The 115,343-nt window shown below is 72.0% G+C and carries 103 protein-coding genes, 1 tRNA gene and 1 other RNA gene (2 of these 105 only partly in view); 51 read left to right on the plus strand and 54 right to left on the minus strand.

All coding sequences use genetic code 11. From position 1 onward, the window contains the following. The 5 genes from atpE to DEJ11_RS10530 form a co-directional block, all read right to left on the minus strand. Positions 1–147, minus strand: partial view of an ATP synthase F0 subunit C gene (gene atpE / locus DEJ11_RS10510; protein WP_017885749.1) — the 5' portion only. Its footprint begins 96 nt before the window's first position; the window shows 147 of its 243 coding nt (coding positions 1–147); its start codon is at positions 145–147; the stop codon falls past the left edge of the window. 61 nt (positions 148–208) lie between these two features. Continuing rightward, entirely contained in the window at positions 209–1,069 is an 861-nt protein-coding gene (gene atpB, locus DEJ11_RS10515) for a F0F1 ATP synthase subunit A (protein WP_241660362.1), read from the minus strand. Between the two features lie 107 nt (positions 1,070–1,176). Continuing rightward, positions 1,177–1,668 (minus strand): Cg1360 family ATP-synthase-associated protein, encoded by a 492-nt coding sequence (locus tag DEJ11_RS10520; RefSeq protein WP_258375320.1) that lies wholly within the window; start codon positions 1,666–1,668, stop codon positions 1,177–1,179. After that, the gene (locus tag DEJ11_RS10525) at positions 1,665–2,891 is read right to left on the minus strand and encodes an MraY family glycosyltransferase (protein ID WP_027465783.1); all 1,227 of its coding nucleotides are present in this window, start codon (positions 2,889–2,891) and stop codon (positions 1,665–1,667) included. Before DEJ11_RS10525 ends, DEJ11_RS10520 begins: the two co-directional genes overlap by 4 nt. Then, on the minus strand, positions 2,888–3,562 hold the full coding sequence (locus tag DEJ11_RS10530; RefSeq protein ID WP_027465784.1) for an L-threonylcarbamoyladenylate synthase: 675 nt from the start codon (positions 3,560–3,562) through the stop codon (positions 2,888–2,890). Before DEJ11_RS10530 ends, DEJ11_RS10525 begins: the two co-directional genes overlap by 4 nt. Before the next feature lie 37 nt (positions 3,563–3,599). Here DEJ11_RS10530 and DEJ11_RS10535 point away from each other — a divergent pair, with 37 nt between their 5' ends. Next, a complete protein-coding gene (locus tag DEJ11_RS10535) occupies positions 3,600–4,253 on the plus strand; it encodes an HAD family hydrolase (protein WP_139196861.1) in 654 nt (217 codons plus the stop codon). Positions 4,254–4,740: 487 nt separating this feature from the next. Here the strand turns inward: DEJ11_RS10535 and prmC are convergent, their stop codons facing one another. The 9 genes from prmC to argS all read right to left on the minus strand — a co-directional run bounded on the left by prmC (position 4,741) and on the right by argS (position 16,887). After that, entirely contained in the window at positions 4,741–5,538 is a 798-nt protein-coding gene (gene prmC / locus DEJ11_RS10540; RefSeq protein ID WP_502866899.1) for a peptide chain release factor N(5)-glutamine methyltransferase, read from the minus strand. Between the two features lie 103 nt (positions 5,539–5,641). After that, positions 5,642–6,724, minus strand: coding sequence for a peptide chain release factor 1 (gene prfA, locus DEJ11_RS10545; RefSeq protein WP_017885756.1), 1,083 nt, complete (start codon positions 6,722–6,724; stop codon positions 5,642–5,644). Between the two features lie 3 nt (positions 6,725–6,727). After that, positions 6,728–9,085, minus strand: coding sequence for a transcription termination factor Rho (gene rho, locus DEJ11_RS10550; protein WP_111103082.1), 2,358 nt, complete (start codon positions 9,083–9,085; stop codon positions 6,728–6,730). A gap of 180 nt (positions 9,086–9,265) precedes the next feature. Then, positions 9,266–10,249 (minus strand): homoserine kinase, encoded by a 984-nt coding sequence (gene thrB / locus DEJ11_RS10555; RefSeq protein ID WP_175330774.1) that lies wholly within the window; start codon positions 10,247–10,249, stop codon positions 9,266–9,268. 32 nt (positions 10,250–10,281) lie between these two features. After that, positions 10,282–11,361, minus strand: coding sequence for a threonine synthase (gene thrC / locus DEJ11_RS10560; protein WP_071404606.1), 1,080 nt, complete (start codon positions 11,359–11,361; stop codon positions 10,282–10,284). Between the two features lie 87 nt (positions 11,362–11,448). After that, on the minus strand, positions 11,449–12,756 hold the full coding sequence (locus DEJ11_RS10565) for a homoserine dehydrogenase (protein ID WP_111103084.1): 1,308 nt from the start codon (positions 12,754–12,756) through the stop codon (positions 11,449–11,451). Positions 12,757–12,821: 65 nt separating this feature from the next. Beyond that, positions 12,822–14,243: a diaminopimelate decarboxylase gene (gene lysA, locus DEJ11_RS10570; RefSeq protein WP_111053987.1), complete on the minus strand. Its 1,422-nt coding sequence runs from the start codon at positions 14,241–14,243 to the stop codon at positions 12,822–12,824. Between the two features lie 58 nt (positions 14,244–14,301). Then, positions 14,302–15,057 (minus strand): LmeA family phospholipid-binding protein, encoded by a 756-nt coding sequence (locus tag DEJ11_RS10575; protein ID WP_111103085.1) that lies wholly within the window; start codon positions 15,055–15,057, stop codon positions 14,302–14,304. Between the two features lie 159 nt (positions 15,058–15,216). Next, positions 15,217–16,887, minus strand: coding sequence for an arginine--tRNA ligase (gene argS, locus DEJ11_RS10580; protein WP_056068838.1), 1,671 nt, complete (start codon positions 16,885–16,887; stop codon positions 15,217–15,219). Positions 16,888–16,946: 59 nt separating this feature from the next. Between argS and DEJ11_RS10585 the strand changes: the two genes are divergently transcribed. Both DEJ11_RS10585 and DEJ11_RS10590 read left to right on the plus strand, forming a co-directional pair. Then, entirely contained in the window at positions 16,947–17,522 is a 576-nt protein-coding gene (locus DEJ11_RS10585; protein WP_111103086.1) for a hypothetical protein, read from the plus strand. Positions 17,523–18,291: 769 nt separating this feature from the next. Next, positions 18,292–18,363: transfer RNA gene (locus DEJ11_RS10590), tRNA-Arg, on the plus strand. 104 nt (positions 18,364–18,467) lie between these two features. On the opposite strand, the gene DEJ11_RS10595 is transcribed toward DEJ11_RS10590, so the two are convergent. Then, complete coding sequence (locus DEJ11_RS10595; protein ID WP_111033759.1) at positions 18,468–18,848, minus strand: VOC family protein; 381 nt, start codon at positions 18,846–18,848, stop codon at positions 18,468–18,470. Positions 18,849–18,874: 26 nt separating this feature from the next. Next, positions 18,875–19,699, minus strand: a complete 825-nt coding sequence (locus tag DEJ11_RS10600; RefSeq protein WP_181440793.1) for an alpha/beta hydrolase — start codon at positions 19,697–19,699, stop codon at positions 18,875–18,877. A 168-nt stretch (positions 19,700–19,867) separates the two neighbouring features. Between DEJ11_RS10600 and DEJ11_RS10605 the strand changes: the two genes are divergently transcribed. From DEJ11_RS10605 to DEJ11_RS10615, 3 genes are read left to right on the plus strand one after another with little or no spacing between them, the layout of a single operon-like run. Next, positions 19,868–20,950 carry a Gfo/Idh/MocA family protein gene (locus tag DEJ11_RS10605; RefSeq protein ID WP_258375321.1) on the plus strand — a complete coding sequence of 361 codons (1,083 nt, stop codon included), beginning with the start codon at positions 19,868–19,870 and terminating at the stop codon, positions 20,948–20,950. Between the two features lie 44 nt (positions 20,951–20,994). Further along, on the plus strand, positions 20,995–24,891 hold the full coding sequence (locus tag DEJ11_RS10610; RefSeq protein ID WP_111103089.1) for a Pls/PosA family non-ribosomal peptide synthetase: 3,897 nt from the start codon (positions 20,995–20,997) through the stop codon (positions 24,889–24,891). Between the two features lie 14 nt (positions 24,892–24,905). Beyond that, on the plus strand, positions 24,906–26,225 hold the full coding sequence (locus DEJ11_RS10615; protein WP_258375323.1) for a M1 family metallopeptidase: 1,320 nt from the start codon (positions 24,906–24,908) through the stop codon (positions 26,223–26,225). A 68-nt stretch (positions 26,226–26,293) separates the two neighbouring features. Here DEJ11_RS10615 and DEJ11_RS10620 read toward each other — a convergent pair whose 3' ends face one another. Then, the gene (locus DEJ11_RS10620; protein WP_027465796.1) at positions 26,294–26,563 is read right to left on the minus strand and encodes a helix-turn-helix domain-containing protein; all 270 of its coding nucleotides are present in this window, start codon (positions 26,561–26,563) and stop codon (positions 26,294–26,296) included. A 32-nt stretch (positions 26,564–26,595) separates the two neighbouring features. Here DEJ11_RS10620 and map point away from each other — a divergent pair, with 32 nt between their 5' ends. Next, positions 26,596–27,363 (plus strand): type I methionyl aminopeptidase, encoded by a 768-nt coding sequence (gene map / locus DEJ11_RS10625; RefSeq protein ID WP_111103106.1) that lies wholly within the window; start codon positions 26,596–26,598, stop codon positions 27,361–27,363. Here the strand turns inward: map and DEJ11_RS10630 are convergent. Both DEJ11_RS10630 and DEJ11_RS10635 read right to left on the minus strand, forming a co-directional pair. After that, the gene (locus tag DEJ11_RS10630) at positions 27,347–27,901 is read right to left on the minus strand and encodes a 4'-phosphopantetheinyl transferase superfamily protein (protein ID WP_146250034.1); all 555 of its coding nucleotides are present in this window, start codon (positions 27,899–27,901) and stop codon (positions 27,347–27,349) included. The two genes, map and DEJ11_RS10630, sit on opposite strands and share 17 nt — an antisense overlap. A gap of 72 nt (positions 27,902–27,973) precedes the next feature. Further along, positions 27,974–28,177: a hypothetical protein gene (locus DEJ11_RS10635; RefSeq protein ID WP_017885770.1), complete on the minus strand. Its 204-nt coding sequence runs from the start codon at positions 28,175–28,177 to the stop codon at positions 27,974–27,976. A gap of 287 nt (positions 28,178–28,464) precedes the next feature. On the opposite strand from DEJ11_RS10635, the gene DEJ11_RS10640 reads away from it, so the two are divergent. The 5 genes from DEJ11_RS10640 to DEJ11_RS10660 all read left to right on the plus strand — a co-directional run bounded on the left by DEJ11_RS10640 (position 28,465) and on the right by DEJ11_RS10660 (position 33,790). Continuing rightward, positions 28,465–30,300: a TPM domain-containing protein gene (locus DEJ11_RS10640; protein ID WP_181440794.1), complete on the plus strand. Its 1,836-nt coding sequence runs from the start codon at positions 28,465–28,467 to the stop codon at positions 30,298–30,300. 80 nt (positions 30,301–30,380) lie between these two features. Further along, positions 30,381–31,106: a PspA/IM30 family protein gene (locus DEJ11_RS10645; protein ID WP_017885772.1), complete on the plus strand. Its 726-nt coding sequence runs from the start codon at positions 30,381–30,383 to the stop codon at positions 31,104–31,106. Positions 31,107–31,150: 44 nt separating this feature from the next. Next, positions 31,151–31,972: an arginase family protein gene (locus DEJ11_RS10650; RefSeq protein ID WP_027465799.1), complete on the plus strand. Its 822-nt coding sequence runs from the start codon at positions 31,151–31,153 to the stop codon at positions 31,970–31,972. A gap of 55 nt (positions 31,973–32,027) precedes the next feature. Next, the gene (locus DEJ11_RS10655; protein WP_027465800.1) at positions 32,028–33,431 is read left to right on the plus strand and encodes a dihydrolipoyl dehydrogenase family protein; all 1,404 of its coding nucleotides are present in this window, start codon (positions 32,028–32,030) and stop codon (positions 33,429–33,431) included. 2 nt (positions 33,432–33,433) lie between these two features. Continuing rightward, a complete protein-coding gene (locus DEJ11_RS10660; RefSeq protein WP_175330772.1) occupies positions 33,434–33,790 on the plus strand; it encodes a Fe-S oxidoreductase in 357 nt (118 codons plus the stop codon). Between the two features lie 820 nt (positions 33,791–34,610). Here the strand turns inward: DEJ11_RS10660 and DEJ11_RS10665 are convergent. Together DEJ11_RS10665 and DEJ11_RS10670 are read right to left on the minus strand one after the other, a co-directional pair. Beyond that, on the minus strand, positions 34,611–35,429 hold the full coding sequence (locus DEJ11_RS10665) for an ABC transporter ATP-binding protein (protein ID WP_111103401.1): 819 nt from the start codon (positions 35,427–35,429) through the stop codon (positions 34,611–34,613). After that, positions 35,429–36,328 (minus strand): siderophore-interacting protein, encoded by a 900-nt coding sequence (locus DEJ11_RS10670; RefSeq protein WP_258375362.1) that lies wholly within the window; start codon positions 36,326–36,328, stop codon positions 35,429–35,431. The genes DEJ11_RS10665 and DEJ11_RS10670 overlap by 1 nt, the downstream gene beginning before the upstream one ends. 66 nt (positions 36,329–36,394) lie before the next feature. Here DEJ11_RS10670 and DEJ11_RS10675 point away from each other — a divergent pair, with 66 nt between their 5' ends. Genes DEJ11_RS10675 through DEJ11_RS10700 form a run of 6 tightly spaced genes read left to right on the plus strand, consistent with a single transcriptional unit; the run spans position 36,395 to position 42,433 of the window. Then, a complete protein-coding gene (locus DEJ11_RS10675) occupies positions 36,395–37,405 on the plus strand; it encodes an alpha/beta fold hydrolase (protein WP_181440818.1) in 1,011 nt (336 codons plus the stop codon). Then, the gene (locus tag DEJ11_RS10680) at positions 37,402–38,946 is read left to right on the plus strand and encodes an ABC transporter substrate-binding protein (protein ID WP_111103404.1); all 1,545 of its coding nucleotides are present in this window, start codon (positions 37,402–37,404) and stop codon (positions 38,944–38,946) included. The genes DEJ11_RS10675 and DEJ11_RS10680 overlap by 4 nt, the downstream gene beginning before the upstream one ends. Positions 38,947–38,992: 46 nt before the next feature. Beyond that, the gene (locus tag DEJ11_RS10685) at positions 38,993–39,946 is read left to right on the plus strand and encodes an ABC transporter permease (RefSeq protein WP_071404591.1); all 954 of its coding nucleotides are present in this window, start codon (positions 38,993–38,995) and stop codon (positions 39,944–39,946) included. After that, entirely contained in the window at positions 39,943–40,842 is a 900-nt protein-coding gene (locus tag DEJ11_RS10690; RefSeq protein ID WP_111103405.1) for an ABC transporter permease, read from the plus strand. Before DEJ11_RS10685 ends, DEJ11_RS10690 begins: the two co-directional genes overlap by 4 nt. Next, positions 40,839–41,651 carry an ABC transporter ATP-binding protein gene (locus tag DEJ11_RS10695; protein WP_111103407.1) on the plus strand — a complete coding sequence of 271 codons (813 nt, stop codon included), beginning with the start codon at positions 40,839–40,841 and terminating at the stop codon, positions 41,649–41,651. Before DEJ11_RS10690 ends, DEJ11_RS10695 begins: the two co-directional genes overlap by 4 nt. After that, positions 41,648–42,433 carry an ABC transporter ATP-binding protein gene (locus DEJ11_RS10700; RefSeq protein ID WP_111103408.1) on the plus strand — a complete coding sequence of 262 codons (786 nt, stop codon included), beginning with the start codon at positions 41,648–41,650 and terminating at the stop codon, positions 42,431–42,433. Before DEJ11_RS10695 ends, DEJ11_RS10700 begins: the two co-directional genes overlap by 4 nt. A gap of 707 nt (positions 42,434–43,140) precedes the next feature. Here DEJ11_RS10700 and DEJ11_RS10705 read toward each other — a convergent pair. Then, positions 43,141–44,586: an amidase gene (locus DEJ11_RS10705; protein WP_111103409.1), complete on the minus strand. Its 1,446-nt coding sequence runs from the start codon at positions 44,584–44,586 to the stop codon at positions 43,141–43,143. A gap of 40 nt (positions 44,587–44,626) precedes the next feature. Here DEJ11_RS10705 and DEJ11_RS10710 point away from each other — a divergent pair, with 40 nt between their 5' ends. After that, positions 44,627–44,929: a hypothetical protein gene (locus DEJ11_RS10710; protein ID WP_111103410.1), complete on the plus strand. Its 303-nt coding sequence runs from the start codon at positions 44,627–44,629 to the stop codon at positions 44,927–44,929. A gap of 36 nt (positions 44,930–44,965) precedes the next feature. Here the strand turns inward: DEJ11_RS10710 and DEJ11_RS10715 are convergent, their stop codons facing one another. Then, on the minus strand, positions 44,966–45,382 hold the full coding sequence (locus tag DEJ11_RS10715; RefSeq protein ID WP_181440819.1) for an HIT family protein: 417 nt from the start codon (positions 45,380–45,382) through the stop codon (positions 44,966–44,968). A gap of 52 nt (positions 45,383–45,434) precedes the next feature. Here DEJ11_RS10715 and DEJ11_RS10720 point away from each other — a divergent pair, with 52 nt between their 5' ends. Further along, complete coding sequence (locus DEJ11_RS10720; protein WP_111103412.1) at positions 45,435–47,108, plus strand: ABC-F family ATP-binding cassette domain-containing protein; 1,674 nt, start codon at positions 45,435–45,437, stop codon at positions 47,106–47,108. 24 nt (positions 47,109–47,132) lie between these two features. Next, entirely contained in the window at positions 47,133–48,050 is a 918-nt protein-coding gene (locus DEJ11_RS10725) for a L,D-transpeptidase (protein WP_111103414.1), read from the plus strand. Positions 48,051–48,089: 39 nt separating this feature from the next. On the opposite strand, the gene DEJ11_RS10730 is transcribed toward DEJ11_RS10725, so the two are convergent. From DEJ11_RS10730 to DEJ11_RS10740, 3 genes are read right to left on the minus strand one after another with little or no spacing between them, the layout of a single operon-like run. Beyond that, complete coding sequence (locus DEJ11_RS10730; RefSeq protein ID WP_111103415.1) at positions 48,090–49,370, minus strand: cytochrome P450; 1,281 nt, start codon at positions 49,368–49,370, stop codon at positions 48,090–48,092. 27 nt (positions 49,371–49,397) lie between these two features. After that, a complete protein-coding gene (locus tag DEJ11_RS10735) occupies positions 49,398–49,961 on the minus strand; it encodes a gluconokinase (RefSeq protein ID WP_027465812.1) in 564 nt (187 codons plus the stop codon). Then, positions 49,958–51,514 carry a GntP family permease gene (locus tag DEJ11_RS10740; RefSeq protein ID WP_111103416.1) on the minus strand — a complete coding sequence of 519 codons (1,557 nt, stop codon included), beginning with the start codon at positions 51,512–51,514 and terminating at the stop codon, positions 49,958–49,960. Before DEJ11_RS10740 ends, DEJ11_RS10735 begins: the two co-directional genes overlap by 4 nt. Positions 51,515–51,721: 207 nt before the next feature. Between DEJ11_RS10740 and DEJ11_RS10745 the strand changes: the two genes are divergently transcribed. Next, positions 51,722–52,420, plus strand: coding sequence for a FadR/GntR family transcriptional regulator (locus DEJ11_RS10745; protein ID WP_181433269.1), 699 nt, complete (start codon positions 51,722–51,724; stop codon positions 52,418–52,420). Positions 52,421–52,526: 106 nt separating this feature from the next. On the opposite strand, the gene DEJ11_RS10750 is transcribed toward DEJ11_RS10745, so the two are convergent. From DEJ11_RS10750 to DEJ11_RS10770, 5 genes are all read right to left on the minus strand, one after another. Then, a complete protein-coding gene (locus DEJ11_RS10750; RefSeq protein WP_027465815.1) occupies positions 52,527–53,132 on the minus strand; it encodes a GNAT family N-acetyltransferase in 606 nt (201 codons plus the stop codon). 9 nt (positions 53,133–53,141) lie between these two features. Beyond that, on the minus strand, positions 53,142–53,825 hold the full coding sequence (locus DEJ11_RS10755; RefSeq protein ID WP_111103417.1) for a uracil-DNA glycosylase: 684 nt from the start codon (positions 53,823–53,825) through the stop codon (positions 53,142–53,144). 5 nt (positions 53,826–53,830) lie between these two features. Then, positions 53,831–54,550 (minus strand): Type 1 glutamine amidotransferase-like domain-containing protein, encoded by a 720-nt coding sequence (locus DEJ11_RS10760; RefSeq protein ID WP_111103418.1) that lies wholly within the window; start codon positions 54,548–54,550, stop codon positions 53,831–53,833. Then, positions 54,547–55,074 (minus strand): phosphoribosyltransferase, encoded by a 528-nt coding sequence (locus DEJ11_RS10765; RefSeq protein WP_051596753.1) that lies wholly within the window; start codon positions 55,072–55,074, stop codon positions 54,547–54,549. The genes DEJ11_RS10760 and DEJ11_RS10765 overlap by 4 nt, the downstream gene beginning before the upstream one ends. 116 nt (positions 55,075–55,190) lie before the next feature. After that, positions 55,191–55,964 carry an SDR family oxidoreductase gene (locus tag DEJ11_RS10770; RefSeq protein WP_110864021.1) on the minus strand — a complete coding sequence of 258 codons (774 nt, stop codon included), beginning with the start codon at positions 55,962–55,964 and terminating at the stop codon, positions 55,191–55,193. Between the two features lie 122 nt (positions 55,965–56,086). On the opposite strand from DEJ11_RS10770, the gene DEJ11_RS10775 reads away from it, so the two are divergent. The 6 genes from DEJ11_RS10775 to DEJ11_RS10800 all read left to right on the plus strand — a co-directional run bounded on the left by DEJ11_RS10775 (position 56,087) and on the right by DEJ11_RS10800 (position 63,862). After that, positions 56,087–57,178 carry an acyltransferase family protein gene (locus tag DEJ11_RS10775; RefSeq protein ID WP_111103420.1) on the plus strand — a complete coding sequence of 364 codons (1,092 nt, stop codon included), beginning with the start codon at positions 56,087–56,089 and terminating at the stop codon, positions 57,176–57,178. 510 nt (positions 57,179–57,688) lie between these two features. Then, complete coding sequence (locus DEJ11_RS10780) at positions 57,689–59,020, plus strand: bifunctional o-acetylhomoserine/o-acetylserine sulfhydrylase (protein WP_111103422.1); 1,332 nt, start codon at positions 57,689–57,691, stop codon at positions 59,018–59,020. A 271-nt stretch (positions 59,021–59,291) separates the two neighbouring features. Next, positions 59,292–60,494: a homoserine O-acetyltransferase MetX gene (gene metX, locus DEJ11_RS10785; protein ID WP_111103424.1), complete on the plus strand. Its 1,203-nt coding sequence runs from the start codon at positions 59,292–59,294 to the stop codon at positions 60,492–60,494. 132 nt (positions 60,495–60,626) lie between these two features. Continuing rightward, entirely contained in the window at positions 60,627–61,784 is a 1,158-nt protein-coding gene (locus tag DEJ11_RS10790; RefSeq protein ID WP_111029197.1) for an ATP-binding protein, read from the plus strand. After that, positions 61,781–63,103, plus strand: a complete 1,323-nt coding sequence (locus DEJ11_RS10795) for a hypothetical protein (protein WP_111029196.1) — start codon at positions 61,781–61,783, stop codon at positions 63,101–63,103. The genes DEJ11_RS10790 and DEJ11_RS10795 overlap by 4 nt, the downstream gene beginning before the upstream one ends. Before the next feature lie 87 nt (positions 63,104–63,190). Next, positions 63,191–63,862 carry a response regulator transcription factor gene (locus DEJ11_RS10800; protein WP_017888182.1) on the plus strand — a complete coding sequence of 224 codons (672 nt, stop codon included), beginning with the start codon at positions 63,191–63,193 and terminating at the stop codon, positions 63,860–63,862. Between the two features lie 169 nt (positions 63,863–64,031). On the opposite strand, the gene DEJ11_RS10805 is transcribed toward DEJ11_RS10800, so the two are convergent. Then, positions 64,032–65,297: an MFS transporter gene (locus DEJ11_RS10805; protein ID WP_111103426.1), complete on the minus strand. Its 1,266-nt coding sequence runs from the start codon at positions 65,295–65,297 to the stop codon at positions 64,032–64,034. A 124-nt stretch (positions 65,298–65,421) separates the two neighbouring features. Then, positions 65,422–65,601, minus strand: coding sequence for a hypothetical protein (locus tag DEJ11_RS10810; protein WP_111024823.1), 180 nt, complete (start codon positions 65,599–65,601; stop codon positions 65,422–65,424). Between the two features lie 128 nt (positions 65,602–65,729). Here DEJ11_RS10810 and DEJ11_RS10815 point away from each other — a divergent pair, with 128 nt between their 5' ends. Next, positions 65,730–65,918 (plus strand): hypothetical protein, encoded by a 189-nt coding sequence (locus tag DEJ11_RS10815; protein ID WP_146250045.1) that lies wholly within the window; start codon positions 65,730–65,732, stop codon positions 65,916–65,918. Positions 65,919–65,921: 3 nt separating this feature from the next. Here the strand turns inward: DEJ11_RS10815 and DEJ11_RS10820 are convergent, their stop codons facing one another. Further along, positions 65,922–66,230: a thiamine-binding protein gene (locus tag DEJ11_RS10820; RefSeq protein ID WP_017888186.1), complete on the minus strand. Its 309-nt coding sequence runs from the start codon at positions 66,228–66,230 to the stop codon at positions 65,922–65,924. Next, positions 66,227–67,540, minus strand: a complete 1,314-nt coding sequence (locus tag DEJ11_RS10825) for a glycosyltransferase 87 family protein (RefSeq protein WP_111103430.1) — start codon at positions 67,538–67,540, stop codon at positions 66,227–66,229. The genes DEJ11_RS10820 and DEJ11_RS10825 overlap by 4 nt, the downstream gene beginning before the upstream one ends. An 83-nt stretch (positions 67,541–67,623) precedes the next feature. Here DEJ11_RS10825 and DEJ11_RS10830 point away from each other — a divergent pair, with 83 nt between their 5' ends. After that, the gene (locus DEJ11_RS10830; protein ID WP_111100690.1) at positions 67,624–68,334 is read left to right on the plus strand and encodes a YceI family protein; all 711 of its coding nucleotides are present in this window, start codon (positions 67,624–67,626) and stop codon (positions 68,332–68,334) included. A gap of 263 nt (positions 68,335–68,597) precedes the next feature. Here DEJ11_RS10830 and DEJ11_RS10835 read toward each other — a convergent pair whose 3' ends face one another. After that, entirely contained in the window at positions 68,598–69,458 is an 861-nt protein-coding gene (locus tag DEJ11_RS10835) for an ADP-dependent NAD(P)H-hydrate dehydratase (RefSeq protein ID WP_111103432.1), read from the minus strand. A 24-nt stretch (positions 69,459–69,482) separates the two neighbouring features. Between DEJ11_RS10835 and DEJ11_RS10840 the strand changes: the two genes are divergently transcribed. The 4 genes from DEJ11_RS10840 (at position 69,483) to DEJ11_RS10855 (ending at position 73,798) form a co-directional block, all read left to right on the plus strand. Further along, entirely contained in the window at positions 69,483–70,115 is a 633-nt protein-coding gene (locus DEJ11_RS10840; protein ID WP_111103433.1) for an HAD family hydrolase, read from the plus strand. A 9-nt stretch (positions 70,116–70,124) separates the two neighbouring features. Continuing rightward, the gene (locus DEJ11_RS10845; RefSeq protein WP_027465830.1) at positions 70,125–71,207 is read left to right on the plus strand and encodes an NADH:flavin oxidoreductase/NADH oxidase; all 1,083 of its coding nucleotides are present in this window, start codon (positions 70,125–70,127) and stop codon (positions 71,205–71,207) included. Positions 71,208–71,363: 156 nt separating this feature from the next. Beyond that, the gene (locus DEJ11_RS10850) at positions 71,364–72,764 is read left to right on the plus strand and encodes a hemolysin family protein (RefSeq protein ID WP_071404734.1); all 1,401 of its coding nucleotides are present in this window, start codon (positions 71,364–71,366) and stop codon (positions 72,762–72,764) included. After that, positions 72,761–73,798, plus strand: coding sequence for a hemolysin family protein (locus tag DEJ11_RS10855; protein ID WP_027465832.1), 1,038 nt, complete (start codon positions 72,761–72,763; stop codon positions 73,796–73,798). Before DEJ11_RS10850 ends, DEJ11_RS10855 begins: the two co-directional genes overlap by 4 nt. 96 nt (positions 73,799–73,894) lie before the next feature. Here the strand turns inward: DEJ11_RS10855 and guaB1 are convergent, their stop codons facing one another. Further along, positions 73,895–75,334, minus strand: a complete 1,440-nt coding sequence (gene guaB1 / locus DEJ11_RS10860; protein ID WP_111103435.1) for a GMP reductase — start codon at positions 75,332–75,334, stop codon at positions 73,895–73,897. 178 nt (positions 75,335–75,512) lie between these two features. Here guaB1 and DEJ11_RS10865 point away from each other — a divergent pair, with 178 nt between their 5' ends. Continuing rightward, positions 75,513–79,289, plus strand: a complete 3,777-nt coding sequence (locus DEJ11_RS10865; protein ID WP_181440820.1) for a multifunctional oxoglutarate decarboxylase/oxoglutarate dehydrogenase thiamine pyrophosphate-binding subunit/dihydrolipoyllysine-residue succinyltransferase subunit — start codon at positions 75,513–75,515, stop codon at positions 79,287–79,289. 76 nt (positions 79,290–79,365) lie between these two features. Here DEJ11_RS10865 and DEJ11_RS10870 read toward each other — a convergent pair whose 3' ends face one another. Beyond that, positions 79,366–79,806: a GNAT family N-acetyltransferase gene (locus DEJ11_RS10870; protein ID WP_027465835.1), complete on the minus strand. Its 441-nt coding sequence runs from the start codon at positions 79,804–79,806 to the stop codon at positions 79,366–79,368. Between the two features lie 114 nt (positions 79,807–79,920). Here DEJ11_RS10870 and DEJ11_RS10875 point away from each other — a divergent pair, with 114 nt between their 5' ends. Continuing rightward, positions 79,921–80,502, plus strand: coding sequence for a hypothetical protein (locus DEJ11_RS10875; RefSeq protein ID WP_111054023.1), 582 nt, complete (start codon positions 79,921–79,923; stop codon positions 80,500–80,502). 68 nt (positions 80,503–80,570) lie between these two features. Then, entirely contained in the window at positions 80,571–82,013 is a 1,443-nt protein-coding gene (locus DEJ11_RS10880) for a LamG-like jellyroll fold domain-containing protein (protein ID WP_111103437.1), read from the plus strand. Positions 82,014–82,088: 75 nt separating this feature from the next. On the opposite strand, the gene DEJ11_RS10885 is transcribed toward DEJ11_RS10880, so the two are convergent. Continuing rightward, positions 82,089–82,331, minus strand: coding sequence for a zf-HC2 domain-containing protein (locus DEJ11_RS10885; RefSeq protein ID WP_027465838.1), 243 nt, complete (start codon positions 82,329–82,331; stop codon positions 82,089–82,091). After that, positions 82,328–83,179: a sigma-70 family RNA polymerase sigma factor gene (locus DEJ11_RS10890; protein WP_111024012.1), complete on the minus strand. Its 852-nt coding sequence runs from the start codon at positions 83,177–83,179 to the stop codon at positions 82,328–82,330. Before DEJ11_RS10890 ends, DEJ11_RS10885 begins: the two co-directional genes overlap by 4 nt. A gap of 81 nt (positions 83,180–83,260) precedes the next feature. On the opposite strand from DEJ11_RS10890, the gene aroA reads away from it, so the two are divergent. The 4 genes from aroA to DEJ11_RS10910 all read left to right on the plus strand — a co-directional run bounded on the left by aroA (position 83,261) and on the right by DEJ11_RS10910 (position 88,030). Further along, positions 83,261–84,646 (plus strand): 3-phosphoshikimate 1-carboxyvinyltransferase, encoded by a 1,386-nt coding sequence (aroA, locus tag DEJ11_RS10895; protein ID WP_111103439.1) that lies wholly within the window; start codon positions 83,261–83,263, stop codon positions 84,644–84,646. A 3-nt stretch (positions 84,647–84,649) separates the two neighbouring features. Beyond that, positions 84,650–85,696, plus strand: a complete 1,047-nt coding sequence (gene rsgA, locus DEJ11_RS10900) for a ribosome small subunit-dependent GTPase A (protein ID WP_111033366.1) — start codon at positions 84,650–84,652, stop codon at positions 85,694–85,696. Positions 85,697–86,049: 353 nt separating this feature from the next. After that, positions 86,050–87,222 (plus strand): ABC-2 transporter permease, encoded by a 1,173-nt coding sequence (locus tag DEJ11_RS10905; protein ID WP_146250046.1) that lies wholly within the window; start codon positions 86,050–86,052, stop codon positions 87,220–87,222. Between the two features lie 19 nt (positions 87,223–87,241). Beyond that, a complete protein-coding gene (locus DEJ11_RS10910) occupies positions 87,242–88,030 on the plus strand; it encodes an inositol monophosphatase family protein (protein WP_084741405.1) in 789 nt (262 codons plus the stop codon). A gap of 18 nt (positions 88,031–88,048) precedes the next feature. Here DEJ11_RS10910 and DEJ11_RS10915 read toward each other — a convergent pair whose 3' ends face one another. Beyond that, on the minus strand, positions 88,049–89,635 hold the full coding sequence (locus DEJ11_RS10915) for an MFS transporter (protein WP_111054737.1): 1,587 nt from the start codon (positions 89,633–89,635) through the stop codon (positions 88,049–88,051). A 525-nt stretch (positions 89,636–90,160) separates the two neighbouring features. Here DEJ11_RS10915 and DEJ11_RS10920 point away from each other — a divergent pair. The 5 genes from DEJ11_RS10920 to DEJ11_RS10940 all read left to right on the plus strand — a co-directional run bounded on the left by DEJ11_RS10920 (position 90,161) and on the right by DEJ11_RS10940 (position 98,834). Then, the gene (locus DEJ11_RS10920; protein ID WP_111047053.1) at positions 90,161–92,860 is read left to right on the plus strand and encodes a helix-turn-helix transcriptional regulator; all 2,700 of its coding nucleotides are present in this window, start codon (positions 90,161–90,163) and stop codon (positions 92,858–92,860) included. Between the two features lie 491 nt (positions 92,861–93,351). Further along, positions 93,352–95,166, plus strand: a complete 1,815-nt coding sequence (glmS, locus tag DEJ11_RS10925; RefSeq protein WP_071406356.1) for a glutamine--fructose-6-phosphate transaminase (isomerizing) — start codon at positions 93,352–93,354, stop codon at positions 95,164–95,166. A gap of 163 nt (positions 95,167–95,329) precedes the next feature. Next, the gene (locus DEJ11_RS10930) at positions 95,330–96,043 is read left to right on the plus strand and encodes a M50 family metallopeptidase (RefSeq protein ID WP_181433267.1); all 714 of its coding nucleotides are present in this window, start codon (positions 95,330–95,332) and stop codon (positions 96,041–96,043) included. Between the two features lie 88 nt (positions 96,044–96,131). Then, positions 96,132–97,517 (plus strand): O-acetylhomoserine aminocarboxypropyltransferase/cysteine synthase family protein, encoded by a 1,386-nt coding sequence (locus DEJ11_RS10935; protein ID WP_111047055.1) that lies wholly within the window; start codon positions 96,132–96,134, stop codon positions 97,515–97,517. Continuing rightward, complete coding sequence (locus DEJ11_RS10940) at positions 97,518–98,834, plus strand: LLM class flavin-dependent oxidoreductase (RefSeq protein ID WP_111103443.1); 1,317 nt, start codon at positions 97,518–97,520, stop codon at positions 98,832–98,834. 16 nt (positions 98,835–98,850) lie between these two features. Here the strand turns inward: DEJ11_RS10940 and DEJ11_RS10945 are convergent, their stop codons facing one another. The 8 genes from DEJ11_RS10945 to DEJ11_RS10980 form a co-directional block, all read right to left on the minus strand. Beyond that, positions 98,851–99,735 carry a hypothetical protein gene (locus DEJ11_RS10945; protein WP_111103444.1) on the minus strand — a complete coding sequence of 295 codons (885 nt, stop codon included), beginning with the start codon at positions 99,733–99,735 and terminating at the stop codon, positions 98,851–98,853. A gap of 162 nt (positions 99,736–99,897) precedes the next feature. Beyond that, positions 99,898–100,274: a transfer-messenger RNA gene (ssrA, locus tag DEJ11_RS10950) on the minus strand. Between the two features lie 95 nt (positions 100,275–100,369). Further along, a complete protein-coding gene (gene smpB, locus DEJ11_RS10955) occupies positions 100,370–100,846 on the minus strand; it encodes an SsrA-binding protein SmpB (protein ID WP_027465851.1) in 477 nt (158 codons plus the stop codon). A gap of 130 nt (positions 100,847–100,976) precedes the next feature. After that, a complete protein-coding gene (gene ftsX, locus DEJ11_RS10960; protein WP_027465852.1) occupies positions 100,977–101,891 on the minus strand; it encodes a permease-like cell division protein FtsX in 915 nt (304 codons plus the stop codon). Further along, on the minus strand, positions 101,888–102,643 hold the full coding sequence (gene ftsE, locus DEJ11_RS10965; RefSeq protein ID WP_017888215.1) for a cell division ATP-binding protein FtsE: 756 nt from the start codon (positions 102,641–102,643) through the stop codon (positions 101,888–101,890). Before ftsE ends, ftsX begins: the two co-directional genes overlap by 4 nt. A 61-nt stretch (positions 102,644–102,704) precedes the next feature. Next, positions 102,705–103,814 (minus strand): peptide chain release factor 2, encoded by a 1,110-nt coding sequence (gene prfB, locus DEJ11_RS10970; protein WP_071244840.1) that lies wholly within the window; start codon positions 103,812–103,814, stop codon positions 102,705–102,707. A gap of 45 nt (positions 103,815–103,859) precedes the next feature. Continuing rightward, entirely contained in the window at positions 103,860–104,855 is a 996-nt protein-coding gene (locus DEJ11_RS10975) for a Gfo/Idh/MocA family oxidoreductase (RefSeq protein ID WP_111087810.1), read from the minus strand. A 2-nt stretch (positions 104,856–104,857) separates the two neighbouring features. Beyond that, positions 104,858–105,745, minus strand: coding sequence for a sugar phosphate isomerase/epimerase family protein (locus DEJ11_RS10980; protein ID WP_111054730.1), 888 nt, complete (start codon positions 105,743–105,745; stop codon positions 104,858–104,860). A 68-nt stretch (positions 105,746–105,813) separates the two neighbouring features. On the opposite strand from DEJ11_RS10980, the gene DEJ11_RS10985 reads away from it, so the two are divergent. Next, positions 105,814–106,836: a LacI family DNA-binding transcriptional regulator gene (locus tag DEJ11_RS10985; RefSeq protein WP_111087809.1), complete on the plus strand. Its 1,023-nt coding sequence runs from the start codon at positions 105,814–105,816 to the stop codon at positions 106,834–106,836. Between the two features lie 143 nt (positions 106,837–106,979). Here DEJ11_RS10985 and DEJ11_RS10990 read toward each other — a convergent pair whose 3' ends face one another. Further along, positions 106,980–107,474: a GNAT family N-acetyltransferase gene (locus DEJ11_RS10990; protein ID WP_209050578.1), complete on the minus strand. Its 495-nt coding sequence runs from the start codon at positions 107,472–107,474 to the stop codon at positions 106,980–106,982. 151 nt (positions 107,475–107,625) lie between these two features. Between DEJ11_RS10990 and DEJ11_RS10995 the strand changes: the two genes are divergently transcribed. Continuing rightward, entirely contained in the window at positions 107,626–108,261 is a 636-nt protein-coding gene (locus DEJ11_RS10995; protein ID WP_111103445.1) for a hypothetical protein, read from the plus strand. On the opposite strand, the gene DEJ11_RS11000 is transcribed toward DEJ11_RS10995, so the two are convergent. Genes DEJ11_RS11000 through DEJ11_RS11015 form a run of 4 tightly spaced genes read right to left on the minus strand, consistent with a single transcriptional unit; the run spans position 108,254 to position 110,769 of the window. Continuing rightward, positions 108,254–108,751: a hypothetical protein gene (locus DEJ11_RS11000; RefSeq protein WP_111103446.1), complete on the minus strand. Its 498-nt coding sequence runs from the start codon at positions 108,749–108,751 to the stop codon at positions 108,254–108,256. The genes DEJ11_RS10995 and DEJ11_RS11000 overlap by 8 nt on opposite strands. 57 nt (positions 108,752–108,808) lie before the next feature. Beyond that, entirely contained in the window at positions 108,809–109,381 is a 573-nt protein-coding gene (locus DEJ11_RS11005; protein WP_111103447.1) for a hypothetical protein, read from the minus strand. A gap of 8 nt (positions 109,382–109,389) precedes the next feature. Further along, on the minus strand, positions 109,390–109,572 hold the full coding sequence (locus DEJ11_RS11010; RefSeq protein WP_111038571.1) for a hypothetical protein: 183 nt from the start codon (positions 109,570–109,572) through the stop codon (positions 109,390–109,392). Between the two features lie 15 nt (positions 109,573–109,587). Beyond that, positions 109,588–110,769, minus strand: coding sequence for a cysteine desulfurase family protein (locus DEJ11_RS11015; protein ID WP_111029170.1), 1,182 nt, complete (start codon positions 110,767–110,769; stop codon positions 109,588–109,590). 59 nt (positions 110,770–110,828) lie between these two features. Here DEJ11_RS11015 and DEJ11_RS11020 point away from each other — a divergent pair, with 59 nt between their 5' ends. From DEJ11_RS11020 to glgB, 3 genes are all read left to right on the plus strand, one after another. After that, positions 110,829–112,928, plus strand: a complete 2,100-nt coding sequence (locus DEJ11_RS11020; protein ID WP_111103449.1) for a glycogen debranching protein — start codon at positions 110,829–110,831, stop codon at positions 112,926–112,928. A gap of 174 nt (positions 112,929–113,102) precedes the next feature. Further along, a complete protein-coding gene (locus DEJ11_RS11025; protein ID WP_171907870.1) occupies positions 113,103–115,103 on the plus strand; it encodes an alpha-1,4-glucan--maltose-1-phosphate maltosyltransferase in 2,001 nt (666 codons plus the stop codon). Beyond that, positions 115,100–115,343: the 5' end (the start) of a 1,4-alpha-glucan branching protein GlgB gene (gene glgB, locus DEJ11_RS11030; protein WP_111103451.1), read on the plus strand. The gene runs 2,318 nt beyond the window's last position; 244 of the gene's 2,562 nt are visible here — the first part of the coding sequence; it begins with the start codon at positions 115,100–115,102; the stop codon falls past the right edge of the window. Before DEJ11_RS11025 ends, glgB begins: the two co-directional genes overlap by 4 nt.

Consider the following 115,343-nt stretch of genomic DNA (forward strand, 5'->3'; position numbering starts at 1 on the left):
GCCCTGGAGCTCGGGCTGGCGAGCGACGGACTCGATCGTCTTACCGACGACGATGCCGACACCGATGGCCGGGCCGATCGCTGCGAGGCCGTAGCCAACCGTCGCGATGTTGCCGTTGATCTCCGCGAGAACGGTCGTTGCGTCCACGTGTTTTCCTTTCGAGGTGCGGGTCCGACGGTCGCCGGTCCCGTAGGGGGTCAGTGAGGAATCAGTGCTCGTCAGCCAGCGCCAGCTGGATGTAGACGGCGGTGAGGAGCATGAAGACGTAGGCCTGCAGCAGCGCGACGAGGACCTCGAAGAAGCTGAACGCGATGCCGAACGCGATGGTCCCGACGCCGAAGGCCTTGAAGCCGAGCGAAGCGTCGAAGAAGAAGAACTGCGTGGCCGAGAAGAACAGCACGAGGAGCAGGTGCCCCACGACCATGTTCATCAGGAGTCGCAGCGTCAGGGTGACGGGACGGAGCACGAAGGTGGAGACGAGCTCGATCGGCGTCACGATGATGTACAGCGGCCACGGCACCCCGGGCGGGAAGAGCGAGTTCTTGAGGAACGTGCCCGGGTGCTTGCGGAGGCCGGCGTAGATGAAGGCGAGGTACGCGACGATCGCCAGGATCATCGGCATCGCGATGCGGCTGGTGCCGGCGAGGTTCATGAACGGGACCAGACCGGTCAGGTTCATGAACAGCACGCCGAAGAAGATCGTCGCCAGGAGCGGCAGGAAGCGCTTGCCGTCCTTCTCTCCGAGATTGTCGAAGGTGTTGCGACGGACGACGTCGAACGCGTACTCGATGAACGCCTGACCGCGGTTCGGCACGAGCTTCAGTGCACGGGTGCCCACGAACGCGAACACTAGGAGCACGGCGACGGCGAAGAAACGGATGAGGACGAGCCGATCGATCTCGAACGGCGTCCCGGCGAAGAAGATCGCATCCGGGAAGAACTCGTTGATCGACGGACCATGGAACTCGGCGGCCTTGCTGCTCCCCGCCGCGACGGTGTCAACCGCAGCGGAGAGGGACAGGGGAAGAGCGTGGGATAGCAGCGCTGTCTCCTGTGTCGGCGCGCGCACATCATGGCACGCGATGGTGGACGTTGTGGAGGCTCGTCCGCCCCGAGCGAAAGGCTCCGGTAGCGGACTTCGAGAAGCCTATCAGGTGCGAGAGGCTTCCCGGCTTCTCAGACGCGGGGGGTCGGGTTCCCAGCGTCTGCGGAGTCGTCGAGGCCGTCGCCCGGCAGCCGGACGCCGATCGGGGTGCGGGCCTTCGCGACGGCGACGACGTCGATCACCAGGGAGCCGACGACCCCCGCGATGATCACGATCGCCAGCACCGGGAAGTCGACCCAGTCGCGGTCCTTGAGCAGGACCAGCAGCACGATGAAGACGATGAACTTGAGCAGCCAGGTGCCCATCACGATGCCGAAGAAGGCGCCGGAGATCATCTGGCCCTTCGAGACGCGCAGCGCGACGAGGACACTGACCGCGGTGAGCCCGAGGAACACGACGCTCAGCACGGCGCCGAGCAGGCCCCCGACCAGCCCGGGGCCGTCCGCGACGAGGAACCCGATGAGCCCGCCGACCACCGCCAGGGCGACGGCGAGGACCGCTCCCCACGTGATGATGCGGCGGAACACCGGCCGGACGTGGTCGAGCGCGTTCGGTACGGTCACGTGATGTCTCCAGGGATCGTGCGGTCGTTGGCGGCCCGGTCGAGCGGGTCGAGGCTGGCGTCCACCACGGCGGCGGAACGGTTGGCAGTCTGAGCGGCGATCTCGGTGCGTTTCCTGCCGAGCGGCGCGAAGGTCGCGACGGCGCAGACGGTGAAGCCGACGGACACGAAGACGACGACCCAGTACCAGTCCACGAAGAGGAACAGCAGGCACCCGAAGGCGACGGTCGCGGTCCACGCGTAGAAGATCAGCACCGCGTGGAAGTGCGAGTGCCCCATGTCGAGCAGGCGGTGGTGCAGGTGCTTCCGGTCGGCCGAGAACGGCGACTTGCCCGCGCTGAGCCGTCGGGTGACCGCGAGACCGAAGTCCAGGATCGGGACGATCAGGATCGCGAACGGCAGCAGGATCGGGATGAACGCCGGCAGCAGCGCCTGGCGTGTCTGCACCGCCGCCGGGTCGATGTTGCCCGTGACCGAGACCGCGCTCGTGGCCATCAGGAACCCGACGAGCAGCGCACCGGCGTCGCCCATGAAGAGCTTGGCGGGGTGCCAGTTCAGGATGAGGAAGCCGAAGCAGGCCCCGACGAGCACCGCGGTGAGCAGCGAGGGCAGGTTGAAGAAGAACTCGGTCTGGACGACCACGCGGTTGATGAAGAACGTGTAGAGGAAGAACACCCCACCGGCGATGATCGCGACGCCGGCCACAAGCCCGTCGAGCCCGTCGATGAAGTTCACCGCGTTCATCACGAGCACCACCGCCAGCACGGTGAAGATCAGACTCATGTACGACGAGCCGACGCCCAGCGTGTTGCCGATGGGCAGCGAGACGATCGCGACGCCCTGCCAGGCGAGGATGCCCGCCGCGATGATCTGCCCGGCGAGCTTCGTCATCCAGTCGAGGTCCCAGATGTCGTCCGCGACACCGAGGACCACGATGATGGTCGCTCCCCCGAGCACCGCGAGGACGCGGCCGGGTTCGGAGAACACGAGCCGGAAGTAGTCGGTCCCCGCGATCGACGGGAACAGGAACCAGGCCGCGAGCAGCGAGACGATGACGCCGATGTACATCGCGATGCCACCGAGCCGCGGCGTCGGGGTGCGGTGCACGTCCCGCTCGCGGACCTGCGGGTACCACTTGTACTTCAGCCCGAGCTTCCAGACGATCAGGCTCATCACGAAGCTCACGACCGCGGCGATGGCCCCCGCGAGCAGGTAGTACTTCATGTGACGAGGTCGGCTCCGACGACCCGGATGATCTCCTCGTCGGGGATCACCCCGTGCCGGACGATGCGGAGCTTCCCGCCGTCCGACAGCCCGGTGGCGTCGACGATCGTCGAGCCGGTGCTGGCCTCGAAGCCGTCGTGCACCTCGACGGGTCCGCCGTCCAGGTAGATCGCGACGCTGTCACCGAGCATGCGCTCGGCGGCGTCGACGTCCATCGCGGCCGGGTCGCCCGTGGAGTTCGCGGACGAGACGGCGAGCGGCCCGACCTCCTGCAGGAGCTCGAGGGCGATCCGCGAGTCCGGCATCCGCAGCGCGACCGTGCCGCGCGTCTCGCCGAGGTCCCAGTCGAGCGACGGCTGTGCGTGCAGGATGACGGTCAGCCCGCCCGGCCAGAACTCGGCCACCAGGTCGCGCACCGGCTGCGGGACCTCGCTGGCGAGGGCGTCGAGCGTGGGCGGACCGGGGATGAGCACGGGCGGCGGCGACTGCCGCGTGCGGCCCTTCGCGTCGAGCAGCCGCTGCACGGCCGTCGCGCTGAAGGCGTCCGCGGCGAGGCCGTAGACGGTGTCGGTGGGGACCACGACGAGCTCTCCGCGTCCGAGGGCGGCACGTGCGAGCCGCATCCCGGTCAGGAGCCCGTCGGAGTCGGTGCAGTCGTATCGGGATGCCATGACTCGACGATGATAGTGCGACACAATGGTGGACATCGTGAACGAGACGCCCGCACCCCCGCTCCTGTTCCTCTTCGACATGGACGACGTCCTGGTCCGGTACGACTGGCAGGTGCGCATGGCCGCACTCTCCGAGTTCACCGGACACGAGTTCCAGGAGCTCCGTCGCCGCTGGTGGGACTGCGGTCACGAGATGCGTGCCGAGGCCGGTGGGTTCGCCGACGGCGACGAGTACCTCGCCGCGTTCGAGCGCGCGATGGAGTGCGACGTCCCGGAGGCCGACTGGGCCCGGATCCGCGGATCCGCCATGACCGAGCTGCCGGAACGCATTGAGGCGGTCCGGATCGCGAGCGAGCACGGGCGTGTCGGGCTGCTCACCAACAACGGTCCGCTCGCCGGCCGCTGGATCCACGAGTGGGCGCCGTCCCTGCCCGAGGTCTTCGGCGAGCACCTGGACACGTCGAGCAACTTCGGCGCCCGGAAGCCCGAGCCCGAGGTCTTCCAGCGCGCGATCGCCCACCACGGGGTCCCCGCGGAGCGCACCTTCTTCGCCGACGACATGCCCGAGAACATCGCAGGTGCGCGGAGCGTCGGCATCCACGCGGTCCTGGTCGAGCACGACACCGACCTGCGCGAGCACGTCCGCGCCTTCGTCGCGGCGCAGCAGCGCGAGGCCTCCCCCGTCGCGTAGCCCGCCACGCCCGTTCCTTCCCATCGCGGTCGCGCTGGAAAGCAAGAACGGGCACACCTGGTCATTCCGAACGACCCGGTACGCCCGATCCCACCAGGTACGCCCGAATGCACCAGGCACACGCACGCACGGGTGAGCGACGGGAGGCCCGCCCCACGCCCGCCACGCCCGTTCCTTCCCATCGCGGTCGCGCTGGAAAGCAAGAACGGGCACACCTGGTCATTCCGAACGACCCGGTACGCCCGATCCCACCAGGGACGCCCGGATCCACGCGGCACACGCAGCACGGCCGAGCGACGGGAGGCCCGCCCCACGCCCGCCACGCCCGTTCCTTCCCATCGCGGTCGCGCTGGAAAGCAAGAACGGGCATACCTGGTCATCCCGAACGACCCGGTACGCCCGATCCCACCAGGTACGCCCGGATCCACCCGGCACGCCCGGATCCACGCAGCACGGCCGAGCGACGGGAGGCGCGGCTCGCCCCCGACTAGCGCGTCGCGGTGGTCGTGCGGTCGCGCCCCGTCAGGTCGACGTGCGTCTCCGGGGTGCGGAACCCCCGGCGCGCCAGGACCTCCCGGACGCCGGCGCCCTGCGGCTCGGCGTGCTCGATGACCAGGACTCCCCCGGGCACCAGTAACCGCCAGGCCGTCTCGGCGAGAGCCCGGACGGCGTCGAGGCCGTCGGGCCCGCCGTAGAGGGCCATCGCCGGGTCGTGGTCGCGGACCTCGGGGTCGATCGGGACCGCGTCGTCCGGCACGTACGGCGGGTTCGACACGACGACGGACACGGTGCCGTCGAGTTCCGGCAGCGCGTCGGCGAGGTCGCCCTCGACGAGCCGGACCGTCCCACCGTGGGCGTCGACGTTCCGCCGGGTCCAGGGCAGGGCCTCGGCCGACCGCTCGACGGCGTAGACCACGGCGTTCGGCACCTCGGTGTCCATCGCGATCGCGATCGCACCGCTGCCGGAGCCCAGGTCCACGGCGATCGGCTCGGGGACCGCGGTCGCCCGCAGCGCGTCGATGCCGAACTGCACGACGCCCTCGGTCTCCGGACGGGGCACGAACACGCCAGGTCCGACGGCCAGGGTGAGCGCACGGAAGTACGCCTGCCCGGTGATGTGCTGCAGCGGCTCACGGGTGGTACGGCGCGCGACGGCGTGCCGGAAGCGCTCGACGTGCTCCGGGGCGATGCCGCCGCCGATCAGCGCACGGGCTTGGACAGCTCCGCGCGAGGTGTCGGTCGCCCACGCGAGCAGCAGCTCCGCGTCGACCCGGGGCGTCGGCACGCCGACGGCGACGAGCGCCGCGGTCGCCTGCTCGAGCAGGCGATCCGCGGCGTACGTGAGGGGCGTGTCGGCGGTGATCCGGGCCTCCAGGCTGGGTGTGCGCTTACGCGTCCTGGTCGCCGATGGCGGCCAGACGCGCCTCTTCGTCCGCCTGGATGGCGGACTGGATGACGGGCTCGAGGGCACCGTTCATCACGCGGTCGAGGTCGTACGCCTTGTAGCCGGTGCGGTGGTCCGCGATCCGGTTCTCCGGGAAGTTGTACGTGCGGATGCGCTCCGAACGGTCCATCCCGCGGATCTGCGACTTGCGCGCGTCCGAGGCGATCGCGTCGAGCTCCTCCTGCTGGCGCGCGAGGATGCGTGCGCGGAGCACGCGCATGCCGGCCTCGCGGTTCTGCAGCTGCGACTTCTCGTTCTGCATCGCCACCGTGATGCCCGTGGGCAGGTGGGTGATGCGGACCGCGGAGTCCGTCGTGTTGACGGACTGCCCGCCCGGGCCGGAGGACCGGTAGACGTCGATCTTGAGGTCGTTCTGGTTGATCTGGACCTCTTCGGGCTCGTCCACCTCGGGGAACACCAGCACGCCGGTGGTCGAGGTGTGGATGCGCCCCTGCGACTCGGTCTGCGGCACACGCTGGACGCGGTGCACACCGCCCTCGTACTTCAGGTGCGCCCAGACGCCCTGGGACGGATCGGTCGTGTTCGACTTGATCGCGACCTGGACGTCCTTGTAGCCACCCAGGTCGGACTCGGTGCGCTCGAGGAGCTCGACCTTCCAGCCCTTGGTCTCGGCGTAGTGCGAGTACATGCGCAGGAGATCGGCCGCGAACAGCGCCGATTCCTCGCCGCCCTCGCCGCCCTTGATCTCCATGATGACGTCACGGCCGTCGTCGGGGTCGCGCGGGATGAGCAGCCGGCGGAGACGCTCCTGGCGCTCCGACAGCTGCTCCTCGAGCCCGGGGACCTCGTCCGCGAACGCCGCGTCTTCACGCGCGAGTTCCTGGGCGGCGGCGAGGTCGTCCCCCGCCGCCTGCCAGGCCTCGTACGCGGACTTGATCTGGTTGAGCTCGGCGTACCGCCGGTTCACCTTCTTCGCCCGGGCCGCATCGGCGTGGAGCGCGGGGTCCGACAGCTGCTGTGTCAGGTCCTCGTGTTCCGCCAGCAGCCCCGCTACCGACTCGAACACGCGTTACTCCTGGTGGCCGTTGTGGTGGGCGCCGGTCGAGGGGACCGACTTCTGCACCTGCACCAGGAACTCCACGTTCGACTGCGTCTCCTTGAGGTTCCGCAGCACGATCTCGAGGGCCTGCTGCGGGTCGAGCCCGGCGAGGGCCCGGCGCAGACGCCAGGTGATCTTGACCTCGTCAGCGGAGAGCAGCTGCTCCTCGCGACGGGTACCAGAGGCGTTCACGTCGACGGCGGGGAAGATCCGCTTGTCGGCGAGGTGACGGTTCAGGCGGAGCTCCATGTTGCCGGTGCCCTTGAACTCCTCGAAGATGACCTCGTCCATCTTGGAGCCGGTCTCGACGAGCGCGGTCGCGAGGATGGTCAGCGAGCCGCCGTCCTCGATGTTGCGCGCGGCACCGAAGAAGCGCTTCGGCGGGTAGAGCGCCGCCGAGTCGACGCCACCGGAGAGCACACGGCCCGACGGCGGGGTCGACAGGTTGTACGCACGGCCCAGGCGGGTGATCGAGTCGAGCAGCAGCACGACATCGTGGCCCAGCTCAACCAGGCGCTTCGCACGCTCGATGGCGAGCTCGGCGACGGTGGTGTGGTCCTCGGCGGGACGGTCGAAGGTCGAGGCGATGACCTCGCCCTTCACCGTGCGCTGCATGTCGGTGACCTCTTCGGGCCGCTCGTCGACGAGGACGACCATCAGGTGCGCCTCGGGGTTGTTCTTGGCGACGGCGTTCGCGATGGCCTGCAGCACGACGGTCTTGCCGGCCTTCGGCGGGGACACGATGAGACCGCGCTGGCCCTTGCCGATCGGCGACACGAGGTCGATGATGCGGGTCGACAGCTTGCCCGGCTCAGTCTCGAGGCGCAGGCGCTCGTTCGGGTACAGCGGGGTGAGGTCGTTGAAGTCGACGCGGGCCGCGGCCTCGTCGGCGGACTGGCCGTTGATCGACTCGACGGCCACGAGCGCGTTGTACTTCTGGCGGCTCTGCTGCTCGCCGTCACGCGGCTGCTTGATCGAACCGACGACGGCGTCGCCCTTGCGCAGGTGGTACTTCTTCACCTGGCCGAGGGAGACGTAGACGTCGCTCGGGCCCGGCAGGTACCCGGTGGTGCGGACGAACGCGTAGTTGTCGAGGACGTCGAGGATGCCCGCGATCGGGATCAGGACGTCGTCCTCGGTGACCTCGGGCTCGAAGTCGTCGTTCTGGCCGCCACGGCCGCGCTTGCGGTCGCGCTGGCGACGGCTGCGGCCGCTCTCGGCCTCGTCGGCGTGCTGTTGCTGCTGCTGCTTCTGCTGGCCGCTCGTCTGCTGCTTCTGCTGGCCGTTGTTCTGCTGCTGCTTCTGGTCGGCCTTGTCGTCCTGCTTGGCCTCGGCCTGCTTCGGCTGGTCGTTCTGCTTCTGGCCGCCGTTCTCCTGGCCGTTCTGCTGCTCGCCGCCGTTCTGCTTCTGCTGGCCGCCGTTCTGCTGGTCGGCACCGTTCTGCTTCTGCTGGCCGGCGTTCTGGCCGCCGTTCTGGCCGCCGTTCTGCTGCTCGGCGCCGTTCTGCTGCTCGCCGTTCTCGGCGTTCTGGCCACGGCCACGACCGCGACCACGGCTGCGACGACCGCGACGCGAGCCGCCCTCGCCCTGCTCGGAGTTCTGGTCGCCCTGGTCGTTCTGGTCGCCGGACTCGTTCTGGTCCTGGTCGGCCTGGACGGCGGACGTCGGGGCCTGCTGGCCCTGCTGGCCCGCCTGGCTCGGCTGCTCGGCCTCGGCGGGTGCCGACGCCTGCTGGCCCTGGTCGGCGGCGCGCTGGTCGGCGCCACGCTGCTCGGTGCCACGCTGGTCGGTGCCACGCTGCTCGGCGTTCCGCTGGCCACGGCCACGGCGCTGGGAGCCGGACTGCGCGGCTTCCTGGGCGTCCTTCTCGGCGCGGACCTGGTCGAGCCCGGCGAGGAGGTCCTCGGTGCCGGTCTGGCCGTGGTTGGTGTGCTCGGCGGCCGAGGTCGGCGCGGCGTTCACGGTGCCGCCGGACGATGCGCGGCGCGAACGACGGGCACGGCTCGGGGCTGCCGACTCGGCGGGGGCCTCGGGGTCGGCGACGGGGGCCTCGGCAGCGGGCTGCGCGGGGGTCTCGGCGGGCTCCGGCAGGGTCGGCTGCTCGGTGGCGGCCGGCTCGGCGGGGGTCTCGGCGACGGCGGCGGCGGCCGGGGCGGCCGGCGTCTCCTCGACGGGACGCTTGTCCTCGATGGAGGCGATCAGGTCGCCCTTGCGGAGCTTGGAGAGCCCGGTGATGCCGAGCGAGGAGGCGATGCGCTGGAGCTCCGGGAGACGGAGGGCACGCAGGTCGCTGGGGATCTCCACCTGGGCGGAGTTGTTGTCGGTCAAGGTCGGTGTTTCCTTTCGAACCGCAGAACGCGGAGAGTTTCCACCGTCCCGGATGCAGGGTGAGCATCGACCGCCGTTCAGACGACGGATCGGGATTCGGTGATCAGAAAGAGATGCACACTCGCGCACCGGACCCTGCGACGACGCAGGAGCTGTCCTGAGGACGAGCGATCCGTACGGTTACGCGGGTTCGGCTTCGAGCGCCGAGTGCGCTGCCACTGTAGCACCACCGAGATCGACGGCCAGCATGAGCGGCCGCCAGTCGGATTCGGCGTGTCGCTGCACCAGTTCGGCGGCGGTCAGGCGCTGTGCCGGGTCGCTGCCGAGGACGAGCAGGCTCGGCCCGGCACCGGAGACCACCGCGGCGAGGCCGTGCTGCCGGAGCAACCGGATCAGGGCGTCGGTCTCGGGCATGGCGCTGGCGCGGTAGGCCTGGTGCAGACGGTCCTCGGTCGCGGCGAGCAGCAGCTCGGGGCTCTGGATGAGCGCCGCGACGAGCAGCGCCGAGCGGGAGACGTTGAACGCGGCGTCGGCGTGCGGGACCTGCTCGGGCTGCAGGGAGCGCGCGAGCTTGGTCGAGAGCGTCGAGGTCGGCACGAACACCACCGGGGCGACACCGCGGTGCACCAGGAGCCGCTTGTAGGCCGGGCCCTCGGCGGTCATCCACGCGATCGTCAGGCCGCCGAAGAGCGCCGGCGCGACGTTGTCCGGGTGGCCCTCCATCTCGGTGGCCAGGGTCAGGAGCGTCGAGGCGTCCAGGTCGACGATGCCCTCGAGGAGCCCACGGGCCGCCATCAGCCCGGCGACGATCGCCGCAGCGGAGGAACCGAGACCGCGGCCGTGCGGGATCGCGTTCGTGGCGTGCAGCTCGAGACCGGGCTGGTCGACACCGGCGTGCTCCAGGCCACGGCGGACCGCACGGACGACGAGGTTCGTGTCGTCCGTGGCGACCTCACCGGCACCGACGCCCTCGACCGTGACGGTCGCGCCGGGTTCGGAGCGCACACGCACCACGACCTCGTCGTAGAGCGAGAGCGCGAGGCCGAGCGAGTCGAAGCCGGGGCCGAGGTTCGCCGACGTGGCCGGCACCCGGACGCGGACCGCCGATCCGGTCGGCAGCGCTCGGACCGCCCGTCCGGCCGGTACAGCACTGCGGGCGGTCATGCCCTCTCCCGGTCCGGACGAGCGGTCGGAGATCACTGCTCGCTGACCAGACCGAGCACGTCGGCGATCGACTTCGTGTCGACCGGCACGCTCGTCGGGGTGACCTCGCCGCCGTCCGGCGTGCGGAGGGCCCACTGCGGGTCCTTCAGGCCGTGGCCCGTGACCGTGATGACGACCTTCGCGCCCTTCGGCACGACACCGGCGTCGGCACGCTCGAGGAGCCCGGCGACGCCGATGGCCGATGCGGGCTCGACGAAGACGCCGACCTCGGCGGACAGGATGCGGTGTGCGGCGAGGATGGCCTCGTCGGTGATGGCACCGAAGTAGCCGTCGGTCTCCTCCCGCGCCTCGAGCGCGAACTGCCACGAGGCCGGGTTGCCGATGCGGATCGCCGACGCGATCGTGTCGGGGTGCCGGACGACCTCGCCGTGCACGATCGGGGCGGAACCCGCGGCCTGGAACCCGAACATGCGGGGCAGCTTGGTGCTGCGGCCGGCGGCGACGTCCTCGCGGTAGCCGCGCGAGTACGCGGTGTAGTTGCCCGCGTTGCCGACGGGCAGGAAGTGGAAGTCCGGTGCGTCACCGAGGACGTCGACGACCTCGAACGCGGCGGTCTTCTGCCCCTCGATGCGGTCGTTGTTGACGGAGTTGACGAGGTGCACCGGGTAGTTCGCCGCCAGGTCGCGGGCGATGTCGAGGCAGTCGTCGAAGTTGCCCTGCACCTGCAGCAGCTGGGCGTCGTGGGCAACGGCCTGGCTGAGCTTGCCCATGGCGATCTTGCCCTCGGGCACGAGGACCGCAGCGGTGATGCCGGCGTGCGTGGCGTACGCCGCGGCCGAGGCGCTGGTGTTGCCGGTCGAGGCGCAGATGACGGCCTTCGCGCCGTGCTCGACTGCCTTCGAGATCGCCATCGTCATGCCGCGGTCCTTGAACGAACCCGTCGGGTTCATGCCCTCGAACTTCACGTAGACCTCGGCGCCGGTGCGCTCGGAGAGCCGACGAGCCGGGATGAGCGGCGTGCCGCCCTCACCGAGCGTGACGATGGGCGTCGCCTCGGTCACGTCGAGTCGGTCGGCGTACTCGCGCAGGACTCCCTGCCACTGGTGGGCCATCAGGCTTCTCTCTCTGTCCGGTGGGGTGGATCTGGTGGTGGTGCGGCTGGGTGGGCCGGCTGGTCGGCCTGGAGGCCCGTGGTCGCGTCAGCGACCGACGACGCGCAGGACGCTGGTGACGTCCAGGACGACGTCCTCGCCGCGGAGGGCGACGACGGTGTCGGCCAGGTCGGCCTCGCGCGCCAGGTGGGTGCCGATGACGAGCGTCGCGGTCCCCTCGGCTGCGCCGGTGGTGGTCTGCTCGACCGTCTCGACGCTGACGCCGTGCTTCGCGAGCACGCCGGCGACCGTCGACAGCACGCCGGGGGCGTCCGTGACGTGCAGGGTGATCTGGTAGCTCGTGCGGACGGTGCCGATCGGGAACACCGGCAGCTCGGACTGCGTCGACTCGGCGACACCCGGGCCGCCGATGACGTGCCGACGGGCCGCGGAGACCAGGTCGCCGAGGACCGCCGAGGCCGTCTCGACGCCACCGGCACCCGCGCCGTAGAACATCAGGTCGCCGGCGGCCTCGGCCTCGACGAACACGGCGTTCTTCGCACCATGGACGCTCGCGAGCGGGTGCGACTCGGGCACGAGAGCCGGGTAGACACGGGCACTGACGCCCTCGCGGCCGTCCTCGTCGGTGAGCCGCTCGGCGGTCGCCAGGATCTTCACGACGTAGCCGGCCTTGCGGGCGGCGCGGACCTGGTCGATCGTGACGTCGGTGATGCCCTCGCGGTGCACGGCGGCGAGCGGCACCGAGGTGTGGAACGCCAGCGAGGCCAGGATCGCGGCCTTCTGCGCGGCGTCGTAGCCCTCGACGTCGGCGGTCGGGTCGGCCTCGGCGTAGCCCAGCTCCGTCGCGGTGGCCAGGGCGTCCTCGAACGTGGAACCCTTGCGGTCCATCAGGTCGAGGATGAAGTTCGTGGTGCCGTTGACGATGCCCATGATCCGGACGATGCGGTCACCGGCGAGCGAGTCGTGCAGCGGACGGATGATCGGGATCGCCCCGGCCACGGCGGCCTCGTAGTAGAGCTGCGCACCGACCTGCTCGGCCGCGGCGAAGAGCTCCGGGCCGTGGGTCGCGAGCAGCGCCTTGTTGCCGGTGACGACGTCCGCGCCCGACTGCAGGGCCTGGAGCACGAGGGTGCGCGCCGGCTCGATGCCGCCGATGAGCTCGACGACGATGTCCGCGCCGAGGATGAGCGATGCCGCGTCCGTGGTGAAGAGCTCCGCCGGCAGGTCGACGTCGCGCTGGGCGTCCACGTCGCGCACGGCGATCCCGACCAGCTCCAGCCCGGCACCGGCGCGCGAGGCCAGCTCGTCGCCGTGCTCGAGGAGCAGTCGCGCGACCTGGGAACCGACCGAGCCGGCCCCGAGCAGCGCGACACGGACGTTGCGGTATTCGATCATCTGGTAGCGGTTCCTGTCGGTGGGGGTGCGCCCTGCGGGGTGGGCGGACCCGGTCGGGTCGGGGGTCAGCGGCCGGTGCCGTCGGCGGGCACGGCGGCGACCCCGGTGTCACGGGCGAGGAGGTCGTCGATCGTCTCGCCCCGCACGAGGATACGGGCTGTGCCGTCCGCGACGGCGACGACCGGCGGGCGGCCCACGTGGTTGTAGTTGCTCGACAGCGCCCAGCAGTAGGCCCCGGTGGCCGCGACGGCGAGCAGGTCACCGCGCTGCACGTCGCCGGGCAGGTACTCGTCGTTCACCACGACGTCGCCGCTCTCGCAGTGCTTGCCGACGACGCGGCTCAGCACCGCTGGTGCGTCCGAGGTGCGGGCGAGCCGGGCCGTGTAGTCGGCGCCGTACAGGGCGGGACGGATGTTGTCGCTCATCCCGCCGTCGACCGAGACGTACGTGCGGGTTGCGCTGCCGCCGTCCTCGGTCTCGAGCGTGACGGGCTTGATCGTGCCGACGCGGTAGAGCGTCACCCCGGGCGGGCCGATGATGTAGCGGCCCGGCTCGACGGCGATGTCCGGCACCGGGATGCCGCGCTCGGCGCAGGCCTCGCCGATGATCGTGGCCAGTGCCTCGGCGACGTCCTCGGGGGCGAAGGCCGAGTCGGCCTCGGTGTAGTCGATGCCCCAGCCGCCGCCGAGGTTCAGCTCGGGCACCGGACCGGAGGCCACGAGCGTCGCGTGCACGTCCATGAGTCGACGTGCGGCCTCGCGGAAGCCGGCGTCGTCGAAGATCTGCGAGCCGATGTGCGAGTGCAGCCCGACGAAGGCGAGCGAGGGTTCAGCGCGGACGGCTGCCGCGGCCTCGACGGCCTCGGAGAGCGGGATGCCGAACTTCTGGTCCTCGCGGGCGGTCGCCAGGTACTCGTGGGTGGACGCGTGCACACCGGTGTTGATCCGGATGCGCACCCGCTGCACGACCCCGGCGTCGGCGGCGGCACGGGCGACGCGCTGCACCTCTTCGTGGCTGTCGAGCACGATCGTGCCGATGCCGACCTCGACCGCGCGGGCGATCTCGGCGTCGGACTTGTCGTTGCCGTGGAAGCCGAGCCGGCCGGGGTCGATGCCGCCGGCCAGGGCGACCGCGAGCTCACCGGCGGTGCAGACGTCCACGCGCAGGTCGGCCTCGGCCATCCACGCGACGACCTGCGTCGTCAGGAAGGCCTTGCCGGCGTAGTAGACGTGCGCGTGGCTGCCGATGCGCTCGAACGCCTCGGCGAACGCGTTCCGCACACGGACGGCACGGGACTGGACGTCACGCTCGTCGACGACGTACAGGGGCGTCCCGAACTGCGCGACCAGGTCCGTCGCGCTGATGCCGCCGATCGCCAGGGTGCCGTCGTCGGTCCGCGTCGCGGACGCGGGCCAGATGCGGTCCACCAGTTCGGAGGCGTCCGTCGGGAACCGCAGCCGCGGCGGTGCAAGGGGGTTCTCGCTCACGGGACCCGATCCTACCGACGCGAGCCGTTCCTCCAGGCCGCGTTACGCACCCGTCCGCTCAGCCGCAGCTGCCGACCGTCCGCAGGCCGTCCTCGTTGAGCGGCAGCGCGTCCGCGGTGATGCGGACCGTCGCGTCCGACTTCGACACGTCGAGCGAGCGCACCCGCAGCGCCTCGGGCAGGAACTGCGCGGTGCAGACCTGCACCGGGACGCCGGTGACGCCCGGGATCGAGTCGACCTTCAGGCCGAGGTCGGAGTTCGTGATCCGGACGCTCTCCGGGGTGATCGAGATGCCACGGCCGTCGTCTTGCGCGACGACGGCACCCTTGGCCGCGTAGGTGATGTCGTAGCCGAGCACCGACGACGACCCCGTCAGTTCCACGCCGCCGTCGACCAGGTTCAGCCGGTCGAACAGCGGGCTGTACTTCGCCAGGTCCTTGACGCTCGACGACGCCAGGGTGACCGTGCCGTCGACGTCGCGGACGTCACCCTTGCCGTCCACCGGCACGTCCTGCGCGGTGACGTCGGCGGCGAGCGGGATGCCGTCCACCGTGAGCTTCGCCGAGGAGATCTCGACGCGGTCGAGCGTGCCGCTGATGAGCTGCGGGATGACGATGCCCTCGGCGTGGGCGTCGACCTCGCCGGTCGTGCCGTCCGGCAGCGACTGCTCGACCTGCTGAGCGATGATCCGGTCGACGACGCCGCGCAGCACGAACTCGGCGACGACGACGAGGGCGGCGAGCACGACGACGACCACGAGCAGGACGACGGGCCAGCGGCGGCGCGTGGTGGGGCGTTCGGTGGCTGCGGGCATGCGTCCCACCCTGCCAGTCCGTCCCGGCAGCCTGCCTGGAGGCCCGGTGCGCGTCCGGCGCGGCGGCTGCAGGGATGCAAAACACCGGTGTTCGCGCTCGACACCGCGGAATGCTGGTGTTCGGTGCGCGAACACCGGTGTTTTGCGGAAGGAGTGCCGCTACATGCGGGACGGCGCCGACACGCCGAGCAGGCCGAGGCCGTTCCGGACGACCTGGCCGGTGGCGTCGTTCAGCCACAGGCGCGTGCGGTGCAGGTCGGTCACGGGTTCGTCGCCGAGGGGCGTGACACGGCAGGAGTCGTACCAGCGGTGGTAGAGGCCGGCGAGCTGCTCGATGTACCGCGCGATGCGGTGCGGCTCGCGCAGCTCGGCGGCGTGCCGGACCACCCGCGGGTACTCGGCGAGGGCTCCGAGGAGCGCGCTCTCCGACTCGTGGGTCAGCAGCGAGGCGTCGAACACCGACCGGTCGACCCCGGCCGCCGCGGCGTTCCGGGCCACCGACTGCGTGCGGGCGTGGGCGTACTGCACGTAGAAGACGGGGTTGTCGTTCGTGCGCTTCGTGAGCAGGTCGAGGTCGATGTCGATCGCGGTGTCGCTGGCGAACCGGACCAGGGCGTACCGGCCGGCGTCGACACCGACGGCGTCGACGAGGTCCTCCATCGTGACGATGGTGCCGTTGCGCTTCGACATGCGCATCGGTTCGCCGTCCTTGAGCAGGTTGACCATCTGCCCGATCAGGATCTCGAGGTTCTTGCCCGGCTCGTCCCCGAACGCGGCGCACATCGCCATCATCCGGCCGACGTAGCCGTGGTGGTCGGCGCCGAGCATGATCAGGTTCCGCTCGAACCCGCGCTCGCGCTTGTCGAGGTAGTACGCCAGGTCGCCGGCGATGTACGCGGGCTCGCCGTCCGACTTGATGACGACGCGGTCGCGGTCGTCGCCGAAGTCGGTCGTGCGGAGCCACTCGGCACCCTCGGCCTCGTACATCACGCCGGCCGACCGCAGCCGGGCGATCGCACGCTCGACGGCCTTCGACTCGTGCAGGGCGTTCTCGTGGAAGTAGACGTCGAAGTCGACGCCGAAGTCGTGCAGCGACGACTTGATGTCCGCGAACATGAAGTCGACGCCCTCGCGACGGAAGAGCTCCTGAGCCTCGTCGCGCGGCAGGTCGCGGACGTCGATGCCCGGCTCGAGGGTCGCGATGACCCGTGCGGCGATCTCGGCGATGTAGGCGCCGCCGTAGCCGTCCTCGGGCGTGGGCTCACCGAGTGCGCTGGCGACGAGGGAGCGGGCGAACCGGTCGATCTGCGCGCCGTGGTCGTTGAAGTAGTACTCGCGGGTGACGAGCCCACCCTGCGCCTGGAACACGCGGGCCAGGCTGTCGCCGACCGCGGCCCAGCGGACGCCGCCCATGTGGATCGGGCCGGTGGGGTTGGCGGAGACGAACTCCAGGTTGATCCGGACGCCGTCGTACAGGTCGCCGGTGCCGAAGGACTCGCCGCCGTCCACGATGGTGCGCGCGATCTCGCCAGCGGCGGCCGCCTCGAGCGTGATGTTGATGAAGCCGGGGCCGGCCACGTCGACGGAGTCCACACCATCGAGCTCGGTCAGCTCACCGGCGATCTCGGTCGCGAGCTCGCGCGGGTTCGTGCCGAGCCGCTTCGCGAGCTGCATGGCGGCGTTCGAGGCCCAGTCGCCGTGGGCGCGGTTCTTCGGACGCTCGAGCACCACGTGGGACTCCTCGATCGTCACGGTCTCGGACGCGCCTCGGCGCTCGACGATCCCGGTCAGGATCGACAGGTACGCGGCGGAGAGTTCGGCAGGAGTCACGAGGACCGATCCTACCGGGACGCCCAGGTCCGCACCGGTCGATGCAGCATCATGTCGGGATGACCCCCCGCAGCCGTGCCCGGGCGCTCACCGTCGCCACCCTCACCACCGCAGCAGCCGTCGTGCTCGCCGGGTGCTCGGGCGGCGGGGACAGCACCCCGTCGGCCACCGCGACCCCGGCGGGCAAGCCGGTGTCGCAGACCTGCGCGGAGCTCCTGCCGACCAGCGCACTGTCGGTCTACGGGCAGACCTTCGAGCTCGACGACTCCTTCACCCCGGCGAAGGGCTCCCCCGCCGCGACCATCGCGAAGCAGCAGGGCCGCGTCTGCCGGTTCGTCAGCACCGACGCGGACGCCACGGCGATCACGCTCGCCGTCGCCGACCTGCCTGAGAAGTCGCTCACGAACCTGAAGGACGCCCTGTACGAGCGGGGCGGGTCCGTCCCCACCTACCGCGTGGAGGGCTACTTCGCCCTGAGCGGCGACCTCGGCCGCGCGGACGCCTTCGCCGACCCGTACTGGATCACCGCGCAGTCGACGCTGTTCACCGAGCCGGGTGGGGCGCAGCCCGTCGTGGACGCGGTGCGGGCCGCGCTGCAGCCGTCCGCGTCGGCGACGGCGACGCCCGCGGGCTGACGCGCGCGGCCCCGCGCACCGTGCGAGGCCGCCGCCGTCTGGTGCGAGGTTGCGCACGTGGTGCGCTGCTCACAGCGCTGCACGGAACGCGGAACCTCGCACGGGATCGCGACGGACGCACGGTGCGGACGGGAGGCCCGTGCCGGGTCCGCACCGCGCCTCCAGGCCGGCGGCGACCACGCACCGTGCCGGCTCCGCCATCTGGTGCGAGGTTGAGTGCCTGGTGCGCGCTTGCAGCGCCGCACGGGACACGGAACCTCGCACCGGCTCGTGACGCTCGCACGGTGCCCGGTCCGCCATCTGGTGCGAACTTCCGTGCGTGGTGCGCGCCTGCAACGCGGCACGGAACGCGGAACCTCGCACGGGATCGCGACGGACGCACGGTGCGGACGGGAGGGCCGTTGCGGGCCCGCACCGCGCCTCCCGTCGATAGCAGCCACGCACCGTGTCGGGCCCGCCGCCTGGTGCGAGGTTGCGCGCGTGGTGTGCGCTTGTAACGCCGCACGGAACGCGGAACCTCGCACCAGCTCACGACGCTCGCACCGTGCCGGGTCCGCCGTCCGGTACGAGATTGCGCGCGTGGTGCGCGCTTGCAGCGCCGCACGGAACGCGGAACCTCGCACGGGATCTCGACGGACGCACGGAGCGGACGGGAGGCCCGTGGCGGGCCCGCACCGCGCCTCCCGGCCGTGCCGACGGCACGTCCACGGCGCGACACGCGCTGTCCAGGACCACCCGCCGGACCTGCTACGGTTGTTGACACCCCTTGGCCCCCATAGCTCAGGGGATAGAGCACTGCCCTCCGGAGGCAGGGGCGGAGGTTCGAATCCTCCTGGGGGCACAGTCACATCTCCGCGCAAGCGGTTGTCTTCGCTTCGCTCAGGCGGCTGCGCGCGATGTCACCTCCGGCGACCTTCCCCGTTGAGATTCCTCCGGGTTCGTCGGTCAGCGCTTCTCGGCGCGGACGCCGAAGAGGTTCCCGAAGGGATCGAGCAGCTGGCAGAGCCGCTCTCCCGTGAACACCGTCTTCGGGCCCCGGTGCGCAACGGCACCGTTGGCGACCCAGTCCTCGACGACGGCGTCCACGTCGGCCACCGTCCAGTACGGCACCGTGCCGGACGGCCCCGGCGTGTTGAGTTCGTCGGTGCGGTGCAGCGTGAGACGGACGCCGTCGATGTCGAACGCGACGAGCGCGCCACCGCGCACGACCGGTTCGCGGCGGAGCCTGGCCGCGTACCAGGCGACCGCGGCGTCGAGGTCGTCGACGAACAGGAAGACGTTGCCGACCGGGCCGATCGGGAGCGGAGCTGTGGAGTCGTCGTGCACGGGGGTCTTCCTTCGTCGCGCGCCGCTCAGCGGTGCTCGACCCCGAGCGTCTGCGCGAGGAACGTGAGCGATCCGGGCAGCGCGTGGTCGGTGTAGCCCTCGGCGTGCCGGAGACCGGGGATCAGCTGCAGCGTGTTCGGGACGCCGACCGCGGCGAGCGCGGCCTGCAGGGCGATCGGGTCCGACCGCGGGACCCACTCGTCCAGCGAGTTGGCGAGGTAGACGGGGCCCGTCGACGCCGTCACGTGCTCGATCGTGGACGCCGCGGCGAGCGCCGACCGGTCGCCGCCGACCTCCTGCAGGATCACCCAGCGGAGGAACGGGTCGTCCCGCCCGGTCTGGTCGATGTCGGCGCTCCGCATCGCGTCGAGGTCCTGCGTCGTCGGCGCCGCGGAGACCGTGCCGTCCGTCGCCCGGATGATCTCGGCGAGGCCGAAGATCCCGGACCAGCTCACGGAGGGACGGCCGGTCGCGATGGCGCCCTCGACGGCGAGGTTCCCGCCGGCCGACCCGCCGAAGAAGGCGACCTTGTTCCGGTCGAAGGGGACGTCGGACTGCAGCGCCCACTCGTAGGCGGTGAGCACGTCGTCCCTGCTCGCGGGGAACACGTCCGTCGGTGCCAGCCGGTAGTTCGGGACGAAGACCGTGTACCCGGCTTCGACGAGTCGGGCGGACAGGCCGTCCTCCTTGGACTTGTCCCCGCGGAACCAGCCGCCACCGTGCACGAGCACGACGGCGGCGGTGCTCGGGGGCGATCCGGTGCCCGGGCTGTGGACGTCGAGGACCAGGGCGTCGTGCTGGTCCGAGTACCGCACGTCCCGGTCGATGTGGGGAGGTGGCTGGGCGGGCATCGGTGACGACCTTCCTCGGGTTCCCGACGCCGCGACCTGCGGCGGTTCGTGGAATCCGATTCTCATCGACGGTCCCACGGGGCGATTGGGTCGGATGACTCGATGCGGGTCGGTTCCGGGGCGAGGAGCCGCACAACCGGGTCCGGAGCATCCCGGTAGCGTTCCGGCATGACGATGACGTTCCCGGTGCCCGGAGTCCACGCGCTGCGGGGCGGCCCCGTGCTCCGGTGGGGTGTGATCGGCCCCGGGGAGATCGCGAACGACTTCACGGCGACGCTGCACGCGAACTCCGACCAGCGCGTCGTCGCCGTCGGGTCCCGCTCCCCCGAGCGTGCCGCGGCCTTCGCCGCCCGCCACGGCGTGCCCGGTGTGCACTGGTCGTACGAGGCCCTCGTGGCGGACCCGTCCGTCGACGTGGTCTACGTCGCCTCGCCGCACCCGCAGCACCTCGGGCACGCGCTGCTCGCGATCGCCGCCGGCAAGCACGTGCTCGTCGAGAAGCCGATGACGACCTCGGCGGCGGACACCCGCACCCTCGCCGACGCCGCACGGGCCGCGGGCGTCCTCGCGATGGAGGCGATGTGGACCCGGTACCTGCCGGGCACGACCGTCGTCGCCCGTCTGCTCGCGGACGGGGTCCTCGGCGACGTCCGGCTCGCGACGGTCGACGTCGGGTGGCCGCACGACCCGGACCCGGCGGACCGGATGTTCGATCCCGCCGCAGGTGGGGGTGCCCTCCTCGACGCCGGTGTCTACGGGCACTGGTTCGCACGGTTCGCCACCGGCGCCCCGGTGACGAGCAGCACGACGGGGGCGGTCTCGGATCGCGGGGTGGACCTCCAGTCCGTCACGGTGTCGACGGCGGAGGGTGGCGCGCAGGCGGTGGTGACCACGTCGATGACGGCGTGGACGCCGGGGCTGGCGGTGATCGCCGGGAGCCGGGCCACGGTCCGGTACACCGACCACTTCGTGTTCCCGGCGTCGTTCGCGGTGCACCACCCGGGTGGGGAGGACCACTGGGCGGAGCCGACGGGGCTGCGGGGCCGTCAGGGACTCGTGTGGCAGGCGGCGGCGCTCGCGCAGTACGTGGCGGACGGTCGCACGGAGTCCCCGGTGCACTCGCTGGACGACTCGGTCGGGATCGCGACGGCGCTCGACGCGGCCCGTGCGGCACTCGAACCGTCCGCTGCGGCACTCGGACCGACCGGTACGGCACCGTCCGTTCCCGAGCAGGACACCTCGACCCTCTAGGATCACGGGCCGGTCGTCCCGCACGCGACCGGGAAGAGGCCTCGATGACCATCGGCACCGGGAACGCGCAGCTCGAACTCGCCCGCGGGGGCGACGCACCCGCCCCACGGACCCTGTTCGACGTCCTGGCGGCGACCGCGGCGACCCACCCGGACGCGACGGCGCTCGAGGACCCCGCCGGCAGCGTCGACTACGCCGCCCTGCTCGACCTCGTGCGCGCGCAGGCCGACGATCTGGCCCGCCGCGGTGTCCGACGGGGCGACCGGGTCGGGGTGCGGATCCCCTCCGGCGGGCGTGACCTGTACCTGTCGATCCTCGCCGTGCTCGCCGCCGGAGCCGCGTACGTGCCGGTCGACGCGGACGACCCCGAGGAGCGCGCCACCCTGGTGTTCGGCGAGGCCGGTGTCGTCGGGGTGATCGGCGCGGGCGGTGTCCTGCGCGACCGCGACGGCACGGAGCTGCCGGTGACGGACCCTACGGCGAGCGCCGAACTCCCCCGTGAGACCGACGACGCGTGGATCATCTTCACGTCCGGGTCGACCGGGGTCCCGAAGGGTGTGGCGGTCACCCACCGCAGTGCAGCGGCGTTCGTGGACGCCGAGGCGCGGATGTTCCTGCAGGCGGCGCCGATCGGTCCGGGTGACCGGGTGCTGGCGGGGCTGAGCGTGGCGTTCGACGCGTCGTGCGAGGAGATGTGGTTGGCGTGGGGGCACGGCGCCGCGCTGGTGCCGGCACCCCGGTCGTTGGTGCGGACGGGGGTGGACCTGGGGCCGTGGCTCATCGCGCACACGATCACGGTGGTGTCGACGGTGCCGACGCTGGCGGCGTTGTGGCCGGACGATGCGCTGGAGCAGGTGCGGCTGGTGATCTTCGGTGGTGAGGCGTGCCCGCCGGAGCTGGCGGCGCGCATCGCGAGTCGTGACCGTGAGGTGTGGAACACGTACGGGCCGACCGAGGCGACGGTGGTGGCGTGCGGGTCCCTGCTCGACGGGAGCCAGCCGATCCGGATCGGGCTGCCGCTGGACGGGTGGGACCTGGCCGTGGTGGACGGTGCCGGACAACGGGTGGAGCCGGGCGGCGTCGGTGAGCTCGTGATCGGTGGCGTCGGGCTGGGGCGGTACCTGGACCCGGCGAAGGACGCGGAGAAGTACGCGCCGTTCCCGGAGCTCGGGTGGGAGCGGGCGTACCGGAGCGGTGACCTGGTGCGGTACGAGCCCGAGGGGCTGGTCTTCCAGGGGCGTGCGGACGACCAGGTGAAGCTCGGTGGCCGGCGGATCGAACTCGGGGAGATCGACGCGGCGCTGCAGGCCCTGGACGACGTGGCGGGTGGGGCCGCGGTGGTGCAGCGGACCCCGGCGGGCAACCAGGTGCTGGTCGGGTACGTGGCTCCGGTGGCCGGGGCGACGGTGGACGTGGCTGCGGCGAACGCCCGGTTGCGGCAGGAGCTGCCGGCGGCGTTGGTGCCGTTGGTGGCCGTGGTGGAGTCGCTGCCGACGCGGACGTCGGGCAAGGTCGACCGCGCGGCGCTGCCGTGGCCGTTGCCCGGTGCCTCGGACGCGGCGATGCTGCCGGACACGGTGGCGTGGATCGCCGAGCGGTGGTCGGCGATCCTGGGGGTGCCGGTGGCGAGCGTCGACGACGACTTCTTCGCGCACGGCGGTGGGTCGTTGACGGCGGCGCAGCTGGTGTCGGCCATCCGGGAGCGGTTCCCGACGACGACGGTGGCGGACGTGTACGACCACCCGCGGATCGGGGCGTTGGCGGCGGCGCTGGACGAGTCCGGCCCGGTCGAGGCGTCGTCGCGCGACGTCACCCCGGTCCCTCCGGCGACGGGGCTGCTGATGACGCTGCTCGGGCTGCCGGTGCAGGTGCTCCGGGGGCTGCGGGTGCTGACGTGGACGGCCCTGGTGGCCGCGGTGCTGCACGCGACGACGCTGCCGTTCCTGCCGGTGCTGCCCTGGCCGGTGCTGGTGCTGGCGCTCCTGGTGTTCGTGACGCCGATCGGCAAGATGGCGCTGACGGTGGTGCTCGCGCGGCTGCTGCTCGCCGGGGTCCGGCCCGGGTCGTACCCCCGTGGCGGTTCCGTGCACCTGCGGGTGTGGCTGGCCGAGCGCATCGCCGAGGCGGTCGACGGCCCCTCGACGGCGGGCGCCCCGTGGATCAGCTACTACGCCCGGGCCCTCGGCGCGCGGATCGGCAGGGACGTCGACCTGCACACGCTGCCGCCGGTGACCGGGATGCTCACGATCGGCAAGCGCGCCTCGATCGAGCCCGAGGTCGACCTGGCCGGGCACTGGCTCGACGGCGACGTGTTCCATCTGGGGCACGTCCGCATCGACGAGGACGCCGTGGTGCGCAGCCGGACGACGCTGCTGCCGGGGGCGCACGTCGGTGCGGGTGCCGAGATCACGGCGGGTTCCGCCGTCGGCGGCCCGGTGCCCGCGGGCGAACGCTGGGCAGGGGCACCTGCGGAGCGCACCGGGTCGGCTCGTGACGACCGGGAGGCCCGCCCCGCGACCCGACGACGCTGGCTGCTCGCGTACGGGGCCGGGTCCCTGGCCGTGGCCGGGTTGCCGGTGGTCGGTGTCGTGGTCGGCCTGCTGGTCGCCCTCGCCCTGGTCGGGCGGGCGTCGACCCTGGGCGACGCGGTGCTCCGTGCGCTGGTGACGGTCCCCCTGGCGACGGTCGTCGCCGGTGCGGTGTACGCGCTGCTGGTGGTGGTCGCGGTGCGGCTGCTCGGCATCGGCCTGCACGAGGGACGGCACCCGGTGCGCTCCCGGATCGGCTGGCAGGTGTGGTCGACCGAGCGGGTGCTCGACGCGGCGCGCACCCTGCTGTTCCCGCTGTACGCCTCGCTCGTGACGCCGGTGTGGCTGCGGCTGCTCGGCGCCCGGGTCGGTCGGGACACCGAGATCTCGACGGTGCTGCTCATCCCGGCGTTGACGCAGATCGCGTCGGGGGCGTTCCTGGCCGACGACACGATGGTGGCGACGTACGAGCTCGGCGGCGGTCGGGTGCGGATCGGTCGTTCGAAGGTCGGCCGTCGGGCGTTCCTCGGCAACAGCGGCATGACGGGGGCCGGACGCTCGGTGCCGCGCGAGGCCCTGGTGGCGGTGCTGTCCGCGGTGCCGAAGAAGGCCAAGCGCGGGTCGTCGTGGCTCGGGTCGCCCCCGGTGCGGCTGCGGCGCGCGGCGACGGAGTTCGACGAGGCGCGCACGTTCCGCCCGTCCAGGCGGCTCAAGGTCGCCCGCGGCTGCTGGGAGCTGCTGCGCCTGGTGGCCCCGATGGTCTCCGCCGCCATCGCGCTCGGCGTGGCCGGAGCACTGCTGGCGCTCTGGTCGGCCGTCGGGATCGGGTGGACGGTGCTGCTCGCCGGACCGGTGCTCATCGCCGCTGGTGCCGTCGCCGCCGTGGTCTCGACGATCGCGAAGTGGGCGTTCGTCGGTCGGATCACCGCCCGGGAGCACCCGCTCTGGTCGTCGTTCGTGTGGCGCAACGAGGTGCAGGACACCTTCGTCGAGACCGTCGCGCGGCCCTGGTTCGCCGAGCAGGCCACCGGCACCCCCGCGCTGGCCGTCTGGCTGCGGAGCCTCGGTGCGACGATCGGCCGCGGCACCTGGCTCGAGACGTACTGGCTGCCCGAGGCCGACCTGGTCACCATCGGCTCCGGGGCGTCGGTGGCACGCGGGACGGTCGTGCAGACGCACCTGTTCCACGACCGCGTGATGCAGCTCGACACCGTCCGGATCGACGCGGGTGCGACGCTCGGGCCGCACAGCGTGGTCCTGCCGGCGGCCGGCATCGGTGCCGGGGCGACCGTCGGGCCGTCCTCGCTCGTGATGCGCGGTGAGCAGGTGCCGACGGGTTCCCGCTGGTCCGGCAACCCGATCGCTCCGTGGACATCGGCAGCCCCGTCGGTGACAGCCCCACCGGCGCCATGAGGTTGACTGTCCCCGTGCCCTCCGATCCCGCCGCAGACCCGTACACCCCGCACAGCGGCGACCGACGGTGGAGTGCCGAGCACTACGAGCTCCGTCTCGACTACCGCGTCGCCACGAACCGCCTGGACGGCACCGCCACGATCACCGCGCGTGCCCTCGAGCCGCTCGACAAGGTCGTGATCGACCTGCACGGGCTCACGGTCGACCGGGTCGACGTCGACGGACACCGGGCCAAGAAGGTCTCGACCGCGACGCACAAGGTGACGGTCACCCCGGCCGAACCCATCGCCGCGGACACCGTGTTCAGCGTGCACCTGCGGTACCGCGGCACCCCGCACCCCGTCCGGAGTGCGTGGGGGCAGCTCGGCTGGGAAGAACTGTCCGACGGCGTCATCGTCGCCGCGCAGCCCACGGGAGCGCCGTCGTGGTTCCCGTGCAACGACCGCCCCGACGACAAGGCCACGTACCGGATCGAGATCGCGGCCGAGGCGGCGTACGACGTCCTGGCGAACGGGGAGCTGCTCGCCAAGGAGCGCGACCGCGTCGGCACCCGCTGGACCTACTCCACCACCGAGCCGATGGCGACCTACCTGGCGACCGTGCAGATCGGCCGGTACCGCACCACGAAGCTGCGCACGAGCGGGGTCCCCGTCACGCTGCACCACCCCGCCGACCTCGCCGCCGCCGTGAAGACCGACTTCGGCCAGGTGCCGGAGATGCTCGCGCTGTTCGGTGACCGGTTCGGCCCGTACCCGTTCGCGGCGTACGGCGTCGTGGTGACCGACGACGACCTGGAGATCCCGCTCGAGGCCCACGGCCTGGCGGTGTTCGGCCGGAACCACGTCGACGGCGAGCACGGCACCGACCGCCTCATCGCCCACGAGCTCGCCCACCAGTGGTTCGGCAACTCCGTCACGGTCACCCGGTGGCAGGACATCTGGCTGCACGAGGGGTTCGCCTGCTACGCCGAGTGGCTGTGGTCCGAGGACCGCGGCGAAGACACCGCCGACCAGCTGGCCGAGCGGTACCGGCAGGGACTGCTCGAACAGCCGGAGGACCTGGTCGTCGGTGACCCCGGCGCGAAGGACATGTTCGACGACCGCGTCTACAAGCGCGGCGCCCTCGCCCTGCACGCCGTCCGCCGCACGTTCGGCGACGACGCCTTCTTCGCCGGGCTGCGGAGCATCACCGAGCGGCACCGACACGGATCCGTGGCCGTGCCCGACGTGCTCCGTGCGTTCGCGGACGCCGCCGACCGCTCCGTCGCGGACGTCGGTGCGGTGACCGGGCCCTGGATCGACGAGGCGTCGGTGCCGGCACTGCCCGCTGGCTAGCAGGCGCCGCCGCGTTGGCCAGCAGGCTCCGCCGCCGCGTCGGCCAGCAGGCTCCGCCGCCGCGCCGGCTAGCCCGCCAGCTCGCCGTCCGCCGGGTCGCAGCTGACCTCGGACCACACCGCGTCGAGCGACAATCCGACCACGCCCGCGACCGACGCGATCGTCGAGAACGCCGGCGTCGCGATGCGACCGGTCTCGATCTTCCGGAGCGTCTCCGGCGAGATCCCCGCGGCCAGGGCGGTGTCCACGATCGACCGCGGACCACGGGCACGACGGAGCAACGCACCGAGGCGACGACCGCGTGCGACCTCGTCGGGACGGAGTGGGAGACGGACCATGACCACATAGTAATACCGGTATGATCATCGGCGTGATCGAGATCCTGACCCCCGCCGAGGTCGACAAGGGCCGCGCCACCGGAGCCCTCGTCGGCACGATCCTGCAGACCCTGCGCGAACGCACCCGCGTGGGCACGAACCTGCTCGAGATCGACCGGTGGGCGAAGCAGATGATCGAGGCCGCCGGTGCCGACTCCTGCTACGTCGACTACGCACCCTCGTTCGGCCGCGGCCCGTTCGGCCACCACATCTGCACGGCCGTGAACGACGCCGTCCTGCACGGGCTGCCGCACGACCGGGTGCTGCAGGACGGCGACCTGCTGACCCTCGACCTCGCGGTGTCCCTGGACGGCATCGCCGCCGACGCCGCGATCAGCTTCGTCGTCGGTACCGCACGCCCCGAGGATCTCGCACTCATCGACGCCACCGAACGCGCGCTGGCCGCGGGCATCGCCGCCGCCGGACCGGGCGCCCGCATCGGTGACCTGTCCCACGCGATCGGCACCGTGCTCGAAGCCGCGGGCTACCCGGTGAACGTCGAGTTCGGCGGGCACGGCATCGGCTCGACCATGCACCAGGACCCGCACGTGTCGAACACCGGGCGCCCCGGCCGCGGCTACACGCTCCGGCCCGGGCTCCTGCTCGCGCTCGAACCGTGGGTGATGGCGGACACCGACGTCCTGGTCACCGACCCCGACGGGTGGACCCTCCGGAGTGCCACGGGAGCGCGGACCGCCCACACCGAGCACACCATCGCGATCACCCAGGACGGCGCCGAGGTGCTCACGCTCCCCCGCTGACCGCCCCGACGACCTCGACGTGCAGGCCACCCGCCGCCACCACGAGCACCACATCTGGCGCGGGGTACAGCACGGTGAGCGGTTGTTCGGCACCCTCCAACCGGGCGGTACCGGCGGCCACGTCGACCTCCACCGCGAGCGGGTCGACGCGCAGCCCGCGTCCGTCGCGTTTCAGCACCGCTTCCTTCGCCGCCCACGCTGCCGCGAGGAGCGCCGGGTCTCCGTCAGCCCGGAGCAGCTCCCCCGGAGTGAATGCATCGAGCGGCGCGGCGGCGACCCGCGACACCCGTTCGACGTCGACACCGAGTGCCGACGGTCCGACCGCGAGGGCGACGACGCCCGGTGCGCGCGACAGGCTCACGCCGACCGTGACGCCCGCGACGGTCGCCCACGGACGACCGTGGTCGGTCCCCGCGCAGTGCGGGCAGACGCGCCCCGCGCGCACCGCGACCGGCTCGGCGCCGGTCGCCGACACGACGGCGGCGACCAGGGCCTCCCGGTCGTCCGCGCGGTCAGCAGCCGGCGTCCGGAGCGTCACCGTGACGGTCTGGAGGCGCGACCCACCGACCGGGGCAGCGCCCGTCGGTCGTGTGGTCGCGCCCAGAGCGGATCAGGCGTGCGTCAGCGCGATGAGCGCGACGTTCATGGTGCTGTACTGCCCCTCGGAGCGGGTCGCCTGGCGAACTCGTCCGCGCAGGACCTCGTAACGGCCATCGTGCTCGCGCACGAAACCGATCACACCCGTCGCCGGAGTCGACACCCGGTGGTAGCCGTCCTCGAGCGGGACGACCTCGGTGCTCGTGGTGCGTTCCATCGTTCTTCCCCTTCCGTTCATCCTCGAACAGTGGCGCCAGCATACCCCGGTACGGGGGACAAGACGTCCACAGGAAGCACGGTCCGGAGCGTTCCCCCAGAGTCTGGCGGTGCCCCTGCGTGGCCTGGATAGACTCCGGGCGACAGCGCACTCGTGGCGCGGTCCGGTGCGGTGCCACGGGGTACCGGCCGGCGACGGACGGAGGACGGATGCGAGCGGTCCAGCACGGATCGGGCACGGACGGATCGAGCGGGCACAGGGGGACAACGCGGCTGTGGAGCCGTGTGATGGCCGCCCTCGTCGCGACGCTGATCGTCCTGGCTCCGGCAGCGACCGCCCACGCCACGGCGCCCGTCGACCTGGGCGGCGCGTACGTCCTCGACGAGGCCGACGCGCTGACCGCATCCCAGCAGTCGAAGGTCGAGCAGGCCGTGCAGGACCTGTACTCCGAGACCCAGACGCAGCTGTACGTCGTGTTCGTGCCGTCCTTCACCGACCCCACCGACCACACCGAGTGGGGCCGGGCCGTGCTCGAGCAGAACCAGATCGACACCGACGGCATCCTGCTCTCGGTCGCGGTCGACGAGCGGAACTACGACGTGCAGCAGACGAACGAGACCGCGATCTCCTCGTCCGACGTGGAGAACGCCGTCAACGACTCGCTGCTCCCCGAGCTCAAGCAGGGCGACTGGGCCGGCGCCGCCGTGGCCTTCGCCGACGGGTTGACCCAGTCGCAGGCCCCGGTGGACCTCACCTGGCTGTGGATCCTGCTGCTCGTCGTGGTCGTCGGGCTCGTCGTCGTGGTCCTGGTCATCCGGACCCGCAACAAGCGCCGCACCGCCGCGGCGACCAAGGCGCAGGAAGCCTCGCTCGCCGACCTCGAACGCACCGCCGGCGGCGCCCTGGTCACCATCGACGACGAACTCCGCACCGCCGAGCAAGAGGTCGGGTTCGCGAGCGCGCAGTTCGGCCCCGACGCCGCCAAGCCCTTCGCCGACGCCGTGCAGGCCGCCCAGCGCGAGGTCCGCAAGGCCTTCACGATCCGGCAGCAGCTCGACGACGAGATCCCCGACACTCCGCAGCAGCGCGCCGAGTGGGCGAACCAGATCATCGTGATCTGCGAACGTGCGCACGCCGCGATCGAGGAGCAGACCGAGGCGTTCGACCAGCTCCGCTCGCTCGAGGACGGCATCGAGGACGCCGCCGCATCGCTCGCCCAGGCCGTGGCCGCCGCACCGGCCTCGGTCGGAGCCGCCGCCGCTGCGCTCGACCGCGTCCGCGCCCGCTACACCGGCCGCACCCTCGCCACCGTGGCGAACAACGTCGACCAGGCCCACCAGGTGCTCGCCTTCGCCACCGAACGCTCGAACGCCGCCACCGCCTCCATCGCCGCCGGCGACAAGGGCGAGGCGGTCGTCGCCGTGCGCGACGCCCAGCACGCGCTCGCCCAGGTGCAGCAGCTCACCGACGGCGCACTCGCCGCCGAGCAGTCCTTCGACGAGGCCACCGCCCGCGCCGAGGCGATGCGCATCGACATCCAGGGCGACGTCGCCGCCGCCCGCAGCCTGCGCTCGGGCGGGCCGGACCTCGCCGCCGCGGTCACCCGCGCCGAGGCCGTGCTCCGCCAGGGGCTCGACCCGAAGGACCCCGTGGCGGCCGTCGACGCGCTGACCCGGGCGAACACCGAGATCGACCAGGCCATCGCCGCGGCACGGGGTGCTGAGGAACAGCGCCAGCGCGCCACCCAGGCGCTCGACGCGGCCCTGCGCGACGCCCGGAACCGGATCAGCCAGGCCCGCGACTACGTCTCACTGCACCGCGGCGGCATCGGCCCGACCGCCCGGACCCGGCTGTCCGAGGCCCAGCGCGCCTACGACGACGCCGTCGAACTCGCCCCGAGCAACCCCGGCCAGGCGCTCAACGCCGCCCGCGCGGCCGAGCAGTACGCGGCCGCCGCGATGGACGCCGCCAACGACGACCTCGGCGGCTGGGGTGGCGGCCAGGGCGGTGGCGGAGGCGGCGCCCAGCTCGGCGGCCTCGTCACCGGACTCGTCCTCGGCGGCCTGCTCGGCGGTCGCGGCGGCAGCTACGGCGGCGGCTTCTCCGGCGGCGGCCGCTTCTGACCCGACGCGCTCCCCCGGCACCCAGAACCAGACACGACCCGACAACACCGTCCACAGGACTTCCACGAAAGGGAACAGCAATGGCCAAGCAGACCATCTTCGGACGCATCTCCACCCTCGTGCGCGCGAACATCAACCAGATCATCGACGACGCCGAGGACCCGCAGAAGATGCTGGACCAGCTCGTCCGCGACTACACGAACAACATCGCCGACGCGAAGACCGCGATCGCGCAGACCATCGGCAACGTGCGCCTGCTCGAGCAGGACCACGAAGAGGACAAGAAGGCCGCGGTCGAGTGGGGCCAGAAGGCTGCCAACGCCTCCACCGCAGCCGACAAGTACCGCTCCGAGGGCAAGTCGGCCGAGGCGGACAAGTTCGACAACCTCGCCAAGATCGCGATCGGCAAGCAGATCGCCGCCGAGCAGGAGGTCAAGGACGCGGAGCCGAACCTGGCGTCGCAGAACGAGGCCGTCGAGAAGCTCAAGACCGGTCTCGCCGGCATGGAGCAGAAGCTCGAGCAGCTCCGCGCGAAGCGGGACAACCTCGTCGCCCGCTCGAAGACCGCCGAGGCGCAGTCCCGCGTCAACGACGCCCTCGGCAACATCGACGTGCTCGACCCGACGAGCGACCTCGGCCGCTTCGAGGAGAAGGTCCGCCGCGAAGAGGCGAAGGTGCTCGGCCAGCAGGAGCTGCAGTCGTCGAGCCTCGACGCACAGTTCGAGAGCCTCGAGGACGTCGGCAAGGACGCCGAGGTCGAGGCACGGCTCGCCGCGCTGAAGTCCGGCGGATCCTCGAGCATCTGACGAACGCCCTGACGACGCCGGACCCCAGCTGACAGACTGAGACGATGCACTTCCTCGTGGTCGGTCAGTGGCAGGGTTCGGCGTCGTCGCGCGCGATGCGCCTCGGGGACGGTGCGTCGGCGATCGCGGCCGACCTCCCCCGGGCGTCCACCACCGTGGTCGACGTCCCGGCCGGAGCGGGTGACCGCCTCGAGACCGCCGTCGCCCGCTACACCTCGGTGCTCGCCGTCGCCGAACGCGTCGCCGAGGAAACCGCCGTCGCCACCGAACCGGTGCTCGTCGTCGGCGGTGACGGCGCCAGTGTCCTCGGCGCGACCGCTGCCCTCGCACCGGACACCGCGTTCGTCCGCATCTCCGGGTCCAGCGGGTACCGCGCGCTCAACCGGGCACAGCCCGTCGCCGCCGAGACCGCCGCCCTGCGCCTGCTGGTCGACCGTCCCGACGACCTGTTCCCCGGACTGCCGGTGGTGCCGGCGTCCTCGGTCGTCGTCGCCGGGGTCCGCGGGGTCGAGGACGCCGAACGAGCCGCCCTCGACAAGGCCGGGATCGTGCACCTCGACGTCGACGCCGCAACCCCGGACGCCCTCGCCGCAGCGGTCGAGCGGACCGGTGCCGCATCGGTCTTCGTGCACGTCGACCTCGACGTCCTCGACCCGTCCGAGGTCGACGGGCTGCTCGAACCCGTCCCGTTCGGCCTCGACGGCGCAGCGCTCGTCGAGCGCATCCAGGCCGCGACGCGCGGCCGCCGCCTCGTCGGCGCCGCGCTCACCGGTTTCGCCCCCGTCGACCCGGACCGGGCGGTGGACGACCTCGGCGTGATCCTGCGCGTCGTCGGAGCGGTGACCAGCGCCTCCCGGGTGGGCTGACCACGGGCACGACGCGACCGGCGGACCCCCTGCCGGTCCGCGTACGCTCGGCAGCATGACGGACTACGACCTCATCGTGATCGGAGCCGGCGCTGTCGGCGAGAATGTGGCGGACTACGCCAGGAAGCGCGACCTGTCGGTCGCGATCGTGGAGGCCGAGCTCGTCGGCGGCGAGTGCTCCTACTGGGCGTGCATGCCCTCGAAGGCCCTCCTGCGCAGCGGACACGCCCTCGCCGCCGCCAAGCGGCTCGACGGTGCGAAGCAGGCCGTGACCGGCACGCTCGACGCCGCCCACGTGCTCGCCCGCCGCAACTCGTTCACCTCCGACTGGAAGGACGACAGCCAGGTCTCGTGGCTCGAGTCCGCCGGCATCGACCTGATCCGCGGGCACGCCCGCATCACCGGCCCGAAGACCATCGACGTGGACGGCGAGACGCACACCGCGCGCGCCGCCGTCGCGGTCGTCACCGGCTCCCTGCACACGCTGCCCCCGGTGCCCGGTCTCGCCGAGGCGAAGCCGTGGGGCACCCGCGAGGGCACCAGCGCCCAGCAGGTCCCCGAGAGCCTGCTCGTCATCGGCGGCGGCGTCTCCGGCTCGGAGCTCGCGACCGCGTGGGCCTCCCTCGGCGCGAAGGTCACCCTCGTCGCCCGGCACGGTCTGCTCGGCGGCATGGAGCCCTTCGCCGGGGAACTCGTCGCCGACTCCCTGCGCGAACTCGGCGTCGACGTCCGCACCGGCGTCAACCCGGTCCGGGTCGACCGCGACGAGCACGGTCTCGTCACCACGGAGCTCGACGACGGCACAACGGTCATCACGAGCGAGGTGCTCGCCGCCACCGGCCGCGCCGCCCACACGCGTGACCTCGGGCTCGAGACCGTCGGCCTGACCGCGGGCGACTGGCTCGACGTCGACGACACCATGCTCGTGCACGGCACCGACTGGCTGTACGCCGTGGGTGACGTCAACCACCGCGTCCTGCTCACCCACCAGGGCAAGTACCAGGCGCGTGCCGCCGGCGAGGCGATCGCGGCCCGGTACCAGGGCACGCCGCTGCACACCGAGCCGTGGGGTGCACACGTCGCCACCGCCGACCACGCAGCCTCGCCGCAGGTCACCTTCACCGACCCCGAGGTCGCGAGCGTCGGCCTGACCGAGGCGAAGGCCCGCGAGCAGGGGCTGAACGTCCGCGCGGTCGAGTACGACCTCGGTGCGATCGCCGGGTCCTCGCTGCAGGCCGACGGCTACACGGGCCGCGCGAAGATGGTCGTCGACGAGGACCGCGGGGTCGTCGTGGGCGTCACGTTCGTCGGCCAGGACGTCGCCGAGATGCTGCACGGCGCCACCGTCGCCGTCGTGGGCGAGGTCCCGATCGACCGCCTGTGGCACGCGGTGCCGGCGTACCCAACGATGAACGAGATCTGGCTCCGCCTGCTCGAGACGTACGGCCGCCCGGCCTGAGCGTGCGCAACCCGCTGCTCGACTCCCCCGTGTCCCGTGCGGGGTGGGTGTTCGCGACCGCCGTCGGGCTCGCCGTGGGCGTCCCCCTGTCGACTGGGCGGATCCGGGTGGAGGACGGGCTCGTCGTCTGCACGGGGCTGCCGCGCTGGGTGTTCCGGCGCGGCGGCACCTGCGTCGGTTCGGTGTACCTGACCCGCGACAACGACGGCCCGCGGGTGCTCCGGCACGAGCGGGTGCACGTCGAGCAGTGGCGCCGGTACGGGATGCTCATGCCGCTGCTCTACGCCGTCGCCGGGCGGGATCCCCTGCGGAACCGGTTCGAGGTCGAGGCCGGCCTGGAGGACGGCGGCTACCGCTGACGGGGGCGGGTGCGGGGCGGGAGCGGGGCGGGGCGGGTGTGCTGCGGTCGCACGACACGCCGCGTGCGCATCGTCGTGGTCGCGCGAACTGTCGCCCCGACGCCGGGCAGGCGGCAGATCGTGCGACCTCGGCGCGCCCGCCCGCCGGTCGCAACACCCCGCCGGGCGCCCGGCGAGCGGTCGCAGACCGTCGCCTGCGGCGCCGCCAGCCGACAGTTCGTGACCACTCGGCGGCGGGCCGGCCAGGCGACGGGACGCGACCGATCGACGGCCTGGAGGCGCGTGGCGCCGCCGCCCCGAGCCTCCAGGCCGCCGGGCCCCACGTCCACCGCGCCCGCCCGCCGGTCGCAACACCCCGCCGGGCGCGCGGCGAGCGGTCGCAGACCGTCGCCTGCGGCGCCGCCAGCCGACAGTTCGTGACCGCTCGGCGCGCGGCCGACGACGAGTCGTGACCACTCGGCGGCGGGCGGCCAGGCGACGAGACGCGACCAGTCGACAGCCTGGAGGCGCGTGGCGGCGCCGCCCCGAGCCTCCAGGCCGCCGCGCCCCACGCCCACTGCACGCGCCGGCCGGTCACAACACCCCGCCTACCCCGCGGCACGCGGTCGCAGACCGTCGCCTGCGGCGCCGCCAGCCGACGGTTCGTGACCACTCGGCGCCCGGCCCACGACGAGTCGTGACCACTCGGCGACGGCACGTGACCGAAGTCGCGCGACACGCCGCGTGCGCGTCGCCGCGGTCGCGCGAACCGTCGTCCCGACGCCGAGCAAGCGGCAGATCGTGCGACCTCGGCCCGGCCCGGAGCCAGCCGGCCCGTGGGTCAGGCCGCGCGCCGCCGCGGCACCACGAGCGGAGTGCCGGTCTCGGGGTCGGGGACGACGACGCACGGCAGGCCGAAGACGTCCTCGACGAGGTCCGCGGTGAGCACCGACGACGGCTTCCCCGCCGAGACGATCGCCCCGTCGCGCATCGCGATGACGTGGGTGGCGTAGCGCGCGGCCTGGTTCAGGTCGTGCAGCACCGCGACGACCGTGCGACCGGCGGCGTGCAGCGTGGAGGCCAGTTCGAGCACGTCGTACTGGTGGGCGATGTCGAGGAACGTCGTCGGCTCGTCGAGCAGCACGATGTCGGTCTGCTGCGCGAGCACCATCGCGATCCACACCCGCTGCCGCTGCCCGCCGGAGAGCTCGTCGACGCTCCGGTCCGCCAGTTCCGCCGTCGACGTCTGCTCGAGTGCGGCCTGCACGGCCTGCCGGTCGGACCCGGAGGACGGGTGCAGCAGGTCCTGGTGCGGGAACCGGCCCCGGGACACCAGGTCACGCACGGTGATGCCGTCGGGGGCGATCGGGGTCTGCGGGAGCATGCCGACCCGCCGGGCGACGGCCTTCGGGCGGTACGAGTCGATCGGCGCCCCGTCGAGGAAGACCGTGCCGGCACGCGGCTTCAGGGTGCGGGCGAAGGACTTCAGCAGCGTCGACTTGCCGCAGGCGTTCGGACCGACGATGACCGTGAGTTCGCCGTCGGGGATGTCGACGTCGAGCGTGTCCACCACGACCCGGTCGTCGTACGCCAGGGTCAGCCCACGGGCCCCCAGCGCGGTGGTCGGGACCGGACCGAGCGCGGTGCCCGAGGTCGGCATCAGTGCTCGGCCTTGCCGTGCCGCCAGTAGCCCATGAACGCGACCTGCTTGCGGTCGATGCCGACGCCGCGCACCAGGTGGCGGCGGAGTTCCTTGACGCAGCCGGCCTCACCCGCGATCCACGCGTAGACGGGGCGCTCGTCGACGGGCGCGGGGACGTCCCACAGCACCTGCTCGTCGACGTCGACGTCGGTGAGCTCGACGGCCGGCTCGCACGCGGCGGACGACGGCGCGACGGTGGAGGCCCAGGCGTGCACCTGGTCGGTCATCCGGACCCCGTGGGTGGCGCCGTTGCGGGCGATCCAGCGGACCTCGACCCCGGCGGGCGCGGTGACCGGCAGCCGGTCGGCGTCGGTGGGCACCTCGATGAAGACGTGGCCGACAGTCGAGACGTCGAGGGCTTCGAGGATGGCGCAGATGGCGGGTGCGGCGGTCTCGTCCCCGGCGAGCAGGATCCGGTTCGCGTGCCCGGGAGCGAACTCGGCGGCACCGGTCGGCAGGTCCTCCGGCGACTCGGGAACCCGCGGCCCGACGATGCGCAGCTCGTCACCCACGCGGCAGGCCGACACCCAGCGCGACGCCGGACCGGTGTCGCCGTGCGCGACGAAGTCGATGTCGAGTTCGCGGGCGTCCGGCCGGAACGAGCGGACCGTGTACGTGCGGAGGGGGTTGCGGGCGTCGTCCGGCAGCGCGCGCCAGGCGGTGTACCAGTCCTCGTCCTCCGGCAGTTCGGAGAAGCCGATGCCGGGCAGGGGCAGCACGATCTTGATCCGCTGGTCGAGACCGACCGAGGAGAAGTCGGCGAGCGCGTCGCCCGTCAGCGTGACCCGGACGAAGTTCGGGGTGAGCGACGTGACGGCGGCCACACGGACGGAGAAGACGCGATACCGGGTTGCCACGGAATCGAGTATGGCATGCCTTACCTAACGTCTCCAGGCCCGCGGAACGGTGCGAGGATCGTCCCCGTGTCCGAAGCCCCCGACGACGAATTCGCCGACCTGACCGCCCTCGCCAGCGCGAGCGGCGTGACCGCGCCGCTCCGCGCCTCCAGGCAGGTGGTCCGCACCGCGGACGGGCAGGATATCTCCGCGATCCGGTGGGGCGACGACGGCCAGGAGGCCCGGATCACCTACCTGCACGGGCTCGGCATCGACGCCCACAGCTTCGACACCACGGCACTCGCCGTGGGCGAGCCGTCGGTCGCCCTCGACCTGCCCGGCCACGGCCGGTCGTCGTGGCGGGAGGACGCCGACTACGCGGCGGCCGCGACGGCGCCGAGCGTGCTCGCCGCGCTCGACGCGCTCGCGGTGCCGCCGGGGATCGTCGTCGGGCACTCGCTCGGTGCCATCCTGTCCGCTCGGCTCGCGGCCACCGCGCCGGAGCGGGTCACCGGGCTCGTGCTCGTCGACATGTCGCCGGACTTCGCGCAGCGCGCGGTCGACCGGATCGCCCGCGCGCTCGAGGCCGAGGAGCCGTTCGAGTCGCTCGAGCAGGTCGTCGACCGGGCGATCGAGGCGCGGGTCGGCGACGACCGGCAGGTGCTGCTCCGTGAGGCCCGGCACACGACGGCCCTCGGTGCGGACGGGCGACTCGTTCGCCGTCACCACTTCCCGCACCTGCCCGCCGGGCGGACGTCGTCGGTGGGACGCTTCGCCGATGCGTGGCCCGACCTCGAGGCCCTGCGCGTGCCGATCCTGCTCGTCCGGGGTGACCGCGGGTACGTCTCCCCGAAGCTGCACGCCGGGTTCGCCGAACGTCTGCCGGACGCCGAGATCGTGACGGTCACCTCGCGGCACGCGGTGCAGAACCAGGCACCCCTCGAACTGGCTTCGGCGATCCGGGCATGGGCGGAGCGGCACGGATTGTTGCACCCGATCGAAGAACCGTCGCCGGACGGCACCAGCCGCCGGTACCCTCGTGCGAGCGCGAGGCCCGATCCCAGCCCTCGTGCCCGGAAGGAACCCACCACCCCATGAGTCCGCTCCTGCCCCGTCGCACCGCGCGCACCTCGCGCATCGGGCGCGCTGCCCTCGCCGCCACCGCGATCGCCGTCGTCTCCGCCCTGGCGCTGGCCGGCTGCTCCGGCTCGTCCGACACCACCGGCGGCAAGGACGCCACGGTGCGCGTCGGGCTGGTGCTCGAGCCGACGAGTCTCGACATCCGCACCCAGTCCGGGGCGGCGCTCGACCAGGTGCTCATCGACAACGTGTACCAGGGGCTCGTCGGCCGGACCGCCGACGGCGAGATCCGTGACGTGCTGGCCTCGTCGCACGAGGTCTCGAAGGACGGCCTGACCTACACGTTCACGCTGCGGGACGGCACGACGTTCCAGGACGGCAAGCCGGTCACCGCAGCCGACGTCGTCTGGTCGCTCGAGCAGGTCAAGTCGAACGACTCGTACGTCGACTCGGCCAAGCTCGCGGGCGTCACGTCGATCACCTCGCCGTCGGACGACTCCGTCGTGCTGCAACTGGCGAAGCCGGACTCCGACCTGCTCTGGAACCTGACCGGCCGCTCGGGCCTGGTGCTCGAGAAGGCGGCCGACAACGACCTGTCCGACAGCGCCAACGGCACCGGTCCGTTCGAGGTCGCGAGCTGGAAGCAGGGCGACTCGCTCACCTTCGACCGCAACGAGGACTACTGGGGCACGAAGGCGAAGGTCGCGAAGATCGTCTTCCGGTACATCACGGACCCGTCGACCGCCGTCAACGCGATGGCGAACGGTGACCTCGACGTCCTGAACCCGGTCGACGGCACGCTCAAGAGCCAGCTGCAGGGCAACGCCGACATCGCGCTGCACAGCGGCAAGACGACCGACAAGTACACGCTGGCGTTCAACAACCGCAAGGAACCGTTCACGGACGAGCGCGTGCGACGGGCCATTCGGCAGGCGATCGACGCGAAGGCGCTCATCAAGGCGATCGGCGGCACCGGCGTGGAGCAGGGCGGCCCGATCCCGGAGCTCGACCCCGGCTACGAGGACCTGACCGACATCGACGCGTACGACCCCGCGAACGCCAAGAAGCTCCTGGCCGCCGCCGGCCAGCAGGACCTGAAGCTGACGCTCACCTACGCGAACATCTACCCGACCACGATCGGCGACGTGCTGAAGTCGCAGCTCGCCGACGTCGGGATCACCCTGACGGTCAAGCGCGTCGACTTCGCCACCTGGCTGTCCTCCGTGTTCCAGGCACCGAAGTCCGGCGAGCGGGACTTCGACCTGTCGATGGTCGACCACGTCGAGGCCCGTGACTTCGGCAACTGGGCGAACCCGGACTACTACTTCGGCTACGACAACCCGAAGGTGCAGGCCCTCTACGCCCAGTCGATCGCGGCGACCGACGAGGCCACGAAGACCGAGGCACTCCGCAAGGCTGCACGCATCGTCAGCGAGGACGCGGCCGGCGAGTGGCTCTACACGGCGACCGAGATCACCGCGGTGCGCTCCGGCGTGACGGGCTTCCCGGTCGACGGCGGCAACTCGCGCCTCGACCTGGCGAAGCTCGCGGTCAAGTGACCCGGAGCGGCCGCGGCGGGGTGTCCGTCCCCGTAGCATCGGTGTCGTGACCCGGTTCCTCATCGGGCGGGTGCTCCTGCTCGTCGTCGGCCTGCTCGTGGCGAGCGTCATCATCTTCGCCACGCTCCGCGTGCTGCCCGGTGACGTCGCCCAGGTCGTCGCCGGCACGCAGTCGACCCCCGCGCAGGTGGAGCAGCTCCGGCAGCAGCTCGGACTCGACCGGCCCGTCGTGGTGCAGTACCTCGACTGGATCGGTGGGGTGTTCCGCGGTGACCTCGGCCGCTCGCTGGTGACGAACGGTGCCGTCGCACCGGAGATCGCGCAGAAGCTCGCGATCACCCTGCCGCTCGCCGCGATGTCCCTGGCGACCGCCCTGGTGATCGGCGTCCCGCTCGGCGTGGTCGCCGCGGTGCTCCGTCGACGCCCGGGCGGTGCGGTGATCGGGTTCGCGGCGCAGGCGGTCGCCGCCGTGCCCGTCGTGTGGGCCGGCATGCTCCTGGTCGCCCTGTTCGCGGTGACGCTGCACTGGCTGCCGACGCAGGGCTTCCCGCTCGACGGCTGGTCGGAACCCGGGCGGGCGTTCGCGTCGCTCGTGCTGCCCGCGCTGACGATCGGTGCGGTCGAGGGCGCCGTGATCCTCCGGTTCACCCGGTCCGCCACGCTCTCCGTCCTCGACGCCGACCACCTGCGCACCGCCGCCGCCGTCGGGCTCACCCGCACGCAGGCGCTGCTCCGCCACGGTCTGCCGAGCGTCGCCCTCACGGTGCTCGCCGTGCTCGGCGTCCAGATCGCCGGGCTGCTCGTCGGTGCCGTCGTCGTCGAGCAGCTGTTCTCCCTGCCCGGGGTCGGTCGGATGCTCGTGACCGACGTCGGCCGCCGCGACATCACGAAGGTGCAGTCGGAACTGCTCGTGCTCACCGGACTCGTGCTGCTCGTCGGGTTCGCCGTCGACGTCGTGCACCGCACCCTCGACCCCCGACAGCGCGAGGTGCAGGGATGATCCGCCGTCTGGTGTCCCGACCGACCGGGGTCTTCGCCGTCGTCGTGCTCGGCCTGCTGCTCGTGCTCGCCGCCGTGTCGCTCGTCTGGACGCCGCAGAACCCGTTCCGCGCCGATCCGTTCCACCAGTGGGAGGGCCCGAGCGCCGCGCACTGGTTCGGCACCGACGCCGCCGGCCGCGACATCGCGAGCTACCTGCTCGCCGGCACCCGCACCACCGTGCTCGTCGCCGTGGGCTCCGGGGTGATCGCGAGCGTCGTCGGGATCGTCCTCACCGCGATAGGTTCGCTCACCGCCCGCTGGGTGCGCGAGGGCACCGCGGTCCTGCTCGACATCCTGGTGGCGTTCCCGACCCTGCTCACCGCGATGCTCCTGACCGCGGTGTTCGGCGGGTCGCTCGGCGTCGTGATCGTCAGCGTCGGGCTGTCCTTCGGCGTGACGATCGCCCGCGTGGCCCGCGGTGAGATCCGGCGGATCGCCCGGAGCGACTACGTGACCGCAGCGCGGGCGTCCGGCGTCGGCGGTGCCGGGGTGCTCTTCCGCCACCTGGTGCCGAACGCGGCGCCGCTGTTCACCGTGCAGCTGTCGCTCGCGATGGCCACGGCCGTCCTCGCCGAGGCCGGGCTGTCCTACCTGGGCTACGGCGCCGGATCGGACACCGCGTCCTGGGGCAGCCTGCTGTCCGACCTGCAGACCTACATCGGGGTCCACCCCTGGAGTGCGACCTGGCCGGGAGCCGCCATCGCCCTCGTCGTCGCGGCACTGTCGTTGCTCGGCGACGCGGTGCGTGATGCCTCGGACCCGCGGCTGACGACGAGCGACCGCACGACGACCGACGGCACCGCGAGCGACCGGAGCGCCGATCCGGCGACGACCACGCCGGGGGTGACCGCATGACCGACCACGCAGCCAGCCCCGCCCACGCCACCGCAGCCTCCGGACTCGAGGTGCGCGGGTTGTCGGTCCGCATCACGGGGCGGACGATCCTCGACGACGTCAGCTTCACCGTGCCTCCCGGCCAGCGCGTCGGCGTGATCGGCGCGAGCGGATCCGGCAAGTCGATGACCTCGCTCGCCCTGATGGGCCTTGAGCCCACCGGCGCCGTCGTGACCGGCAGCGTCCGCCTGGACGGCACCGAACTCGTCGGCCTGCCCGACCGCGAGCGCGCGCGCCACCGTGGATCGGGCATCGCGATGGTGTTCCAGGAGCCGGGCACCGCGCTCGACCCGCTGCGCCGCGTCGGCGCGCAGATCGCGGAGCCGCTCCGGTTGCACCGCGGGCTCGACCGACGCGCGGCGCGCGCGGCAGCCGTCGACCTGGCGGCGTCCGTGGGCCTGCCCGACCCGGAGTCGCTGCTGCGGCAGTACCCGCACCAGCTGTCCGGCGGACAGCGGCAGCGGATCTGCATCGCGATGGCGATGGCGGGTGAGCCGTCGTACCTGGTCGCCGACGAGCCGACCACGGCGCTCGACGTCACCACCGAGGCCCGCATCCTCGACCTGTTCGAACACCTGCCGGCGGGCATGGTGTTCGTCACCCACGACCTCGCCGTGCTCGCGCGCATCGCCGACACCGCCGTGGTGCTCGACGCCGGCCGGGTGGTCGAACAGGGCCGCGTCGCGGACCTGCTCGCCGCACCGCAGCACCCCGCCACCGCCGCGCTCGTCGACGCCGCACGTGCCACCGCCAGGAGGACCGCCCCGTGACCCTCCCCGTCCTCGAGGCCACCGGTCTCCACCGCACCTACCGACTCCCCCGCCGCGGCCCGTTCGAGCCCGGGCCGGTCCGCACCGCCGTCGACGGCGTCGACCTGACGGTCGCCCCCGGCGCACGGCTCGGCATCGTCGGCGAATCGGGATCCGGCAAGTCCACGCTGGTCCGGCTGCTCGCCGGCCTGGAGGCCCCTTCCGCCGGCGCCGTCGCCGCCTCCGGCCGTCCGGTGGTCGCGTCCCGGTCCGCGCGTGCGTTGCGCTGGTTCCGTCGCGAGACCGGGGTGGTGTTCCAGGACCCCTACGCGTCCCTCGACCCGCGGATGCGCGTCGGCGCGATCGTCGCCGAGCCGCTGCGGGCCCTGCAGGTCCCGGGCTCGCACGACGACCTGGTCCGTGCCGTGCTGGAGCGCGTCGACCTGCCCGCCGACACGGTCGACCGGTACCCGCACGAGTTCTCCGGCGGGCAACGGCAGCGGATCGCGATCGCCCGCGCCGTGGTGCACTCGCCGCGGATCCTGTTCGGCGACGAGCCGATGAGCGCCCTCGACGTGGTGGTCCGCGCTCGGGTGATCGAGCTGTTCCGGTCGCTCGCCGACGACCTCGGGCTGACGCTCGTGCTGGTGTCGCACGACATCGGCGTCGTGCAGCGGCTGTGCGACACGGTCGCGGTGATGTCCGACGGCCGCATCGTCGAGCACGGGCCGGTGTCGCTCCTCGATGCGCCGCAGCACCCGGTGACGCGGGCGTTGGTGGCGGCGGCGCCGACGCTGCCGTAGGGCGGCGGGCGGCGGGCGGCGGGCACCGTGCGCGTTCCGCCACTCGGTGCGAGCTTGCCCGCACAGAGCCGGCCTACACGGCCACACCGGACAAGCAACGCCGCACCACACGCACGAAACCGCACCGTGCGCCAGACAGGAGGCACGGCACCAGCCCGCCCCGCGCCTCCAGACCAGACGCACACGAGTCCACCGCACCGTGCGCACCCCGCCACTCCGTGCGGGCTTGCCCGCACAGAGCCGGCCTACAAGGCCGCACCGAACAAGCAACGCCGCACCACATGCGCGAAACCGCACCGTGCGCCAGACAGGAGGCACGGCACCAGCCCGCCCCGCGCCTCCAGACCAGACGCACACGAGTCCACCGCACCGTGCGCACCCCGCCACTCGGTGCGGGCTTGCCCGCACAGAGCCGGCCTACAAGGCCGCACCGGACAAGCAACGCCGCACCACACGCACGAAACCGCACCGTGCGCCAGACAGGAGGCACGGCACCGGCCCGCCCCGCGCCTCCAGACCAGACCCACACGAGTCCACCGCACCGTGCGCGCCCCGCCACTCCGTGCGGGCCTGCCCGCACGGAGCCGGCCTACAAGGCCGCATCGAGCAAGCAACGCCGCACCAGCCGGACAACGCCGCACGGTGCGCCGCGCGCCCGAGCGCCGCGCCCCCGCACCCCGCGCACCGGAGCGGCCCCGGGCCTCCCGTCAGGCGGTCCAGGCAGCCGGGTGCCGCCGCTGCCAGCGCAACCGGCGCTCGAGCTGCGCGCCGATCGCGAGCAGGACACGCTCGCCGCCGGGGCGTCCGATCAGCTGCACGCCCATCGGCAGCCCGCCACCGTCGGGGTGGTCGTCGTCGGTCACGCCGACCGGCAGGGTGATCGCGGGGAGCCCGGACACGTTCGCCATCGACGTCCACGGCGAGTACGCGCACTGGCGGCGGAAGTCCTCGTCGGGGTCGTCGCCGTACCAGCCGAGGGGCCGCGGCGTCATCGCGAGGGTCGGCGTGAGCACCGCGTCGAACCGGTCGAACGCACCGATGAGCGTCGTCGAGAAGGTGTCGAGCGTCGACATCGCCTCGAGGACCTGCGTGCCGGACAGCGCCTGTCCGCGCGCCACGAGCCACGCCACGAGCGGGGTCAGCGCCGACAGGTCGATCCCGGGCACCTGCGGCAGGCGGGCGGCCGAGCTCTCCCACGCCACCCGGAACGCGTCGGCGTAGGGCACACGGGGCATCCGGACGTCCTCGACGCCGTGCCCGACCTCGCCGAGCACCCGCACGGCGGTCTCCACGGCGGCCCGGGCCGCGGGGTCGACGACCACGTCGACGGTGTCGTCCCACGGCGAGCCCTCGAGCACCCCGACGACGAACCGGCCCTCGCCACGGACGGCGGCCGCGGTGAACGGCCCCTCGCCGACGTCGGGGGTGACGAGCGCGTAGGGCGACGGCTCCGGCAGCCCGGTCGGCGCGACCAGCGCGTCGAGCAGCATGCCCGCGTCGGCGACGGACCGGGTGAGCGGCCCGGCCACGGACAGGCCACCGACGCCGGAGCGGCCGGGCATCGACGGCACGCGGCCGCGGCTCGGCTTCAGGCCGACGAGCCCGGTCGCCGCGGCGGGGATCCGCACCGATCCGCCGCCATCCGACCCGACCGCGGCTGGCACGAGTCCGGCGGCGACGGCGACGGCCGCACCGCTCGACGACCCGCCCGGCGCGCGCGTGGTGTCGTAGGGGTTCCGCGTCACGCCGAGCCGGGTCTCGGACGACGAGGACATGCCGAACTCCGGTGAGGCGGTCTTGCCGAGGCTGACGGTGCCGGCCGCGTCGAGCGCGGCGACGAGCGGGTGGTCGGCCGACGCGGGCCGCTCCGGCAGGCTCGCGGTGCCGTTCCGCGTGGGGACCCCGGCGCGGTCGTACAGGTCCTTGTCGGCGGACGGGAGGCCCCACAACGGTCTCGACGTCGGCACCAGGTGGCCGAGGCGATCGGCTCGGGCCCGGGCAGCGTCCGCGGTGACCGTCACGAAGGCGCCGAGTCCGGCGTCCAGGCGTTCCACGCGGGACAGGTAGTGCTCGGTGACCTCGAGGGCGGTCGCCTCGCCCCGGCGGATCCAGTCCCAGAGTTCCTGTGCGGAGAGGTGGTGGAGTTCGAACACGGCTCCGAGCCTAGGCGGCGGTGGCCCGTATCCTTCGACGGTGGACACCACTCTCCCCTCCGGCACGACGAAGCGCCGGATCGAACTCCGGCTCGTCCGGCCCCTGTTCGCCTGGTTCGCCCGGCCGACCGTCACCGTCGACGGGGTGGGGCACCCGGCCCAGTGGGGCACCGGCACGTGGGCGGTGCCGGACGACGGCGACACGGTGATCGGCGTGTACCTGTTCAACCGTGCGTGGCGGTTCGGAGCGGCCTCGGTGTCGGTCGGCGGCGGCGCGACGGCGCTGGACTACCGGGGCGGGCTGCTGCCGGTGGGTGCGGGTCGGTTGACGCCGCGCGGCTGAGGGTCGCGCCGGGCCGGGCAGGGTCTGCTCGGGCGGCTACTCGAACATCTCGGCGAGGAGCGCGTGCGGATCACCGTCGACCACGTGCGCCGATCGTCGCTCCAGCCAGTGCGTCGTGGCGTCGTCCGGCCAGCACGGCACGACGTGGAGGTGCAGGTGCGGCACGCTCTGGCCGGCGTCCGCGCCCGATGCCTGCAGCACGACGGTCCCGGTCGCACCGAGCGCACCCTTCATCGCACGGGCGACGCGCTGCGCCAGTGCCGTGGTGGCGGCGAGTGCCGTGGGGCCGGCGGTGAGCAGGTCGGCGGTGTGCTCGACCGGCACGACCAGGGTGTGCCCCGGAGCGAGCACCGAGTCGGGCAGGGGTGCGAAGGCGACGGCGTGCTCCTCGCGTTCGACCCACGTCGCGGGTTCGTCACCGGCGATCACGGCACAGAAGACGCAGGAGTCCATCGGCCCAGTCTGCTGCACGTGGGGTGCCCGCTCCGCGTGGGACGATGGGCGCATGACCGCCACGCTCGTCGCCAAGGGCCTGTCCGGCGGGTACGCCGCTCGCACGCTGTTCGACTCCCTCGACCTGACGGTGGCGCCTGGTGACGTGATCGGGGTCGTCGGTGTGAACGGTGCCGGCAAGTCCACGCTGCTCCGGCTGCTGGCCGGGGTCGACGAGCCGCTGGCCGGCACGGTCTCCCTGGCACCGACGGACGCGTTCGTGGGGTGGCTCCCCCAGGAGCACGAGCGCATCGCTGGTGAGACCGTCGCGGCGTACCTCGGGCGGCGGACCGGCTGCACCGAAGCGACCGTGGCGATGGACACAGCGGCTGCGGCGCTCGGGGACCCCGACGCCGGCGACGCAGCGGCCGACCGGTACTCGGCGGCGCTCGACCGCTGGCTCGCCGCGGGGGCCGCGGACCTGGAGGACCGGATCCCAGCGGTGCTCGCCGACCTCGGCCTCGAACCCGGCACCGGCGACTCCGGTGCGGACGGCGTCGGCCCGGACTCCCTGATGACCGCGCTGTCCGGTGGGCAGGTCGCCCGCGTCGGGCTCGCCGCGCTGCTGCTGTCGCGGTTCGACATCGTCCTGCTCGACGAGCCGACCAACGACCTCGACCTGGACGGCCTCGACCGGCTCGAGGCGTTCGTGCGTGGGCTGCGCGGCGGGGTGGTGCTCGTCAGTCACGACCGTGAGTTCCTGGCGCGCTCGGTGACCTCGGTGCTCGAGCTCGACCTGGCGCAGTCGTCGAACCGGCTGTTCGGCGGCGGGTACGACTCGTTCCTCGAGGAGCGCGAGATCGCCCGGCAGCACAAGCGTGACGCGTACGACGAGTTCGCGTCGACGAAGGCCGACCTGGTCTCGCGGGCACGGACGCAGCGCGAGTGGTCGAGCCAGGGTGTGCGGAACGCCATGAAGAAGAGCCCGGACAACGACAAGATCCGCCGTCGTGCCGCCTCGGAGTCGAGCGAGAAGCAGGCGCAGAAGGTCCGGCAGATGGAGTCCCGCATCGCCCGGCTCGACGAGGTCGAGGAGCCGCGCAAGGAGTGGCAGCTCGAGTTCACGATCGGCAGCGCACCCCGGTCGTCGGCCGTCGTCGCGACGTTGTCGGACGCCACGTTCACCCAGGGCGACTTCACCCTCGGCCCGGTCTCGCTGCAGGTCGACGGCGGTGACCGGATCGGCATCACCGGCCCGAACGGCGCCGGCAAGTCCACCCTCCTGCGGGCGCTGCTCGGCAAGCAGGCGCCGACGACGGGCACGGCCTCGCTCGGGTCCAGCGTCGCGGTCGGCGAGGTCGACCAGGCGCGTGCGGCGTTCACCGGTGACCAGCCCCTGGCAGCGGCGTTCGAGGCGATCGTCCCCGAGTACACGACCGCCGACGTCCGGACGCTGCTCGCGAAGTTCGGGCTGAAGGCGGACCACGTCGGCCGACCGGCCTCGGCGCTCTCCCCCGGCGAGCGCACCCGGGCCGGACTCGCGCTGCTGCAGGCCCGCGGGGTGAACGTGCTCGTCCTCGACGAACCGACCAACCACCTGGACCTCACCGCGATCGAGCAGCTCGAGCAGGCACTGGAGTCCTACGACGGGACCCTGCTGCTCGTCACACACGACCGGCGCATGCTGGAGACCGTCCGACTCGACCGGCAGTGGCGGGTCGAGGGCGGCACCGTCACCGAACGCTGACAGATCGACCGAGGGGGAAGCACCATGCGACGCAACACCTGGATCGCGACGACTGCCGGGGTGGTGGTGCTCGCCGTCGCTGCCGTCGTGGTGGGGGTGACCGTCGGGTCGCCAGCACCGGAGCCGACCCGCGCGGCCCGGGCCACGACGACACCGACCCCGAGCGCCACGCCGAAACCGAAGCCGACGCTCGCGGCCGTCCCCGCTGCACCGTCCGACGCGACCCTGGCCGCGCTGCCGTTGGCGTTCCACGACGCCGTCGTGCCGCAGTTGCTCGACGGCGGGGACGTGGAGCCCGAGGACACGTGGCAGATCGCGACCCCGCGGACGCCGCTCGTCGCCCTGTACGCGAGCCCGTCGAGCCGCGCCCGGCCGGTGGCGACCCTGTCCCACCTGGTGTCGACGATCAACCGGCCCGCGGCGACCGCCGTGTGGGGTCGCTCCCCCGGCCGGGACGGCGGGATGCTCCTGGTGTCGACGCCGTCCCGCAACCGCACCCCCGGTGACGGCGGCGACCCGGACGCCCCGAGCGCGACGTTCGCCTGGGCCCGGGCCGCCGACTTCACCGTGACGCGCACCGACCGGATGATCACGGTCGACGTCGCGGCGAGCACCGTGTCCGTCGTCACCCGGTCGGGCAAGGTCACGGCAACCGAGGCCGCCCGGCTCGGGACGCCGGAGGACCCGACACCGACCGACACCGCCACCTACGTCGAGGCGGCGTACGTCGACACCCGCGTCGCGTACACGCAGGGCAACCCGATCATCCTGACCGGGGCGCACTCGTCGCGGATCCCGTCGTACGGCGGCAACGCCGCGCTGACCGCGTTGCACTACTACCCGGACCCGACCGGCAGCTCGCACGGCTGCGTTCGGGTCTCGGCGGAGATGACGAAGACGCTCGCGGCGCTGCCCGTCGGCACCCCGATCCGGTTCAGCTGAGCGACGGGCCGGCGGACACCGGGGCGGGAACCGACCGGGTCAGTGGACGGGGCAGCGGCCCCGGACCTCCCCGCCCGATGCCGGCTTCGTCGGCAGTCGGCGGCGGTCGACCTGGAGCCCGTCGTCGAGGACCGTCAGCCGCGGGTCGCTCAGCACCGAGACCGCGGCCGCGAGTGCGGCGATCGCGACCTTCTCGCCGGGGCACCGGTGCCCCGTGGCGACGTCGGCACCGCCGTGCGGGACGAACGTCGTGATGGACTCGAAATCGTCCACGCCGAGGAACCGCGACGGGTCGAACTCGCCGGCACGCTCCCACGAGCGCTCGTCGGTGTCGGTCCCGGTGATGTCGAGCACCACGCGCCCGCCGGCGGGCAGGTGTTCGCCGTCCAGCTCGACGTCCGTGGTGGCCCAGGCGGGCAGCATCGGCACGAACGGCGCGGTCCGGCGGATCTCCTGCGCGAAGGCGACGGCGAGCGGGCCGTCGACGCGCGGCCCGTCAGCGGCGTCGGCCGCCGCGCTCTCGGCGGCGATCCGTTCCCGCCACTCCGGCCGGTCGTGCAACTCCTTCGCCGCGAACGCCACGAACCGGGCCACCGCGATGGCCGGCCGGATGCTGTTCTGCAGTTCGATGCCGGCCAGCCGGGCCGGCAGCAGCGCCCCGGAGGGGTCCCGGTGCCACGCCCACTCGTGCAGGGCGGTGTGCGGCTCGGGGGTCAGCCGGCCACCGCGCACGGCCTCGACCAACCGCCGGGCGTGCCGGTCCGACCAGTGCCGGTTCAGGACGGCCTGCAGGTACTCCGGTGAGTACGGCACCCCGAAGCCGTCGACGACCTGGGCGAGCCGTGCCGCCCACCGGGTCTTCGCCGCCGGCGTCCCGGGCAGCCCTGCCCACCGCATGACGGCGCGGCCGATCGCACCGACGGCCGCGTCGTACGCCGACCGGGTGCCACCGGCGAGCCAGGCGTCGCGTTCGGTCGCCCACTCCCGGGTCAGCAGGGGTGCGAGCCGCCGGACCTGCTCGTCCTCGTACGCGACGTCGACGAAGGTGGCCTTGCGGTGGTGGTGCTCCGCCCCGTCGAGACTGTGCACCGAACCGACGCCGAACAGCGTCCGCTGGACGATCCCCGGCATCGCGCCGTGGCGTGCCGTGCGGTCGCCGTCGTAGAACAGCCCGACGCCCTCGGCACCACGCACGAGCAGCGCCGGACGTCCGAGCAGTCGGAAGCCAACCGCCCGCGCCCCCGGGCGGGTCCGGCGCCACAGGTGGGCACCGAACCCGTAGCCGCGGGTCAGGAGCGAGAGGGAGTCGTCGATCGCCATGCGGCCATGCTGCCGAGCGCCGCCCGATCAGGCTCTCGGGATCCGGACCAGTCCGAGCCGCGCCACGACCTCGGCGCTCTCCTCTTCCGGGGTGCGGTCGGCGGCGATCGTCAGGTGGGCCTCGTCGGACTGCGGCGGCTCGAGCGTGGCGAGCTGCGACTGCAGCAGCGACGTCGGCATGAAGTGCCCGGAACGCTGCGACATCCGCTCCTCGATGAGCGCGCCGTCACCGGCCACGTGCACGAACACCACCCCGGGGGCCCGCAGCACGTCGCGGTACGAGCGCTTCAGGGCCGAGCAGGTCACGACGCCGTTCGTCCCGGCGTCCAGGTGTCCGCGGATCCAGCCGGCGACGACGTCGAGCCACGGCCAGCGGTCCTCGTCGGTGAGCGGGGTGCCGGCGTGCATCTTGTCGACGTTCGCCGGCGGGTGCATCGCGTCGCCCTCGGCGAACTCCCACCCGACCTGCTCCGCCACCATGGCGGCGACGGTCGACTTACCGGACCCGGAGACCCCCATCACCACCAGGACGCGAGCATCCAGCCCGGCGTCGGACGCACCGGCAGCAGCAACTCCTCCTGCGCCGCTCATCGGACGAACACCCCGGCCAGCAGGACCCCGAGCAGACCGAACACCGAGATGAGGCACTCGAGCACCGTCCACGTCTTGAACGTCTGCCCCACCGTGGTGCCGAGGTACCCCTTCACCAGCCAGAACCCGGCGTCGTTCACGTGCGACAGGAACACCGAGCCGGCGCCGATCGCGAGCACGAGCAGCGACGTCATCGGCGTCGACAGGTCGGCGGCGATCGGCGCCATGATGCCGGCGGCGGTCACCGTGGCGACCGTGGCCGACCCGGTCGCCACGCGCACCAGGGCCGAGACGACCCAGGCGACGAGCAGCACCGAGACGCCGGAGTCCTTGACGGCGTCGGCGATCACGCCGCCGATCCCCGTGTCGATGAGCACCTGCTTGAAGCCACCGCCGGCGCCGACGATGAGCAGCACCCCGGCGATCGGGGGCAGCGCGCTCTCGAGCGACTTCGACACCGCCGAGCGGTCCATCCCGCCGCCGATCGCGAAGAAGACCATCGCGTAGACGGCCGCGATGCCGATGGCGATCATCGGCGAGCCGAGGAAGTCGAGCAGGCTCACCCACGACCCGGCAGCATCGGGGGCGGTGGCCTCACGGATCGCCTGGGCGAGCATGAGCACGACCGGCAGCAGGATGCCGATCAGGGCGACGGTGAACGACGGGCTGCGCGGCTCGCTGATGACGCGCGTGAAGTCGCTCTTGCCGTTGGGCAGGGACGCGGTGTCCTGCGTGGCGGGGCCGCGCCGGGCCTCCCGTCCGGGGTGTGCCGGGTCGTCGGCGAAGGCGGCGGACCCGGAACCCGACCCCGAACCCGGGCCGGCGGTGGCGACCGCCCCACGCGACCCGAACATGTCGGGGACGGGGATGTCGACCCAGCGGGCCGCGAAGCGGGCGAAGAGCGGCCCGGCCAGGATGATCACCGGGATCGCCAGCACGATGCCGAAGGCGAGCGTGGTGCCGAGGTTCGCACCGACGGTGGAGATCGCGACGAGCGGGCCGGGGTGCGGCGGGACGAACGCGTGCATCGTCGACAGGCCGACCAGGGCGGGGACGGCGATCTTCATGATCGGCACCTCGCTCCGCTTCGCGACCAGCACGATGATCGGGATGAGCAGGACGAGGCCGACCTCGAAGAACATGGGCAGTCCGATGAGCGCGCCGATCAGGGCCATCGTCCACGGCAGCGCCGCCTTCGACGACTTCCGCACCAGGGTGTCCACGATGCGGTCCGCTGCGCCGGAGTCGACGAGCATCTTGCCGAACATCGCCCCGAGCCCGACGAGGATGCCGACGCTGGTCATGGTCGCGCCGAAGCCGTCACCGAAGCTGGTGACCGCCTTGTCGGGAGCGAGCCCCGCGCCGATGCCGACGCCGAGCGCGCCGATCGTGAGCGCGATGAACGGGTGCACCTTCAGCCAGGTGATGAGCGCGATGATCACCACGATGCCGGCGAGCGCCGCGATGATCAGCTGCGGGATCGAACCGGACGGGTCGACCGTCTCGGTGGTGCCACCCGCGGAGAGCAGGTGGTCCGGGAGAGCGTGAGGCATCAGCGCCCCTTCCTGGAGTCGCTGCTGCGCGGCTCCGTCGCCTTCGTGTCGAGGGTGGACTGGCGCGACGAACGCCGACCCTCAATAATCTGATTAATCAGACTATACGAGGTCGCCCCGCGCGCCAACCGCCCGTCCCCGGAGTCTGCCGCTTCGATGGGACCGGCGTCACGACGACCGCGTGACCCGTACTGCACGGAGGAAACGATGCCCACCGCACGCGGACTGCACGCCCACGTGCTCGACACCCTGGGCCAGCGGATCGTCGACGGCGACCTGGCCACGGGTTCCGTCGTGCGACCCGAACTGGTCGCCGACGAGTTCGGGGTGTCCCGCTCGGTCGTCCGCGAGGCCCTGCGCGTCCTGCAGTCCCTCGGCCTGGTCGAGCCCCGGCAGCGGGTCGGCACGCTCGTCCGCGACATCACCGCGTGGGAGCTGCTCGCCCCCACCGTGATCCGGTGGCGCGGTACTTCACCGGCGTACTTCGTGCAGCAGCGGGAGCTCGTGGAGCTCCGGCTCGGCGTCGAACCGGTCGCGGCGTCCCTGACCGCCGGCTCCGCGGGCGCGGACGCCGTGCTCGCCGCCGCCGAGGACATGCTCGACGCCTGCGGACGCGAGGACAGCCGCGCCTACCTGGAGGCCGACGTCCGCTTCCACCGTGCCCTGCTCACCGGGTCGGGGAACGCCGTGTTCGCGCACTTCGCCGGCACGGTCGAGGCGCTGCTCCGCACCCGCACGTCGGAGTCGCGCGACCCCATCACGCGCTGGACGCGCGAGGCGGCGCTCCGGCACCAGGCCGTCGGGCGCGCAGCGGTCGACGGTCACGCGGACGCCGCCGCGGCGGCGGCCACCGCGCTGCTCCGCGTGACGCGCGACGAGTTCATCACCGAGGCGCCGGCGGGCTGACGCGACCGGGCGACGGCCTGGAGGCGCGTGCCGGGGCCGCCACGGGCCTCCCGTCCGCCCCGCGGCCGCGTCTCGAGCGTGACGCGCGTCGACCGCGTCGGCTCCGTCAGCGGCGGCGTGCGAACAACCGCGGGCCGCGCAGGCGGAGCCGCATCGTGACGGTGCCGAGCCACCGGTCGTACTTGTAGCCGACCTTGCCCATCCGGCCGACCTCCTCGAAGCCGAGCCGCTCGTGCAGCCGGATCGACGCCTCGGCCTGGCGGTCCGCGATGACGGCGACGACCTCGCGCACGCCGGCCGACCGGCACTCGTCGAGCAGCGCCTCCATCAGCGCGCGGCCGAGCCCCTTGCCACCGGACGCGGCGCCGAGGTAGATCGAGTCCTCGACGACGTGGTTCGAGCGGTCCCGCGGGTTCCACGCGTCGACCAGGGCGTACCCGAGGATCTGCCCGGCGGGGTTCTCCGCCACCAGGAACGGCAGGCGGCGCTTCCGGATGTCGTCGTAGCGCTTCTTCCACGCGGCGTACGTGAAGGCCGCCGGGTCGAAGGTCACCGACGAGTTGCGGACGTAGTGCGTGTGGATCTCGCGCACGTGGGGCAGGTCCCCCACCTCGGCCGCACGGATGCGGTACTCGAAGGCCGTCTCGGTCGCCGCCGGGGCACGCAGGTGTCGCGGCAGGACCCGCCGTCGCTGGTATTCCTCCTCGAGCACGTGCCGAGCCTACTGAGCGGGCAGCGTCCAGTCGACGGGCGGTGCGCCCTGCGACTCGAGCAACGCGTTCACCTGCGAGAACGGGCGGCTGCCGAAGAACCCACGCGACGCGCTGAGCGGGCTCGGGTGGGCCGACGCGACGACCGGGGTGTCGCCGAGGAGTGGTCGCACCGAACCGGCCTGGGCACCCCAGAGCACGGCGACGAGCGGGGTGCCACGGGCGACCAGGGCGCGGACGGCCTGGTCGGTCACAGCCTCCCAACCCTTGCCGCGGTGGCTGCCGGCCTCGCCCGCCTGCACGGTGAGCACCCGGTTGAGCAGCAGGACGCCCTGGTCGGACCACGCCCGCAGGTCGCCGTGTTGCGGGGGCGTCACCCCGAGGTCGTCGGCGAGCTCGCGGTAGATGTTCGCCAGGCTCCGCGGCACCGGACGGACGGCCGGGTCGACGGCGAAGGACAGCCCGATCGGGTGGCCCGGCGTCGGGTACGGGTCCTGCCCGACGACCAGCACCTTGACGGCGTCGAACGGGGTCGTGAACGCGCGGAGCACGTCGCCGCCCGCTGGCAGGTAGTGGCGACCGGCCACGGTCTCGTCCCGGAGCCACGCGCCGATCCGGTGCACGTCGGGCTCGACCGGCGCGAGGGCATCGGCCCAGCCGGGGTCGACCAGGTCGGCGAGCGGCCGTGGTTCCACGTCGGCTACACGCCCATGGTGGCGACGGCCACCGACTCCTCGCCGGCCATCACACGCCAGACGCTGCCGGTCCCGCGGACCTCGAGCGCGCCCTCGCCGACGACGAGCGTGGTGTCCTCGTCGATCGCGAGTCCGGCGGTGACGAACTCGGCCTCGGCGCTGGCGACGAGCCGCGCGAGCGTGCCGGCCTGCACCGCGTGCACGTCGATGGTCAGGTCGACCAGGCCGAGGCCCTCGCGGAGCTCGACCTCGTCCAGCCCCTCGGACGCCGCCTCGGGGCAGATCTCGACGCCGCCGATGCGCCAGCCGCCCACCAGGGCACGGTCGGCGGCGATCATCGCACCGGCCGAGTAGCCGAGGTAGGGCAGACCGTCGGAGACGAGCAGCCGGAGCTGGTCGACGAGCGGGGCGATCGCCGCCAGGTAGTCGGGGGTGACGCCGCCGCCGACCACCAGGGCGTCGACGTCGCTCAGGACGGTGGTCTCGAAGACCTGACCGGCCGCGACCTCGGTGACGAGCACCTCGGCCGTGCGCGGGCCGCCGAGGACCTCGGCGATGTCGGCCGTCGACGACGGGCTGCCGCCGTCCGGGCCCGCCACGGAGAGCAGGGCGATGCGCGGGATGCTCCGGCCGACCGCTGCCGAACGGGCGGTCGCCTCGGCGAGGAACGGTGCTGCGGCGTCCGAGGCGGCGAACAGACCGCCGCCGACCAGGTGGATGCTCACGACTCGGCCGTCACGGGGGCGAGGGCGCTCCACGGGAACGTGATCCAGCCGTCGACCCGGCGCCACACGTGGTCGGGCTCGAGGACGGTGCCGGGCTTCGAGTACAGGCAGGCGCTCCGGACGTCGGCACCGGCGTTCCGGATGATGTCGACCACCAGGCGCAGGGTGCGGCCGGAGTCCGACACGTCGTCGACGACGAGGACCCGCTTGCCGGCCAGGCTCGGGGCGTCGAGGGCGGGGGCGAGCACGACCGGCTCCTCCAGCCGCTGCTCGACGTCGGTGTAGAACTCGACGTTGATCGAGCCGCACTCCTTGGTGCCGAGGGCGTACGCCACGGCGCCGGCGATGATCAGTCCGCCGCGGGCGACGGCGACGACGACCTCGGGCTCGAAGCCGCTGGACAGGACGTCCTTGGCGAGCAGGCGTGCGGCGTCACCGAACTCGAGCCAGCCGAGTACCTCGGGCCCGCTCGTCACGGTCACGGTGGACGGAGCCGCGGGCTCGGGTTCGCTGCTGATCGGCATCCGACCACGGTACCGGCAGGGAGCCCGCGCCCGCGACCCGCGGCAGCAGCCCGGGCGCTGCGCGGGTCCGGCGCGGGGGCAGTGCGGGGTCGGTCGCGAGTCCGGCGCGGGTCGGCTCAGCGGGGCGTCAGCGGGCCGCGCGCCAGCTTGTGCTGCGCCGACTGCGCCACCGGCCGGATCGTCACGAGGTCGAGGTTCACGTGTGCCGGCAGCTCCACCGCGTGCACGATCGCCTCGGCGACGTCGTCGGCCACGAGCGGCTCCGGCACGTCGTCGTACACGGCGGCAGCCTTCTGCTCGTCCCCGCGGAACCGGGTGAGCGCGAACTCGTCGGTCTTCACCATGCCCGGCGCGATCTCGACGACCCGGATCGGCTCGCCGTTCAGTTCGAGCCGGAGCGCGCCGACCAGGGCGTGCTCGGCGAACTTCGCGGCGTTGTAGCCGCCACCGTTCTCGTACGCGACGAACCCGGCGGTGCTGGTCACCGTGACGATGTCCGCTCCCCCGGACGCGCGAGCGCGGTCGCGCAGGTGCGGCAGCAGCGCGGAGACGACCCGCTTCGTGCCGATCACGTTGACCTCGAACATAGCGCGCCAGTCGTCGACGTCGGACTCCTCGACGCTCGCCGAACCGAACGCCCCACCGGCGTTGTTCACGAGCACGTCGGCACCGCCGAGGTCCGCGACCCGCGCGGCGAGCGTCGCCACGTCGTCAGCGTCCGTGATGTCGGCGACCAGGGTGTCGGCCCCGGTCTCCGCGGCGAGCGCCTCGAGCTTCGCGGCGCGACGGGCCACGGCGAGCACGTCCCAGCCCCGCGACCGGAACAGCCGGACGGTGGCCGCCCCGATGCCCGAGCTCGCTCCGGTGACGACTGCGCGCCGTGCTGCCATGTGATCTACCTCCTGCGTCGGTGACCGGGCGTGTGGTTGCCCGGTCCGCCCACCGTACCGAGCGGGACGGTTCCGGCACCGCACCGGGCCGTCCAGATCACGATCCGGTAACGTGACCGGCGATGACGACGGATGCCGCCCCTCCCGCCCCCTCGGCCCCGGCGACGCAGCTCGAGCCCGGTCGAGCCCCGCGCCGGATCCCGATGTGGGACACCGCGCGGTTCGTCGCGGTCACGCTCGTGGTCATCGGCCACGCGATCCAGCGGCAGACGCCGGCGAGCGAGCACGCCCTGGCGCTCTACACGTTCATCTACGCGTTCCACATGCCGGCGTTCGGTGTGATCAGCGGCTACTTCTCGTCGGCCGACACCCCGACGGCGAGGCGGATGCGCCGGACGATCACGGACATCGTCGTGCCGTACATCATCATGCAGACGATCTGGACCGTGGTGCAGGGCATCGTCGAGGGCGGCAAGGACTTCAACCCGACGAAACCGACGTGGACCCTGTGGTTCCTGCTGGCCCTGGGCATCTTCAAGCTGATCCTGCCGTACCTGGCGCAGCTGCGGTGGCCGCTGTTCTGGGCGGTCGTGTTCAGCATCGGCGTCGGCTACTTCGACAACGTCGACTCGACGCTCTCGCTGTCCCGCGCGATCAGCCTGCTGCCGTTCTTCCTGCTCGGGTGGCAGGTCAAGCAGTGGGGCGTCTTCGACCGCTGGTACGAGGCGTCCCGCCGCACGGTCGTCCGGGTGCGGATCGCCGCCGTCGTGGTGTTCGCCGCGTGGGCGGTGTCGTGCGCGGTCTGGATCCCGCAGTTCAAGGAGTTCGACCTGCACCACTGGTTCTTCTACGACGACTCCTACTCGGGGCTCGGCGAGGACGCCTGGTGGGCGGGTGCGGTGCGCTTCGGCCTGATGCTGCTCGCGACCCTGCTGACGGCGTCGTTCCTGGTGCTCATCCCCCGTCGGAACATCTGGATCACCCGGTTCGGCGCGGCGACGATGTACGTCTACCTGCTCCACACGTTCGTCCTCTACCCGATCCGGGAGTCCGGCGTCCTGGCCGGCGAGCACTCGGCATGGCCGTTCGTGCTCCTCATGGTCGTCATCGCGTGCGCCGTCAGCCTCTTCCTGGCGCAGCCCTTCGTGCGGCGCGGGATGCGGTGGCTGCTCGAGCCGAAGGTCGACTGGCTGTTCCGCCGCGACGCGGCGTAGCGGTGCCACCTCGCACCGTGCGCGCTACTCCGGCCGGTGCGAGCTTGCCCGTTCCGTGCGGCGCGGCAGCGCCGCACGGAACCACCGACCTCGCACCGTCCGACGGAACCCCGCACCGTGCGCGTTCCGTCGGCCGGTGCGAGCTTGCCCGTCCCGTGCGGCGCGGCAGCGCCGCACCGAACCACCGACCTCGCACCGTCCGACGGAACCCCGCACCGTGCGCGTTCCGTCGGACGGTGCGAGCTTGCCCGTCCCGTCCCGTGCGGCGCGGCAGCGCCGCACCGAACCACCGACCTCGCACCGTCCGACGATGACAGCACGGTGCGGACGGACGGCCGGACGGACTGGAGGCCCGGGGCGGGACCGGCGCGCGCGTTACGTCCCGAGGCGGGTGCGGTGGTGCGGGCCCGGCCACCTGCGTACCGTGACACCCGACGCACAGCCGCGCCGCGCCTCCAGGCCGAGCGCAGGGCGACCCGACGACCAGCCGCACCGGACAGGAGCACCAAGATGACCGAGCACGACGCCGCGCAGTGGCAGTTCGAGACCACCCAGGTCCACGCCGGCGCACAGCCGGACCCGACCACCGGGGCCCGAGCGACGCCGATCTACAAGACGACCTCGTACGTCTTCGCGAACTCGGACGAAGCGCGCGACCTGTTCGCGCTCGCCAAGCCGGGCAACATCTACTCCCGGATCATGAACCCGACGAACGACGTCGTCGAGCAGCGGATCGCCGCGCTCGAGGGCGGCTCCGGGGCCCTGCTCGTCGCGTCCGGCCAGGCTGCCGAGACCTACGCGGTGCTGAACATCGCCGGGGCGGGTGACCACATCGTCTCGTCGTCGTCGATCTACGGCGGCACGTACAACCTGTTCAAGTACACGCTGGCGAAGCTCGGCATCGAGACGACGTTCGTCGAGGACCAGGACGACCTCGAGGAGTGGCGCCGCGCCGTCCGCCCGAACACGAAGCTGTTCTTCGCCGAGACCATCGGCAACCCGAAGATCAACGTCCTCGACATCACGGGCGTCAGCGACGTCGCCCACGAGTCCGGCGTCCCGCTGATCGTCGACAACACGATCGCGACGCCGTACCTGATCCGTCCGTTCGAGCACGGTGCCGACATCGTGGTGCACTCAGCCACGAAGTTCCTCGGCGGCCACGGCACGGTCATCGGCGGGATCATCGTCGACGGCGGGAAGTTCGCCTGGTCGCAGCACGCCGACCGGTTCCCGGAGTTCAACACGCCCGACCCGTCGTACCACGGTGCGGTCTTCGCCGAGGCGGTCGGCAACGAGCTCGCCTACATCGTGAAGGCCCGGGTGCAGCTGCTCCGCGACCTCGGTGCGTCGAACTCCGCGGACACGGCGTTCGCGCTGCTGCAGGGCATCGAGACCCTGTCGCTCCGCATCGAGCGGCACGTGTCGAACGCGCAGGAGATCGCGGAGTGGCTCGACCAGCACCCCGACGTCGCCACCGTCGCGTACGCCGGGCTGCCGACGTCGCCCTGGTACGCGGCCGCGAACCGGTACGCGCCGAAGGGCGTCGGCGCCGTGCTGTCGTTCGAGCTCAAGGGCGGGGTCACCGCGGGCAAGGCGTTCGTCGACAACCTGCAGCTGTTCTCGCACCTGGCGAACATCGGCGACGTCCGCTCGCTCGTCATCCACCCGGCGTCGACCACGCACTCGCAGCTCACCCCCGAGCAGCAGCTGACCACCGGGGTCACGCCCGGCCTGGTGCGCCTGTCGGTCGGCATCGAGAACATCGCCGACCTGAAGGCCGACCTCGAGGCAGGGCTCGCCGCGGCCCGGGCGGTCGCGCAGGAGAGCCAGCGCGCGTAGGTCCCGCGCGGCCTGCCTGCTTGCCTGGCTGCCTGCCGATGCGCGTGCATGTTGCGACGTCCCACGTGTCGATCGACGCGTGGGACGTCGCTCGTTGCACACGCATCCGGTACGTGCGCGTGGTGCGACGATCCACGAGTCGAACGACGCGCACGATGTGGGAACATGCGCGCGCACGGAACGGCGAGCACGGCCCGGACACCCGGCCACGCGCCGGGCGTGACGTAACACGGCGGCGGCGACCCGCGCCTCCCGGCAGACTGGACGCACGATGGACTGGCAGACGACCCCCGAGGACTCCGTGCCGTCCACCCTGGTGCCCGGCACCGAACTCGGCACCCTCGGCAAGCCGCCCGTGACCGGTGCCTGGCGTCCCGGTGACCACCCGGGTGCACGCCACTTCGAGTCCCTCGGCGAGCAGTGGGTGCGCGGCGGCCGCCTGCCGTCCGTGCGCGTGGCGTACGAGACGTGGGGCACGCTCAACGCCGCCCGCGACAACGCGGTGCTCGTCCTGCACGCACTGACCGGGGACTCGCACGTCACCGGTGCCGCCGGCCCGGGCCACCGCACCGCCGGCTGGTGGGGTGACGTCGTCGGCCCCGGCCGGGCGATCGACACCGACCGGTGGTTCGTCATCGCGCCGAACATGCTCGGCGGCTGCCAGGGCACCACCGGGCCGTCGTCGGTGTCGCCGTCGGGCGCGGAGTGGGGCGCACGGTTCCCGTTCGTGACGGTGCGCGACCAGGTCGAGGTGCAGGCGCAGCTCGCCGACCGGCTCGGCATCGAGACCTTCGCGGCCGTCGTCGGCGGGTCGATGGGCGGCATGCACGCCCTCGAGTTCGCGGTCTCGCACCCCGCGCGCGTGCAGCGGCTGGCGGTCCTCGCGTCGACGGCACAGACCACCGCCGACCAGATCGCGGCGAACTCGCTGCAGCGGGCCGCGATCCAGATGGACCCGGCGTTCGCGGGCGGCGACTACTACGAGGCCGACGTCGGCGAGGGCCCGCACCGCGGGCTGTCCCTGGCCCGACGGATGGCACTCATGACGTACCGGGCGTCGGACGAGCTGAACAGCCGCTTTGCGCGGTCCTGGCAGAGCGACGTCTCCCCGCTCGGCGACGACGGCCGGTTCTCCGTGGAGAGCTACCTCGACTTCCACGGCAACAAGTTCACCCGGCGGTTCGACGCCTCGAGCTACGTGACGCTGACGTACGCGATGGACTCGCACGACGTCGGCGCCGGGCGCGGCGGGGTGTCGGCGGCACTCGGGCTCGTGACCGCGCGGACCCTGGTCGTGGGGATCTCGAGCGACCGGCTGTTCCCCGTCGAGGACCAGCACCGGATCGCCGCGGGCGTGCCGGACGCGCTCGACGGGGACTCCGCAGCGGTGATCGACAGCGAGTTCGGACACGACGGGTTCCTCATCGAGCACGAGCAGGTCGGGGCGCACCTGCGGCGGTTGCTCGACTCCTGAACGGTCCCGCCTGCCACCACGGCGCGCCGAAGACCCCCCAACGGGTGGCGCGCGTGGAATGATGGCGTGGAGCTCGGCACTGACCGACGCTCGGTTTCCCGCACCGCCAGATCGTCACCAACCAGGACATCGATGGACTTCATCGCACAGGAACGCGACCGCTTGCTGCGGTCGGCGACCCGTGTCGTGGGCATCGTCTGCGCGCTCGTCAGCGTCGTGGGCATCCTCTCCGCCGCCGCCGTGCCCACGCCGCCCCTCATCGGCGCACTCCTCTGCATCGCCGCGATGATCACCGCGCTCGTGTGCTTCGCTCGCGGCGGCGAAGTGTGGTGGACCGCCGCCATCGTCGTCGCCGGGCTCGCCACGATGGTGCTGCTCTTCACCGGGGTCCCCGACTCGGCGCGACCCCTCGTCGCCAGCGCCGTCATGCCCCTGGCCGCCGGCGGGCTCTCGGCACCGCTGATGGCCCAGCGCGGGCACCCGGTCGGTCTCGGCATCACCATCGCCGGCGGCGGCGCCGTGGTGGTGCTCATGGTCTGGGGCTCAGGCTCGCTCCTGTCGACCCCGGTCAGCGGCGCACTGCTCGGGTGGATCCTGATGGCCGTCGTGGCGATCTGGATCTCGCGCAGCATCCCCCGCGTCGCCCGCCGCATCTACAGCATCGGCACCGCCCACCGCGCCGAACGGCAGGCCAGCGAGACCGAGGCCCAGCGCCGCCAGGGTGCCCGCCTGCTGCACGACACCGTGCTCGCGACCCTGACGCTGCTGGCGCACTCCGGCGTCGGCGTCTCCGAGCAGGCGATGCGCGAGCAGGCCGCCGAGGACGCCCGACTGCTGCGGCACCTGCGCCTCGGTGCGACCCCGCAGCCCTCGCAGTCCGGTGACTACTCGCTCACCCGCGAAGAGGAGTCACCGCTCGGGCAGACCCTCGAGTCGGTCAAGCAGCGCTTCGGCCGGATGGGGCTCGAGGTCAGCTGGCACGGCACCGGGCAGGTCCTGCTGCCGTCGAACGTGCTCGACGCGTTCCTCCTCGCGCTCGGCGAGTGCCTCGAGAACGTCCGTCGGCACGCCGGCGTCGGCGAGGCGCACGTCACGATCGTCCACGACAACGAGGTCGTCCGTGCGATGGTCACCGACTCCGGCGTCGGCTTCGACCTCACCACCGTCAGTGCCGAGCGACTCGGCTTCAAGGAGAGCGTCGTGAACCGCCTGCGCGAGGTCGGCGGCGACGCGAAGCTCTTCTCCGCGCCGGGCTCCGGCACCACCGTCGTCCTGGAGGCACCGCGATGACCCGGGTCCCCGAGGACACCATCGGCCGCAGCCTGCCCGGCGAGACCGCTCCGCCAGCACCCCGCACCCGCCGCGAGGCGCGCGAGCGGTACCGGACGAGCGAACGGCGCCAGGCCCGAGGGCTCCCGTCGACGTCGACCGGCGCCCGGTCGCTGCGCCAGGCCGCCAAGCCCGGCGCCTCGCTCGGTGCCGGGTACCTCGGCCTCGGCGCCGCGGTCCTCACCGCGATCGAGGCCGTCGCCGGCATCGCGTTCTTCCTGGTGCGCTGGAACGAGTACTCCGACCCGTGGTTGCCCGCGGTCGCCTGGGGGCTCTACGTCGTCGCCGCCGTCGGGGTCGGACTCAGCGTCCTGACCTACGGCGAACGGCTGACGGGTCCGGCCTTCGCGTTGATCTGCGTCGTGCTGGCCTGCGTGGTCACCCTCGACTTCATCGGCATCTGGCCCGAGCACGACATCGCCCACACCGCGACCGCGTCGATGGCCGCCGGGTTCGCCCTGCTGCCGATCGCCACGCTCCGCCCCGCCCGCGAGGTCGCCGTCGCCATCGGTGCGCTCGGCATCGCGTTCATCGTGATGGCCGTCGCGTCGACGCCGATCACGCACGACACCATGCCCGGCATCGTGTCCCTGCTGTCGCTCGTCGTCGTGCCGCCGTCGCTCGCGCTGTACGTCGTGCAGCGGTTCCGCCAGCTCGTGCAGCGCGAACTCGACCGGGTGCTCGTGCAGAGCAACGTGCAGGCGCCGCAGTTCGCCGTCGGCATGCTCGCCTCGGACGAGCTCGCCCGGCTCGACCTGGCCGCCGAGAAGCTGCTCGACGCCGTCGCCAACGGCTCCGACCCGCTGCCGCTGTCCGACGCCTCGAGCTCCGTCGCCGCGTCGCTCGCCACCGAGCTCCGCCTGCACCTGATCGAGGGCCGCCGCGAGACCTGGCTGTACCACGCGATCACCGAGTCCGACCACCTCGGTCGCTCGGTGAGCGTCGCCGACCCGACCGCCCTGGCAGGGCACCTCTCCCCCACCCAGCGCGACGGGCTGCTGCAGGCGATCTGGCAGATGGTCGGCGACGGCCGCACCGCGCAGCCCGGCATGCCCGTCGTCTCCGTCACCCTCGGCCCCATCGGTTCCGACGGTCACCCGGTCAGCGACGACACCATGGACGTGCCCGTCGTCATCGAGTCCCGCGGGGTGCCCCGTCGCAGCCTCGGCCCGACGGCCTGGAGCGCCCTGCAGCGCATCGGCCCGTACACCGAGACCGTCCGCGACGGCGCGCTGCACATCGTCGCGCACTGCGTCGTGAACCGACATCCGTCGATGTAGCTGCCTGACACCCGCACGCCTGACCGACTTCCGGCCCGCATCCTCCTAGGATCGGCCGAGCAATCCGCACCGAGAAAGGACGCCAGCATGGCGACTCCAGAGGAACCGATCCGACTCGCACTGGTCGACGACCACAGGATGCTCCTCGGCGCGCTCACGGAGTGGATCCGGAACGCGGCCGACGACATCACCCTGGTGGCCGCCGTCACGACCTGGCCCGAGCTCCTGACGAGCCCGGCGTTCCCGGTCGACGTGGTGCTGCTGGACCTGGACCTCAAGGACTCCATCCCGGTGTCGCTGAAGATCTCGACGCTCAAGACCGCGGGCGTCAAGACCGTCGTGATGAGCACGTACTCGGAGCCGAACGTCGTGCGCGAGGCCCTCGGCGCCGGTGCCCTCGGGTACCTCGTCAAGAGCGAGGACGCCGACATGATCGTCGAGGCGATCCGCTCCGCCCAGCGCGGCGAGCAGTACGTCTCGGCCGAGCTCGACCTCGCCATCAACAGCGGTGACGTCGGCGGTGTCCCGAAGCTCAGCGCCCAGGAGCGTCGCGTGATGGCCCTGTACGGCGGAGGCGAGCCCGTCAAGAGCGTCGCCTACCAGCTCGGCATCTCCGAGGAGACCGCGAAGAGCTACCTCAAGCGCATCCGCGAGAAGTACCGCGTCGCCGGCTTCGACGTGGGCACGAAGGTCGCGCTGCGGAAGCGTGCGATCACCGACGGCATCATCGTGCAGGACGGCAGCCCCCTGGGTCTGTAGCGCGCGCTGCGTCGCGCATCGAGTGAGCAGAAGACGTCGGGTCCCGTCACGGAACCCGACGTCTTCTGCTCACTCGGGGCGGTCTTCCGCGCCACGTGACGGACGGGAGGCCCGTGGCGGCGTCGCCACGGGCCTCCCGTCCGGTGGGTGCGTGCGCGCACCCCGCGTGTCAGGCCGTCGGGACCGGTGCGGTGATCGGACCGGTGGACGGCGACGAGGTGCGGACCGCGGCGCGACGGGTGCTCCGCCGCTCGACCGCGTAGCTGACCATCGTCACCAGGACGCCGAGCAGCGCGAGGCCGATGCCGAGCCAGCCCGGTGCGAGGAACCCGAAGCCGGCGGCGATGACGGCGCCTCCCAGGGCCGCACCGATCGAGTTGCCGATGTTGAACGCCGAGTGGTTCAGCGCCGCCGCGATCGTGCGGGCATCCCCCGCGACGTCCATCAGGCGCGACTGCACCGCCGGCGGGATCGCCGACGAGGTCGCACCGAGCAGGAACGCGCCGAGCAGCATGCCCCAGAGCCACTGCGCCGTCAGGACGGTGACGAGCAGGGCTCCGATGAGCGAGAACATGCCGACGTAGATCGTGCGCTTCACGCTGTGGTCGGCCAGGTGTCCGCCGAGCACCCCGCCGACGACCATGCCGATGCCCACGACGACGAGCACGATCGGCACGAACGACTCGGGCATCCCGGTGACGTTCTGCACGAGCGGTGAGATGTACGAGTACACCGCGAAGAACCCCCCGAACCCGACGGCGCCCAGGCCCATCACGATCCACACCTGCGGCACGCGGAACGCCCGGAGCTCACGGCCGATCGTGGCGTGCTCGTCGCGGGCGCTCTTCGGCACGAAGGCCGCGACGGCCAGGAACGTCAGGGCGAACAGCGCGGCGACGACACCGTAGGCGACCCGCCACCCGGCCACCTGTCCGACCCACGTGATCGCCGGGACGCCGACGACGTTCGCGACCGACAGGCCGAGCAGCACCATCGCGATGCCCTTGCCGCGCTTGCCCGGGCCCATCATGTCGCCGGCCACGATCGACGCGATGCCGAAGTAGGCGCCGTGCGGCAGGCCCGCGACGAAGCGGGCGACGAGCACCAGACCGAACGAGGGCAGCAGCGCGCTCGCGATCGTCGCGACGACGAACCCGACGAGCAGCACGAGGATCAGGCCCTTGCGCGGGAACCGGGCGGACATCGCCGCGATGGTCGGCGCACCGACCACCACCCCGAGGGCGTAAGCACTGACGAGCCAGCCGGCGTGGGCGATCCCCGCGTCGGGGTCGATGCCGTACTGCTCGGGGAGCAGGGCCTGCGCGATGTTCGGCAGCAGCCCCATCGCGACGAACTCGGTCGAGCCGATGGCGAACCCGCCGAGGGCGAGCGAGATGAGCGCGAGGGTGCGACGCGCAGGCGTGAGCTGTGACATGGGGCCTGTTCTCGTGCGGGCGGAGCGGGACGACGGTGCAACACCCCACCGGACGGGGCGGCCGTGATGTCCTGGTCCGTCGAGTGTAGACCGCTCCAACGGACCAACGAAAGCCCGCGGGAGCTCAGGCCGCCTGGCGCTCCGGGGTGCGGGTCCGTGCGGTGGTCTGCTCGGGCAGCTCGTCGCGGTGCACCCATCCGGTGCCGCACTCCGCGCAGCTCGCCCAGGCGTTCTCGCCCTGTTCGTCCGTGTCGATGACGACCGTTCGCAGGTCGCAGTCGGGGCACCAGCCGTCGTGCATCATCACGCGCTCCTCATCGTCGTCTCGCAGGCCACCGGAAGTGGCTCGATGCAGACCATGAGACACCCGGCCACCGACATCCGAGGGACCGCTCCGGCGTGTCGGGCCACGCTGCGGTGCAGGATGACGACGTGCCCACCATCACGACCGTCCTGGCCTCCTGCGCCGCCGGCGCGCCCGCGAACTGCGAGGACGCCACCGACCCGATCGGGATCGTCATCGTCGTGGTGTTCGCGGTCGCCGGCCTCGTCCTGCTGACGGTCGCCGCGGTCCTCGGCACCGACCCCCGTCGCCGCAGGCGTCCGCGTCGGCGCCGCTGACCGCTACTCGCCGAGCGCGGCCTCGAGCCGTTCGAGCTTGCCGTCGATCTCGCCGGTGTGGCCGGGGCGGATGTCGGCCTTGAGCACGAGCGACACCCGCGTGCCGTACGCACCGACGGCCTCGGTGGCGCGCTTGACGACGTCCATGACCTCGTCCCACTCCCCCTCGATCTCGGTGAACATCGACGAGGTGCGGTTCGGCAGCCCGCTCTCGCGCACCACGCGGACAGCGGCCGCGACGGCGTCGTGCACGGACCCGTCGGACGTTGCAGCGGGACCACCGGACGGAGCGACGGAGAAGGCGACGATCATGCGTCCATCCTGCCCGGCTCGGGCTGGTCGCGCACGGACGGCGACGAGCGCGCCGACACCGGTCCGGACCCCGCAGCCCGCCCCATCCGCACCAGCACGACGACGCTCCACACCAGGATCGCCACCTCGAGCACGTTCCGCACCGTGAGCACCACGAGGATCCACGGCTGCACACCGAGCAACTGGTCGTAGTAGCCCGGGTAGATCACCTGCGTGAGCAGCGCCATCGGCAGCGCGGTCACCGCGATCGGCACGAACCGACGTGCACTCGGGGTGCCCGCCGCGAGTCCCCACACGATCGGCACCGCGAACCAGCCGATGTACTGCGGCGACCCGACCTTGTTCGTCGCGATGAGCGCCGCGACGAACAGCAGCGCGAGCACCGGCGCGAGCTCGGCCCGACGGGCGCCTCCGCGCGCGGCCCAGAGTGCGAGCACGACCCCGGCCACCACGACGACGGCCATCAGCGGCGTCGACACCGCGGCGGCGGCGGACGTGCCGGCACCGGACACCTCGAAGGTCAGGATCTCCTGGTCGTAGAACACCGCTGCACCCGGGACGCCGAACGCTGCGGCCCACATGAACGGCGTCGCGAGCGGTGACTCGATCTGCAGCCCACGGCCGGTCTGCTCACCGACGAAGGACAGCAGGTACGGCGCACCGCCCCACAGCACGTCGACGAGCACGATCAGGGCGCTCAGCACCAGGGCCCCGGCGAGCACACCCCGGCGGTGTCCGCGACGCAGGAGCAGCAGCACCGCGACGAGCGCCGCCGGCCACACCTTCGTCCACGCGCCGGCGGTGAAGAGCGCGGAGGCGACGGCCGGTCTCGAGGCCACGAACGCCACGCCCACCAGCGCGAACACCGTCGCGACGGTGTCGATCCGACCGAGCGCGATCGGCCCGAGCGCGAGCAGGAACAGCAGCCACCACCAGACGACCCGCACGCCGTGCACACCGAAGCGGTCGGACGACCCCACACGCGCTCGGAACCGCCACAGGAACGCGCACGCCGCGGCATCGAGCAGCACCATCAGCAGCAGCCAACCGGTACCGATCGACGCGACGCCCCCGAGCGCCGCCGCCGCCATCGGCACGATCGCCAGGATCGGGTACACCCAGGCGCCGTCGATGCCGACCCAGAAGTCCGCGGTCCGCCCGGTCTCGATCCAGCGGCTGTAGGTGATGGTCACGTCACCGAGCGGCAGGTTCGCCGACACGAGGGTCAGCCACCACAGGAACCCGTGCACGGCGACGAACGCCAGGACGAAGCCGGCGAGTTCGAGCCACCGGGTCGAGGTCCTCTGCACCGGACGAGCGTAGCGGCCGGACCGGGGACGGTCGCTGCCACGGACTCAGGGTCTCCCGAGCATGACGTGTCACCGTTCTGCTCGTGACCTCCGACACCCCGCGCAAGCGCCGCAAGGCCGTCATCTGGATCTCCGTCATCGCCGCCGTCGTCGTCCTCGGCGTCGTGGGCGCGGTGGTCTTCACGAACGTCTACACGAGCAACGAGAACGCGAAGGCCTCGGCCGCGCCGTCCGTCGCCGCCACCCGCGAGGCCTCCACCCTCGACGACACGGACCTGTCCGGCGAGTGGACGGTCGGCGGCGACTCCGAGGCCGGGTACCGCGTCCACGAGGTCCTGAACGGCTCCGACGTCACCGTCACCGGCCGCACCGACAGCGTCTCCGGCACCGCGACCGTCGACGGAACGAGCATCACCGCCGCGAAGATCGCGGTGCAGGTCGCCGACATCACCACCGACTCCGACCAGCGCGACGCCTACTTCCGCGACTCCGCGATGGACGCGGCGGCCTTCCCCGAGGCCACCTTCGAACTCACCGGACCGATCGCCGACGCGGTCCCGAGTGGCTCCGACACGACGACCGTGACGGCCCCGGGGAAGCTCACCCTGCACGGCGTCACGAAGGACGTCACCGCGAAGCTGCAGGTCGGCCTGAACGGCGACGGCGTCGACATCTCCGGCTCGGTCCCGATCACCTTCTCGGACTACGGCGTGCAGGCGCCGAGCCTCGGCTTCGTCAAGGTCGACGACGCCGGTTCCGTCGAGTTCCTGGTGCACGCGACCCCCGCGAGCTGACGTCCGCGACGCGCGTCACGCCCGTGACGTGCCCGCCGACGGCCTGGAGGCGCGGTGCCAGCTGGCACCGCGCCTCCCGTCCGTCGGTCGTCGCGTCCTGGGCCGCACCCGCTCGCTGATGCGTGCGCATGTTGCGACCTTGCACCTGTCGAACCCGTGGTGTCCCGTCGGAACATGCGCACGCATCCATTGCGTGCGCATCCGTCGACAGAACACGCGTCGATCCCCTCGTGGATCGTCGGAAGGTGCACGCGCACCGACCGCTACCCGCGCGCGTCCCCGTCCACGACCAGGTCCCGCACGACCCCCGGCAGCTCGGCGATGAGCGTCGTCATGGGGAACGGTCCGCCGCCGGACGCCCGCCGCGCCGCGAGCCCGTGCACCACCGCGGCCGACGCGGCCAGGTGGGCGAGGTCCGACGGGGTGAGCGACGACCCGGACGCCTCGACGGAGCCCTGCCGCGCGGCGACGAGCGCCCCGAGGACCCCGCCCAGCACGTCCCCGGCGCCGGCCGCCGCGAGCCACGGCGTCGCCGAGGACGCCACGAGCCGCACCGACCCGTCCGGGGTGACCACGTGGGTCCGCTCGCCCTTGAGCAGCACGACGCTGCCGGTCTGCTCCGCCGCCCGGAGCGCTGCGCCGGCCGGGTCCTGCTCGATCTCGGCGCGGTCGGCCCCCAGGAACGAAGCGAGCTCACCGGCGTGCGGGGTGAGCACGGCGAGCGGCCCGAGGTCGACGAGCGGGATCGCCCCGGCGTCGACGACGACCGGCACGCCGTCATCAGAGGCGTGCGCGAAGCCCGACGCCGTCGTCGCGTCCAGGTCACCGAGCGTCGGCGCCGAGATCCCGGAGCCGACGAGCCAGGCCTGCACGCGTCCGACGCCGGACACGACCTCGGGGCGGCGGGTGAGCACGTGGTCGGTGGCGCGTGCGGGTCCGACGTACCGGACCATGCCGACGCCGGTGTGCACGGCGGCGTCGACCCCGAGCACCGCGGCGCCGGGGTACTGGTCTGACCCGGTCGCGATGCCGAGCACCCCGCGGCGGTACTTGGTGGACTCCCCCGTCGGCGCGGTGACCCACGCGGCGGCATCGGACGGTCGGACGGGCACGAAGTCGTTCACCGGCCCCACGTTACGGTGGAGCACATGAGCCTGTTCCTGCCTGGTCGCGTGGTGGTCTTCGACTACGGCGAGGTGATCAGCCGGACGCCGCACGCCTCGCGGGACGCCCTCGTGGCCGCCACCGGGGTCCCGGCCGACGAGCTGTTCCCGGTGTACCAGGAGCTCCGGCACGACCTGGACCGCGGCGACCTGTCCGTCGTGGCGTACTGGCGTGCCATCGCGGAACGGACCGGACGGACCTGGAGCATCTCCGAGATCCACCGGTTCTGGGCAATCGACTTCACCGGGTGGTTCGAGGTCGAGCCGGAGACCCTCGAGATCGTCGAGGAGCTGCACGACGCCGGCACCCGTGTCGCCCTGCTCTCCAACGCGGGCTTCGACTTCGGCGACCCGTACCGCCGCTCCCCGATGGGCTCGCTGTTCGAGACCGTCGTGGTGAGCGCCGAGGAGCACGTCCTGAAGCCCGCGGCATCCATCTACCGCGACACCTGTGCGCGCTTGGGAATCGACCCGGGTCAGATGGTGTTCGTGGACAACAGGGCCGAGAACGCCACCGGTGCGGAATCGATCGGGGCGGTCGGCCACCACTACACGTCGCCGGCGTCGCTGCGGTCGTTCCTGACGGAACTGGCCGAGGCGCCGGCACCCGTCCTCTGAGGAGCCCGCGTGACGCACGCCCTGTTCGACCCGATCACCGTCCGTGACCTGACCGTCCGCAACCGCATCTGGGTCTCCCCGATGTGCCAGTACTCGGTGGACCAGCAGGACGGCGTCCCGACGCCGTGGCACCTCGTGCACCTGGGCGGGTTCGCCAAGGGCGGCGCCGGCGCGGTCGTCGTCGAGGCGACGGGCGTCGTGCCCGAGGGACGGATCACCCCGCAGGACCTCGGGCTGTGGAACGACCAGCAGCGCGACGCGTTCAAGCCGATCGTCGACTTCCTGCACGAGCAGGGCGCCGCGGCGGGTATCCAGCTGGCGCACGCCGGCCGCAAGGCGTCGACCTACCGCCCGTGGGACACCACGCACGGCACCGTGCCCGCCGACCAGGGCGGCTGGACCACGGTCGCGCCGTCGGCCGTGGCCTTCGACGGCTACGACGTCCCGCGCGAGCTCGCGGTCGAGGACATCCGCGTGGTCGCCCTCGCCTTCGCGCAGTCCGCCCGCCGCGCCGTGGAAGCCGGGTTCGACCTGGTCGAGATCCACGCGGCCCACGGCTACCTGCTGCACCAGTTCCTCTCGCCGCTGAGCAACCAGCGCACCGACCAGTACGGCGGCTCGCTCGAGAACCGTGCCCGCGCGCTGCTCGAGGTCGTCGACGCCGTGCGCGCCGAGGTCGGCGAGGGCTTCCCGATCGTCGTCCGGTTCTCGGCCACCGACTGGGTCGACGGCGGGCTCACGCTCGACGAGACCACGGTCGTCGCCCGCTGGGCCGCGGAGCACGGTGCCGACCTGGCCGACGTGTCGACCGGCGGCAACGTCGCGAGCGCGCCGATCCCGGTCGGCCCCGGCTACCAGGTGCCGCACGCCGCGGCGATCAAGCGCGACGCCGGCATACCGACGATCGCCGTGGGCATGATCTCCGAGGCGTTCCAGGCCGAGCAGATCGTCGCGACCGGCCTGGCCGACGTCGTGATGATCGGTCGCGAGATGCTCCGCGACCCGTCGTTCGCGCTCCGTGCCGCCGTCGAACTCCGCGTGCCGGTCGACTACGAGCCGCAGCAGTACCACCGCGCGCGGATCACGGCCTAGGCGCGGTCGGTTCTGTACGGATTCACGGTTCAGCGACCGCGCAGGCAGTACGATTGGCAGCACTGTGGACGATCCCCCGAATAGTTCTTCGCCTCACTCATCCGCCGCTCACTCGGTGAGCTGCACGTCATCCCTGTGCGCGAACGGGGGTGAATCATGAGTCCGATCGACATCGTCATGCTGATCGGCGGCATCCTGCTGACCCTCGGCACGGGTGTCTTCGTCGCGTCCGAGTTCGCGCTGGTCAACCTCGACCGCGCCGACGTCGAAGCGCGGCGCGACCGCGGTGAAGCCGGCCTCGCGCCGGTCATCGGCGCGCTGAAGGTCACCTCGACGCACCTGTCCAGCGCACAGCTCGGCATCACGCTGACCACGCTGCTGACCGGCTACCTGCTCGAACCCTCGATCGCGAAGCTGCTCGAGGCACCGTTCCTGGCGATGAACCTGCCGGAGGGCATCGTCGAGACCGTCGGCTCGATCGTGGCGCTCGTCATCGCGACCCTGCTGTCGATGATCCTCGGCGAACTCGTGCCGAAGAACTTCGCGCTCGCGCTGCCCCTGCAGACCGCCAGGCTCGTGGTTCCGCTGCAGATCGCGTTCACGACGGTCTTCAAGCCCGCCGTCGCGCTGCTGAACGGCACCGCGAACGCCGTGCTCCGGTCGCTGGGCATCGAGCCGCAGGAGGAACTCTCCGGTGCGCGCAGTGCCGAGGAACTCACCTCGCTGCTGCGCCGGTCGGCGTCCGAGGGCTCGCTCGAACAGGACACCGCGACGCTCCTCGAGCGAACCATCTCGTTCTCCGAGCTGAGCGCCAGCGACGTGATGACCCCGCGCCCGCGGCTCTCCACCATCCGCGTGTCCGAGTCCGCCGAGGACGTCATCGCCCTCGCCCGCAAGACCGGCTTCAGCCGCTTCCCCGTCATCGAGGAGGACGCGGACGACGTCGTCGGCATCGTGCACGTCAAGCAGGCCGTCGCCGTGCCGCGCGAGAAGCGTCCGGAGGTCCCCGTCGGGGCACTCATGACCGACGCCGAACGCGTGCCGGAGACCATGCCCGGCGACACCCTGCTCGCCGAGGTCCGCGGTCGCGGCTACCAGATGGTCATCGTCGTCGACGAGTACGGCGGCACCGCCGGGGTCGTCACGCTCGAGGACCTGATCGAGGAGATCGTCGGCGAGGTCTCCGACGAGCACGACCGCGCCCGCATCGACGTGGTCCGCTCCCGCGACTGGCTGACCTTCCCCGGTCTGCTGCGTCCCGACGAGCTCGAGGACCGCGCCGGCGTGAAGGTGCCCGAGGAGGGCCCGTACGAGACCGTCGGCGGGTTCGTCATGTCGACGCTGGGCCGCCTGCCCGTCGTCGGCGACGAGGTCCCCCTGGACGGCGGCGTGTTCCGCGTCGAACGGCTGGACGGCCGTCGGATTGACCGCATCCGCTGGACCCCGACGCGCCCGTCGACCGACACTGCGGCGACCGCGATCATCATCCCGTCCACCAAGAGCACCCCGACCACCACGAAGGCCTCGGCCACCACGACGAAGGGCAGCACCCGATGAGCTCCGACTGGTGGGGCATCTTCTGGCTCGTCGTCCTGTTGATGGGCAACGCGTACTTCGTCGCGGCCGAGTTCGCGGTCATCTCCGCACGCCGCTCCCAGATCGAACCGCGCGCGGAGGAGGGCTCGAAGGCCGCGCAGATGACGCTGTGGGCGATGGAGCACGCCACCCGCATGCTCGCGACGACCCAGCTCGGCATCACGGTCTGCTCGCTGCTCATCCTGAACGTGTCCGAGCCGGCGATCCACCACCTGCTCGAGGTCCCGCTGCACCTGACCGGCTGGAGCGCCGAGGTGATCGGCACCGTGGCCTTCGTGTTCACGCTGCTGCTCGTGTCGTTCCTGCACGTGGTGTTCGGCGAGATGGTGCCGAAGAACATCTCGTTCTCGATGCCGGACCGCGCCGCACTGCTGCTCGTGCCGACGCTCTGGTACATCGGTCACGGCCTGCACTGGGTCATCGTCGGCCTGAACGAGGTCGCGAACGCCGTGCTGCGGCTGTTCCGCGTCGAGCCCAAGGACGAAGCGGTGAGCGCCTTCACGGTGGAGGAGGTGCAGACCATCGTGGAGCAGTCCCGCCGCGAGGGCACCCTGACCGACGACGGCAAGCTCGCCCTGGCGTTCGAGTTCACCGAGAAGAAGGTGCGTGACGTCGCCGTGCCGATGGCCGAACTCGTCACCCTGCCCGACGACGCCACCCCGGCCGACGTCGAGCACGCCGTGGCACAGCGCGGGTTCTCCCGCTACGTGCTCGTCGGCGAGGACGGCTCCCCCACCGGCTACGTGCACGTGAAGGACGTCATCGACCTGCGTCCGGACGAGTTCGACGACCCGGTGCCGCCGAAGCGCATCCGCCAGCTCATCTCGCTGTACACCGAGATGGACCTCGAGGACGCGCTCGCGACCATGCGGGCCGCCGGGCGCCACGTGGCCCGCGCCTTCGACGCGGACGGCCGCACGATCGGCGTGCTGTTCCTCGAGGACATCCTCGAAGAACTGGTGGGCGAGGTCGAGGACGCGACCCGACGCCGGTAGACGCACCGGCAGACGGACGGGAGGCGCGGTGCCAGCTGGCACCGGGCCTCCCGTCCGTCCGTGGTCGAGACCAGGGCGACGCGCGCCCCGTCCGCGCTACCAGCTGACGGGCAGGGGCTTGCCCTCCTCGTACCCGGCGGCGGACTGGATGCCGACCAGCGCGCGCTCGGAGAACTCGGCGAGGGACGACGCGCCCGCGTAGGTGGCGGAGCTGCGGACGCCGGTGGTGATCATGTCGAGCAGGTCCTCGACGCTCGGGCGCTCCGGGTCGAGGTAGATCGTCGACGACGAGATCCCCTCGGCGAAGAGCGCCTTGCGGGCCCGCTCGTACGGGTCGAGCCGCTCGAAGCGCTCGCGGACGGCCTTCGCCGAGGCCATGCCCCAGCTCTCCTTGTACGCCTTGCCGGCGGCGTCGCGGCGCAGGACACCGGGGGCCTCGAGCGTGCCGGCGAACCACGAGCCGATCATGACGGCGGACGCCCCAGCTGCCAGCGCGAGGGCGACGTCGCGCGGGTAGCGCACCCCGCCGTCCGCCCAGACGTGCGCACCGAGCGAGCGGGCAGCCGCGGCGGTCTCGAGCACGGCGGAGAACTGCGGACGACCGACGGCCGTCATCATGCGGGTGGTGCACATGGCGCCCGGTCCGACGCCGACCTTGATGATGTCCGCTCCGGCCCCGACCAGGTGCGCGACGGCGTCGGCGGTGACGACGTTGCCGGCGACGAGCGGGATGCCGAGCTGCAGCGACGCGACCGTGCGGAGTGCGCGGAGCATGCCGTCCTGGTGACCGTGCGCGGTGTCGAGGACCAGGACGTCCACGCCCGCGGCGGCCAGCGCCTTCGCCTTGGCCGCGACGTCGCCGTTGATGCCGAGCGCGGCGGCGACCCGGAGCCGGCCGGAACCGTCGACGGCGGGCGTGTAGATGTCGGAGCGGATCGCGCTCGTCTGGCTCGTGGTCCCGACGACCCGGCCGTGCCGCATCACCGGCGCGAAGTCGACCTCGGCGGCCGCGAGCACGTCGTACACGTGGCGGGGCGTGCCGGCGTCCTCGGCGTCGATCGCGGTCGAGGCGCCGTGCAGCAGGTCACCGAGCACGGCGTCGGGGCCGGCGGTGCCGAGGCGGGTCGCGGGCACGCAGCCGAGGTACTCGCCGTCGGCGTCGCGGACGACCACACCACGGCCGGCCACCGGCAGGAGCTGTTCGAGGGCCTCGGCGACGGTGGTCTGCGCACCCAGGTCGTAGGCGGTGTCGAAGTCGACCGGCTGGTCCTTCACCCAGCGGATCGCGGCGTCGAGGTCCTGCAGGTGCATGTCCTGCGGCAGCACGCCCAGACCACCGCGGCGGGCCAGGGTGGCGGCGAGCCGGGGGCCGGTGACGGAGTTCATGTTGGCGCTGACGATCGGGATCGTGGCACCGCTGCCGTCGTTCGCCGCGAGGTCGACGTCGAAGCGGCTCGTCACGCCGGAACGGCTCGGGACGAGGAAGACGTCGGAGTAGGTCAGGTCGTGCGTCGGCCGCGTCTCGTAGAACCTCATGCGCTCCACTGTACGGCTCCCGTCACGGCCCCGACCGGGTGCTCCGGGGGCTGCCGACTCGCGCCGCGGCTGACACGGAACGGACATGTCGGAGCGGCTAGGCTTGGCACCTGTGCGGCGCAGGGTTGCTCCGCACGACACACACGAGCATCTATCGACGGAGAGTGGGCGATCGGCTGTGTCGAGCCATCTGACCGGAACGGACGAGACCGCGGGCGAATTCGGGGCGAACGAGTGGCTCGTCGACGAGCTCTACGAGCAGTTCGTCGCGGACAAGGAGTCGGTCGACAAGTCCTGGTGGCCGGTCCTCGAGAGCTACCACCGCACGCAGGTCGGTGACGCTCCGGCTCCGGCGGGCTCCCCCGCGCAGCAGGCGCCGGCGCAGCAGGCACCGGCCCAGCAGGCACCCGCCCAGCAGCAGTCATCGACGCAGCAGCCGGCCACCGGGGACACCCCGGGCGAGGCGAAGTCGGGCCCGATCCAGGCGAAGACCACCTCGCGTCAGCCGGCACCGCAGCCGATCCCGGCCGAGGCGAACGACGCCGCCGACGACCACGAGGAGACCCACGAGGACGTGGCGACCCCGCTCCGGGGCATGGCGAAGACGCTGGCGTCGAACATGGACGCCTCGCTGACCGTCCCGACCGCCACGAGCGTCCGGACGATCCCGGCGAAGCTGATGATCGACAACCGGATCGTCATCAACAACCACCTGCGACGCGCCCGCGGCGGCAAGATCTCCTTCACGCACCTGATCGGGTGGGCGATGGTGCAGGCGCTCAAGGACTTCCCGAGCCAGAACGTCTACTACGAGGAGCGCGACGGCAAGCCGTTCGTCGTCGCCCCGGCGCACGTGAACCTCGGCATCGCGATCGACGTCCCGAAGAAGGACGGCACCCGCTCGCTCCTGGTGCCGAGCATCAAGCGCGCGGAGACCCTGACGTTCGGGCAGTTCCTCTCCGCTTACGAAGACCTCGTCAAGCGTGCCCGTGACAACAAGCTCACCCCGGCGGACTTCCAGGGCACGACGATCTCGCTCACCAACCCGGGCGGCATCGGCACCGTGCACTCGGTCCCGCGTCTGACGAAGGGGCAGGGCTCGATCATCGGCGCCGGTGCTCTCGAGTACCCGGCGCAGTTCCAGGGTTCGGCGTCGAAGACCCTGGTCGAGCTCGGCATCGGCAAGACCATCACCCTGACGAGCACCTACGACCACCGTGTCATCCAGGGCGCCGGTTCGGGCGAGTACCTCAAGCACGTGCACGAGCGCCTGATCGGCGAGCACGGCTTCTACGACGGCATCTTCGCCGCACTCCGGATCCCCTACAAGCCGATCCAGTGGGCGAACGACATCAACGTCGACCTGGCGCACCGGGTGAACAAGACCGCGCGCGTGCAGGAGCTCATCAACAGCTTCCGCGTCCGTGGGCACCTGATGGCCGACATCGACCCGCTCGAGTACCGCCAGCGCACGCACCCCGACCTCGAGATCGAGAGCCACGGGCTGACCTTCTGGGACCTCGACCGCGAGTTCGTCACCGGTGGGCTCGCCGGCACCACCTCGGCTCCGCTCCGCGACGTCCTCGGGATCCTGCGCGACGCCTACTGCCGCACGGTCGGCATCGAGTACATGCACATCCAGGACCCGGAACAGCGTCGCTGGGTGCAGGAGCGCATCGAGGTGCCGTACTCGAAGCCCTCGAAGGACGAGCAGCTCCGCGTCCTCGGCAAGCTCAACGAGGCCGAGGCGTTCGAGACCTTCCTGCAGACCAAGTACGTCGGCCAGAAGCGCTTCTCGCTCGAGGGCGGCGAGTCCACCATCGCCTTCCTCGACACCCTGATCCAGCACGCCGCCGGAGCCGGACTGGCCGAGGTCGCGATCGGCATGGCCCACCGTGGCCGACTGAACGTGCTGACGAACATCGCCGGCAAGACCTACGGGCAGATCTTCCGTGAGTTCGAGGGGTCCTCGCTGCCGGGCACGGTGTCCGGTCAGGGCTCCGGCGACGTGAAGTACCACGTCGGCACCGAGGGCGTGTTCCGCACGTCCGACGGCTCGAGCATCCCGGTGACGATCGCCGCGAACCCGTCCCACCTCGAAGCCGTCGACGGCGTGCTCGAGGGCATCGTCCGCGCCAAGCAGGACCGCGAGGCACCCGGCAGCTTCGGCGTGCTCCCCGTGCTCGTGCACGGCGACGCGGCGATGGCCGGCCAGGGCGTGGTCGTCGAGACGCTGCAGATGTCGCAGCTCCGCGGGTACCGCACCGGCGGCACGGTCCACCTCGTCATCAACAACCAGGTCGGGTTCACCACCCCTCCCGAGTCGGCCCGCAGCTCGGTGTACTCCACCGACGTCGCGAAGACGATCCAGGCACCGATCTTCCACGTGAACGGCGACGACCCCGAGGCCGTCGCCCGGGTCGCCGAACTCGCCTTCGCGTACCGCGAGGAGTTCCACCGCGACGTCGTGATCGACCTGATCTGCTACCGCCGTCGTGGGCACAACGAGGGCGACGACCCCTCGATGACGCAGCCGCTGATGTACAACCTCATCGAGGCGAAGCGCTCCGTCCGCACGCTGTACACCGAGGCCCTCGTCGGCCGTGGTGACATCACGCAAGAGGAGTACGACGAGGCGCACCGCGACTTCCAGGACCGCCTGGAACGCGCCTTCGCCGAGACGCACGAGGCACAGACCGGCACCATCCCGGTCATCGAGGTCGACGACGACGGTGCGGTGCAGGGGCTCGAACGCCCGGCCGCACAGCGCGACGACTCCGAGGTCGAGGTGCACGAGACCGCCGTGTCCGAAGAACTCGTCCGGGCGATCGGCGACGCGCACAGCAACCCGCCCGCCGGGTTCTCCATCCACCCGAAGCTGCAGCAGCTGCTGACCAAGCGCACCGAGATGACGCGCAACGGCGGCATCGACTGGGCGATGGCCGAGCTCATGGCGATCGGCTCGATCCTGGTCGAGGGCAAGCCCGTCCGCCTCGCCGGACAGGACGCCCGCCGCGGCACCTTCGTCCAGCGCCAGTCGGTGTTCCACGACCGGGTGAACGGCCAGGAATGGCTGCCGCTGTCGAACCTCACCGAGGACCAGGCCCGGTTCTACGTGTACGACTCGCTGCTGAGCGAGTACGCGGCGATGGCCTTCGAGTACGGCTACTCGGTGGAACGCCCCGAGTCCCTCGTGCTCTGGGAGGCACAGTTCGGCGACTTCGCGAACGGCGCACAGATCGTCATCGACGAGTTCATCTCGTCCGCCGAGCAGAAGTGGGGGCAGCGCTCCGGCCTCGTCCTGCTGCTGCCGCACGGGTACGAGGGTCAGGGGCCGGACCACTCGTCGGCACGCATCGAGCGCTACCTGCAGCTGTGCGCCGAGGACAACATGATCGTCGCGCGCCCGTCGACCCCGGCGTCGTACTTCCACCTGCTCCGCCGGCAGGCCTGGGCCCGTCCGCAGAAGCCGCTCGTCGTGTTCTCCCCGAAGGCGATGCTCCGGCTCCGCCAGGCGACGAGCGCGGTCGAGGACTTCACGACGGGCACGTTCGAGCCCGTGCTGGACGACGCGCGGATCACCGACAAGGGCGCCGTGCGTCGCGTGGTGCTGCACTCCGGCAAGGTGCACCACGACCTGCGTGCCGAGGTCGACAAGCGCGGCATCACCGACGTCGCACTCGTCCGCCTCGAGCAGCTCGCCCCGCTCCCCCTCGACCGCATCCTCGAGGTCCTGGCGGGCTACCCGGACGCCGACGTCGTGTGGGCGCAGGAGGAGCCGGAGAACCAGGGCGCCTGGCCGTTCGTCTGCATGAACCTGTCGCCGCACCTGGGCGGCCGACCGTTGTCCGTCGCGGCCCGCTCGGCGAGTGCCGCACCGGCCACGGGGTCCTCGAAGCGCTCCGCGCAGGAGGCCGCCGACGTCATCGACACGGCGCTGAGCGCGTCGGCCTAGTCACGGGGAAGCGCCCCGTGCGGGAGTCCGAGGGACTCCTGCACGGGGCGCTTCGACGTTCGCCAGGAAAGCGACGCTACGCGATCTTCGTGTACCGCACCCCGGCGTCGTGGTACCCGCGCTTCTGGTAGAACCGGTGCGCGCTGTCCGTCGCGGCCGCGCTGACGGCGCTGAGGCGACGCGCGCCCTGCTCGACCGCCCATGCTTCGAACGTGCCGATGAGCGCCGAACCGGTGCCGAGCCTCCTGGCCGTGTCGTCGACGACCAGCAGCAGCAGCTGCGCCGTCGGCTCGTCGCTGGCGTACGCCCACGTGACCTGCGCGCCGGCGACCGCGACGACCCGGCCGTCGTCACCACGGACCACCCAGGTGCGGTGCCCGGCTTCGGGGGTGAGCCGGTCGAGGCGGGCGCGCATCGACGCATCGTCGACGTCGTGACCGAGCAGGCGGACGAGGGCGGCGACGTCGGCGACGTCCGTGTCGGACCAGGTGGTGGTCGACTCGACGGAGAGGGTCATGTCGGCCAACCTACCCGGGCCGTCGGTCGTGTTGCGACGGGGTTCCATAACAACTGATATTCATATACGCTGCTGTCATATCACCCGCCGGGTGAACCGACCGACAGGACAGCCATGCACATCACCTCCCGCCACGGCCGCACCGCCGCCTGGATCGCCTTCCCCCTCGCCGTCGTCGCCAGCGGCGCACTCATCGCCACGGCCTCGTACGCCGCCTTCTCGAGCAGCACCGACAACGCCGCGAACAGCTGGCGCACCGGTGCCGTCTCCCTCACCGACGACGACCAGGGCGTCGCGCTGTTCGACGTCGACGACCTGGTGCCCGGGTCCGCCGGCTCGAACTGCATCACGGTGACGGCGAACACCACCAACGCCTCGACCGTGAAGCTCTACGCCGCAGACGCAGCCGACGCCGACGAACTGGCGCAGTACGTCGGCATGAAGGTCGAGCGCGGCGCCCTGGGTACCGCCGGGGACTGCAGCACCTTCACCACGGGGACGACCGTGCACGACGGGACGCTCGCCGACCTCATGGCGTCCGACTCCTTCGGCACCGGCGTCGACGCGTGGAAGCCGGCGACGGGCACGGCAAGCACGACCTACCGCTTCAGCTACGACCTGAGCGAGGGAGCGCCCAACAAGGTGCAGTCGTCCGAGGCCGGCACCACGTTCGTGTGGGAAGCGCAGACCGACTGATCCCCGTCCCATCGCGATCCGTCCTACCCGACCCGCCCGACCCGCCCCACCGACCCGAGGAGCAGCCGATGCCGATCGTCGCCACCCGCCGTCACGTCCGCTGCGTCGGCGACCTGCCCCGGCTGCTCCTCGCGGTCTCGGCGCGGACGGTCCTCTGGTCGGTGCTGCTGCTCGCACTGTGGGCGTCGCTCCCCGCGGCGTTCGGGTGGCACGTCACGACGGTCGTCTCCGACTCGATGGCCCCCGGGATCCGCACCGGGGACGTCGTCGCCGCGATGCCCGTCGACCCGGACGACCTCGAGGCCGGACGGGTGCTGCTCGTCGAGGACCCCGACCACCGGGATCGACTCCGTCTGCACCGGCTCGAGCGCATCGAACCGGACGGGGGCCTGCGTCTGCGCGGGGACGCGAACCCGACGGCCGACCGCACGGCCGTCGAACCCGCGGCGGTCCTCGGAGTCGGGGTGCTGCGGTTCCCGTGGATCGGGCTGCCGGGCGTCTGGATCCGCGGGGGCGACTGGACCGCCCTGCTGCTGGCCGGCGTCGTCACGGCCGTGCTCGTCGTCGCCGGGCGTGCTGATCGGGACGTCGTCGCCGGTCGCCCCTGCCGCACCTGCGGCACGCCTCGACGCGATCTCCACTCGCCCGTGGTCGCGGAGCCCCGGACCGCGACCGTCACCACCCCGACGTCGACCACCGCGCCGGTCGCGGTGTTCACGGCAGCGGCCATCACCCTCACCCTGCTCGCTGGAGCCGGCGCTGGCGCGGGCGCCGGGTTCAGCGGCTCGACCGGGACCGCCTCGGCGCTCGGCACCGGCGGCTTCGGGTGCTTCCACCAGCCGGCACCCGGCACGTCACTGGCGTGGGACTTCGCCGAGAAGAACGGTCCGCAGGTCGTCGACTCGAGCGGGTCCGGGGCCGACGGTGCCTTCACACCCGCCGCTGCCGCCCGGGTCGACGCCGACTGCGCCACGAACCCCTACGCGACGTTCTGGACCGAGGACGGTGCCGAAGGGTGGGCGGTCACCGACACCGCGGTCGACGCGCCGAACACCTTCACGATCGAGACCTGGTTCCGGACCGACGACTCCGACGGTGGCCGCGTGTTCGGCTTCGGCTCGGACCGATCGGCGGCGTCGACCTACCGCGACCGGCACCTGTACATCGGCGCCGACGGAGTCCTGCGCTTCGGGGTCGAGGGCTCCGGATCGCAGTTCAAGTTCACCATCGGGTCCACCGCGCCCGTGAACGACGGCGCCTGGCACCACGTGGTGGCCACCTTCGAGGCACGGTCGATGACGCTCTGGGTCGACGGTTCGCTACAGGGCAGCCGATCCGATGCCGTCACGCTGCGGCAGTACCCCGGCCACTGGCGGGCCGGACGGCAGACGCTGTCCGGTTGGCCCGGTGCAGCGGGCTACGCCTTCACCGGTGACGTGGACACCGTCCGGGTGCACGACACCGTCCTCGACGCAACCGAGGTCGCGCAGGCGTTCCAGGCCGGGCGCTGACACCAGACCGTGCCAGGTCGCAGCCCAGCGAAGCCCAGCCCAGCCCAGCCCAGCGAAGCCCAGCCCGGCGCGTCGTCAGTGCGTCGCCTGCTCCACCCGGATGCGCGCGAGGATCTCGCTGCGCAGCTGGTCGGGAGCGGTCTCCTTGCAGGCGCGACGCACCGTCTCCATGAGCACGACGCCGACGCGGTGCTCGGTCTGGCAGTCCTCGCAGCCGTCCATGTGCTCGCGGATGTCCGCGGCGTCCTCGTGGCGGAGCTCGTCGTGCAGGAACTCCTCGAGCTCGGCCTTCGCCTTCGAGCAGTCGCAGCCGCTCATCGTGCGTCCTTCCGTCCGGTGCGACCCGTGGCCGCGGTTGCCTTCGTCGTCTGTGCCGCGCCTCGTCCCCGTCCACGCATCGTCGCCGTCGACGCTGCGTCCGGGACGATGCCGGTCTCACGGGCGTGGTCCGCCAGGAGCCCACGGAGGAGCCGGCGGCCACGGTGGAGGCGGCTCATGACCGTCCCCACGGGGGTCTTCATGATGTCGGCGATCTCCTGGTACGAGAAGCCTTCGACATCGGCGAAGTACACGGCCATCCGGAAGTCCTCCGGGATGGCCTGCAGGGCGTCCTTCACGGCGGAGGACGGCAGGTGGTCGATCGCGTCGGCCTCGGCGGACCGGGCGGAGATCGACTGGGTGACGCTCTCCGCGCCGCCGAGCTGCCAGTCCTCGAGCTCGTCGATCGTGCCCTGGTACGGGTTCCGCTGGTTCTTGCGGTACGTGTTGATGAACGTGTTCGTGAGGATCCGGTACAGCCAGGCCTTCAGGTTCGTGCCCTGCTTGAACTGGCGGAACGCGGCGAAGGCCTTGACGAAGGTCTCCTGCACCAGATCCGACGCGTCGGCCGGGTTGCGGGTCATCCGCATGGCCGCACCGTAGAGCTGGTCCATGAAGGGCAGGGCCTGGTCCTCGAACAGGGACCGCAGCTCCGCCTCGGAGACGGTCTTCGCGTCCACCGGCTCGTCTGCGGCGTCGTCGAGGGCTTCGTGTTCCTCTTCGACGGCGTCGAGCTGCACCTCGGTCTCGTCGACCAGGTGGTGCGGAGCTGCCTGCGGTTCGTCGGTCGTCATCGCCGCCAAGTCTAGGCCGAGCGTGCCGAGCGTCGTCGGCACCGCGGTCAGCACGGTCGCCGTGCCGGTCCGCTCTCGTGCGAGTGTTGCTGTCGCCACTGATCCTCCCGGTGCGTTCAGTACCCTGGTGAACCGATGGCAGACACGACGCATTCCCACAGCGGGGCCCAGCCCGCCGACCCCTGGATCGCCCCGGTCGCAGGGGGTCCGCTGCGCGGCGACGTCGCGCTGCCCGGGTCGAAGTCGCTGACGAACCGGGAGCTCGTGCTCGCGGCCCTCGCGGACGGCCCCTCGACGATCCGGCTCCCGCTGCACTCCCGTGACTCGGCGCTGATGATCGCGGGCCTCCGTGCGCTCGGCGTCGGCATCGAGGAGCTCGAGCCGGCGGCCGGCACCGCCCCGAACCCCTACGGCCCGGACCTCCGGATCACGCCCGCCCCGATGCACGGCGACGTCCGCCTGGACTGCGGGCTGGCCGGCACCGTGATGCGCTTCCTGCCGCCGCTCGCCGCCCTGGCCGTCGGTCCCGTCACGGTCGACGGCGACCCCTACGCCCGCAAGCGGCCGATGCACGCCATCGTGCAGGGACTCGTGGACCTCGGTGTCGACGTCACGGACGACGGCGGCGGTTCGATGCCGTTCTCGTTCACCGGCACCGGCTCGGTCCGCGGTGGCGCCCTGACCATCGACGCCTCGGCGTCCTCGCAGTTCGTCTCCGGCCTGCTGCTGTCGGCCCCCCGCTTCGACGAGGGCCTGCACCTCACCCACGTCGGCGAACGCCTGCCGAGCATGCCGCACATCGAGATGACCGTCGCGGCGCTCCGTGCCCGCGGCGTCCGCGTCGACGAGCCGTCGGTCGGCGAGTGGGTCGTGCACCCCGGCCCGATCGGCGCGCGTGACGTCACGATCGAGCCCGACCTGTCCAATGCGGCGCCGTTCGCGGTCGCCGCGCTCGTCGCCGGCGGCACGGTCCGCATCCGCACCTGGCCCACCGAGACGACGCAGGTCGGCGCCGACCTCGAGACGCTCCTGCCCCTGTGGGGGGCGAGCGTGGCCCGTGACGGTGACGACCTGGTCGTCGACGGCGGCGTCGGGATCCGGGGTGGGGCCTCCTTGCCGGGTCTCGAACTCGACCTGAGCCGCGGCGGCGAACTCGCCCCGGCGCTCGTCGCGCTGGCCGCGCTGGCGGACGGCCCGAGCGAGATCACCGGCATCGGCCACCTGCGAGGGCACGAGACGGACCGCCTGGCCGCGCTGGCGGCGGACCTCAACCGGTCTGGAGGCGCGGTGCACGAACTCGACGACGGCCTGCGGATCGAGCCGGCGCCGCTCCACGGCAGCGCCTGGGGCGCGTACGACGACCACCGGATGGCGACCGCCGGGGCCATCGTGGGTCTCGTCGTCGACGGCGTCGCCGTCGACGACATCGGGTCGACCGCGAAGACGCTGCCGCAGTTCCCGGAGCTGTGGGCGGCGCTCGTGGCGTCCTCGGTGTCCGCTGCACCGGTGAGTGGGGACTGACGCATGAGCTGGTGGGACGACGCCGACGGTGACGACTCCGACGCGGACGAGCCGTACGGGCAGTACGACGAGTCGAGCGTGCGGGTGCGTCCGAACCCGAAGGGCAACCGACCGCGCACGAAGACCCGTCCGACGTACGACGACGCCCCGGTCGGCTGGGTGACGAACGTCGACCGCGGGCGGTTCGGCGTGCTGATCGACGACCACGTCATCACTGCGACGAAGGCCCGCGAGCTCGGCAAGAAGTCCGTCGTCACGGGTGACCACGTGTCGCTCGTCGGGGACGTCTCGGGCGACCCGGGCTCGCTCGCGCGCATCGTGAAGGTCGCCGAGCGCACCACCCTGCTGCGACGGAGTGCCGACGACTCCGACGAGGTCGAGCGCGTCATCGTGGCGAACGCCGACCAGATGCTCATCGTGGTGGCCGCCGCCGACCCCGAGCCACGCACCCGCCTGATCGACCGGTACCTGGTGGCCGCGTTCGACGCCGGCCTCGACCCGATCCTCTGCATCACGAAGACCGACCTCGCCGACCCGGCTGCGTTCCTGGCGCACTTCGCGTGCCTGGATCTGCGGATCGTGACGAGCCGATCGGACGACGTCCCGTTCGAGGCGCTGCACGAGCTCCTGGACGACAAGGTGACCGTGACCGTCGGGCACTCCGGTGTGGGCAAGTCGACGCTGGTGAACGCCCTGACCGGCTCGACACGGGCGATCGGGGTCGTGAACTCGGTGACCGGTCGGGGGCGGCACACGTCGTCGTCGTCGATCGCGCTGCAGGTCCGCGACGGCGGGTGGATCATCGACACGCCGGGTGTGCGGTCGTTCGGCCTGGGGCACGTCGACCCCGCGAACGTCTTCCGGGCGTTCGCGTCGCACGCCGTGCCGGTGCGGCCCGCGCGGGACGGCATCCCGCTGGCGCAGGCGCACGACTGGGAGATCGTCGACCGGGTGCAGGACGGGGAGCTCGGGCCGACCGGTGTCGAGCGGCTCGACTCGTTCCGGGCGCTGCTGACCGGGATGGGTGCGTCCGACCCCGGTTCCGAGTAGCGCGTCGGGGTGGCGCCGGGCGGTCGGCGGCGGTCGGCGGCTGGTCGGCGGCTGGTCACGACACCCCGCGGTGTGTGCGTCGAGTGGTCACGAACTGTCGGCTGGAGGTGCGGCACCCGACCGTTCGTGACCACTCGAGCGCCGGCGCGCGGTGAGTCGTGACCACTCCGGTTCCCGCGCCCCCTCGCACGGTGCAGACCTCGCACCGTGCGAGGGGCGCCTGAACGGTGCGAGGTCGTGCACTCCGTGCGGGCCTCGCGCGCCTCGCACGGAGTGGGCAACCTCGCACCGGACAGTGCCTCGGCAGCGGGCCGGCGTCGACAAGCACGCATCGGGGTTGTACAGTTGCGGTCGTGTCTGAAGTTGCAAAGTACAACTTTGCGCCGACCCCCGCTGTCGACGCCCCGTCCCCGAGCACGACGACGACGTCGCACGCGCACCACTCCCCCACCCACAAGTCCCCACGAGCCCCGAAGCCGCAGCGGTCCGACAGCGTCCTGCGACCCGCCGGCCTCGGTCGTGTGCTGCGGACGTTCGCCTCGCACATCCTCGTGCCGCTGTTCCTGGCCGCCGGCATGGGCCTGGCCTACCTCGGCGCCTTCCACGCCCCGGCCCCGCAGGAACTGCCCGTCGGCATCGTCGGCCAGGGCGCGGCCACCCAGGTGTTCGCCCAGACCGTGACCGACCAGTCCGACGGTGCCCTCGTGGCCCATGTCGTCGCATCGACGAAGGCGGCCGAGCAGCAGGTGCGCGACCGCGACCTCGCCGCCGTGTACGCGCCGACGGCTACGGGTGCCACGCTCTACGTCTCGACCGCCGCGTCGGAGACCACCGCGAGCGCCGCGCAGAAGGTGTTCCTGCCGATCGCCTACGACCAGCACGTGCCGTTCCGGGTCGTCGACGTCGTGTCCACGGGCGACCAGGACACCACCGGCCAGGGGCTGTTCTTCCTGCTCGTGGCCCTGAGCGTCGGCGGGTACGCGTCCGCGATCGCCGTGGCCTCGGTCGCGACGAAGCTCCGTGCGGTGTGGACCGCGGTCATCGGGCTCGCCACCGCGGGGGTGGTCGCCGGTATCGGCGTGATCGTCGCCGGACCGATCTACGGCGTCATCACCACCCACCACTGGCAGGTGTTCCTGTTCGCCTGGCTCTACGACGCGATCATCGTCGCACTCGGCGTCGGGCTGCACCCCGTGCTCGGACGGTGGACCACCCCGATCCTCACGATGCTGTTCGTGATGCTGAACTTCACGTCGTCCGGCGGGATCTTCCAGCCGGCGTTCCAGCCCGGGTTCTTCGCCGCCCTGCACACCTTCTGGAGCGGTGCCGCGTGGCTGCAGGCCGCACAGGACCTGCAGTACTTCCCGGACGCGTCGCTCGGCCGATCGTCGCTCGTGCTCGCCCTCTGGCTGGCCGCCGCGCTCCTGCTCTGCGTCGTGGTGCACGGGCTCGTCGCCCGCCGGACCCGCATCGCCCGCGAGCGCGAGGTCACCCGGCTCGAGGAGGAAGAGGTCGTCGCCGCGTAGCGACGGTAGGTTGGGCGACGTGGACCTCAGCGCCGACCTGGACTTCGCCCGCTCCCTCGCCGACACCGCCGACGCGATCAGCCTCGAGCGCTTCCGTGCCGCCGACCTGCACGTGACGAAGAAGGCCGACAGCACGCACGTCACCGACGCCGACCAGGCCGTCGAACGGGCCCTGCGCGAGCGGCTCGCCGCCGAGCGACCGGACGACGCGTTCCTCGGCGAGGAGACGACGGCGGACACCGGGGCCGAGGCCGTCAGCGAAGGACACCGCCAGTGGGTGGTCGACCCGATCGACGGCACCGCCAACTACCTGCGCGGCGTGCCGGTGTGGGCGACCCTCATCGCGCTCGCGGTCGACGGCCGCCCGGTGCTCGGCGTCGTGAGCGCTCCCGCCCTCGGCAAGCGCTGGTGGGCGGCCGAGGGCTCCGGCGCGTTCTCGCTGGACGGACCGCTCCGGGTCTCCGGGGTGTCCGAGCTCGCCGACGTGAGCCTGAGCTACAACAGCATCCAGCAGTGGGACGACGACGACCGCCTCGAGCCGCTCGTCGACCTGTCGCGCCGGGTCTGGCGCACCCGGGCCTACGGCGACATGTGGTCGTACATGATGGTGGCCGAGGGCGTCCTCGACGTCGCCGGCGAACCGGACCTGAAGCCGTGGGACATCGCGGCCCTCGTCCCGATCGTCGAAGAGGCCGGTGGCCGCTTCACCTCGCTCGACGGCGATCCCGGGCCGTGGCACGGCAGCGCGCTCGCCTCGAACGGCCTGGTGCACGACGCCGTCGTCGAGGTCATCCGCCGCGACTCCTAGGCACGGTCGGCGGGCAGGTCAGCCCCGCTCGGCGGACCCCGGCGCCTCGGTCCGCTCGGCGGATCCGTTCGCCCCGGCGCGCTCGGCGGACCCCGCAGCCGCGTCCGAGTGCCCGGCGTCCCCGTCCGACCGCCGCGCCGCCCGCCGACGCGCCACCAGGTCCGCACCGGCCAGCACGAGCGCCAGCGCCATCAGCGACACCGTGAACGTCGTGCCGCTGCGGAACGCGTCGTGGTACGCGTCAAGACGAGCGCCGGAGCCACCGGAACCCGAGCCCGCCGCCTCGCTCCGCACGATCCCGTAGAAGATGCTCGTCGCGACCGCGGTGCCGATCGCGGTACCGACACGCTGCCCGAGCTGCTGCATCGACCCCGCCACGCCGGACTGCTCGACGGGGATCTCGGCCAGGGTCAGGGTCTGGTTCGGCGACACCACGAACCCGCCACCGAGTCCGCCCACCAGGAACGCGCCCGCCATCGCCCACGGGGTGACCTCCGGCGGGGTGGCGACGGCGGCGACCATGAGCAGCAGGAAGCCGACGACGACCATCCCGAGCCCGGCGACGACCAACGCCCGCCCGACCCGGTCGACGATCCGTCCGCCGATGTACGAGCCGACGGCACTCGTCGCGGCGAAGGGGATGCTCACCATGCCGGCGAACAGGGGCGAGAGCCCGAGGCCCTCCTGCAGGTACAGCGTGACCATGAGGAACGACGCCGGCAGCGCCGCGAAGTAGACCGCCACGATCGACAGCCCGTTGCGGTACGACGACAGCCGGAAGAGCTCGAAGTGCACCACGGGCGACTTGCCCTGCCGCTTGAACCGCTGCTCCCAGAGCACGAACAGCACGAGGAACACCGCGAAGCCGACCAGCCAGAACCAGCGGGTCGCGGAACCACCACCGCCGCTGGTCAGCACGAACGGCAGCATCAGGGTGATGATCGCCGCGCCGAGCAGCAGGATGCCGACGACGTCCAGTTCACGGTCCTGCGCCTTCCCCTGGGCACCCTTCGGCAGCAGGCGGACGGCGAAGAGCAGTGCGGCGATCCCGAGGGGCACGTTCATCCAGAACAGCAGCCGCCAGCCGGACTCCTCGCCGCCGATCGCGATGAGGCCACCGCCGATGGTCGGCCCGAGGGCGGTGGAGATGCCGATCATCGCCCCGAACAGCCCGAACGCGCGGCCCCGCTCCGGTCCGCGGAACAGCTGCTGCACCAGTCCGATGACCTGGGGCATCTGGATCCCGGCGGCGAATCCCTGCAGGATCCGGGTGACGATCAGGACCTCGATGTTCGGTGCGACGGCGCACAGCAGGCTCGATCCGGTGAACGCACTGAGCCCCACGATGAACATGACGCGCCGGCTCTTCAGGTCCCCGAGCCGACCCGCGGGCACCAGGGCGAGGCCGAACGCCAGCGCGTACCCCGCCACGATGAGCTGGAGCGACGAGCTGGTGGCCCCGAGGGACTGCTCGATCGAGGGCAGCCCGACGTTCACCTTGGACAGGTCGAGGATCGTCAGGGCCGCCACCGCGACGCACACGGCGAAGGCGCGCCACCGGGTGCGGTCATCGAGGCGGGCGTCGGTCGGTTCAGCGTTGGACATCCCGTCCTGGCTACACCTGCGAGGACGAACGAGGTCCGGACAGAGCTGTACCCCGGTTCCGTCAGGCGGACCCGGATCGGGGTGCAGAGGGCTGGTGCTACACCCCCCTCGTGGCCCCCCGTACTGGGGGCACCGTTCTGGACATCTGCGAGCCGGAGTCCGCTCGGAGGACCGGTACCTGAGTTATCGTGCTCCAGACGGCAGGTCACGTGACGCTCTCGGATTCCCTAGATCCGGACGGCGGAACAGACCGGTCGTGTTCGTCCGAAGACCCTAACCCGAGGGGTGATACAGACGATGACATCATCGTTCCCGAGCGGAACCGAGTGCACCCACACTCGTCGACCGCATCCAATCCACGACAGTTCCGGCGCGCGCTCAGTCGCCGCCGCTCGTCCGCACTCCGCCACGGTCACCCGCCGTGCAGCAGTCCGGTCCGCCTCCGTGCGCCCCGTCGCAGCGACCCCCGTGTTCGCCGACGCCCTCCTCGCAGCATCCGCCTCCGGACCCGGAGGCCGGTGAGTCATGGCACTCACCGGTCGACGTCTCGAGGTCGACCGGATCGCGACCCTCGCAGTGCTCCCACGGGAGTCCGCGATGGTCGTGGTCGGCGACCCTGGTTCCGGACGCAGCAGCGTCCTCGACGCGGTCTCGAACCGCGTTTCCCTCCCCGTCGTCCGGGTCGGTGTCAACGGGAGTGAATCCCGCTGGCCACTGGCCGGGGTGACCTCCCTGTTCACCGCGCTCGACGACCCTCGAGCGACCGCACACATCGCCCACCTGCTGCAGGCCGGCGGGACCGCGGCCGCCGTGACGGCCGGGCTGGCGGCGGCGCACGACTTCCTCGACGCCGTGCACGCCCTGACCCTCCCGCCGACGCTCGTCCTCATCGACGACCTCGACCGGATGGACTCGGAGAGCCAGGAACTCATCGCGTTCCTCGCCGGACGACTCGCGGGCACCGCCCTGCGTGTCGTGGCGACGGTCCGCTCGGTGCCGTCGGACGGGCCGCTCGCGGCCCTGCCGACCCTGCGCATCGAACCGCTGCCCTCGGACGAGGCACTGATCCTCGCCCGGGCCATGGCACCCGCCGAGGCGAACGACGGCGTCCTCGCCGTCCTCGCCGAGGAGACCGGTGGCAACCCCGGCGCGCTCCGCGAACAGCTCGCGGTGCTCACCCGGGAGCAGCTCACCGGCGCGGAGCCGATCGTGCTCCCGCTCCGACCCACTCCGACGACCGAGGCCATCGCGGCACTCGCACTCGGGCCCGCCGCGGGACGCGATCTGGACGTCCTCGCGAAGCTCGCCCTGGTGCCCGTCGCGAAGACCACGGCGTGGGACCGCGATGAGCTGGACGACCTGGTCGGGGCCGGTCTCGCGACCGTCCGCGGCCAGAGCGTCACCGTCCGGCACCCGCTGGTCCGTTCCGCGCTCTACTGGCGGATGCCCGCCCGTGACCGTCGTGCGGCACACGCCGAGCTGGCCACGGCGAGCGCGGAGAGCGACCCGCGGTCGGCCGCGTGGCACCGGAGCTTCGTCGACGACGTCCCCGACGTGGTCGCACTGCTCCAGGCTGCACGGTCGTACGTCGTGGACGGCAACGTGCACGCCGCGATCGCGCTGACCGAGCGTGCCCTGCACATCGGTGGCGGGACCGAGGACGAGCACGTCGCGCTCCTCGGGGTCGCGGAGGCCATGCTCGGCAAGCGCCTCCTCGGCTTCGCTGCGCGGTACCTCGCGGCGCTCCGTCCGTTCCGGACGACGCCGAACGAGGTCCGCCGGCTCCGCCTGCAGTACTCGGCCGAGTACCTCAGCGGTGACGCCGTGCACGCGGACGAGCTGCTCGTCCCCGTCGACGCGACCGACCCGGCCGAGGTGGACGCCGTCGCCGGGCTGATGGCCATGGTGGCCTGCTTCCGTGCCGAGGCGTGGGAGCTCGACCAGGCGAAGGACCTGCTGCACCGGATCGAACCGCTCGAGGGGTCGGCGTCCGCGCACACCCTCGAGATCACGACGACCGCGCGGGAGCTCATCGCCGCCGTGGACGGCGTGCTGCCGCCCGACACCGAACTGCACGACGGGCTCGCGACGTCGGAGCTCGTGGCGATGTCCGACCCGGCCCTGCTGCTCCTCGCCCACGCGCTCAGCATCAGCGAACGCTACCGGAGCGCGCGACGGGTGTTCGCACTCGTGCTCGCCCGGGGGCCGGAGACCGCGGCGGTGTGGACCGAGGCGGCCCGCTACCTGACGTCCGAGAACGAGGTGCGCTCCGGCAACTTCCGGCAGGCGCTCCGCGCGATCGACGTGTGGGAGTCCGGTTCGTCCGTCGCCGAGCGGTTGCGTGAGCCCTCCCGGGCGATCGCCGTCGCGTGGCGGCACTTCGCCGAGGGCCGTTCCGCCGAGGCGCTCGACGTCGTGGACCGATGCCTCGAGCACCGTTCGACGAGTCGGCTCTGGGGTGCGACGGCGAAGCTGCACGCGCTCCGCGGCAAGGTCCTGCTGCTCGACGGTCGACTCGACGAGGCAGCCACCGCGCTCGAGGCCGCCGACGCCATCGGTCGGTCGCTCCGGAACCCCGCGGTGCTCCGGCACCTCGGCGACCTGGTCGAGGCGTACGTGCGCCTCGGACGGATCGACGACGCGCGGACGATCACGGCCCGCCTGGCGGCGGACCACCACGCCCGTCCGGGGCGCTGGGGTGCCCTGGTGCTGGCGCGGAGCCTCGCGCTCGTCGCCGACGACACCACCCGCGAGCCGGCCCGGCGCCGTGCGCTGGAACTGTTCCAGCCGCACGACTCGCAGTACGAGCGGGCTCGCACGTTCGCGGCGCTGGCCGCCGTCGGCAACCCGGCGGAACGGCCGCGTCTCGGAGCGGCGGCCGCAGCGGCGTACGAGGCGGCCGGCCTGCGTCGACCGCTCGTGACCCCGGCTCCGGCTGCGGCGATGCCGCAGTTCGGCACGGGCTCGTCGTCGATCCGGTCCGCACCGGTGCTCTCGCCGGCGTTCCCCGCGACGCCGCGCAGCGCCCCCGACGCGTCGGCGGTGCTCACGTCACTGACCGCCGAGGAGCGCGCGGTGGTGCAGAAGGTCACCGAGGGCTACCGCAACCGCGAGATCGCCTCGTCGCTGTTCATGTCGCAGCGCACGGTGGAACTGCGGCTCACGCAGATCTACCGCAAGGTCGGCGCGCGATCGCGATCGCACCTGGTCGCGCTCCTCACGTAGGAGACGCACCACAGGACGGACGGGAGGCCCGGTACCAGCTGGTACCGGGCCTCCCGTCCGTCGTCCCTCCACGTCTTCACGCAACCGACCTCGCAGGCTCGGTCGGCGCTGGCGCCGCGCGCCGCTGGCGCGTCGCTCCACGCGAAGCGCGCGCGCTTGCGGGAGTCCGCACGCGACCGCAGCGCGGTGCGCCCCCGCACGCGGGGAACCGCAAGAGCGTCCGACGGGTGTTGCCGTGTGGTCGGCGGCGGGTGAGGCTTCTCCTGCACCGACCGCCGTGCCCCTCCCCCGGGGGCCAGCCCGCGGTACCCCGTCCGGTACCCGAACCCCTCGGCCCAACGACACCGACGTCCGTCCTCGCCTGATCCGAGGACGGGCGTCGGTTCCCGGGCCGGGAGGCCCCGGACGCGCGGCAGACCCGACGGCGGTCGGTGCCGCACCAGTCCCACCTCCCCGTTCCACCCACCCTCGTTCCCCCGAAGGGACAGCCGATGTGCGGCATCATCGCGGCCCGCGTGTCTGACGACGCGACCCCCTACCTGCTCGACGGACTCGAACGACTCGAGTACCGCGGGTACGACTCCGCCGGCATCGCCGTCCGGACGGCCGTCGGCCGCACCGAGACGATCCGCTCGGTCTCCCGCGTCGGCGACCTGCGCACCCTCGTCGCTGCACGCTCCGGTGACGCGCTCACCGGCGTCGGCATCGGCCACACCCGCTGGGCCACGCACGGTGCCGTGCGCGAGGCGAACGCGCACCCACACGCCGACTGCACCGGCCGGATCTCGATCGTGCACAACGGCATCGTCGAGAACGCGGACCGGCTGCGCCAGACGCTCGAGGCGCAGGGGCACCGCTTCCGGTCCGACGTCGACTCCGAGGTCATCGCGCACCTGGTCGAGCGGGCGCTGGCGGTCGACCCGGACCTGATGCTCGCGGTGCAGATCGCGACGGCGCAGCTCGAGGGCTCGTGGGCGATCGTGGTCCTGGACGCCCGGGACGGCCGCATGGTCGTGGCGGCGGACCGTTCGCCGCTCGTCGTCGCCCGCTCCGGCCGCGGCGACTTCGTGGCGAGCGACATCGGCGCGATCGCCGAGTGGTGCGAGACGTTCGTGGCGCTGCGCGACGGCGACGTCGTCGAGCTCGGTGAGGCCTGGACCTGGTCGTCCGACGGCATCACGGTGCCCGTGCCGTTCCCCACGCCGTCCCCGTTCGCCGCCGCAGCACTCGACCTCGGCGACCACACCGACCACATGGCGAAGGAGATCGACGAGCAGGCCGACGTCGTCGCGACGATCCTGGACCGGGTGACCCGCCGCACCGCCGACGGCAGCATGTGGGTGGGCCTCGGCCTGGCCGGCTTCCACCGGCTGGCGATCGTCGCCTGCGGTACGTCGCTCAACGCCGGCCAGGTGATCGCGACCGCACTGCGCGGGATCGGTGGTGTGCCGACCGACATCGTCGTCGCGAGCGAGGCCGACCAGGCCGTGCTCGGTCCGGGAACCCTGGTCGTCGCGATCAGCCAGTCCGGTGAGACGGCCGACGTGCTCCGTGCCCTGGACCGGTTCGAGGACCGCCACCCGGTGCTCGCGCTGACGAACAACATGCACTCCTCGCTCGCTCGACGGGCCGACGCCGTGCTGGACTGCCACGCCGGCCCGGAGATCGGGGTCGCGGCCACGAAGACGTTCACGGCGCAGGTCGTGGTGGGCGTCGCGGCGATGATCTCGGCGATGGTGGCGTCCGGCCGCATCGAACCGTCGCGCGCCCAGGTGCTCGTCGACGAGCTGCTCGACCTGCCGGCCCGGATCGAGCACGCCGCGCGGGTGTCCGCCGAGCGGATGCCGCTGCTGGTGTCGAGCGTCAAGGAGGCGACCGGGTTCCTGTTCCTCGGCCGCGGTGCCGGACTGCCGTACGCCGCCGAGGGCGCCCTGAAGCTCAAGGAGCTCAGCTACCGCTGGGCCGAGGCCTACCCCGCCGGCGAACTCAAGCACGGGCCGCTCGCGCTGGTGGACGACGGCACCCCGGTGGTCGTCATCGATCACGGTGAGCCGAAGATCCAGTCGGCGATCGCCGAGGTCCGGGCACGCGGTGGCTTCGTCATCACGATCGGCGGCGAGTCGGCGGACATCCCCGCGCTCGGCCGCCGTGGCACCGGCGACCTGGCCTGGGGTGCGATGACCGCGCCGTGGGGTCCGCTCGAGGCCGTCGTGCCACTGCAGATGCTCGCGCGGGAACTGGCCCTGCAGCTCGGGTGCGACGTCGACAAACCCCGGAACCTCGCGAAGTCGGTGACGGTCGAATAGCCGGGCGCCGACGCGTGAACCGCCTGACGGTCTTCCTCGCCGTCCTCACCGCCCTGGCGATCGCCGGCACCGTGGTCCTGGTCACGGTGGTGCTGACGACGCCCGGGCTCTCCTGACGCCGGTCCCGCAGGGTCTTCCTGGGCGGGGCTGCGATGCTGGTCACTTGACCACCGCAGCCCCGCCCCTCGTCTTCGTCGCGCTCCTCGTCGGCGCCGTCCTGCCGTTCGTGCCGTTCGTCGGCCGCGTGGCCCGCATCGCCGCGACCATCGCGCACGAGGTCGGGCACGCGATCGTCGTCGTGCCGTTCGGCGGGCGGATCCAGCGGATCGAGCTGCACCCGGACGGGTCCGGCGAGGCCTGGGTCCAGCTCGGCCGGGTGCCCGGCGGCATCCGGTGGCTCGTCCGGATCCTGAACCTGTACGCCGGGTACAGCGCACCCCTGTGGGCGGGGGTGCTCCTGGTCACCGGGGTGCTGCACGGCTCCCGCTGGCTGCCCGTGGTGGTGCTCGCGGTCATCGGGCTCGTGGCGCTGGCGTTCGTCCGGAACTGGTTCGGCCTGCTCGTCGTGCTCGGCTTCGACGCGCTCGCCCTGTGGGTGGCCGTCCGCCCGTCCGAGGCCACCGTCCTGGTGGTCGCCGCCGTCGGGGCGTTCTTCGTCGTCGACGGCCTGCGCTCGGTGGTGCAGGTCGGCCGCTGGCTGGTCACCGGCGCCCGGGTGCAGACCGACTTCCACATCGCCGCGGCCGAGATGCGGGTGCCGGCGTCCCTGTGGTTCGTGCTGTTCGTCGCCGTGAACGCCGTCGCGGTGTGGCTGGCGCGCGAGCCGCTGCTCCAGGTCTGGGACACCGTCGTCGCCGGGGTCCGCGCGCTCGTCTGAGGCTGTGCGCGCGTAACCGGGGGCCGCAATCGCCTCTCCGCACCGAGGGGCTGCGAGGCTACCGCCAGACGACCCCCGGAGGTGTCCCATGGCGACCGACGACCACGGCTTCGCGACCGAGCAGGTACACGGCGGCTTCGTGCCCGACACCGGGCACGGCGCCCGGGTCCCCGCGATCCACATGTCCTCCGGGTTCCTGTTCGACGACTTCGACCAGGCCCGCGACCGCTTCGCCGACACCGATGACGGCTACACCTACACGCGCCTCGGCAACCCCACGAACGCCGACGTCGAGCGTCGCGTGGCGCTGCTCGAACGCGGTGTCCAGGCGATCCTGGTCGGCAGCGGTCAGGCTGCGGCGACCGTGGCGTTCCTCGGCCTGCTGCAGGCCGGCGACCACGTCGTCAGCGCCCGGAGCATCTACGAGGGCACGCGCGGGCTGCTGCTGCAGAACCTCGGCCGGCTCGGCATCGAGGTCGACTTCGTCACCGATGCCCGCGACCTCGACGCCTGGGCCGCCGCGGTCCGACCGAACACGAAGGCGTTCTTCGCCGAGACGATCCCGAACCCGAAGAACGACGTCCTCGACATCACCGGTGTCGCCGAGACCGCACACCGCGCCGGCGTCCCGCTGATCGTCGACAACACCCTCGCCACGCCGTACGTGGTGCGCCCGGTCGAGCACGGTGCGGACATCGTCGTGCACTCGGCGTCGAAGTTCCTCTCCGGGCACGGCGCCGGACTCGGCGGCGTGGTCGTCGACGGCGGCCGCTTCGACTGGTCCGCCGCCCCCGAGCGCTGGACCCACCTGACCAGCCCCGAACGGTCCCTCGGCGGCGAGAGCTACGTCGACCGGTACGGCAACCGGGCCTTCGCCGTGTTCGCCCGCGACGTCGTCGCCGCACGCATCGGCCCGGCGCCGTCGCCGTTCAACGCGTTCCTGCTCCGCCAGGGCATCGAGACGCTGTCACTGCGGGTGGAACGCCACTGCGCGAACGCGCTGGCCGTCGCGTCCTGGCTGGACCAGCAGCCGGAGGTGACGAGCGTCGACCACGCGGGCCTGGCCTCCAGTCCGTTCCACGACCTCGCCCAGCGCTACCTGCCCCGCGGGGCCGGGTCCGTCTTCGCCTTCACGCTCGCCGGTGGCGAAGCCGCCGCGCGGGCGTTCATCGACGCCGTGCAGCTGTTCAGCCGGATGACCCACCTGGGCGACGTCCGCTCGCTGATCCTGCACCCGGCCACCACCACGCATGCCGGCCGCACGCCGGAAGAGCGAGCCGAGCAGGGCATCGACGACGGCCTGATCCGGCTGTCGGTCGGCATCGAGGACGTCGCGGACCTGCTCCGCGACCTGGAACGCGGGCTCGTCGCGGTGCGGTCCGCAGACGCCGCCGCCGGCCTGGAGGCACGTGGAGCGTCCGACGCGCAGCGCACGGCAGTCGGTGGGCCGGCCCTCGACCGGCAGGAGCGCTGAATGGCCGAGCTGCAGCACTTCGGGTACTTCTTCTCGCGCGGCTTCGGCCCGCAGGCCTGGGGCCGGTCCGACTGGGACTGGGGCCACGACTGGACGAAGCCGGACCTGTACCAGGAGTCCGTCCGGACGCTCGAGCAGGCCGGCATGGACCTGGTGATCGCCGAGGACGCCGTCTCGCTCGGCTCCCCCACGACCCTCGACCTGCGCATCCGGCAGGCGTACGGCGGCCCGAAGCACGACCCGCTGCTGCTCGCCCCGTACCTGTTCGCCGCCACCTCGCACATCGGCATCGCGCCGACCGTCAACGCGGGGATCACCCCGCCGTACCTGGCGGCACGGCAGTTCGCGACCCTGGCGCACCTGTCCTCGGACCGGCTGGGCATCAACGTCGTCACCGACGTCGGCAGCGCACGCCACGCCGGCCTGCCGCCGCTGCCGCACGACCAGGCGTACGACCGCGCCGAGGAGTGGATCACGCTGCTCCGCCGGCTCTGGCACTCGTGGGGCGACGCGTACGTCGGCGCACCGGACTCGTGGCACTTCGCGGACGGCGACGCGCTCGACGCGTTCCACCACGAGGGCGCCCACTTCACCGCCGACGGTCCGCTCAACGCCCTGCCGCTGGCGTCGGACCCCGTGGTCGTCTCCCCCGGCGGCTCGGGCCGAGGGCTCGCGTTCGCCGGCACCCACTCGGACGTGCAGCTCGCACTCGCGCCGCTGTCCGCCGCCGCGGTGACGGACTACCGCGCCCGGGTGATCGCGGCAGCCGAGGCCGCAGGGCGGTCCACCGCGGACCTGCGGATCCTGTTCGTGCTCAAGCCCGTGATCGTGTCCTCACCGGAGGAGGCCGACCGCATCGTCGCGGCGTCCGAACACCCCACCGACGACGCGCTGCGTGCGGCGGCGATCGCGTGGTCGAGCGACTCCGAGACCGACTTGCTCGCGCTCGACCTGGATGCCCCGGTGCCCGACGGGACCTTCGGGGAGCACGTCTCGGCCGGCACGATCCGCGGGCTGCTCGGGGACACCCCGGACGCACCGCTGCGGGAGCTCCTGACCCGCAAGGCGCGGCAGGGGCGGATCGCGCCGGGGTCCGGATCGCGGTCCGGGTTCGTCGGGACGGCGGACGAGTTCGCGGACTTCATCGAGGAGCTCGGCAGCGACGCCGACAACGACGGGATCATCTTCTCGGGCGACCTGCACCCGGCGCAGATCCACCGGATGTTCGGCGACCTGGTGCCCGTGCTCCGGCGCCGAGGGCTCCTGCGACGGGAGTACGGCGCCGGAGGGATCCGGGCGAACCTGTTCGACTTCTAGCGGGGGCTGCTGCGAGCTACTTCTTCTTCTTGGACTTCTTCTTCGCGTCGTCGTCCTTCTTCGACTTCTTCTTGCCGTTGTCGTCCTTCTTCGACTTCTTCTTGCCGTCGTCGTCCTTCTTGGACTTCTTCTTGCCGTCGTCGTCCTTCTTCGACTTCTTCTTGCCGTCGTCCTTCTTCGACTTCGCCTTGCTCGCACCCGTCGGCAGCGGCAGGACGGCCGACACGGCCTCCGGCTCCGCCTGCGCGACGTGAGCGTCGGCGTCGGCGTCGCTGGCCGCAGCCTCGGTCTCCGGCGACTCCACCCCGTCGATCGGCTCGACGACCACGGCCGAGCCGGTGTCCAGCTCGACGTCGACCGCGTGCTCCTCGAGCACCGGTGCCAGGGCGTCGGCGACCCGCTCGACCGTCAGCACCGCGTCCGCCTCGGCGAGCCGGAGCAGGGCCTGCGCGGTCCGCACCCGGGTGGTCGCCTTGCGCGCGAGGACGTCCGACCGTGCCCCCTCGAGGAACGTGCGCAGGGCGCGTTCCACGGCAGAGCGTCCGCGCGGTGCCGCGCGGTCGAGCCGATCGAGTTCCCCGGCGACCCCGGAGACGTCGTCGGCGACGTGCTCGTGGCGGACCGACTCGATGAGCGCGGCGAGGGCAGCGGCGGCACGTTCGACCCCGGCGGAGCGCTGGTCGAGCACGACGAGCATCTCGACCACCGAGCCGTACGTGACGGTCTCGAGCCGCACCGGTTCGGCACCGCGGCCACGCACGACCAGGCGGGTGTCGGGGTTCGGCAGCCAAGCGGCGAGGGCGGCGACCGTGGCGACGGAGCCCACGATCCGCTCGTACTCGCTGAGCACCACTCGTTCCTGCTCCCGCAGACGGACACGGATCGCGATCTCCTGCACCACGTGCTGACCTCTCGTTCGGGTTCGACGCGAGCGTGTTCTGCGCGCCTGCTCCGGAGCGTAGTCCTCGGACGTGGCGGAACAGCGAACGCCCCGGCACTGTCCAGGGGACGGTGCCGGGGCGTTCAGGTGGCGCAGCGTGACAGCGGTTCGTCGTTCGGCGAATGGTGGAGATGGGGGGAATCGAACCCCCGTCCATCGCTGCAATTCGACGTCTTCTACGGGCGTATCCGGATAGTTCGTTCTGCTCGGCCCCGTCCTTTGCTACCGGCTTCTAGGACGACGGGCCCAGTCTCAGTGCAAGTCCCGCACGGCCCTGAGGCGCAACCGTGCAGCAAGTCCTCTGGATGACGTCGGGATCAGGTTAGAAGACGGTCACCTGGCCGACGGACTTCATGTGCTGGGCTGCTTACGCAGCGAGAGCGAAGTCAGTGCGCTTGGAATTGGCACTTGTTGTTTTCCACGGATCGTTTACGAGATAACCGTGGGTCCTCGGCCCGCTTCCCGTCGGCACACAGGCAATGTCGAAACCGATCATCCCCATGCGGGCCGGACGTGCGAGCCGCTGTCACGCTGTTGAGTTGCCAATGCCCCTGTCGGAGCAGTCCCTCAGTCTAGCCGAGGAGGTGCGTCGGCGCTACTCTCCGACGCGGTTCCGGGTGCGCATGGCCCGCTCGGCCTCACGCTTGTCGGTCTTCTCGCGCAGCGCCTGGCGCTTGTCGAACTCGCGCTTGCCCTTCGCGACGGCGATCTCGATCTTGGCCCGACCGTCGTGGAAGTAGATCTGCAGCGGCACGAGGGTGTAGCCGCCCTGCGCCGTCTTGTGCGAGATCTTCACGATCTGCTGCTTGTGCAGGAGCAGCTTGCGCTTCCGCCGCGGCGAGTGGTTGTTCCACGTGCCCTCGGTGTACTCCGGGATGTGCACGGCGTCGATCCACGCTTCGCCACCGTCGATGTAGGCGTACCCGTCGACCAGGGACGCGCGCCCCATCCGCAGGGACTTCACCTCGGTGCCGGACAGGACCATGCCCGCTTCGTACGTGTCCTCGATGAGGTAGTCGTGCCGGGCGCGACGGTTCGTCGCGACGATCTTCTCCCCGCGTTCCTTCGCCATGACGACTCCTCTCGATGGTGACCGGTGCAGTGCGCTGCGCGGGTGGTTCCGCGCAGCCCTACAGACTACTCAACACGAAGCGGGCGGCGCACCTTCCCGGCGCGCCGCCCGCTCGCGGATGCTGTGTGCGTCAGACCTTCAGGTACCGGCGGATGGCGATCGACGCCGACGCCGCGGCGAGGAGCACCCCGATCACGATCACCGCGGGGACCACGATGGCCGCGTCCCCCATGCCGATGAACGCCGTGCCGGTGAAGCGCTCCGCCAGGAAGTTCCGGACGAAGAACCAGACCACGGCGGTGATGGCGCCACCGGCGAGGACGGCTCCGATGGCGGCGGCGATCACCCCCTCGAGCACGAACGGTGTCTGGATGAACCGGTTCGATGCACCGACGAGCCGCATGATGCCGAGCTCTCGCCGTCGACTGAACGCCGACAGGCGGATCGTCGTCGCGATGAGCAGCACCGCCGCCACGAGCATGAGCGCCGCGATGCCGATCGCCGTGTACGACGACGCGTTGAGCAGGTTGAAGATCGGCTGCAGGTACCCGCGTTGATCGACGACGCTCTGCACGCCGGCGACCTTCGACAGGCTCTCGACCAGGACGTCTGCCTGCGACGGGTTCTTCAGGTTCACCCAGAAGGTCTCGTTCAGGTACTCCGGCTTGACGAACTCCGTCGCGGCCGAGTCCTTGAACTGCTCCTTGAACCGGGTGAAGGCCTGGTCCTGGTTCTCGTAGTAGGTCTTCTCGATGTACGGCTTGAGCGTCGACGAGTCGAGCTGCGCCTGGACCTGCTCGCGCTGGTCGGCGGTGGCCTTCGCGCCGGTGCAGTTGCCCGTGGTGTCGGTGTCGGTGCACAGGTAGACGGCGACCTGCGCCCGGTCGTACCAGTACCCCTTCATCTGGTTGATCTGCATCTGGAGCAGGATCGCCGTGCCGACGAAGGTCAGGGAGATGAAGGTCACGAGGACGACGGAGACGACCATCGACGCATTGCGCCGCAGGCCCGAGCCGACCTCGGACATGACGAGCCCGAGCCTCATCGGATGAGCCCCGGGATCGTCTGGATGCCGGTGGTGTTGGACACGGTGCCTCGCTGGATCGGGACGGCCTGGGTCTGGTAGCCGCCGGACTGTTCGTCGCGCAGGACGGTGCCGTTCGAGAGCTCGATGACCCGCCGCTGCATCTGGTTCACGATGCTGGCGTCGTGCGTCGCCATCAGCACGGTGGTGCCTCCCTGGTTGATGCGTTCGAGGAGCGCCATGATGCCGGCGGACGTCGTGGGGTCCAGGTTCCCGGTGGGCTCGTCGGCCAGCAGGATCGCCGGCTTGTTCACGACGGCGCGGGCGATGGCCACACGCTGCTGCTCACCACCGGAGAGTTCGTGCGGCATGCGAGTGGCCTTGCCGGCGAGCCCGACGAGCTTCAGCACGTCGGTCACGGCCTCGCTGATGAAGCCCTTGCTCTTGCCGATGACCTGCAGCGAGAACGCCACGTTGTCGAACACGTTCTTGTTCGGCAGCAGACGGAAGTCTTGGAAGACCACCCCGAGGTTGCGGCGGAAGTACGGGACCTTCCGCGATGCCAGGGACCCGAGGCGCTGCCCGAGCACGTGGATCTGCCCGCTCGTGGGCTTCTCCTCCTTGAGCACGAGGCGCAGGAAGCTGGACTTGCCGGAACCGGACGCGCCCACGAGGAACACGAACTCGCCCTTGAGGATCTCGAGGGTGAGGTTGTCGAGCGCCGGACTCGGGTTGCCCGAGTAGACCTTGGTGACCTGGTCGAATTTGATCATGACCGGATCAGGGTAGGTCGCCCCGCTTGGAAAGCAAGCGAGGCGCGCGGCTCAGGAACCCCTACTCGGCAGCGGATTGCTTGCGCCAGCGGATGCCCGCGTTGATGAAGCCGTCCAGATCGCCGTCGAACACGGCTGAGGGGTTGTTCACCTCGTGCTCCGTCCGGAGGTCCTTGACCATCTGGTACGGCGCCAGGACGTAGGAGCGGATCTGGTCGCCCCAGCTCGCCGTGATGTTGCCGGCGAGTTCCTTCTTCTTCGCGTTCTCCTCTTCCTTCTTCAGGAGGAGCAGGCGCGACTGCAGCACGCGCATGGCGGCCGCACGGTTCTGGATCTGCGACTTCTCGTTCTGCATCGAGACGACGGTGCCGGTCGGGATGTGCGTCAGGCGCACCGCGGAGTCGGTCGTGTTGACGGACTGGCCGCCGGGGCCCGACGAGCGGAACACGTCGACGCGGATGTCGTTCTCGGGGATGTCGATGACGGCGGTCTCCGGCATGAGCGGGATGACCTCGACCGCGGCGAAGGACGTCTGGCGCTTGCCGGCGGCACCGAACGGCGACATCCGGACGAGGCGGTGGGTGCCGGCCTCGACCGACAGCGTGCCGAACGCGTGCGGGGCGTCGATCTCGAACGTCGCGGACTTGATGCCCGCTTCTTCGGCGTACGAGGTGTCCATCACGGTGGTCTTGAAGTTGTGCTGCTCAGCGTACCGGAGGTACATGCGGAGGAGCATCTCGGCGAAGTCCGCCGCGTCGACACCGCCCGCGCCGGCGCGGATCGTGATGACCGCCGGACGGTCGTCGTACTCGCCGTCGAGGAGCGTCTGCACCTCGAAGTCACCGATCATCTTCTGGATCGCCTTGAGCTCGGCGAGCGCTTCGTCGGCGGACTCCTGGTCGTCGCCCTCGTTCGCCATCTCGACCAGCACCTCGAGGTCGTCGATGCGCTGCTCGGTGTCGGTGATCTTCTTCAGCTCCGACTGGCGGTGCGAGAGCGCGCTCGTCACCTGCTGCGCGTGGTCGACGTCGTCCCAGAGGTCCTGGGCCCCGGCCTGCTCGCTGAGGTCGGCGATCTCACGCTGCAGGCGGTCGACGTCGACCACTGAGCGGATGTTGCCGAAGGTCTCGCGAAGGGCGGAGAGCTGCTCGGTGAAGTCCAGTTCGACCATGGTCATCGATCCTACCGGCGCGAGTCCGACTCGGCCGACCGGGGGTCAGTAGTCGATGTGCTCCGTCCGTCCCGACGACAGGGCACGAGTGGCCGCCTCGGCGATGGCCTGGGCCCTGAGCCCGTCCTCCAGGGAGACCGGCGGCTCGGATCCGGACTCGAGCGACGCGACGAAGGCGGCGAGCGTCGCGGCGTAGGTGGGCTGCACACGCTCGAACCAGCCGTCGTGGAGTCCGTCCGCGACGATCTGCCCATCGGTGTAACGAGCGACGTTCCCGCGGTGGTTCCGCCGCGACTCGACGAGTCCGGACGATCCCATGACCTCGATGCGCTCGTCGTAGCCGTAACCGGTGCGCCGCACGCTGTCGATCTGCACGAGCGCGCCGGAGGGCATCGTGAGGGTCGTGACCGATGTGTCCACGTCGCCGAACTCGCGGATGGCCGGGTCGACGAGCGCCGAACCCGCCACCGCGACCGTCACCGGATCCTCGCCGGTGATCCACCGCACGAGGTCGAAGAAGTGCACGGTCTGGTCGCGGAGCTGGCCGCCGGAGACCCGCAGGTAGTCGAGCGGCGGCAGGGACGGGCCACGGGAGCTGAGCTGGACGAGTTCGACCGCACCGATCTCCCCCGTGGCGACGATCCGTTGCAGCTCGGCGTGGTCACGGTCCCACCGCCGGTTGAAGTCGAGCATCGCCGGCACGCCGCTGGCACGCACGTGCTCCACCACCGCGACCGCGTCGGCGTACCCGGCAGCGATGGGTTTCTCGCAGAGCACGGCGATCCCGGCGTCGGCGGCAGCGTGCAGGTGCTGCGCGTGGGTGTCGGTGGAGGAAGCGACGAAGACCGCGTCGACCTGCGCCGCATCGAACGCCTCGTCCTGGGTGAGCGCCCGCGTGCCGTGCCGTGCCGCCAGCGATGCAGCGCGGTCACGGTCGACGTCGTGGATCCCCACGAACTCGACGTCGGGGTGCGCTGCGAGGGACGCGGCGTGCACGGCGCCGATGAAGCCGGCACCGACGAGTGCGAAGCGTTGCGTCATGATCAGCCCACCAGGATCGCGGTCAGGTCGTGCATGGTGCGTGCGACGACGGCGGGATCCTGTTCGTTCGCCCGGTCGGAGAACATCTCGGTGACCCACCATCCGTCGTACCCGGTGGCCTTGATCGCGTCGACCCACTGCTGCAGCGGGATCGCACCGCCACCGATGACGACGTTCCGGTGGACGGCTTGGTCGGGAACCGTCCGGTCGCGGTCCAGGTCGAACCCGTCCGACAGGTGGACGGCCTTGATGATGGACGCGGGCAGCGCTCGGACCTCGGCCAGCGTGTCCCCGGTCGTCCAGAAGTGCCAGGTGTCGAGTGCGATCCCCACGTTGTCGCGCCCGGCCTCCTCGATGATGTCCAGCGCGTGCCGGCATCGGTTGAGGTGCGCCCAGGCGAGGGGCTCCAGGTAGACCTCGAGCCCGTGGTCCGCGGCGATGTCCGCCGCCAGACGGACGTTCGCACCGGTGATGCGGACCGCTGCGTCCTCGTCGAGTCCGAGCGTCGCCCGGTACCGGGTGTCGTCGTCGGCCAGCCGACCAGCGCGGTGGTCACGGACGACGGCGGAATCGACCGGCCCGGTGCACAGCTGCACGATGGGCGCACCGACGGCGGTCGCCACACCGCACATGCGCTCGACCTCCGCGATGAAGTCGTCGCGACCGGCACCTTGACGCTCGATGTCGAGCACGGCACCGAGCCCCGTCACTTCGAGACCCTCGAGCAGTGGCGGCAGTGTCTGCACGTCGTAGCCGGCATCGAGGTACCGGTAGAGCTTCGGGCTCTGCAGCTCGATGCCGCCGTAGCCGGCTTCCTTCGCGAGGCGGACGTCCTGGACGACGTTGCCGTGGAACGTCGTCGTGACGTTCATGGAGATCTTCGGGGGCATCTGCGCTCGCTTCGTTGGACAGCACTGGAACAAACTGGACCGGTCCAGAATAGGACTAGCCTGCTCTCATGTCGAGACCGCACCACGCTCCGACCATCCGGGACGTCGCCGAGCGCGCCGGGGTCTCGAAGTCGCTGGTCTCACTCGCGCTCCGCGGCGACCCAGGAGTCAGCGACGCCCGTCGGGCGGCCGTCGAACGAGCAGTCGACGAACTCGGCTACCGACCGAACCGCGCAGCGAGGAGCCTCGGCGAGCAGCGGACGGGCACGGTCGGAGTGCTCCTGAACGACCTGCGGAACCCCTGGTTCGTCGACCTGCTCGCCGGACTCACCGCGACGCTCGACACCGTCGGACTGGCACCCATCCTGGTCGACTCGGCGACCACACGGCGCGTGGGCGGTTCGCCCGTGGACATGCTCCTGCGACAACAGGTGGACGGCATCGTCGTGGTCGGCACCACAGAGGACGACGCCGCGCTCCGTCGGGCGGTCCAGGAGGTCCCGGTGGTCCTCGCCGGGACGTACGAGCCTGACGACCTGCACGCCGACGTGGTCGTGAACGACGACCATGCCGGCTCTTCGATCGCGACAGAGCACCTCCTCGCGCTCGGACACACCCGGATCGGTCACCTCGTCGGCCCGGGGCGCGTCGGAGAGCTCCGCGAGCAGGGTTTCCGCGCGACCATGACCCGCCACGGTGCCGACGCCGTCGTGGTGCCGGCCGGCATGAGCGAGGAGAGCGGGTACGCGGCGGCCCGACGAGTCCTGGGCACGGCCGACCGTCCGACCGCGCTCGTGGCCTACAACGACCTCGTCGCCATCGGCGCGTTGTCCGCGGCCGACGACCTCGGCCTCGTCGTCCCGGACGACGTGTCCCTCGTCGGGTACGACGACACCTACCTCGGCAGCATCCGGCACATCTCGCTCACCACGGTCGACAACGGGACGTTCGCCATCGGGGCCCAGGCGGCACGGTGGCTCGGTGAACGCGTGCAGGGGCGAGACCCGGAGCCGCGCGTGCACCGAGTACCGGTGTCACTCGTGGTGCGGCGCACCACGAGCGGTCCGAGACCGACGGACGGCGACCGCTGACGACGACGTCGCCGACGGTCCCGGGTCCCAGCGCGCCCGCCTGTCCGGCGCGCACCCGGAAGGCCGACCGGGAGGCCCGGCGCAGGTCCGTCCCGCTTGTCGCGGTCTTCCTCCGCACGCCTCGCACACCCGCCCCGGCCCCGTCATCCGGGCCTCCGGTGCGACCTGGCGATCGCGTACCGTCGCAGCCGCACGCCACCGCGGCGCTCGGTCGACAGCAGGACGGCGTCGTAGTGCTCCAGCACCCCGATGGAGCCGTCGTTGTCATCGCGGCAGACGGCGACCACCGGGTCGATCCCGACGCGCGATGCGTGCGCGAGCACCTGGCCCAGCGCCCAGGTCGCCACGCCTCGGCCCCGCGCCGAGGGACGGATCCCGTACCCGACGTGGCCGAACCGCTGCACGCCGGCCGCGTCTCCCGGCGCCCGGAGTGCGATCCCGCCCAGGACGCGGCCGTCCTCGACGATCCACCAGAGGGCCCCGGGTCTGGCGTGCAGTCGGCCGACCCAGGTGCGGAACCCGTCCTCGTCGCCGACGTCGTCCTGGGCGGTGATCCCGAATCCGTCCTCGTGCACACCCGGCCCCCACTCGGCATGCGCTTCGGCCCACGCCTCGTACAACGCCGTCTGCGGCCTCACCAACTCGAGCATGTCCAAGTATCACAACGAAGCGGGTCGGTGGCGATCCCCTCGTGCGGATTCGACCGCAGTCGCTTCCGGGGTCGCACGCGCGACCCGCACCGACCGTGACCCGTAGAGTCGAGAGACTCTCGACGTCAGGACCCGAACGATGACCAGCCCCGCAACCGACCCAGCCGGAGCCGAGCGGTGGGCAGCCGCCGCCCGGCTCGCCGACGGCCAGAGTGACGACGGGCTCCGCCGCCGCCGGACCCGCGTGTTCGTGTGGGCGGGGGCACTCGTCCTGGTGTCGTGGGCGGTCGGGGTGGTCCTGGCACTGGTGCTGGTGCCGGCCACCGGGAGCAACCACGCGAGTGGCGACGGTGGCGTGCAGCTGCTCGTCCAACTCGTGCTGTTGCTGCTCGGGCTGGTCGTCGGCATCGTCGGTTTCGTGTGGGCCTACCGCTCCGGTCACTACGTCACGCGCTGGCGATCGGTGAGCAGCCCGCTCTCCCGCGCGGAGCAGCGGTCGGTGCGGCGTCAGATCGCCGGCAAGGAGCCGATCGACGACGAGCACGCGGACATCGTCGCCGCGGTGGCCGCGCAGAACCGTCGAGCCACGCTCGGGATCCTGCCGATCTTCGGCGCCGTGATGCTGTTCGCCGCCTCGACGGCGGTGAGCACGGACAGTCTGCCCATCAAGCTGATCGAGCTCGTCGCGTCGTTCGCGGTGGTGCTCGGGCTCGTGCAACTGGCCGTGCAGTACCGACGAGCCGGGCGGTTCCTCTCGGAGCGCCCCGTCAGCTGACGTCGTCCGGCTGGCCGCCCGCACCGCTCGACCGTCGGCGGCGTCGGCTCCTCAGGACCAGCAGGAGACCGACCAAGGACGCGGCGCTCCCGAGGAACACCCCCGCCCCGACCCACGTCGTGACGGACGTGCCGTGCCCGAAGAGCGCGTTGATGAGCATGCCGAGTCCGACAGCCACGCCGGTGAGCAACACCGCGCAGGTCGGTTCGAGCCACGGAGGCGACAGGAGCGACCGTCGGTCGACCGGGAGGCCGCGGTCCAGTCGAGCACGCGCAGCTCGCTCGCGGTCCTGGATCGTGATCCCGATCATCGGCCCCCAGAACGCCACCGTGGCCTGGCTGCCGCCGGGATCGACCAGGATCAGGATCGCCAGCGTCGCCACCGCACCGCCGAGGTACCACCAGGGGAAGACCCGACGGATCGGGACGGCCCAGCGGCTGTCCCGCCGGGTGCCGTTCCGCGGACGGTGCTCAGCGCCACTCGTGACCACGGTCAGCTCTCCCAGCGCAGGTCGGCACTGCCCTGTGGTTTCGGAGTGGTCACGGGCTCAGGCTACCGGCGGACGTGCGTCCACCTCGTCGCTCCCGGTGAGCACTTCCGCAGTGCCGCCACCTGGCCGAGACCGCGCGACCGCCAGTGCCTGCTCAGCCGACGCGAGGAGCACCGGATCACTGGCCCGTCTGAGTGCGACGGCGAGTGTGAAGTCCTCGACGGCACGGTCGACGCTCCCGGCTGCGAGCAGCGCCTTGCCTCGGTGTTGCCGCATCACGGCCTCGCGAGTCGTGCCGATGCACTCGGCGACGAGGAGGTCGTACTCGCGCACAGCGGTGCGGGTGTCACCGAGGTCACGGTGGCAGTCGGCCCGCAATGCTCGGACACGCTGCGTCGAGGCGACCCGTTCGAGGCGACGAAGCGCATCACCCGCCTTGCCGGTCCACAGCAACTCGATCTCCTCACGGAGGGGGTCGTCTGCCGATCCTGCGCGGAACGCAGCGAGGTCGGTGATGACCGGACGGAGATCGGCGGACCGGATTCGCCATCCGGGGCCGCCCTCGACGTCGTGCGTGGCGCCCGTCCCCCGAGTGTGCGGCGTTCGAGGTTCCGGGATGCCGGCTGTCATGGGCGGCGTCAGCGTCGCAGCCGAGATCGCCGGTGTCCCACCTGGGCACTGACCAGGACGACGACCGCGCAGACGAGGGTGACGAACCCGAAGGGCCGCGATCCCGGGTGGGTGAACAGCGCGACCGAGACCCCGAAGAACACGATGCCGAGCAGGGCGAAGACGACCCACACGGCGGACGATCGAAGCATGCCCGGAGTCAACCACTACCGCCCGAGCAGCGGCTCCCGCGACGCCATCCCCGCGGCACCGGCCCGAGCGACCGCATCGGGCAGTGCCGTCAGGAACGCGTCGACGTCGGCATCCGTCGTCGTGTGGCCGAGCGTGATCCGGAGCGCACCACGGGCGTCCTGCTCCGACAGTCCCATCGCGAGCAGCACGTGCGACGCCTCGGGCACACCGGCCTGGCACGCCGATCCGGTCGACACCGCGACCCCGGCGGCGTCGAGCAGGAACAGGAGCGAATCGCCCTCACACCCGGGGAACGTGAAGTGCGCGTTGCCGGGCAGCCGGTCGACCGGGTCCCCCATCAGCACCGCAGACGGCACGGCCGCACGGACCCCGGCGACCAGGCGGTCCCGCAGGGCGACGAGCGACGGGTGCGGCATCGGCTCGGCGACGACCGCGCTGGCCGCGACACCGAAGGCCGCAGCCGCCGGGGCGTCCTGCGTGCCGCTCCGCACCTGCCGCTGCTGCCCACCGCCGTGGATGAGGGGTTCGACGGTGGCCTTCCGCCCGAGCACGAGTGCGCCGATGCCGACGGGCCCGCCGATCTTGTGCGCGGAGACGCTGAGGGCGTCGAGGCCGGACCCGGCGAACGACACCGGCACCTGCCCGTAGGCGGCGACCGCGTCGCTGTGCACGGGCACGCCGGCGGCGTGCGCGAGCTCGACGATCCGTGACACGGGCTGGATGGTGCCCACCTCGTTGTTCGCCCACAGGAACGTGACCAGGGCGACGTCCGAGGCGTCGGCGAGTCGCGCCTCCAGTCCGGCGAGGTCGACGCGACCCTGCGCGTCCAACGGGACCACGTCGATGACGGCACCCTCGTGCGTCTCCAGCCAGGTCAGGGTGTCGACGGTGGCGTGGTGCTCGCCGCCCGGGACGACGATGCGGGGCCGCTGGCGGTCGCGCTGGCGAGCCCAGAACAGGCCCTTCACGGCGAGGTTGATGCTCTCGGTGCCGCCGGAGGTGAACACGACCTCCACCGGATCGGCGTCGAGTGAGCGGGCGACGGCGGCGCGGCCGTCCTCGAGCAGCATCTTGGCGCGCTGACCGGCGCTGTGGATGGACGACGGGTTGCCGACGGTGCCCAGGGCATCGGTGAAGGCGGCGAGCGCCTCCGGCAGGATCGGCGTCGTCGCGGCGTGGTCGAGGTAGACCGACAAATGCACCCCCTGGATCGAGCAGTGTCCAGGATACGCGCCGGTCCTCGTACCCTTGTCGCGTGCACGAGACAGCGATCGACCTGACACCGGGGTTCTCCCTGGGCGGGACCGTCCCCCGGTTCACCCTGCGGTCCGCGACGGCGACGGACGTCGTCCTGGTCGTGGCAAGCGCGGGGAGCGCCGACGGAGCCGACCCCTCCGACGCGCGGCCGACACGGTACGCGCTCGAGCGGGTGCCGGACACCGACGTGTGGACCGGCGAGGTCCCCGGGGTCGTGCCCGGCGACCGCTACCACCTGCTCGTGGACGGGCCGGTGGGGCCGCGGCACGAGTTCGACCCGACGCGTCCGTTGCTCGACCCGTACGCGCGGGGCATCCTGCCGACCGGCGACAACGAGGCGTCCGGCCCCCGCTGGACCAGCGTGGTCGTCGACGACGCGTTCGACTGGGGCGGCGTCGTGAAGCCGCAGGTCCCGCTCGACCGTGCCGTCGTCTACGAGGCGAACGTCCGCACCCTGACGGCCGCGAACCCGCACCTGCCGGAGCACCTGCGCGGCACGTACGCCGGGGTCGCCCACGAGAGCACGATCGCGCACCTGCACCGCATCGGCGTCACGACGCTCGAGTTGCTGCCCGTGCAGGCGTTCGACACCGAGCGGTGGCTCCGCGATGCCGGCCGGCAGAACGCCTGGGGCTACAACACGCTCGGGTTCTTCGCCCCGCACGCCGCCCACGCCTCGGCGCCGGCGCAGCAGGAGGGCGCCGACGCCGTCCTGCGCGAGTTCAAGGGCATGGTCCGGCTGCTGCACGAGGCCGGCATCCAGGTCGTCCTCGACGTCGTCTACAACCACACCGCGGAAGAGGGCCTGGGTGGTCCGACGACGAGCCTGCGCGGCATCGACGGTGCGAACCGCTACCGCTGGGCGCGGACCGACCCGCCCCGCCGGGACACCTACTACGACACCACCGGGTGCGGGAACACGCTCGACACCTCGGTCGAGGCGACGGCGGACCTCATCGTCGACAGCCTGGTGTACTGGGCGCGCGAGGTCCAGGTCGACGGGTTCCGCTTCGACCTGATGGCCGCCCTGGCCCGCGACGGCGAGCACCGGTTCGACCCGTCGCACCCGCTGCTCGAGCGCATCCGGAACCACCCGGACCTGCAGGACACCCTGGTGATCGCCGAGCCGTGGGACGTCGGCCCGGACGGCTGGAAGACCGGTGCGTTCGGCGCGGCCGGCCACCGCACGAGCGAGTGGAACGACGGGTTCCGCAACACGGTCCGCCAGTTCTGGCTCACCGACATCGCCGAGGAGCGCCGCACCGGCCTGCCGCAGACCGGGATCGGTGCGCTCGCCGGAGCCCTGACCGGGTCGCGTCACGTCTTCGGCGCCGACCGCGGCCCGCTGGCGAGCGTCAACTTCGTCACCGCGCACGACGGCTTCACCCTGCTCGACCTGGTGTCGTACGACGGCAAGCACAACGAGGCCAACGGCGAGGACAACCGCGACGGCTCGAACGACAACCGCTCGTTCAACCACGGCATCGAGGGTGACACCGCCGACCGCGGGGTCCGCGCCGCGCGCGGCCGGTCGATGCGCAACCTGGTGGCGACCCTGATGCTCTCCGCCGGGGTGCCGATGCTCACCGCCGGCGACGAGCGGAGCCGCACGCAGCACGGCAACAACAACGCCTACGTGGTGTCCGACGACCTGACCCCGGTGGACTGGTCCGACGACGAGGACGCCGAGACGATGACCGAGGCCGTCGCCGCGCTGGCCCGGTTCCGGCAGGCGCACCCGTCGCTCCGCCCCACACGCTTCGGCGTCGAGGGGCAGGAGACCCCCGGGGCCTCGCGGATGTCCTGGTACGGGCCGGACGGGCACCCGATGACGATCGAGGGCTGGGACCAGCCGGTGCACCGCGCCCTGCAGTACTTCGTCGAGTCGACGCCGGAGCACGAGCCCTTCGACCGCGTCCTGGTGGTCGTGCACGGCAGCGGCCGCACCCGCGACCTGACCCTGCCGGTGCGCGAGGACGTCCTCGGGTACCGCCTGGCCTGGTCGAGCGAGAAGCACCGCGACCACGAGCGCCTCCGTCCCGCCGGGCAGGTCTTCACCGCCTACGGTCCCGGCATCCACCTGTTCGAGGTGGCGTAGCGCCGAGCAGGCGGGTGCGGCCCGGCGTCGCGACCGGGTGGCGGACGGGAGGCCCGTGGCGGCCCCGCCACGGGCCTCCCGTCCGGTCCTCAACAGGCTCCACGGCGCGCCCGGCCCTCCACAGCGGGCCGATTCCGGGGAACGCGGAGCCGCTCGCCGGGTAGCGTCGCTTCCGTGGCCACCGCAGACCGACCCCGCCGCCCGAAGATCGGGCGCATCCCGATCACCGAGCTCGCCCCGAGGACGCCGAACGGCTTCCCCGGCAAGGCATTCGACGGCGAGGTGATCACGTTCGGTGCAACCGTCTTCCGAGAAGGACACGGCATCATCGGCGCCGACCTCGTCCTCGAACGCCCAGACGGTGGAACCCGCACCGTCCCCATGACCCTCGGTGCCCCCGGCACCGACCGCTACGAAGCCACGGTGCAGGTCGACCACGTCGGCGTCTGGACGTGGCACGTCGAGTCGTACTCCGACGACTGGGCGAGCTGGCTCCACGGCGCACGCCTGAAGATCGCGGCCGGCGTCGACACCGAGGCGACCCTGCTCGACGGTGCCGTGCTGCTCGACCGGCTGGCCGAGGAGACCGACTCCCCCGCCGCCACCCGTGCCGCCGCACGCGTCCGCGACACCGACCTCGACCCGGCCGAGCGCCTGGCCGCCGTCGACGACCCGCGGATCGTCGCCGAGGTCGAGGAAGCCCCGCTCACCTCGCTCCGGACCCACTCCGCCACCCAGCTGCTCGACGTCGAACGCACCCGCGCCGGCGTCGGCGCCTGGTACGAGTTCTTCCCCCGCTCCGAAGGCGCGAAGAAGAACCCCGACGGCTCCTGGAAGAGCGGCGACTTCCGCACCGCTGCCCGCCGTCTGCCCGCCGTCGCCCGGATGGGCTTCGACGTCATCTACCTGCCGCCGATCCACCCCATCGGCACCACCGCCCGCAAGGGGCCGAACAACACGCTCACGCCCGGGCCGAACGACCCCGGCAGCCCCTGGGCGATCGGCTCCCCCGAGGGCGGGCACGACGCGATCCACCCCGACCTCGGCACCGAGGACGACTTCCGCGACTTCGTCGAGACGGCGAAGAACACCGGCATGGAGGTCGCGCTCGACTTCGCGCTGCAGTGCTCCCCCGACCACCCCTGGGTCACGCAGCACCCGGAGTGGTTCACGCAGCGTGCCGACGGATCCATCGCGACCGCCGAGAACCCGCCGAAGCGCTACCAGGACATCTACCCGATCCAGTTCGACACCGACCCCGAGGGCCTGGTCACCGAGGTCGAGCGTGTCCTGCGCCACTGGATCGCCTTCGGCATCCGCATCTTCCGCGTCGACAACCCGCACACCAAGCCGCTCTGGTTCTGGGAACGCGTCATCCGTGAGATCCGCGACGAGCACCCCGACACCGTCTTCCTCGCCGAGGCGTTCACCCGCCCGGCGATGATGCGCGCGCTCGCCGAGGCCGGGTTCCAGCAGTCGTACTCGTACTTCACCTGGCGCAACACCAAGGACGAGATCGAGGACTACTTCACGGAGCTCTCGCACGAGACGAGCGACTACCTGCGCCCGAACCTCTTCGTGAACACGCCCGACATCCTCACCGAGTACCTGCAGTTCGGCGGCCGTGCCGGCTACAAGGTGCGCGCGGCACTCGCCGCCACCGGCGCGCCGACGTGGGGCATGTACGCCGGGTACGAGCTGTTCGAGGACGTCGCCCGTCCGGGCTCGGAAGAGAACATCGACAACGAGAAGTACGAGTACAAGCCGCGCGACTTCGCCCTGGCCGAGGCCGAGGGTGCGTCCCTGGCGCCGTACGTGACGATGCTCAACCGCCTGCGTGCGGCGCACCCCGCGCTGCGACAGCTGCGGAACCTGCACGTGCACGCCGCCGACGACCCGGCGATCGTCGTCTACTCGAAGCACCTGTCGGGCGAGTACATCCGGTCAGGGCGCCCCGACACCGTGATCGTGGTCGCCAACGTCGACCCGCACTCCGCCCGTGAGACCACCGTGCACCTGGACCTCGCCGCACTCGGTCTGCCGACCGAGGGCCTGTTCGACGTCCGTGACGTCGTGACCGGTCAGCGCTGGACCTGGGGCGCGTCGAACTACGTCCGCCTGGACGCGTTCCAGGAGCCCGTGCACCTGCTCGTCGTGGAAGGACCCCACCGATGACCCCCGAACCGACCGACCCCACGAAGCGCGGACCGGCGGTCCCGCCGGTGCCGCCTCCGCCGCCGGCCGTGCCGCGGTACGAGCCGAAGGTGTCCGCGCCCGACGAGGACCTGCCCGGCGCTCCGCCGGCGCAGCGCGAGGCGCCTGACCGCGGCGTGGCGGAGTCCGCCACGCTCGCCGGGCACCCCGCCGACCCGACGCACCCGCGGCAGCCGTCCGTGGCAGCCGCGGCATCGTCGG

Origin of the sequence: Curtobacterium sp. MCLR17_058 (assembly GCF_003234705.2) — a bacterium.
GTDB classification, from domain to species: domain Bacteria; phylum Actinomycetota; class Actinomycetes; order Actinomycetales; family Microbacteriaceae; genus Curtobacterium; species Curtobacterium flaccumfaciens.

Coding starts and splice junctions, on each gene's coding strand:
- DEJ11_RS10800 (WP_017888182.1), top strand. CDS start 63,191: ATGGCGACTCCAGAGGAACCGATCCGACTCGCACTGGTCGACGACCAC.
- DEJ11_RS10720 (WP_111103412.1), top strand. CDS start 45,435: ATGACCGCCACGCTCGTCGCCAAGGGCCTGTCCGGCGGGTACGCCGCT.
- DEJ11_RS10975 (WP_111087810.1), bottom strand. CDS start 104,855: ATGACGCAACGCTTCGCACTCGTCGGTGCCGGCTTCATCGGCGCCGTG.
- ftsX (WP_027465852.1), bottom strand. CDS start 101,891: ATGAGGCTCGGGCTCGTCATGTCCGAGGTCGGCTCGGGCCTGCGGCGC.
- DEJ11_RS10745 (WP_181433269.1), top strand. CDS start 51,722: ATGCCCACCGCACGCGGACTGCACGCCCACGTGCTCGACACCCTGGGC.
- DEJ11_RS10850 (WP_071404734.1), top strand. CDS start 71,364: ATGAGTCCGATCGACATCGTCATGCTGATCGGCGGCATCCTGCTGACC.
- glmS (WP_071406356.1), top strand. CDS start 93,352: ATGTGCGGCATCATCGCGGCCCGCGTGTCTGACGACGCGACCCCCTAC.
- DEJ11_RS11005 (WP_111103447.1), bottom strand. CDS start 109,381: ATGACAGCCGGCATCCCGGAACCTCGAACGCCGCACACTCGGGGGACG.
- DEJ11_RS10620 (WP_027465796.1), bottom strand. CDS start 26,563: ATGGTCCGTCTCCCACTCCGTCCCGACGAGGTCGCACGCGGTCGTCGC.
- DEJ11_RS10735 (WP_027465812.1), bottom strand. CDS start 49,961: ATGAGCGGCGCAGGAGGAGTTGCTGCTGCCGGTGCGTCCGACGCCGGG.
- DEJ11_RS10725 (WP_111103414.1), top strand. CDS start 47,133: ATGCGACGCAACACCTGGATCGCGACGACTGCCGGGGTGGTGGTGCTC.
- DEJ11_RS10635 (WP_017885770.1), bottom strand. CDS start 28,177: ATGGAACGCACCACGAGCACCGAGGTCGTCCCGCTCGAGGACGGCTAC.
- DEJ11_RS10875 (WP_111054023.1), top strand. CDS start 79,921: ATGCACATCACCTCCCGCCACGGCCGCACCGCCGCCTGGATCGCCTTC.
- DEJ11_RS10820 (WP_017888186.1), bottom strand. CDS start 66,230: ATGATCGTCGCCTTCTCCGTCGCTCCGTCCGGTGGTCCCGCTGCAACG.
- prfB (WP_071244840.1), bottom strand. CDS start 103,814: ATGGTCGAACTGGACTTCACCGAGCAGCTCTCCGCCCTTCGCGAGACC.
- DEJ11_RS10730 (WP_111103415.1), bottom strand. CDS start 49,370: ATGGCGATCGACGACTCCCTCTCGCTCCTGACCCGCGGCTACGGGTTC.
- DEJ11_RS10870 (WP_027465835.1), bottom strand. CDS start 79,806: ATGACCCTCTCCGTCGAGTCGACCACCACCTGGTCCGACACGGACGTC.
- DEJ11_RS10650 (WP_027465799.1), top strand. CDS start 31,151: ATGCACTTCCTCGTGGTCGGTCAGTGGCAGGGTTCGGCGTCGTCGCGC.
- DEJ11_RS10775 (WP_111103420.1), top strand. CDS start 56,087: ATGACGACGGATGCCGCCCCTCCCGCCCCCTCGGCCCCGGCGACGCAG.
- DEJ11_RS10640 (WP_181440794.1), top strand. CDS start 28,465: ATGGCCGCCCTCGTCGCGACGCTGATCGTCCTGGCTCCGGCAGCGACC.
- DEJ11_RS10680 (WP_111103404.1), top strand. CDS start 37,402: ATGAGTCCGCTCCTGCCCCGTCGCACCGCGCGCACCTCGCGCATCGGG.
- DEJ11_RS10805 (WP_111103426.1), bottom strand. CDS start 65,297: ATGTCACAGCTCACGCCTGCGCGTCGCACCCTCGCGCTCATCTCGCTC.
- DEJ11_RS10885 (WP_027465838.1), bottom strand. CDS start 82,331: ATGAGCGGCTGCGACTGCTCGAAGGCGAAGGCCGAGCTCGAGGAGTTC.
- DEJ11_RS10585 (WP_111103086.1), top strand. CDS start 16,947: ATGACCCCCCGCAGCCGTGCCCGGGCGCTCACCGTCGCCACCCTCACC.
- DEJ11_RS10765 (WP_051596753.1), bottom strand. CDS start 55,074: ATGCCGATCAGCAGCGAACCCGAGCCCGCGGCTCCGTCCACCGTGACC.
- DEJ11_RS10795 (WP_111029196.1), top strand. CDS start 61,781: ATGACCCGGGTCCCCGAGGACACCATCGGCCGCAGCCTGCCCGGCGAG.
- guaB1 (WP_111103435.1), bottom strand. CDS start 75,334: ATGAGGTTCTACGAGACGCGGCCGACGCACGACCTGACCTACTCCGAC.
- ftsE (WP_017888215.1), bottom strand. CDS start 102,643: ATGATCAAATTCGACCAGGTCACCAAGGTCTACTCGGGCAACCCGAGT.
- DEJ11_RS10695 (WP_111103407.1), top strand. CDS start 40,839: ATGACCGACCACGCAGCCAGCCCCGCCCACGCCACCGCAGCCTCCGGA.
- smpB (WP_027465851.1), bottom strand. CDS start 100,846: ATGGCGAAGGAACGCGGGGAGAAGATCGTCGCGACGAACCGTCGCGCC.
- DEJ11_RS10920 (WP_111047053.1), top strand. CDS start 90,161: ATGGCACTCACCGGTCGACGTCTCGAGGTCGACCGGATCGCGACCCTC.
- DEJ11_RS10940 (WP_111103443.1), top strand. CDS start 97,518: ATGGCCGAGCTGCAGCACTTCGGGTACTTCTTCTCGCGCGGCTTCGGC.
- DEJ11_RS10840 (WP_111103433.1), top strand. CDS start 69,483: ATGAGCCTGTTCCTGCCTGGTCGCGTGGTGGTCTTCGACTACGGCGAG.
- thrB (WP_175330774.1), bottom strand. CDS start 10,249: ATGACCGCCCGCAGTGCTGTACCGGCCGGACGGGCGGTCCGAGCGCTG.
- DEJ11_RS10935 (WP_111047055.1), top strand. CDS start 96,132: ATGGCGACCGACGACCACGGCTTCGCGACCGAGCAGGTACACGGCGGC.
- DEJ11_RS10525 (WP_027465783.1), bottom strand. CDS start 2,891: ATGAAGTACTACCTGCTCGCGGGGGCCATCGCCGCGGTCGTGAGCTTC.
- DEJ11_RS10655 (WP_027465800.1), top strand. CDS start 32,028: ATGACGGACTACGACCTCATCGTGATCGGAGCCGGCGCTGTCGGCGAG.
- DEJ11_RS10770 (WP_110864021.1), bottom strand. CDS start 55,964: ATGGCAGCACGGCGCGCAGTCGTCACCGGAGCGAGCTCGGGCATCGGG.
- DEJ11_RS10740 (WP_111103416.1), bottom strand. CDS start 51,514: ATGCCTCACGCTCTCCCGGACCACCTGCTCTCCGCGGGTGGCACCACC.
- DEJ11_RS10985 (WP_111087809.1), top strand. CDS start 105,814: ATGTCGAGACCGCACCACGCTCCGACCATCCGGGACGTCGCCGAGCGC.
- DEJ11_RS10530 (WP_027465784.1), bottom strand. CDS start 3,562: ATGGCATCCCGATACGACTGCACCGACTCCGACGGGCTCCTGACCGGG.
- thrC (WP_071404606.1), bottom strand. CDS start 11,361: ATGGCCCACCAGTGGCAGGGAGTCCTGCGCGAGTACGCCGACCGACTC.
- DEJ11_RS10915 (WP_111054737.1), bottom strand. CDS start 89,635: ATGTCCAACGCTGAACCGACCGACGCCCGCCTCGATGACCGCACCCGG.
- DEJ11_RS10575 (WP_111103085.1), bottom strand. CDS start 15,057: ATGCCCGCAGCCACCGAACGCCCCACCACGCGCCGCCGCTGGCCCGTC.
- DEJ11_RS10690 (WP_111103405.1), top strand. CDS start 39,943: ATGATCCGCCGTCTGGTGTCCCGACCGACCGGGGTCTTCGCCGTCGTC.
- DEJ11_RS10610 (WP_111103089.1), top strand. CDS start 20,995: ATGACCATCGGCACCGGGAACGCGCAGCTCGAACTCGCCCGCGGGGGC.
- DEJ11_RS10780 (WP_111103422.1), top strand. CDS start 57,689: ATGACCGAGCACGACGCCGCGCAGTGGCAGTTCGAGACCACCCAGGTC.
- DEJ11_RS11010 (WP_111038571.1), bottom strand. CDS start 109,572: ATGCTTCGATCGTCCGCCGTGTGGGTCGTCTTCGCCCTGCTCGGCATC.
- DEJ11_RS10565 (WP_111103084.1), bottom strand. CDS start 12,756: ATGATCGAATACCGCAACGTCCGTGTCGCGCTGCTCGGGGCCGGCTCG.
- DEJ11_RS10715 (WP_181440819.1), bottom strand. CDS start 45,382: ATGGACTCCTGCGTCTTCTGTGCCGTGATCGCCGGTGACGAACCCGCG.
- DEJ11_RS10790 (WP_111029197.1), top strand. CDS start 60,627: ATGGACTTCATCGCACAGGAACGCGACCGCTTGCTGCGGTCGGCGACC.
- aroA (WP_111103439.1), top strand. CDS start 83,261: ATGGCAGACACGACGCATTCCCACAGCGGGGCCCAGCCCGCCGACCCC.
- DEJ11_RS10645 (WP_017885772.1), top strand. CDS start 30,381: ATGGCCAAGCAGACCATCTTCGGACGCATCTCCACCCTCGTGCGCGCG.
- DEJ11_RS10665 (WP_111103401.1), bottom strand. CDS start 35,429: ATGCCGACCTCGGGCACCGCGCTCGGTCCGGTCCCGACCACCGCGCTG.
- DEJ11_RS10605 (WP_258375321.1), top strand. CDS start 19,868: ATGACGATGACGTTCCCGGTGCCCGGAGTCCACGCGCTGCGGGGCGGC.
- DEJ11_RS10810 (WP_111024823.1), bottom strand. CDS start 65,601: ATGATGCACGACGGCTGGTGCCCCGACTGCGACCTGCGAACGGTCGTC.
- DEJ11_RS10855 (WP_027465832.1), top strand. CDS start 72,761: ATGAGCTCCGACTGGTGGGGCATCTTCTGGCTCGTCGTCCTGTTGATG.
- DEJ11_RS10980 (WP_111054730.1), bottom strand. CDS start 105,745: ATGCCCCCGAAGATCTCCATGAACGTCACGACGACGTTCCACGGCAAC.
- metX (WP_111103424.1), top strand. CDS start 59,292: ATGGACTGGCAGACGACCCCCGAGGACTCCGTGCCGTCCACCCTGGTG.
- DEJ11_RS10995 (WP_111103445.1), top strand. CDS start 107,626: ATGACCAGCCCCGCAACCGACCCAGCCGGAGCCGAGCGGTGGGCAGCC.
- DEJ11_RS10600 (WP_181440793.1), bottom strand. CDS start 19,699: ATGCCCGCCCAGCCACCTCCCCACATCGACCGGGACGTGCGGTACTCG.
- DEJ11_RS10880 (WP_111103437.1), top strand. CDS start 80,571: ATGCCGATCGTCGCCACCCGCCGTCACGTCCGCTGCGTCGGCGACCTG.
- rsgA (WP_111033366.1), top strand. CDS start 84,650: ATGAGCTGGTGGGACGACGCCGACGGTGACGACTCCGACGCGGACGAG.